Below are 114439 nucleotides of genomic sequence, written 5' to 3' on the forward strand. Positions count from 1 at the left end.
TGGATTTGAGCTTGCGCAGGTTCGAGGCATCCTGCGGCAGGCCGATATTGCGGACCTTGGCTTCCATTGCCAGGATGTCAGCCATCTGTTCCAGGAACCAGGGATTGATACCGCTTGCCTGATAGGCGTCTTCGATGCTCATGCCGAGGCGCATCGCCTGCGCGACATTCAGAAGACGGGTCGGTGTCGGTGTTGAAACCGCAGCACGCAGGGCATTCCTGTCATCCCCCTGGTCGAGGCCGGATATGTCGGTTTCGTCAAGTCCGTTCAGGCCGGTTTCCAGACCGCGGAGTGCCTTTTGCAGGCTCTCGTTGAACGTCCGTCCGATCGCCATAACCTCACCAACCGACTTCATAGCGGTGGTCAGTGTTGGTTCCGAACCGGGGAATTTTTCAAAGGCAAAGCGCGGAATTTTTGTGACGACATAATCTATGGACGGTTCGAAAGACGCCGGTGTCGCGCCGCCGGTGATGTCGTTCTCCAGTTCGTCGAGCGTATATCCAACCGCAAGCTTAGCCGCGATCTTTGCAATCGGGAAACCCGTGGCTTTGGAGGCAAGCGCAGACGAACGCGAGACACGCGGGTTCATTTCGATGACAACGAGGCGTCCGGTTTCCGGGTCGACCGCGAATTGAACGTTTGAGCCGCCCGTTTCGACCCCGATTTCACGCAGCACCGCGATCGATGCGTCACGCATGATCTGGTATTCCTTGTCGGTAAGCGTGAGTGCCGGGGCAACGGTGATGGAATCGCCGGTGTGGACACCCATCGGGTCGACGTTTTCGATCGAGCAGATGATGATGCAATTGTCCGCCTTGTCGCGGACCACTTCCATTTCATATTCCTTCCAGCCCAGAAGGCTCTCGTCGATGAGGACCTGGCCGACCGGTGAAGCGTCGATGCCCGATCTAACGATTGTTTCGAATTCTTCACGGTTATACGCAACACCGCCGCCTGTGCCGCCGAGCGTGAAAGCGGGCCGAATGATTGCAGGAAGGCCAATTTCATCGAGAGCACGCATCGCCTCGAGATATCCGGCATTGCGGTCGTATCCCGTAATCCTGCCGTTTTCGTCGCGGTAGGCCGGTGAAGAGGCAATGGCGGCACGGGGGTTCTCCAGGCCGATAGTGTCCATTGCAGCCCGGAATTTTTCGCGATCTTCCGCTTTTTCGATGACATCGCCGCGCGCACCGATCATCTCGACGCCGAACTCTTCAAGAACCCCCATCTGTTCGAGGTCGAGCGCACAGTTAAGAGCTGTCTGCCCACCCATCGTCGGCAGCAACGCATCTGGCCGTTCTTTCTCGATGATCTTGGCGACGAGCTCCGGCGTGATCGGCTCGATGTAGGTCGCGTCGGCCAGATCCGGATCGGTCATGATGGTCGCCGGATTGGAGTTGACCAAGATGATGCGATAGCCCTCTTCGCGCAGTGCCTTGCAAGCCTGTGTCCCGGAGTAGTCGAATTCGCAGGCCTGTCCGATAACAATCGGACCGGCACCAATGATCAGGATGGAAGAGATATCTGTGCGTTTTGGCATCTCGGCTCGCAGCTCGCAGCGGCCACTCCGGATTAGCGCTATCGCTACTCGGTCGGGCGCGGACTAGGTGTGAATGTCTATGTTGGCTGAGCGCGTCTTATAGGGAAAAGCGCGGCGGGAGGAAACCCCGGCAAGGCCACTGGCTGTTGTTTTCCGGACCAGTTTCGAACGTTTAGTCCTTTTCGACGGATTCGACGCTCAATGGTGTCGTCGATTGACCGTCATAATCGCCAATTCCTTCGGAGAGCGCATAACAGGCAAGACGTATCGATTTTGGTATCTCGACCGGCCGGCCATCGCGATTCCCCTTTTCATAATACTGGATCATCCGTTTTTTCAGGCCGAGCCGTTCAGCCGCGTCTTTCTGCTTCAGTCCAAGCGTTCTTCGCCAATGGCGGAATTGGTGTGGCGTCATGCCTGGCACGGAGGCTTTTGCTTTTGATTCGGCCATATTTCAAATATTCCAAAACATCCTGTTTCCGCGTGGCCGCAGTTGGCTGGGTTCACGCCGATCAAAATGACAAAAATAACCTGGACTGCCCTTTGTCAATGAAGAAGTGCACAATGTGCTCTTTTTTTCGGATTAATGCGCGCGTTCAAGGACAATGTGCGATATCCACCGCAACTTTCCTTGTCGGAAAGGGTTCGGAATTCAGTGGCGCCATTTGCCGGAACAGTAAACTATTCGTCCTCACGACGAGTGATATTCACGATCTTCGGACGTCAGACAGTCTTCCGCGATATGAGTTCTCCACAGGCTCATGTTGCATCCACGTCACTCGAGAAATAAATACCGTCTTGTACTAAATGTGGCGGGAAAGCGCGCTAAAGAAGTAGAATGTATATTATCCTATTACTGATTGCGGATGCCGACTTTTCTGATTTCGTACATTTCCCGCTACATATCACCTAAATTTTTTTGAGTGAATGAAATATATTTCACCGATAAGATAAAGAAAACTAAGTAGTTTTTCGATCAACGGATGCCGTGAAGTTAAGAATATCATCTATCGAATTCGCACCGACAGAAAGCCCGATTTATTGGATGTAGATTATCGATAATTAATATTTATGCCTTCCGTGACGTTCTTGGAAGTGTTTAAAGTTCGGCGCTCCTATGGTCTTTCTGTGGTCCATGGAGATTAGATTTTTCATTTTCTGAAACTTGTGCGGAAAATGATCAATATTTCCGATTTTATCGTAGATTTTAACTATCGAACCAGTGTATTAGTCTGTTTGTAAAGTCGCAGCATACGTAGCGCTCGGCTTTCGCCGTGTGCAAGATGATGAAAACCGAGTGGTTGTTTTCGCAATGCTAGTGGGACCGGAAGGGTCGGATGTGGGACCGGCACTTCTGGAGCGTTGCAAAAGCTGACCGAACTCGGAACAAAAGAAAAAGATCGGGCTTAACATTATGAACAAAGTCGCTACCAATATGGTCGTTGTTCCGGACATCGCGGGTCCGGCGCAGGACCTGGTGCTTGACGATCGCGCGCTTGCGATCTCTGAAATGTCTGAACGCTTTAACGTGACGCTCAGAACGTTGCGTTTCTACGAAGAAAAAGGGCTGCTCAACCCTGTTCGCAAGGGTGCTCGCCGGTTTTACGGAACCCGGGATGTGTCGCGCATGCGCGTCATTCTCCAGGCCAAGAAGATCGGGCTGACGCTTGCCGAAATCCGTCGCGTGATCAAATTGGTCGAAAGCAACGCCGACAAGCAGGAGCAGTTCAAGGAGCTGCAAGAGATCTGCAAAGGCCAGCAGGACATCCTTGTGGAGCAAAAGCAGATGCTTGACGAGCAGGTTGCCGAAGTCGAACAGATCCTGTCGGCCTTTGACGAACTGATCGCCTAAAATCAGCTGACAGACCGCAAACACCCCGGGCAAGAGATTGCGCCGGGGTGTCTGCGTTTTGTCCGATGCAAGGCGGCGCGGCCCATGCATGCACCCCTGAACCCGTTGAATTCAAACGCGGCCGCGTGGCAATCAGGCGGATCTGGCGCTCTGCATAAGATCGGTAAAACGTTTGAACAAGTAATGGCTGTCACGCGGGCCGGGCGACGCTTCAGGATGGTATTGCACCGAGAAGACGGGCTTGTCTTTGACGGCCAGACCGCAATTGGAGCCGTCGAACAGCGAGACGTGAGTTTGTTCAACATTTTCCGGCAAACTGTCTGCATCGACCGCGAAACCGTGGTTCATGGATGTGATTTCCACTTTGCCGGTCGTGTGGTCGAATACGGGATGGTTTGCCCCGTGATGTCCCTGATGCATCTTTACCGTGCTGCCGCCGAGTGCCAGCGCGAGCATCTGGTGTCCCAGGCATATGCCAAACGTCGGAATGCCTTTTTCAACGACGCCATTGATCATCTCAACGGAGTAACTTCCAGTGGCCTCCGGGTCTCCGGGACCATTTGACAGGAAGACACCGTCAGGCTCGTGTGCAAGCACTTCGCCTGCCGTTGCAGTTGCCGGGAGCACGGTGACGTCGCAGCCTGCATCGGCGAGCAAACGGAGGATGTTCCGTTTGATCCCAAAATCGATGGCAACGACCTTGTATTTGCCACCCTCGGCTTCACCATATCCTTCGTCCCATTTCCACACGGTCTGCGACCAGGGATGCGACTGAAGAGTTGAAGCGCCTTTTGCAAGATCCATTCCCACGAGACCCGGCCAGTCAGCTGCCATTGCTTTCAGGCTTTCAATGTCAAATTGACCATCCGGCGCGTGGGCAATTACGCCGTTTGGCACGCCCTGTTCGCGTATCAGGGCCGTCAAAGCACGGGTATCCACGCCGCAAATGCCAATCATGTTTCGGCTTTTCAACCAGGCGTCGAGGTGTTTTGCAGCCCGGTAGTTCGCCGGATCGGTGATGGGGGCAGCCAGAACAACACCCCGTATGCCGCTCTCTGCGGCCATGTTGACCGTTTCAATATCCTCGTCATTGGTACCGACATTCCCTATATGCGGAAATGTGAACGTGATGATCTGGCCCGAATAAGAAGGGTCGGTGAGGATTTCCTGATATCCCGTCATCGCAGTGTTAAAGCAAATCTCACCAACGGCTTGGCCGGTGGCACCTAGTCCCAGACCCTCGATTATGCTGCCGTCGGAGAGCACAAGAAGGGCTGTCGCCGGGGTCTCAGACCATGCGTCTGCAGTCGTCATGTCTTGTATCCAGAGTCTGTTGGTGACATCATGCGCTGCAGGATAGGCGTCTGTGGCTGGCTAAGTGCCTGCAAATAGCCGTCTGCATTAAGCGCGGGACTCTATGGGAAGCGGCTGGGATCGTCAATATTGATCCTTCGAAAAAAGATCATTAAAATTCAATAGCTTGACTGAGAAACGCTGAAGAGTGCCCGGGCGCTCACAGGCTCAGTGCGGCAGGGGTAGGGTGAACCATGCGCGACGATTTGCGCGAAAGAATCAATACTGCGCTTAAAATGGCGCAGGAAGATGGTGACAAGCGCAGGTGTGCAACCTTGCGTCTGATCCAGACCGCCGTGAAAGACAGGGAAACCGCCGCGAGGGAAAATGGCAAGGACGGTGTCGGCGACACCGAAGTCATCGAAATCCTTCAGAAAATGATCCGCCAGAGAGAAATTTCAGCAGAAGAATTTGAATCGGGCGGACAGCTCGATCTTGTCGAACAGGAACGCGTTGAGCAGGAGATTATCCGCGAATTCCTGCCCGTTCAGCTGAGCGACGACGAAATCCGTTCCCTTTGCGAAGCGACCGTGAAGGATATCGATGCACATGGCCTTCGTGACATCGGACGCTGTATGTCGGAGCTAAAATCGAGATATCCAGGGAAAATGGACTTTGTGCAGGCTTCGTGTTTCGTGAAGGAAATGCTTCGGGCTGAAAACAATGGTTACCAGGCCTCAAGCGGTGCCGACGAAGCAGCGGAAGGTTGAGAGTCACCTTTACTGCCAATCTCGGATACGCGTCGATGTGCTCGGTGCAAATGCGCGTCATACACAATTCATCCACGGCCACAGTTGCTCAAGATCCGACACTGGCGCCGGCGTGCAGTTCATTCTATTTTGGGTGCCTGTTCTTGCAGACCTCATGCGGGTGTGCAGGACGGCCACACCCTAGCTACCGATGATCGTTTGTTTCCCAAATGCGTTTTGAACCGCGTCTCCTTGATGAAATCCGCGCCCGCCTGACCCTGTCGGATCTTGTCGGTCGGCGTGTCACGTGGGACCGGCGCAAGACACAGCCCGGGAAGGGCGACTTTTGGGCGTGCTGCCCGTTTCATCAGGAAAAAAGCCCGAGCTTTCATGTCGACGACCGGCGCAACCGGTACAAGTGCTTCGGGTGCGGAGCGTCGGGAGATCACTTTACCTTTGTGTGCGAGACCGAAGGCTTGAGCTTTCCGGAATCCGTCGAGCGGCTTGCGGAGCAGGCAGGTGTCGCTCTGCCGGCACCTGATCCACAAGCGGCGAAACGCGAAAAGAAACGTGCAGGACTTGCGGAGATCTGTGAGATGGCCGCGTGGTTCTTTGAAGCCGAATTTGCCGGTTCGAGGGGGGGTGCGGCGCGGGAGTACACCGCCAAACGCGGGCTCAAAGCCGAAACGCTTTCGGAGTTCCGCTTTGGCTTTGCCCCTGATAGCCGGGACGCGCTGAAATCCTTTCTGGCAGCAAAGGGTGTGCCCGAAGCAGACATGGCCGAGGCAGGTCTGGTGATCAGGCCGGATGACGGCCGGCCGGGTTATGACCGGTTCCGCGGACGTCTTATGATCCCGATCCATGATGAAAGGGGACGCGTCGTCGCATTCGGTGGCCGGACACTCTCACCAGAAGGTCAGCCGAAATATCTGAATTCGCCGGAAACGCCGCTATTTCACAAAGGTGTCATGCTCTTTAACGCGCACCGTGCCCGAGAACCCGCGTTCAAGGCCGGCGAGGCGGTGGTCGTGGAAGGCTACATGGATGCCATTGCGCTCTGGCAGGCGGGTATCCATCACGTCCTGGCGTCCCTTGGCACGGCCTTTACGGAAGACCAGGTGGTCAGGCTCTGGAAATTCGCGCCCGAACCGGTGATCTGTTTCGACGGCGATGTCGCGGGCGTTTCGGCCGCGCACCGGGCCATAGACCGGATCTTTCCGGTGCTCAGAAGCGGGTACTCGTTTCAATTCAGTTTCCTGCCCGATGGCATGGATCCGGATGATCTGATCAAAGAACGCGGGGTTGAAGGGTTCCGCCAGGAAGTGGTCAAGGCGCAGGCGCTTTTCGATGCTGTCTGGGAACGTGAGATTTCCGTTTCACGCATTGATACGCCCGAACGCAAGGCCGCGCTTGAAAAACGCTTCGACGACCTTATCGGAACGATCCGTGATGACCGTGTTAAACGGCGCTACCAGCTCGATCTGAAATTCAAGCTGTCGAACCTTTTCTTCGAGCAGTCGCGGCAGACCCGCCGCGATGGAAAGAAGACATCTGATACCGCCGCGGGCCTCGGAATTGCGCGTGAACGCGTGGCAGCAAGTGACGACTTCGGGACGGAGCGACTTGTTCTTGGGATTTGCATGCGGTTTCCGCATCTGCTTGACCGAAATTTCGAACGATTTGCGGGCTTGCCGTTCACAAACACGCTGCACCGCCAGCTGCGGGACATTCTGTGCAGGATTGTCGACGATCTGGAAGCAGCGCCGATTGCGGACCTGACCAGTTCGTTCGACGAGCCGCTGCGTGACATCATGCATGAAATGATGTTGGAAACGATCGGATTGCAGGAGCAGCGCAAGGCGGAGTTTTCCGCCCTCAATCATCGGTTCCCGCTTTTGAAATCGAACCCGCCGGAAGACTTCGTCGAGGCAGCCTATCTGCATTTTCTGGATCTGCTCGAACTCAATGCGTTGGAAGAGGAACTCACCGGCGAATTGACGACCGCCGATGAGCACCTGGACGAACACGCATGGGCGCGCATTCAGGCGCTCACGCAGGATTTGAGCCGCCGGCGTGAGGAATGCGCGCGTGATGAAGCGGATCTTGCAGAGCGTGCAAGAAAAATTAGATCTGCGCCACCTGTCGTGGCAGCGCAATAGCAATTGCGGCGAACCTTGCGGAAGACATTCGCGTGATCGAGTTGATGCGGCGCTGCGAAGAAAGACGTTTCAACTGCAATATCTCGCGGCAAGTGCGTGTTTAAGCACAAAAAATGCATTTTCCGATTGACCGATGACGAATCACACTTGCGAATCGCGCGCACCGAGCTAAATAGGAGTTTTGCAGCCCTCAAGAGCCGCAGCTCAAAAGCCTGCTCGCGGCAGATAGTCAGAAAAAACGCTGCAAACCCGTTTGAATACCGCTCAGGCGCTCGCAATGTGGGCGCCAAATTAGAAGGCTGTGTGCTTCCTTGATGCTGAAATCTGTCACTAACGGCAAGGGCACAGTTAATTGGGACTTAAGGGACACGGCTTACAAACTTAACCACATCGAATCATTCAGTCGCGGCCGCATTATATGCCGGCGCGCTGAAGGGAAATTGGTTTGAAGCCGTTAATAGGGCGCTGCGTGATCGCAACGGTCACGAACTGGAGCACGATATGGTAGCCAAAGCGACACAAGCAGACGAGACACAGGAAGCAAGCTCGGACGCACCGGACGGACCGCTGCTCGACCTGTCGGATGCTGCCGTCAAAAAAATGATCAAAGCCGCCAAGAAACGCGGGTATGTGACCTATGACGAGCTGAACGAAGTCCTGCCGTCGGAGCAGGTGTCTTCAGAGAAAATAGAGGACACGATGTCCATGCTTTCCGACATGGGCATCAACGTCATCGACTCCGACGAAGCTGAAGACGGTCCGGAAGAAGTCGACGGCGGCGAGCTGGCGACAACCACCACGACCGCTGTTGCCAAGACGACCAACACAAAAGAGCCGGCCGACCGTACCGATGATCCGGTCCGTATGTATTTGCGTGAAATGGGCTCTGTCGAACTGCTTTCCCGCGAAGGCGAGATTGCGATTGCAAAGCGGATCGAGGCTGGTCGCGAGGCAATGATCGCAGGTCTTTGCGAAAGTCCATTGACCTTCCAGGCGATCATTATCTGGCGCGACGAACTCAACGAAGCCCAGGTGCTTCTGCGTGACATCATCGACCTTGAAGCGACCTATGCAGGACCGGACGCAAAAGCGGGTCCTGCCGTGGCCAATGACGATGTCGCACCGAGCGAAGCGACGGAAGAAAAGCCGAAGGACGGTGTCTCTGAAGAGACCGAGAATGAAGATGGTGAAGGCGAGAGCGAAGAGGACGACGACGAATTCGAGTCGAACGTTTCTTTGTCCGCCATGGAAGCCGAGCTGAAGCCGGGCGTTCTGGAAACCTTCGACAATATCGCCGACAACTACAAGAAACTGCGCCGCCTGCAGGACCAGCTGGTCGAAAACAAGCTGGCCAACAAGACGCTGTCTCCGAGCCAGGAACGCCGCTACAAGAAACTCAAGGAAGACATCATCGTCGATGTCAAAAGCCTGTCGCTCAACCAGAACCGTATCGATGCTCTGGTTGCACAGCTCTACGACATCAACAAGCGCCTGATGGGGTACGAAGGCCGGCTGCTGCGTCTTGCGGACAGCTACAATGTGGACCGTACCGACTTCCTGAAACAGTACCAGGGCGCTGAGCTCGACCCGAACTGGCTGCGCAAGGTTGCAAACCTTTCCACGCGCGGCTGGAAAAACTTTATCGCCAAAGAAAAAGAGACCGTTCGCGAGCTGCGTCAGGAGATCCAGACGCTAGCGACCGAAACGGGTCTGGAGATCACCGAATTCCGCCGCATCGTCGCAATGGTGCAAAAGGGTGAGCGCGAGGCGCGTATCGCCAAGAAGGAAATGGTCGAGGCGAACCTGCGCCTCGTGATCTCGATTGCGAAAAAATACACCAACCGCGGCCTGCAATTCCTGGATCTTATCCAGGAAGGCAATATCGGTCTGATGAAGGCGGTGGACAAGTTCGAATACCGACGCGGCTACAAGTTCTCGACCTACGCAACGTGGTGGATCCGTCAGGCAATCACGCGGTCGATTGCCGATCAGGCCCGCACGATCCGTATCCCGGTGCATATGATCGAAACGATCAACAAGATCGTTCGCACATCGCGCCAGATGCTGCATGAGATCGGGCGTGAGCCGACACCGGAAGAGCTGGCTGAAAAGCTTCAGATGCCGCTGGAAAAGGTCCGCAAGGTCCTGAAGATCGCCAAGGAGCCGATCTCTCTTGAAACGCCGATTGGCGATGAAGAGGATTCGCATCTCGGTGACTTCATCGAGGACAAGAATGCTGTTCTGCCGATCGATGCGGCGATCCAGTCGAACCTTAGAGAAACCACCACGCGCGTGCTGGCATCGCTGACACCGCGCGAAGAACGCGTCCTTCGGATGCGCTTCGGCATCGGCATGAACACCGACCACACGCTGGAAGAAGTCGGGCAGCAGTTCTCCGTGACGCGCGAACGTATTCGCCAGATCGAGGCCAAAGCGCTCCGCAAGCTCAAGCATCCGAGCCGGTCGCGCAAGCTGCGGTCGTTCCTGGACAGCTAACTGGCTGTAAAGGCAAATCAAAGACTGTGAAGGACCCGGCGCTTCTGCCGGGTTTTTTGCATCCGTGCTAATGAAGAAATGGTGATCGTGGAATTGCGGCCGAGGGCTCTTTTTTGGCCATAATCGAAGATATCAACCGTCCGATGATCGAGGCGGCCAAAGACGACGATAAAGGATTTGCCTGGGGGCTGGCGTTTTCGCTCGCGCTTCATGGCGCCTTGGCTCTCGTGCTTTTGGGTGGCATTTCCGGCTATGTGACGGAACCTGGCCAGGAACCGGTTGAAGTGGAGATCATCACGGTGCCGGTCCCGCCTGAAGAGGACGCGGCTGCAGAAGAGCAGGCCGAAGAGCAGCCTCAGAACGAAGAAGAACAGGAAGGCGACCTGCCGCCAGAGCCAGCGCCTCAGGAACAGGAAACGGAAGAAGCGGAAGCCGAGGAACCGCCGCCCGAACCGGCGCCTATCGAGGAAGAGCAAGAAACGGCAGAAGACCAGCCGCCGCCCTTCATTGAGGAGGCGGTTCAGGAATTTACCGAAGAAGACAGCGAGCCGCAGGAAAGCGAGCTTCAACCTCTGCAGGAGCCGGTTGAAGAAGAGGTGGCTGCAGAAGAGAACGCGACTGAGCCCGACGAAACGGAACCGTTGGAAGAAGCGCAGGAAATTGCCGACCCTGGTACTGAGGAAAGCGATGTCGCTGATGAGGTAACCGAAGACCTGACCGAAGAAGACGTGGCGTCCGATTTAGCCGAAGAAGATGCGGCCGAGGAGGAGGAGGTGAGCGAAGTCGAGGCACCAGAAGAGGAGGTGCCGGTAGAAGAAGAGCTTGCCGAGCTGGATGAAACAGCTGCCGAAACGCCAGTTGAAGCGGAGGCGGCGGAAGACTTTGACCCGCTGGCCGGACCGGTGACGGACACCGACACGGAAGTAACCCCCGAGCCGTTGCCGAAACCGGAGGAATTGGCTGAGGCCGGAACGGAGGCTGCGGCCGATGTCGGTGAAGCGGACGAGATCGCGCCTGATGATTTCGGCACTGTCGGGCCCATCATCTCCGCAGTTGCGCCTGCGCCAAAACCGGCGCGCCCGGTCGCACGTGCCGCACGTTCCGAGCCGGCCGCTTCATCGTCTGCCGGAACGGTACGCCGCCCAGGCCACATTCAGGCAAGGCAGATCTATTCCGCCAACAATCCGCGCCTCACATCCAGAATGCGCGGTCTTACAGAGGGAGAGCGGTTGAGCCTTCTCTGCATGACAGAGCTTGATGCGCAGCTAACGGCGGTGAGTCCTGTGCCGCCGGAAGCATTGCCGCGCGCGCGCGCAAGAGGGGGAACTGTGCTCGAATACCAACGCGTTGCGTTTCGCAGCCTCGGGCGCTGGTTTGACATCGCTTTCCGGTGCGAGACGAATGCAGGTGTGACGCGGGTCGAAAGGTTCAGCTTCAAGATCGGGGAAGAGATCCCCCGTTCGCAATGGCTCGCCCGCGGGCTGTCAGGCTTCTGACTTCCGGCACGGCACTGAAACCTTTTATCGGTCGACGGCTGTGATCGGCAGAAAAGTAGCGCCTGTGTTGGCAACATCGAGTTCGGCCTGAAGGACTTCCTGATAGTCCAGCCCGTAACCATAGTCCGCCTTGAAGTGTGCGAGGCCGATTGCTGGCGCCGGGATCATCACGCCCTCGTCCGGTTTGATCTTTGCTGCGCTTATCACGCCTATCTGCACAATGATGCGGGATATGGCAAAGGGATTTTCCCCCAGAATGTAGCTGTCATAAGGGTGATAAGGCATCGCCGGGTTCGTCAGGACGATTTCGCCCGAGATTGTTTCTCCGGGCACAACACGCCGGTAATAGGGTGCGTCCGTGGTCTCAACCCTCATGCCATCGGGGATCTGCAGCATCAGCTTTCCGGTGTAAAGCAATCCATTTTCGGCGGGCATGGTGTAGGCGAACTGGGGATCCACGGACAGACTTCCGTTGGCCGCGGGCCGGTACAGAAGATCAGCCACGTAGAGATCCGTGTTTTCCGTGTTGGTCACCTGATAAGCGATTGAAATCGAGGCGGCCGTAATTGCCTTTACGGTGACGGTCAGCATGCTTGTGCTCCTGGCGGGAATGGCTTGTTCAAACTGAGTTTGTGAAAACTAGTAACGCGGTCTCTGGTGTTCTTCGTCATTCTTGCCGATTTCCAGATCGTCGAAATCCTTGCGGATCTTGTTTTCGGTAAACTCGTTGTCTTCATATTCACCGAAACCAACTGCCTGCAATTCATAGCCCGGTGCCTTGTGTTTCTTGCCGTCCGATCCGGTGTATTCGACGTCCTTGCGCGGATCGTTCGTGCCGTGCGTGTCATGATAGGAGTGAATGAGCTCGTGCCCGAGGCCGATTGCCGGGTCGCGCGTCATCCAGTCTTCACCGTTGAGTTTGTCCCTGTCAGGATTGAAATAGACCGTACTGTCGGTGCCTGGCCCAGGCTTGTCGTTGACGGTGTCGTAATTGCAGTCGTTCCAATCCGCCGGCGCTTCCTGATTGCCCTTGCCTGGCTTGTTGACCCGGATCTTGGTCGTCTTGTCGCTCGAATCGAGCGCCATAAGCAGGCCCATCCCGGTCGGAGACTGAGCCAGCGTGTCCAGCGCATCCATGGTTTTTTTCTTGAACTCGTCGGTACCGTCCACCTTGATCGACGACTGACCGTTCTTGATCTTCTCCATCAGGGCATTGCGTCTGAGATCGGCAATCTGTTTGGGCGACAGGTTGGATGCCGCTCCGCCACCTGCAGCCGCGCCTGCAGCGCCGCCGGCTCCTGCGCCTGCACCGCCAGCACCTGCGCCGCCCGCGCCTCCGGCACCACCTGCGCCGCCGCCACCACCCGGGCCGGGCGTCATACCAATAAGCACCCTTGGATATCCGGTGGTGAGGGCACCCGCCTTGAGCGTCAGATCAGTCATACGCGCGGCAGGCAACCCTTCTACCAGAACGTTGAAAGCGCCTGTGATGATCGGGTCGCCACCGATGGGCGGCGGCGGACCGACACACAGGCAAAGGTCGGTCACCCGCGCTTGCGGGAACATGCCGGTGATTACGGTCCAGGCCCCTTTCCAGGCAATCGGCAAGGGCGTGCCCAGGCAACTCGGACAGGAATGCAAATCGACAATGATGCGGGACGCAGGAAATTTCATGGTCAAACCGGTTCTTTAAAAATCACGCCGAAAGTGTCAGCCGATTGCCGGTTTTCGTCAATGCCGCCGCGTCACACTTTGCCGGAATGTCGTGAAAGACAGGCTGTGGGTACCGACGAAGTTAGCCAGACACCGTTTTCAGTCCGGTAAAAAAGGTCTCCGTCACCCGCCATTTTCCCGGCATCAACCGCAAGCACGACCGGCTTTCCGTGTCTTTTACCGACTTTGATTGCCGTATCGACATTGTCCGACAGATGCACATGATGACGTTTCATCGGTTTCAACCCCACGTGCAGGATAGACGACAGAAATCTTTCGGCGGTGCCATGAAAGAGGAGGTCCGGCGGTGGAACAGGGGTCAGCTCCAGGTCAATCTTGAGGGAGTGGCCCTGCCGCGCGCGTATCATTGTGCCGTCTTCAGAAAACTCAAAGCGCTGTTTGTCATTCAAGGCAACGACATTGCCGAGCTTTGCAGCGTCGCAAGAGACACCTTTGTCGGAAAGTGCTTTCAAAACCGCGTCGACATTCGCCCAACCTGTTTCGGAAAGCGCCAGGCCGGCATCCTGCGGACAGTGCCGAAGCCAGTAGGAAAGCTGTTTGGAGATTTTTGTTATGTTTTGCATTTTCGGTATTTGTTTCGTGCCACCCCGGCCTTGAGCCGGGCCTCGACAAGCATTGCAAATTGGCCCCAGCTCAAGACCGAGGCAGTGTAAAAAAAGAAAACGGCGCGGGTTGCCCCGCGCCGTCCGTTGTTATGCCGCGCTGTCGTCTCGCAGCTTGACGAGATCGTTCATCAAGCCTCCGGTTCCGTTGTGGACCGTCAGCCGGTCCACCTTTCCGACGATCGATTCCAGCGCTTCCAGTTCCTTCAGCCGCAGCATGACCGGGTTTTCGGCCATGACCTTGGCGGTGTTCAGAAGCGAACGGGTTGCGTTCGTTTCTTCCCGGCGCCGGATCACGTTGGCTTCGGCCTCTTTTTCAGCCGTCACGACCTTGTTGAGGATCTCACGCATTTCACCCGGCAGGATGACATCCTTCAGGACGATATCGTGGATCTCGACACCGATCGCAGCCATGTCCGACTTGATCCGCGCGGTTGCTTCCGCATTGACCTCGCCCTTGCGTTCGAGGATCTGGTCCAGCTTCAGCGCGCCGAGCTGCTTCCGGAAAACCATCTGCAGCGCCCGGTGCAGCGTGTCCGTGAAGTCCTTGACCTCCTGGGCTGCCTTGACCGGGTCAACCACGCGGAATTCCGCAGACAGGTTGATCCGGATCGTGACACGGTCGAGCGTCAACACTTCCTGGCCGGTGACATCGAGGCTCTGCCGTTTCAAATCGATGAGCTTTTGCGTCAGAGACCGACCGGCTTTCCAGAACGCATGCACACCGGCCTCAAGCGTCCGGGTGAGGACACCGTCGACAAACAGCAGCGCAACACCTCCCTCGTTCACCCGAACGATTTCAAACTGCTGCGTCTGCTTCGCATCGCCCAGCCGGCGCATCAGTTTCTGCGTCAGCTCCGGCTGGTCCTGCGTGTCGATCAGTTCCCAGGTCCACGGTCCCGCATCCTTCCACAGAACGAGCCTTTCGTCAGGACCCAGAACCTTGTGAACCCGGCCGTCCCGCTCGACAACCGCCACTTCGGCAGACCGGGTCCGCACGACGGTCAAGTGCTTTTCAGCCACATCAGGGAGTTTATCGAAGAGCGCCTTCTCGTAACCGGAACGGAACTCGGGGTTCGCCAATGCCTGGCGCTCGATTACGAGCGTTCCACGGCCGTTTTTGAGGCTGTGTTCACCCGGTTCGAGGATACCCTGAAGCTCACCCCTGACAAGGTGCAGCGCCCGTTCGTTTTCGGAAATCACAACGCGGGTCCGCCCGCGGATTTTGTCGAGAATAGTCATCATTTCAATACTCCTTCCATGGCTCTAAGGCACTTGGCTGTCCTTTCTTCACGTTGATGTTGGGTTTGTGGTTGGTGGTTTCCGGTACGCCTGTCGGGCGATCCGGGGCGAAAAACACTAAGCGATAATGTGGAGACCTGAAGAGTGCACGAGGGCTCCCGACGGGTTCCCGGCCAGAGGGCCTTGCGGCGATGAGGCGGGTTGCGCCCCTTCGAAAAGGGGTGCGTCCGGCAAAATCGCAGCGCAGCCTTCGACGGCAACCGGGCGAGGGCGCCTGGCGTCGGCAATCCGCTCGCCTTGTCTAAAGACAGGGCTACACGTCCTGCGTCCGCAAGATCCCTTCAGATCCCCTATGATTTGAACAGCACCCAAAGCTGCCGGCTTAAGAAGCCAGTCCGGTTTTCAAGGCCGGGTTGTGGAGCGGGAGTTGAACCCGCGACCGTCGGGTTAGCAGTCCGATGCTCTACCTACTGAGCTATCCATGGTACACATGACAGGAGTCGAACCTGTTGCCTCCGGGTTACACCCCGGCGTTCAACCGTTGAACTTCATGCGCGGATCTCCGATCTGTCAGAACAGCATCCGCACGTAAACACGGCAGGGCCGGATCACGCGGGCGGCAGAAAAACAGCCTAACCGTTGATGTCTGTGCCAACCTCTTGATCGGTGCCGTGGTGATACTTCGTTTTCTTGAGTGGCTGCAAGTGGTAATTCCGTGCCATGATGAAAATGGTGCATTTACATCACTATATGTTGCTATTTTGCAACTATACTGGATTTGGGCATTGACCTCGGCAGCGGGGCAAAGCGCGCGGGATTTCGACCGGTAAGGCTTTGTAGACCAGCGGAAGTCATCCCCCTTGCGCGACACCCTGACGGCAGGCACACTCGCCGCTGAGTTGAAACGCAAGCTGTGCGAGTCGTCATGCCGAACAAGCAGTCCCGCTTCCTGATCGATACCTATTTCGCCGCCTTCAACGCCGGTGACACCAAGAAAATGGAAAGTCTGGTGACGGAGGATCTGATCCACGACGTCAACCAGGGCGAACGGCGGGTCGGCAAGGACAAGTTCTGGTCCTTTAACGTCCATATGAGCAGATGCTACAAGGAGCGCCTTTCGGATATCGTCCTTTTCGTCAATGAAGCGGGAACGCGCGCTGCGGCCGAGTTCATCGTCCATGGGACCTATATCAACACGGACGAAGGACTTCCTGCGGCAGAGGGACAGACCTACGATCTGCCTGCCGGCAGTTTCTTTGAAATCCGGGATGGCCAGATCGCCCGGATTACGACCTATTACAACCTTCAGAACTGGATCGATCAGGTCAAACCAGACACCGGTGAAGACGCCGAAACGTCCTGAATTCAACTGAAGGCTCCCGACCTGGGGTCGCCACCCGACGAACTGAGTAATCTTTGGGAGCTTCGACCAGCTTGAGGGCCGAGCAGGACACCAACACGTTACTGGTTGCTGCCCTGCTGTGCGCTATACCCAAAGACAGTCAGCCATCGGGAGCATCCTCATGACAGGAAACGCATTGATTGTCGGAGCCGGTTCGGGTTTGAGCGCATCGCTTGCGCGTGTCTTCTCAGGCGCCGGGTATACGGTTTTGCTGGCCGCTCGCAGTGCCGGAAAGCTTGCCGATATTTGTGAGGAAACCGGAGCCCGTGCGTTCGCTTGTGACGCGACAAAAGCAGAGAGTGTCGAGATGCTTTTTGCCGAGCTGGATGCAAACGGAATTACCCCGGATGTCGTGATCTACAATGCCAGCGGACGAACGCGTGGCCCGATCGCGGAACTTGACCCGGATGACGTTCGTGCGGCTCTCGATGTCACTGCCTTCGGTGCGTTCCTCGTTGCGCATGAAGCGGCCAAGCGGATGGTCCCGAAGGCTGCGGGAACAATGCTTTTCACGGGCGCATCTGCCGGTGTCAAAGGTTTCCCCCAGTCGGCTCCTTTTGCCATGGGGAAATTTGCCTTGAGAGGCCTTTGCCAGTCGCTGGCGCGTGAGCTGCACCCGAAAAACATCCACGTCGTGCACTTCGTGATAGACGGCGCCATTCACCGCGCCGACCGCGGTGCGCCTTATGACGATCCTGAAAAGACGCTTCACCCGGACGAAATCGCCCGAACCTATCTGGAAATGACCCGTCAGCACCGCAGCGTCTGGACCAACGAAATCGAGCTTCGGCCCTACGTAGAGCGGTTCTAGTTTCAAAGCCGCCGCGTAGCGCCCGGCTGAAGTGCGCACGTGGACTTAACACTTGTCTTTGGCAACACAGCACGCCCTCACTGTTTCGTTATTGTTGCAGCAATCTTCAAGCATGTAGCGCATCAGTGCGCCGACCGACTTAAAGTCAAGCCTGTATGTGATCTGGCGGGCTTGCCGGCTGGACGAGACCAGCCCGGCTTCGGACATGTTCGACAGGTGAAATGAGGTCCGCGAAGGTGTTGCACCAACGGCAGCAGCGATTTGTCCTGCGGCGAGCCCGCCGCTGCCTGCCTCCACGAGACATTTGAAAATACGCAATCGCGTTTTGCTGGAGATCGACGCAAAAGCTGCGAGTGCCATGGCTTCATCCATATTTCAAACTTTCTTGAAATGAAATCGAATCTGTGTTTGATTTTATTTCAAGGAAAGTTGAAATGAAAGGAAAAGACCATGACACCAAGTGAACTTCTTCAAACATTGCAGGCCATGCCGGGAGATCTGCCGCTCGTGTTTCAAACGGAGGGAGGCGACATCGGCGATGGCTATCATGTGACGGAATTCAAGCTTGCGAACATAAAAGGTATTGACTGCGGCGCCCGTCAGTCCGCCTGGACGGAAGCGACGTTGCAACTGCTTGACGGGCAGGGCGGGGGACATATGAAAGTCGGGAAATTCACTTCAATCCTAAGGCAAAGCGTTGCGAAGGTGCAGGGTCTTGGCGACAGTCTTCTGCATGTGGAATTCGCACACGAGAACAAGGGTATGAGGATCTATGATGTGTCGGAGCCGGTCTTGCGCGACGATGTGGTCGGCGTCGGATTGAGCGAAATTCGCGCCTATTGCAAACCGGCACAAGAACACATTGCAAAATCCGGAACGGCCGGTTGCTGCGGGTCGTCAGCGTCTTCATCGTGTTGCGCCTGAGACAGGTGGCAACAACTGCGTTCAGCGGGGGGGCGCTGATCCAATCCGTTAGAAGATGCCACAAAGGCGAAGGCTAACAACTGAACGGGTGGAACATGGTAGCACAATCATTTCCCGTACCTGTGTGGCGGGCCTGTTCGACACAAGGAACGCCGTTCCACCCGAAAATGCCATTTCCATTATATTTAATTCCCGAATTATAAAATCTGATTTCTCCAGTTTATGTTGCAAAATGCATAGGTATTTTACCTCGCACCGGCGCTGAAAAGGTGTCGCAACGGGCAAACGAGGTACGTTCAATGTTCGAGAATATCGGCTGGATCGTCGAAACAACTCTCAAGAATTGCGTGCATGACGCGTTCGGCGGCTTTGCCCGCTGACGGTTTGGCAGCATTCACTTCTTCGCAACCGACTGGACACAGAAAATGACCTACTATTCCGTACTCGCGGTAACACCGACCTCAGAAGACTGGATTCCGGACTACATCGCCCCGGCGAACAAACTGGTGGCACAATACGGCGGCAAATATCTGGCACGGACCGCTACTCATGAACAGATCGAAGGCACCAAGGACGACGCAGCCCTTCGCATTGTGATTGAATGGCCTTCAAGGGAAGCTGCCATGAACTTCATGAACGATGCGGAATACGCGCCACATCTGAAGGCGCGCACCGCAGGGTCGAACAGCTTTCATTTCCTGATCGAAGGCAAGGATGACCTTGCCTGAGCGACCTGAAACCAACAATTGACCGTCCTGCAGATAGGCGGGGCGGTCGTGTGTTACATGGCACGGGATTTACTAGAATGAGCAAGACCATACTGGTGACAGGGTCGACGGACGGGATTGGCTTGGAAACGGCGAAAGCCCTGAGGGAAAAAGGGCACACCGTTCTGCTGCATGGGCGTAACCGGCAAAAGCTCGACAAGGCAGAAGCCGCCCTTCTGGCGATCCCGGCAAATGCTGGCGTCGAGACCTTTCAGGCCGACTTTTCGAAACTCACTGAGGTCGCGCAAGTGGCGGACGAGATCAGGAACAGTCACAGCAAGATCGACGTCCTGATCAACAATGCCGGCATCTTTCGAGCGCCGGTCGACCTTACGGATGACGGACTGGACATTCGCTTCGTAGTCAATCTTCTTGCGCCCTATTTGCTGACGCGGGAATTGCTGCCGCTCATGGATGTCAGCAGCCGCGTGGTCAATCTGTCGTCTGCCGCGCAGGCCCCAGTCAACCTGAATGCGCTTGAGGGACAAGTGCGTCTTTCGCCGATGGACGCCTATGCGCAGAGCAAGCTGGCGCTGACCATGTGGACACGGTTCCTTGCCGGAGAACTGGGTGCGAACGGACCTGTGATCGTCGCGGTCAATCCGGGGTCCTTGCTGGCCAGCAAAATGGTGAAGGAAGGCTTTGGCGTTGCTGGCAACGATCTCGGCATTGGTGTCGACATTCTCCTGCGCGCTGCCCTTTCGGACGCGTTCACGGGTGCCTCCGGCAAATACTTCGACAATGACGGCGGAAGGTTTTCAGACCCGCATCCGGACGGATTGAATGAAACCAAGACCGCAAAACTGATGCAAACGGTCGAGGCACTGACGTCCAGGGTTGTGTGACAGGACGCTTCGCAAATCATACGCGCCGACGCATCGGAAGAACTTGCAAGACGGGTGTTGCAAAAGTGTATCAGACCACCTTTGCAATGCTGCGTTTTGCTGATTGTAACTGTTTTATGGGCAAATAGTGCCGTAAGGATAAGGTGTTATAGTCAACTGGCGGTACTGGAGAAGGGCATGAAATCGTTTCTGGTCGGAGCATTGAGTTCCTTCCTTTTCGCCTCCGGTGCTTTGTCGGCCGACCTCTATTCTGCTCCGCCGATCGAGCCGGTGCCGTCTCAGATTGTCGAGAAACGCTGGAAATTTGTCGTTGCTCCCTATCTTATTGCACCGACCATCCAGGGGCACACCGAAATAGGCCGTTTGCCCGCGACCGAGCTTGACGTGTCGCCCAGCAATATTTTCAAGAACCTGAAGTTCGGCGGAATGGGGCACTTCGAAGTGCTTTTCGACGACCGCTTCGGTGCCGTTTTCGACATCGCCTATATGGATCTGGGCGATGACAGGACCTTCCCGGCCGTGGGTGGATCGGTAAACGCCGGCTTCAAACAGCTGATCAGCGAACTGTTCTTCGGGTACCGGTTCTACCGCTCGGAGCGCGCATGGGCAGAGGCCTATGCAGGCGCCCGCGTGTGGTACAACCAGATCAACGTTTCGGCATCCGTGCCGGGCAACAGTTTTTCCACGACACTGGATGAAGCCTGGGCCGACCCGGTCATCGGATTGCGGGGTCAGGTGTTCCTGAACGACAAGTGGTCCCTTTACGGAACAGGTAACATCGGCGGGTTCGACTTCGGCTTCGCCTCCGATTTCACTTGGGGCGTCCAGGGCGGTGTCGGCTATCATTTCAACGACCGTGTGGCTCTGCAGCTGCATTACAAGGCAACCGCCGTCAACTTCGACAATGACAAGTCCGGTATCCGGAACTTCCAGTACGACACGATCACCCATGGACCTCTGGTCGGTCTGGCCTTCAGTTTCTGAGTAACCAGCAGCTAGCGTGAGACAGCACGAACCGCCCTTGACTCTCCGAAAAGAAACTATATAACTAGAAATATAGTTATATTGAATGGATCGAGAATGGTTCTGGAAGAAGCTGCTCAGGGATTTGCGGCGTTGGGCTCGGAGGCCCGCCTGCAGGTCGTGCTCACCTTGGTAAAGGCCGGACACACGGGCCTGACGGTGGGGGACATCCAATCCCGCACTGGCATGGCCGCGTCGACACTCGCACATCACCTGAAGTTTCTGTCTTCCGCCGGTCTTGTCATCCAGGAAAAGGACGGGCGCTCGGTGATAAACCGGGCCGCATTCGATCACCTGGAAGGTCTGGCCGGATACATTCTCAAGGAATGCTGCGTGGACGAGGGCGGCTGTTAAGCCTCTCCCATCAGGGATTGATAGACATGTCAGAGACGATTGAACGCGTTGAACTTGACCAGGGCGGCGGGGCCGCGAGCTGCTGCGCGCCAAAAACCGCATGCTGCACGACGCCGGAGCCCAGATGGACCTGGAAGTCCTTCCCGGGCAAGGACTATATCTTTTCAACCTGGACCATCGTGCTCGGCGGTCCCTTGATTGTGCTGCTTTTCGATCAGATCCAGTTCGTTCCGTTCGTGAGCTTCGCGATCAGTGCGTTTCTGGGAACGTTGCCTTACATCGCCTTTGCGGTTGCCCTGATTGCCTGGCTTAAGGCTGCAGGCGCGGAAGCCTATGTCGGACGCGCATTTGCAGGACGCGAGACGCAGGCGATCTTCCTGGCGGCACTTTTCGGCGGCCTGGCACCATTTTGTTCCTGTGAGGTTATCCCGTTCATTGCCGGATTGCTGGCCGTTGGTGCACCGCTCTCGGCAATCATGGCATTCTGGCTGTCATCGCCTCTGATTGATCCGCCAACCCTGCTTATTACGGCCGGTGCCCTCGGGTGGTCCTTCGCAATCGGCAAAGCCGTGTTTGCGGTCGCGTTGGGTCTGTTCGGCGGCTTTCTTGTTTCCATGCTCCTCAAAACGGGCACGTTTTCCAATCCGGTCAAGATCGGGTCCTCGGCAAGCGGTTGCGGCTGCGGCGCATCTCCGCAAACCGGCCGCCCTGTCTGGAAGTTCTGGGGTGAGGCCGAGCGGAGCGAAAAGTTTCGCACTGAGCTTAAGGCAAATGCCTTCTTCCTGGTGAAATGGCTTGCACTGGCATACGTGCTGGAGGCGGCGCTGGTCACCTATGTGCCGGCCAGCCTGATCGCCGGTGTTGTCGGCGGTGAGGGGATCGGATCGATCGCGATCTCCGCCCTTGTCGGGATGCCGGCCTATCTCAACAGCTACGTCGCGCCTCCGCTTCTGGCGGGTCTTATGGAGCAGGGCATGAGCGCCGGTGCCGCAATGGCTTTCATGATCGCGGGTGCGGTGAGTTCCATACCGGCCATGGCAGCAGTCTGGTCTTTGGTAAAGCCTCAGGTCTTTGCCACCTATCTCGGACTGGGTTTCGCGGGCGCTGTTCTGTCCGGCCTGATCTTCCAGCTCTTCATTTGAGGAACGTGAAATGCACACAGATGTCTCGGTGAGGGTTGAACCACATCAGGATGCGACGAAAAAACTTCTTGTTCCTGTCGGGTTGCCAACGCCGCATGAATTGCCGGTTCATTTCAACATCACCGGCGGCGCTTTCACCCTCACCGGTGAAAGTGCAACCGGTCAGCTCGTGGCCGTGGTGATGCCGGAAGCAGAGCAGCCTGTTGAGGTATCTTATTCCTTTCTTGAAGGCGGTCCAGGTTACCCGGACGCACTATTCGAACCGCACAGGAACAAGTTCACACAAGCGGCTGAACAGCTCGTTTTCGACGCAATCAACATTGCTGAAACACAGCCGGACGGACATGCGGCAATCCAGGCGCTGGTCAATGCGGCCGCCGAAAAATTCAGGTACGGACACCCCGAAATACGGTTCAACGATGGTTGCGACGAAGTCCCTTACCTTGCATGCGGGCTGACGGAGGGCTCGTGCATCGACATCAACACTTATCTGATCGCATCACTACGTGCGGCCGGGTACGAAGCCGGATATATCACCGGATACTTCTTCCCTGAAGAAAAGAACGGGTGCTGTGAAGACGCCCATTGCTGGGTGGTCACGCGTCACAACGGCGTCGTTCTGGAATGGGATATTGCTCATCACCTGAAATTGGGGACGAGAGACGTATGCTGCGGGCTCAATCCCAAGCCCGGTGACAGGGTTGCCGTCGCCCATTCCATGGGTCTGACATTTCCGGAGCTCGGCATTTGCTGCGAAAAACTGATCAGCGAACCCGCATGGATCTCCGACGGTGGGCGGTTAGAGAAATCGGAGGTCACGATCCGGCGTCATATTCGAAAATCTGTCGCTGCTGCCTGACCCACGTGTTCAGCCGCGCTTTCGGCTGAACACCATTTTCTGGCTAGCAAGTTTGTCCTGTGGTCCGGTCCAGGCGTAGGCGAGAAGCGCTGGCTCAAGCTTGGACACCGTAATTCTGTGTGTGTGCTCAGGTGGGTTGAAGATCATCGACCCTGGTGCATAGACGCCTTGGTGATTTTCTGAGACCGCACCTGACAGACAGATGTAGCTTTCCGAAATGCCGCTATGGGCGTGGGACGGATAAATGCATCCCGGGGCGAACAGGACCAGCCCAAGTATGACTTCCGTTGTCAGAACCGGTCCATTCGGACCGCAGAACTCTGCATAGGCATAGCTTTTGCCGAGGCCCCTTGGAACTTTCTCATATCCATATTGCCAGGTGAGCTGAGTTTGTACGCTCTCAATCGCGCGGATGAGCGGTGCCGTTCTCTCCAGTCGGCCTTCGTCCAATGCCCTTTTCAGATGCGCCGTGACCGGTTTTTGGGCGGGTTCGCCAAAATCGATAACCGCTTTGGATTTGTTGACGCGGCCGATCGCTTCCCTGACCGCGCGCTGGTGCGCGCGTATCTTGTCGCTGCCTCCCGAAGACAGGAAACGGTATGCCTCGTACAATTCCCGCAGCAAATAGCCCCAGTCCGGATAATCGGACAGGAATTGCCGCGAAGAAACGGTCTCATCGCCCTTTTCGTTGTCGTCCAGCACGTGGTTGCCTCTCTCTAGATATCCGGGCCGGTCTTTCGATATCATTCATGGCCCGGGATTCAAGAAGCAGTTTTTGCGCCAGTTTTACAGTTGGTCCTTTGGGCAAATGCCGGTCCACCGGCAACCCGCGACAAGGCTCACACGGGTTTGTAGGCGACTACGTCAATCTCGATCTTGGCATCTACCATCAATTGCGATTTCACCGTTGAACGTGCCGGAGCACCATTTGGAAAATAGCTGGCGTAGATCTTGTTGAAGGTCCAAAAATCCCGCGTGTCATCGAGCCAGACATTGACCTTGGCGACATCCTCGAGCGTGCAGCCTGCCTTTTCAAGAACGGCCACCACATTGTCCATTGTGCGCCGTGTCTGGGCCTCGATCCCGCCAGGCTCGATCTCGCCGTTTTCCTTCATGGCAACCTGGCCCGAGATGAACACGAAGTCGCCGGCCCTGACTGCGGGTGAGAAGGGCAGGTTCTGTCCGCCGGCTCCAGTACGTTCCACGCCAATGCGTTCGATAGGCATTTAAGTCTCCATTATCGTGATATTCGAAACGACGATTGATCCAAGGGGTAAAACGGTACGTCGGCGTTACCAGACCTGGCCGCGCGCCGCGACAGGCATCGGTCCGGTGAGGTCAGCACCGCGCACGCCTTCGACCCTGTCCAGCATGTTGGCAACCACGCAGGCATGGTTGGGCACGATCCGCAATCTTTCACCGACGTTCAGATTGATCGGGCCATCTGCGACGATGCGCCCGTGTTCTTCGCTGAGCTGATCAATTGCAAGATCGTCGCGGCCAAGCACATGTCCGTGTCCGACCTGACCGAAGAGATCCGTCGTCAGGACTTTCGACCCGGCATCAACGATCGCGTGGTGAGGAGAGGGAACCGAGACAACGGTTGCCAGAACCGTGAGCGCACAATCGTGCCAACCGCAGGCACCGTGCGCCACAAGCGAGCGGTCGTTGTAGACATAGGTGCCGATCCGGTGTTCCGTCACGGGCCCATTGCCGTGCGCGCGCCACATGTCGGGTGAGCCGCCGGAGGAAACAACCTGCACCTCAAGTCCTTCAGACTCAATCAGAGCTTTCGCCTCGTTTAACCAGGTCTCTGCCTCATCCATCCTTCCGACTGGAGGAAAGGTCATCAGGCCACCAAATCTGAGCCCTGGCAGCCTGTCGATAAGGCCGGCAAGACCTGCGGCCGCGGCAGGCGATGGAACGCCGCACCGGTCCGCGCCCGTATTGCACTCGACAAGCACGGTCAGCGGCGCCTCCGCATCGGCAAATGTCCGGCTCAGTCCCTCGGCCACGACTTCATTGTCCGCAACGACGGAAAGCCGCACTTTTTCTGAAAGGGCACGCAGGCGCGCGGTCTTGGTGCCGCCAAGGATGTTGTAGGTGATCAGGACATCCTCGATGCCTCCCTCCGCGACCATAGCCTCTGCTTCGCTGACCTTCTGGCAGGTGATGCCGACAGCGCCCTGTGCGACCTGGTATTTCGCCAGGCTGGGCAATTTGTGTGTCTTGATGTGCGGGCGCAGCTTCAGCGCGTTGCTGTCGCAATAGGCCTGGTATTTGCGGATGTTGGCCTCGGCAACGTCCAGATCCACTAGAACGCAAGGTGTGTCGAGGGTCGGGAATATCATACGAGTTCCTCGTGATGGGGATTGTCTACCATCGGCCATATCTCGCGTTTCAAACGGGTGTAGGCTGTCCGGCGCGGGTCGCTAGGATAGGGCCCATCGACGGCAGCATAAAGAATTTCTCCCGCGATAGGTGCAAAAGCGCCGTGGAAATGATTGGTCGACTTGACGATGAGGATTCGCTTGGCGTCCGGATCTATTCCGAGATTTGTGAAGAGGTCCGGCGAGAAAGCCTGGGACCGGTTGGAATTGAGCACGATATCCAGGTCCCCGATCCGGATCGCCGCGCTGTTTCCAAGCGGAACAACGGACGCGCCGAAACTCTGGACGGCATTTTCAACCAGCCGGGTCACGCGGACCCGTGCATCAATAGGCTGCCCGGCATGGGCCGATGTCTTGCCGCCGAACCTTAGATCGAACTCGGCGCCTTCACCGGCCGCAAAGCAGAGCCGCACCGCCATCGGATCCCAGATCGTACCGAGAGCGACGCCTTTCAAATTCAGGTCAAGAACATGCTGAAGAAGGATAGTTGAATCCCCGGCAACGCCGCCGCCGGGATTGTCCCAGACATCCGCAATGACCACCGGCGCATGGGAGCCCCTGTCCGCACGCATCAGGGCTTCGACCGGTGCAAGAAACTCCGGGGCTGCCCGTCCTCGGAACCCGAAAAGTTCCATGCCGAGGTCTCGTGCAAGCCGGCCGCCTCGAACCGCGTCTCCATCCGTCGTCACGATTATTTTTGCGCCGAGGTCCGGCGAGTCGCCGGCCATGAAGCCGTGGATGACGGACGCTGTCAGGACGTCGCCTGCGCGTTCGAGCGCCATTAGCCTGTCGATGAAACCGCGCATCGGCTGAAGGCTCGTTGGCAGAATGTCGATCATGCGCACATCGAAGACGCATATAACGGGAGAGATTTTGCCGCGTGCCGCCCTGAGGGTCAGATCTGCGCAAGCCTCACCGGTTTCGACGAAATCGGTGTGCGGAAACTCCTTGAAGACGGTGATGATGTCGGCGTTTTTCGTGCATTTTTCGCTCATGTGGCTGTGCGGATCGAAGGTCGCGCCGATCCGGCAGTCCGGGCCTGCGATCTCCCTTGCGGCCTCCAGAAGATCACCCTCGCAATCGTCGCAGCCGTCGGCGATCATTGCACCGTGCAGACCGAAGATGACGGCATCGAGTGGCAGTGCCGCCTTTAGCTGGTCGAGAACCTCGGCGCGAAGGCGCTGCCAGGTCGGGCCGCTCACGAGACCGCCAGGTTCGGCCCACGTCGCGGTCCCCTCAATCAACTCGATCTCGCCGCGTACGGCGCGCTTGCGCAAGGCTGGGAACACGGCGCTGCACAGCGTCGGTGTTTCTGGGTGTTCACCGGGCGGTGCGTAGAAGCTTTGTTCAAAGTCTGAAAAGTCCGTCCTCAAGGGAGAAAAAGTGTTGGTCTCGGTCGCGACGGAAGCACAAAAAACGCGCATGAAAACCCCGGTCAGAATGAAAAGGCGGCGAGGGGAGCCGGAGCCCCCCAAGCCGGGGAGGAACCTTAGTCATACCCTCATAAATGAGACCGCAATGGCGCAGCAAACGGCGATGAGATGCCAGGAAAAGTGCGAGAAGCGGGCTTCCTGCCCGGTTGAGCGCTTTGAGGCAGCAGATCGAAGCCGTTTCTGCGGCCCTCCGGGATAAGGAGAATTTGCCCTGATACTTTGTTGCGAAGCTTTGAAAACCGGACGGTTTCCTGCAGCTTCGCGCCGCGTATCCGAACAAATTCATCCACACCATTGCGGCCTGATTTATGAGGGTATGACCTTGGTCAGTTCAGGTAGCTGCTGCCGTTGGCAGCTTCGACTTCGCTCTTGAAGAGGGTGAGCAACTCGGTCGCCTTGGCATCAAGGTTCTCGGCGACATGGGTCTCAAAGGCCGGCTGCGTCGCGCCTGCCATGGCCTTGCGCTGATCATCCGTCAGGGCAGTCACCTCGATCTTGTCCATCAGGCCCGCCAGGCCCCGGTCGGAGGCCTCTATGATACGCGAGAGGCCCCGGCTGGCGGCGACGCAGTTTTCCGCCGCAACGCGCAGGGTGTCCTGTTCCGCCTCGCTCAGGCCTTCGAAGAAGGCACGGTTGACCATGAAGGTATACGGCGAAAACAAATGATTGGTGAGGGTCATGTATTTCTGGACTTCGGCGAAATTGGCGAAGGAAATGATCGGGACCGGGTTCATCTGTCCGTCGATCACGCCGGTTTGCAGACCGGAATACACCTCGCCCCAGCTGAGCGGATAGGCTTCAGCACCTAGTGCCTGGACGATTTTCTGGTGTGACGGCAGCGTCATTGTCCGGATCCGGATGCCGTCGAAATCGTCGAGATCGGCGATGGGCCGTTGCGAGTTCGTGACGGCAAAGAAACCACCCGTGTCCGGAAAGCCGAGAACAACAACGTCGCCGAGGGTTTCCTCAATGTCCGCCGCCAGCGCTTCACCGAAGAGGCCGTCGAAGACGGAATAGGTGGACGCATTGTTGGCGAAGGCGAAGGGAAGGTTCAGAACGTCGATGCGCGGATAGTAGCTGGCGAGCGCACCGGTCGACGTAAGGGTTGCCTGGATGACGCCGTTCCGGACCTGGTCAACATGCTCAGCTGCCGATCCAAGCTGGTTGGAGCCGAACACTTCGACGGTCACGCTGCCATTGGTGTCGGCGGCGACGATGTTGGAGAACACCGCCGTGCAGGCGTGGGCCGGGTTTTCGAACGGGTCGGTCTTGTTGTCATGTCCGAAGCGGATGACACCGCCTTCGGCCAGTGCGGTGGTTGCGGTCAGTGCGAGCACAGCGCCTGCAACGAACCCCTTCTTCAAAGTCTTCATGATTACCTCCTCAGTTGAAGACGTGGTCTATTGGGCAAATCCGAAGGCGCGCGGCAGAAACAGCGCCGCGTCCTCCCAGAATGCGAACAGGAACAGGATGGTGATTTCGGCGATTAGAAACGGCGTCAGCTTGACTGCGATCCGTTCCAGTTTTTCCCCGGTGACAGAGGACAGGACGAACAGGCAGGCACCGACCGGCGGCGTCATCAGCGAGATGTTCAGCGCCAGCACGAAGATGATGCCCGCATGGATGGGCTCCAGGCCGATCTGCTCGGTGAGCGGCACGAGGACAGGTGCCAGAATGATCAGGATGGCGGTTATATCCATCACCATGCCGACGATCAGCAGGATCGCTATGATGATGGCGATGACCGCATAGGGATTTTCGGAGATGCCGAGGACCGTTCCGGCCAGCATCTGCGGAATGCGCTCGAAGCTCATCCACCAGCCGAGAATGCCGGCAAAGGCAATGATCACGAAGATGACGCCGGTGATGCGCGCCGTGCGCACGAGCATGGAATAGAAATCGCGCACGTTGAGTGTCCGGTAGACGAAGATCCCGATGAAGAGCGCATAGGCAACGGCGATCGATGCCGCTTCCGTCGGCGTGACGATGCCGCCGAGAATGCCGCCCAGAATGATGATCGGCATCAGAAGCGCGGTGAGCGACGACACGAACGTGGCCCAGACCTCGCGCAAGGTGGCTCCCCGGGCCGCCTTGGGGAGGTTTTCGCGTTTCCCGCCAATGACGATCACGCCCATGCAGACAAGGCAGATGACAAGGCCGGGCAGGATGCCGGCAGCGAACAGGCCGCCGATGGAAACTCCCATAAGCGAGCCGTAGACGACCATGAGACCTGACGGGGGAATGGTCGGCCCGATGATTGATCCGGCGGCGGTAACGGCGCAGGCGTAGTCCCGCGAATAGCCTTCCTTTTCCATTGCCGGAACCAGTGTGCGGCCAAAGGCGGCGGCGTCGGCCGTAGCCGATCCGGTCAGGCCTGCAAAGAAGACAGAGGCGAGCATGTTGGCGTGGGCGAGGCCGCCGCGAAATCGCCCGACCAGAACCTGGGCCAACTTTACGAGCCGGTCGGTGATGCCGATACCGTTCATGATCTCGCCGGCCAGAATGAAGAATGGCATGGCAAGAAACGGAAAGATGTTCAGGCCGTTGAAGATCTTGCTCGGGCCTATGGCCAGGAAATTGGGCCCGCCGCCCATGTCGATCAGTCCGACGACGCCTGCGAGCCCTATGGCAAATCCGATCGGCATTCCGAACAGGATCAGGAGGACGAAGGTAACGGCGACAATCATGCGCTCGCCTCCACGGCTGTGTCGAGCTGAAGGCCCTGATCGCGAAGGAGGACAAGAACAAGTTGGAAGATTGCCAGGAAAGCGGAGGCGGGAACGGCCCAGAAGAAGGGTTCCAGCGTTGCGCCGAAGATCATCGCCTGCCGGGATGCGCCGCTCTGGGCAAACCCGACGCCGAACCAGAGCACATAGGCAAAAAGAGAGATCGCCAGCAGGTCGATTACGATGAGCACGCCGCGCCGGACAGGAAAAGGCAGCTTCATCAGGAAGGAAGTCAGGCCGATATGCTCACGGCGGGCGATGCCGGACGAAACCGCCAAAAGGGCTGCCCAGATCATCAGGTAGCGGGCGAGCGTTTCCGGCCAGGGCAGCTGCCAGTGAAACCAGTAGCGGTCGATGACGCCGATCCAGACATCGATGACAAGCGCCAGCATCAGGACAGCGACGACTGCCTCGATCAGCCGATTCAGCGACCCTCCGATTCTTTCTGCCAGGATTTTCACGTTTGCCCCTCCCGCATGAAACTCCGTTAGATAATTTCGCGGGAATAGGTAATGAGTCAAGGAATTTTTGTCATTTAATTACAAAAATACCCATCTAGCAGGCTAGCTCGGCGTATTTATTGACCGATTTTTGTAACTGAGTTACAGAATGATGGCGAGGTATCATGCAGGCACGATTGAAAGTAGACGAGGCACTGGGACATGCGGCTGTCGATGTGATTTCCAATTTGAGGAAATCCGATGGTCAGCTCTCGGCCAGGGAACAGAAGGTCGCCGATTTCGTGTTGGCGAACCTGGAGCGGATCAGCGCGATGACCATTGCCGAGGTGGCAAAGGCTTGCGAGGTCAGCACACCGACCGTTGTGCGGTTCTGCCGAACGATGGGCTGCGACGGGTTCCGAGAATTCAAGATCCGGCTGGCTCAGAACCTTGCTGTCAGCCTGCAATATCTCGATGTTGGCGACCGGCCGGAATCAGAGACAAGTTCCGGATTTCTCGACCAGGTGATCGGAGCCCTTTCGGCGTCCTTGAATGTTATGCGCAAACAGCTCGACGGAGAAGTGTTCGAGGCGGCTAAAAATCATATCGCCAACGCACATACCGTGCTTGTCGGTGGTGTCGGCGGCGGCTCTTCCATGCTTGCGCAGGAGGCTTCCAACCGGCTTTTCCGTCTTGGTGTGCCGACCGTTGCCGTTTCCGATAGCTACCTGCTGCAGATGCGGGCAGCCACCCTCTCGAAGTCCGACGTCATTTTGCTTATTTCCTCCAGCGGCGAGGCGGATGAAATCGTGAGTGCTGCGGAAATTGCAGCGGGATACGGAGCCGCCACGCTGGCAATCACGAAGTCGGGCAGCACGCTTGCACGCTCTGTCGATTGCGCGCTTCAGATCGATCTGCCGGAAGACCCGGACATCTACAAACCAACGGCATCCCGCTACGCGTACCTGGTCATTATCGACGCGCTGGCCATGGCGGTTGCCCAGCTGAGGTCCGACCACACGACGGAGAACCTGCGCCGCATCCGCGCCTCTTTGACAGCCTATCACGGACGGACGGGGCCGCAGCCGCTCGGAGACTAATATCTGTTGTGGAAGTGATTCCGGTTTCTCGAATAGTCGATTGAATTTGATGGCGAATTTCGGTAGCGGCAGCTTAAGGTATGGTGCGAACCCGATCGTCCGCTTCAAGTGTTTTGTGAGTTTCTTAAACAAGAGATTCAACATGTTCAAAGGCGCATGTCCGGCATGCAAACCGGGTCGCAAATCCTCCCTTGCGTCCAGGACAGTCCCGGTTAATGTTCAGGACAAATCGCAGGACGTTACTCATGACAATACTCATCGTCGGGGCGGGCATCTCCGGACTTTCCACAGCATGGTGGCTCACGAAAAAGGGCGTTCCCGTCACCCTGTTCGAACAAGGACCGATCCCCAATCCCTTGTCTGCCTCGGGCGACCAGCACCGCATTATCCGCCGCGCCTATGGTGGGAAAGGGGGCTATCAGCGCCGGATCGGCGATGCCTATGCGGCCTGGGACGAAATGTGGGCCGACATCGGCGAAAAGCACCTTGTCGACACCGGCTTCATGATATTTTCCCAGACGGAGGACGATGGCGGCGAAGCGTACCGGCGTGGCCTGGTCGAGGGAAGTTATCCGTTTGACGAGATGACGCCGCAGGAAACCGCCGACCGCTTTCCTTTCGTCGATCCGGCAACCATTCGCTATGGGCTGGTGAGCGAGGAGGGCGGTGTGCTGCTGTGCCAGAAGATAGCGGCGGATCTGCGGGGCTGGTTGCGCGACAACGGTGCGGACGTGCGTGAAAACACAGAAGTCGCGTCGGTCAATTCATCTTCCGGTACAGTCACGCTTGCCGACGGTTCCTCGCATAGCGCCGATCATGTGATCGTCATAGCGGGTGCCTGGACGCTTGGGCTCTTTCCCAAACTTGACGTCAGTCTCACACCCTATCGCACTGCTGTTGTCTATCTCACGCCCCCCGAAGACCTGCGCGAAGCATGGGAACGGGCACCTGCCATTCTTGATCCGGGCGGGCCGATCGACGGCTATGTTCTTCCGCCGGTTGCAGGAACCGGACTGAAATTCGGGGCCGGAATTCACAAATACCGGGCTGGTCCGAACCAGGACAGGACGCCGAAAAATGGCGAGGGCGTGACCCTGCGCAATCACTTCTCGCCGCCGTTTTCGAGGATCGAGCAATACCGCGTCGATGACGTAGTAACCTGCGCCTATACGTTCACATCCGACGAGCATTTCTTTGCGGTCACCGAGGACAAGGCAACCATCGTCTCCGCATGCTCCGGGCATGGTTACAAGTTCGGGGCGGTGGTCGGTCAAAAGCTCGCTGAAGGGATTTTGTCAAAGGACATGGCGAGAGCACGGACCTGGCTGGAGGCCAGGGACTGAATTTGCCGGATCTGAGGGTATCAATTGTTACGCCGCCCGGATGTTCGGTAGCGTCGGCCCAATTTGTTGCAAATGTCGGCTTTCACCCCTGATCGTGTCTGCTCGCTCACACCATCACAAATCGCTGAAAAGCGGTATCCCATTGGCGTGAGTGTCTAGACACGGCTTGGCAGTCTGCGATCATTGACTCTAAAGTACAAAAATAAAACTACGGGTTGGTGCAACATGTCCGAGGACGCCAGGGAAGCGGTTCTGCAAATCTACGACGCGGTTGCAGATCCCTCGCTCTGGCCGGATGTGCTGCAGCGTGTTGCAGAACAGGTCGACGCCGTCGGATGCATCATGTTCGAGTGGCAAACGGGACCAGCTGCGCGCAAGCTGGCTGTTTCAGTGGCATCCAGCTACTACGATCCCGCGCAGATCGATGTCTATATCGATCGTTTTTTTGAAGAAGAAGCTCGGGACCAGGATATCTTCGAAGCGCATTCCCTGCTGCTTGACCGGATCGATCTTGTCCAGGACGACGTGCTCGCCCCCTCGCTTGGCGCGCTGAAGGAACGCCCCAATGTGCAGACGCTTCAAAAGCTAGGCATCCTTCATCGCGCTGCCGGCCTTCTCAACAAGGACAATTCGGCGCGGTCACGCTTCTCCATTCAGCTGGGAGCGGATCGCGGCCGTCTGACGGAAGCTGAGCAAAATCACCTGGGCCTCATCCTGCCGCATGTCGCCAAGGCATATGATCTTGGAGGGCCCGCCAAACAGCTTGCCGACGAACATTACGGAATGCTCGCTGCCATGGATCGTCTGTCTATTGGTGTTTGCATTCTCGATTCCAATGCAAGCGTCGTGATCAAGAACGAGGAGTTCCGAAGGCAACTTGCCGAATACCGCGTCTTCCGCGTCGATGCGTCGGGTAAGCTCATCTTGTCCAAGCCTGCTGACCAGAAGCGATTTGAAACGCTCAGGGCAGACGCATTGAACCACGGAAAGTTTGGTGCCAGGCCCCGCAAGGAAGCCCTGTCGGCGGAAGAGGATGTCTTTCTTTGTATGGAAGTGGCGCCTCTTCACAAGTCGCAGGAAATCGGCTCCAAGGCTTTTGACGGGTGCATCGTCTACAGTTCCGACACGAGCCTGCCCTTCAGTTGCCAGACGTTGCCGATCAAGACTGCCTATAAGTTGACCGATGCCGAGATGTCGCTGGTCGATGCAATTGCCGAGGGGCTTACCAACACCCAGATTGCAGAGCAAAAGGGTCGTGCGGTGCCAACCATAAATGCGCAGGTCAAATCCATCCTGTCCAAGACACAATGCGCCACGCGTACGCAATTTGTGCGTCTGATGATGAGCTTCGGTACCGATTTTCTCGCGGCGAACAGGAAAAGTTCTTCGCTTTAGACCATTTGGACGATGAAGATCGCTGATTGCGCGGCAAAATACATGTGCCGTCGAGGTTGCAACAATCCATGTACTTTTCCAATGGCTTTTAGTTGACATCAATACCGGTTTGAAATTGTGACTTACTTGCTTGAATTTCTATCGGATGCTGTCGCAGCTTCGGCGGCGCAATTTAAAGTAGTATTTCAGTTTTAACGTGCAGAGGGGAAAACCGATGCAAACGAAGTATGGATTTACAAAATTTACGCCTATCGAATTTTCAACCTGGATCGCAAGGCAGTCCATCAGCCGCGCCTGCGCTCGCGTCCAGCAACATCATACCTGGAGACCTCGCTATTCCGGGTTTTCCGGCAGCAACCACTTTGAGATGCAACAGGGTATCAAACGGTACCATATCAATGTTAACGGGTGGGCCGATATCGGCCAGCACTTCTCGATCTTTCCAGACGGTGCAATCGTCACGGGACGTCCATTGAACCGATCGCCTGCCTGCATCCTCAACGCGAACAGCCGGGCGATCTGTATCGAGTCCATCGGCAATTTCGATGCTGGCGGAGACACCATGCGTTCGGCGCAAGCCGACTCAATTTTCAGCGCAACCGCAGCTCTGCTCAAGAAAATCGGCATTTCCGCGCCAAGCAAAACCAACGTGGTCTACCATCATTGGTATGACGGCAGCGGCGGACTGGTCTACACGAACAGTGGACAGAAAAGCTGTCCCGGCACAGCGTTCTTTGGCGGAAACCAGCTTTCGGATTTTGAAGCCAATTTCCTGCCACGGCTTCGGGCGGCAATGGGCGCGGTGGGCGGTGCCCAGCCCGTGGGTTTGCTCGAATGGGTCGGTGTCACGGCGGACAGTCTCAATATCCGAAAGGGTCCAGGCAGTAATTTTGGCCTGATCAGTGAGCAAGGGCCACTCGATTACGGTGCAGTCGTTCGGGTCTACGAGCAATCGGCGAACGGCTGGCTGCGTATTTCACAATCCAGGCAGTTCTGGGTCTATGGCCGCTACACCGCTCCGGTTGTTCAAGCGACCGTTAATACGGCTGACACCAACGCCCGTCTCGGACCCGGCATGACGTTCGATGTCGAGCGGGTTTTTCAGGACGGTGACCGCGTCTTCGTTTTCGAAAGTGACGGTGAGTGGAAGAAGATTGAAGATGATCTGTGGGTTCACGAGAGCCTTCTGGACATCACCTGAACCGGTTTTTCAAAGAGTTTCCTTTACGTATTGAGGAGCATCAAACATGACCAGGATCATCTTTGTACATGGCATGAACGCGACGTCTGCCAGCTGGAACACGGTTCCGGAGAAATTCAGCCATGCCGGCTACGATACCGTTTCGGTCGATCTGCCGGGACATGACAAGGACCTGCCTCTCGCCGTTCTGTTTCTGGGGAGCAAGGGCACGTACGCCTCCGGACTGACGATGAACGATTATGTCGAGGCAATTGTTGCCAGGTTTCCCGTCGAAGACGAACGCAATGTTGTTCTGGTCGGGCATTCGATGGGTGGTGCGGTGATTTCCCAGGTTGCACACCAACATCCGGATCGCATCAAGCAACTCATCTATGTCGCGGCAATGCTTCCCGATACAGATGACTCACCTGCTAAGATCATAGCCGCGATCAAGGATATGGACGTTCCGGTGACAAAAACCCTGGGTGACTATCTGCCTCATCTGCTGAAGTTGCGATTTGTCTATCAGCCCGAGGAGCCCTTGGGGGAAACGTTCAGCCGTTCGCCCGCATTTGATGCCATTCCGCGCGGGTATGTCCTTTGTGAGGATGATGATGTCATCCCTGCAAAACTTCAGGAAACCATGCTCGAGGCTTATCGCGATGCGAGCGCGAAGTCAGACGTCGATCGGCTGCAGCGCAGCCATTTGCCGCAATATGACAGGCCTGAAGAGCTGTTTGAAACAATAGAGGCGATGCTGTCTGCCTGACAGTGGATTTGGGTCGACCTGAAAATGGTGATCGCTCACGCGGCAGGATGCCGACACAGCTCGTGAGCGGTCGTCAGGTCTCGGCACAGTGCCTTCAAAATGCTTCTCCTTGCCAATTGAATTCAGCAGTTGGCCATCGCAATAAGTCTGCCTCCGAATCCTCGGACCAGATCACTGAAGCGCATGCATGTCCCTCTTCATGCCGCGAGATCGACGGCGCCATGTGCCTGCAGCTTGACGATGGACGTCAATCCGAAACCACGGATATCGATGGTTCCGGCGTCAACGGGCACCAGGCCTTCCAGGCTGTCTTCACCGAAGTCGGACGTTGCCGTAACTTCCATCGGATTGGACAGTGACTGCAGCCTGGACGCAAGGTTCACTGCAGGACCGAAGACGTCATAGACATATTTCTGGACACCAACGACCGATCCGACAACCGATCCGGATGCGATACCGATCCTTGCCTGCCACTGGTGCGGATGGCTCTGGTTGCGCCGCTCCAGATAGCGGATCATCTTCGACGCGCATTGCGCCACCGCACTCGCGTGGTCCGGGTTGGGTGTCGGCAGGCCTGCGACGGCAAGATACGCATCGCCGATCGTCTTTATCCGCTCGCAGCCATGCATTTCGGCAATCCGGTCGAATGCCGTGAATATGTCGTTCAATTCAGTGACGGTGACGGTCGGGTCGGCGGCTGCAGCCATCTGCGTAAAGCCGACGAAATCGAGCATCAGGACTGAAACCGGCTCATAGAGCTTTGGCGTGACGGTTCCAAAGGCGGTGTATTCCTCATAGACCGAACGCGGCATGACGTTGAGAAGCAGCTTTTCGACGCGGTTTTTCTCAAGTTCCAGTTCGCGCGCCTTCTTCTCCGCAATGCGGGCATAACTGTCGATCATGGCCTCCGTCTCGCGCAGCCGCGAGATGTTCTGGCACTCGACGAGGAGTATTCTGCGCCCGTCGCTCTCTGCATGCCTGATAACCGTTTCGATCGTCAGAAGCCGCCGTTTGCGTTTGACTGCAACATCAAGCTTGATGGCGTCCTCAACAGCCAGCCGTTCGACAAGTTCGGCGCGTGTCACGCTGCCAAAGATTTCCTCGAGCGGTGTGCCGTCTTCTACGCCGAACCACGCGGCGAACGCTGGATTGCGGTAGCCGATTGTAAGATCCTCCGGGTCGGCGAGTGCGACACCAACCCCGATATTCGACAGCATCCGCATGCTGATCGCTTCGATATTCATGCTGCCCGGCTCCTTCTGACAATAACAGACCTTCTGGCTTCAACAGCTGCGATCGCCGCGAGGCGGTCCTGTTTGTCAAAGCCCGCATCGACCAGAGTTTCGTTCAACAGCACGGCAATTTCATCAAAATGGTAATGGTCGACATTGAGATGCGCATGCGCCGTTGCCAGCCGCGCGTCAGAGATCTCGACTGGACCGCCGAGCAATCCGGCGATCATCTTGGTTTGATGATCAACCAGGCGTGCCATGTTCACGTCTTCAAAGAAATGTCCGACGATATCGCTGTCGAGCGCGCGTTCGTAAAAATCCGTCACAACCTGACGGACACCGGGAAAGCCGCCGTATTTTTCGTAAAGCGTCTGCGTTTTTCCGGACATCGTTTGTTTCCTTCATTTGGATTGCCGTTGAAACGTCGATGAGACGCGCAAGCTTGAAAGGGCCTGCGCATCCTCATCATCAACGTTTGCGGATCACGATTTCCGCGTATTCCGCGGGGACAATCATCGCGCGTTCGCCGCCAATCGATGCTGCTTCAGCCAGCTTGACCAGATCGTCTTCAAGTTCCGCCGCACCGGTTTCGCCAACGGCCTGGAAGGCCTTGTTCATGGGACCGTAGATCTCGCGCCAGCTTTCGACCCAGGCGCGGGCCGACCGGTAGCGGAAGACAAAGGTTTTCGGGGTGACGGATACGTTTGTGGCATCTGAGCCGAAAAGCTCCTGAAGGCGCTCTTCCGATGACCATTCCAATGGAGAGCGCACACCTGCCGGAGGCGGAACGTGGCGTCCGATCGTCTTGAACACCTGTCCGATGAAACCGGCCGGCGTCCAGTTTGCCATGCCGATCCGTCCGCCTGAACGGCAGACCCTCAGCATCGACTTCGCGGCGGCATCCTGATCCGCAGTGAACATCACTCCGAAAGTTGATGTGACCACATCGAACGATGCGTCCTCGAAAGGAAGGTCTTCTGCATCGGCTTCGCGGAACGCGACCGGCAGGCCTTCAGCCTTAGCTCGCTCCATCCCGGCGCGCAGCCACGCATCGACATAGTCTGTCGAAACGACATCACAGAAGCGGCGCGCAGCTGCCAGCGTGGCGTTGCCGTTACCGGCGGCAACATCCAGGACACGCTCACCGGGGGCAAGGTCGAGCGTTTCGGCAAGTGTCTCGCCAACGATCTGCAAGGTCGTTCCGACTGCCGGGTAGTCGCCTGTTGACCAGACACCCTGCTGTCGCTGTTTGACGGCGGCAAGATCCGGTCCGGAAAAAGCAGGTTGGTTGAGTGCGTTCATCTATGTGCTCCTTTCGGGTTTCAGTTGATGGAGCATTGATCGCATCGCTTCCAAGTTTGTGCTTGAAGATTGCCTGAGGGCTGTGTGGGGATTGTCTGAGGAAAGACTGAAATCTGTCTGGATGAAGCGTCTGAACGTTATGAAACTGGTCGGTGACCATTCAAGTTTCGTCAGGTGAAAGCAGCACGCTGTCAGGCCGGTTGGCTCAGTCGAAACCGGCCAGCGTAAGCCCCCGCATGAACTCTTCGCGGAAACCGGGTTCAACAAACGGGAACGCCCTGAAGAAATGCTCGGTTCTGGTGTCCGCACCGCTTTCGCGGGCCTTGGAGGCGTAGTGCCGGGCGGCTGGCAGATCGTCCGCAAGCGCATGTGTTGCGGCTGCAATCATATAGATCAGGTGATGGGCTCTTGGGGCGTGAACCGCCGCAGCGGCTTCGCCAGCTGCGGCTGCAAGTTCACCTGCCTGCAAATTTGCGAGTGCGCGAACACCGTGCATTGCATAAAGCAGCGGATCCAGCGGACTGAGGTCCAGTGCGGCAGAGGCGTGTTTCAAAGCGGCGCCGGAATGTCCCTGAAGCGCTTCGGCAAAGGCGCGCGAATAGTGACCTTGCGCGAAATTGGGGCTGAGCGAGATGGAACGCTCCAGCCATCCAAGGCCCGATGCGGGATCATTGCTCAGCCAGAAGGAACGGCCCAGGTTGAGATTGGCGAAGGGATCGAGCGGGTCAAGTTCCACGCCCCGTTCGGCAAAGCGGCGTGCTTCGTCGATCGCGGTGGCCTTGTCGGAGGTATATCCAACGAACGCGTCCTGAAACCTTCCAAACGAAAGCCCGGCGTGGGCTCTTGCAAAGTCCGGGTCCTTCGCAATCGCCCGTTCGAAACAGGACTTTGCCGCGGCATTGTTCGCTTCCGTGAATAGAAAGAGATGGCGCAATCCCAGATGATACTCCGCCCAGGCGTCAAGCTTTTCCGTAGACGAGCGTGAGGCGATGGATGCTTCGCGCTGGGTGATATAGATCTCGAGCGACGAGGCGATCTGTTCCAGCATCTCGCGTCTGATCTCCAGAAAGCGATCACTCCGGTCTTCAAACCGTTCTGCCCAGATCACCAGGCCGCTTTCACAGTGAGCCAGTTCTACTGAGACGCTCATCATGTCCTGAAAATGCAACACGGTTCCGGTGAGCGCATAGCGTACCGCGAGGCGTTCTCCGATCGCATTGAGGTCAAGGTTCGGGCCCCGGAATTGAAAGGCCGTGCCCCTGGCAATGACACGCAGCCAGCGCAGTTTTGCAAGACCCTGGATAAGCTCGTGCGGAATCGCTTCGGCCAGAAGCTGCTGACCGTGGTCCGACCCGTAATCCTCGAATGGCAGAACCACGATCGACGGTTTGCCCTGATCTTCGGCTGCTTCCAGTCGAGGAACGTCGATCTGAGGTGCGGCGTGCACCGTCGTACCCGGCGTGATTTCCCTCACAACGCCGACGAACCGAAACCCGCGGCCGCGAACCGTTCTGATCAGGCGCTGCTGGTCTCCATCGTCGCCAATGGCCTTGCGCACGGATTTCATGCAGGTCGAAATGGCCGCGTCCGAGATATACCTGCCGTCCCAGATTTCCGTGACGATTTCATCTTTCGTCACCAGGCGGTCGCGATTGGAAATCAGAAGACACAAAAGATCGAAGGCACGAGGCTCAATATTCACCGGCTTGCCGGAGCGGTGAAGCTCCGCCATCACGACGTCAATTTCCCAGTCCTCGAACGCGAGTTTCATCAATCTTATGGTACCGCTGCGTAAAGCGTTGCTCAAACGGAAATTCGAAAGGAGTGGCGCACTGCAGGTTCACAGGCTCACGTGCCTGCGGATTATGACCAGGCAATTGGCTTGAGAAATCCGCCTCTTGCTTCGCGGACATGTTCGTTCGTACGCACGTTGCTGATAATGAGCCGACCAGTCTGCAGGCTCTCAGCCAGACTGCTTGCGTTAATTCAGATCGAAAGGAAACGCTGTGAACAAAGGGTTTGAGCCATATTTGTATGATACCGTCCCAGACGAGCCTCCCAAGAGATATTTGGTGGCTTGTACTTTTGGTTGTATAGATAATTCAGTGCAATTCAAATAACGCGCATAAATTTTAAGTTGTTCCTGCGTTCATTTGGCTCATTCCTGAGGGGCAGGGCGTAATTTTATTCAATCTTAACTATATGCTGGCATCACTAAGCACGCATTTATTTCCGACTTTAATTCGCGAATGCTTCTTAGGCAGAAGTGTTACCTGGCTCTTGGGGGGAGCTCGTATCATGTCTGACGAACAAATCAGTGTTGAAAAAAAGCGTAAGCGTATCGGGATCTTTGATCGCTTGCGTATCCGAACCCGCATCAATTTACTTGTGGCTTTGACGCTCTTTGCGATTTCAGCACTCGGCATCACCTACCTGACAGGCAGAGCGGGCACCCAGGCATCTCTGGAGAGCAAGAACCAGTTTGCGGCGCTCTATGAGCTTGTGCAGGCGGTCGAAATCGGAGCGCTCCAAATGCGACGCAGCGAAAAGGATTTCCTGCTGCGACGCGATATGAAATATGTCGACAGATACGACAAGTCGGTCAAAACCGTGGACGCCGCTCTGGAACAGATGTCGCAGCTCACAGCATCGGCTGCGGTTTCAGAAAATGTTCAGAGACTGAAAGAAGGCGTCAAACGCCACCAGACGCAGTTTCACAAGGTTTCCGATCTGCGGGTGAAAGTCGGGCTATCCGAAAAAGAGGGTCTTGAAGGAGAGCTGCGCACGGCCGTCCACAATGTGGAGGAACTCCTGAAGACCGCCGAGCTAGACAGTCTGACAGTGAAAATGCTGATGATGCGCCGTCACGAGAAAGATTTCATAATGCGCGGCGCGGAAAAATACGTTGCCCGTATCGACAAGCGGCGGGAAGAGTTTGATGGACTTCTCAAGAATTCTTCACTTCCTCCGGAACTCATTGCTGACCTGACAACCCTCATGGATCAATATCAGGCCGGTTTCAAAGCCTTCGCTGAAACCGCAATGATACTTGCACCCGAAACAAAGCAGCTGAGTCAGATTTTTGCCGAGATGCAGCCGGATTTTGCGAAAATCCGTGAGCTCTCCGAAGAGGGTCAGAACGTCGCCAATGCGGATTTCACATCCACGATGAAAACGACGGATCAGACCTTCCTTGTCGCAAGCATCGGCATTCTGGCGGGCGGAATTTTCCTTGGCCTGCTGATCGGGAGAAGCATCTCAACCCCGATCAATCAGCTGAACAACGCAATGAAATCGCTCGCGGCCGGCGATGCGAGCGCAGAACTGCCGAGGCTCGACACCAAAACTGAAATCGGGGAGATGGTGGAGACGGTTCAGTTCTTCAAGAACGCTTCTGCAGAGCGCATGGACCTGATGAATGAAAGCAGACGTGATCAGGAAGCGCGCGAGCACCGCCAGTCGAAGGTCGATGACCTCGTCCGCGACTTCCGTGAAACCGTTCAAGGGGTGCTTGAAGCGGTCAACTCGGAAAACCGCGAAATGGAATCCTCTGCCGGCAGTCTCTCGACAATTGCCTCGCAAACAACTTCGCAGGCTGACAGCGTTTCCAGTGCTTCCCAGGATGCTTCCAAGAATGTTGAAGCGGTCGCAGTTGCCGCAGAAGCGCTGTCTACCTCAATCAGCGAGATTTCCCATCAGGTTGCCCAGACGAAAACCATTGTTGAACAGGCGACCGACGCGACCATAGAAACGGATACCAAGATTGCCGGACTTGCGGCTTCCGCAGACAAGATCGGTGAGGTCATTCTGCTTATCCAGGGTATCGCCGAGCAAACGAACCTGCTTGCACTCAATGCAACGATCGAGGCAGCCCGTGCCGGCGAGGCTGGAAAAGGCTTTGCGGTCGTCGCGTCGGAAGTGAAAGAACTTGCAACGCAGACCGCCAAGGCAACCGAGGCAATCTCGACCCAGATCACGGACATTCAAAAAGAAACCGAAAGCTCTGTTGAGGCCATCCGTGGGATTGCCGAAACGATGCGCGAAGTTTCTTCAGCAACCGAGGCGATTTCCGCAGCCGTTGAAGAGCAGGGCACCTCTACCACCGAGATTTCAGAAAACGTGCGGTCTGCGGCAGCCGGCTCCAACGAAGTTTCAGGAAACATTGTCAGCGTCCGGCAAGCAGCTGACGAAAGTCAGAGCACAGCAGAGCGTGTGCTTTCTGCAGCAAAAGGTGTTTCAGACAACACCGATCAGCTCAGCCAGGTTATCGACGCGTTTCTTGACGATGTCGCTGCGGCTTAGCCGCAGCGAAGCAATCTTGAGCTGATCCACGGCGCATTGGAGCTGGGGGTCAATTCGCCAACCGGTATGGACTGATGGCAGAGACACAAATTCGGGCCGGCGAGGTGCAAGCCGGCATCGAAGAAGGTCAGAGAGCAATCAGGATCGCCGAAGGGACCTAGGACACCTGATTTACCGCGCGCGCGTAGCGTTCTGGCAGCGTTCCACGCGCGTCCGGGTGACGAGTGCACAGCCGCTGCGCATACAAGCAAGCGCTCAGATTGAAGAACGAGCGTGCGCCGGACGCTGTTTTCGTGAGTGTCAGTCATTGGAGCAAAAGCGATTTTTGGTTGCGGCGTTCTATCCCTCAGGACGCACATTCAGAACGCCGGGACATAGATGCCGGCAATGGTTTTGGCACGGAATCACTTCAGTCAATAGTCGCAAGTTCAGGCAGTCTGGACCTGGCGATTAAGCCACTTTCTGCAACCTTTCCGGATGTTGGTGCAGAGGCGGTATTCAGGATTGCGGGCTCTCGTAGGTGCCGGGTTCAAATACTTCAAATCAGCAGTGCTGAAGGACACAACAAACTTACGATCAAAGAAATCATCGTGTTACGGTTCAGGCTCTTGTTCCTGTCGTGCGCGCCTTCTCGTCTGAAGCATTGGCCGCACTTGATCGGAACCGAGGGAGAGTGAAAGAGAAGCATGATAAGTAAACTACGCATTGCGAGCGGTTTGGTCCTGTTTGTATTTGTTACGGGGCATTTGCTTACTCTGGCGTTTGGCCTTCGATCGATTGAAGCGATGGAAGAGGCAAGTGTCTACCTGATGGGACTGTTCGCAAATCCCGTCGGCGGGCCTCTCCTGATCTTGAGTTTTTTCGCTCACGCCGGTCTGGGACTCTGGACCCTGTTTTGGCGAAACAGATTGTTTTTCAATTGGGGAGACAGCATTCAGGCCCTTCTTGGCCTCGCGATCGTGCCGCTGTTGTTGCCTCATATCATGGGAACCGTCGTCGGCCCGATGATGACGGACACGCATGTCGGCTTTAAATGGGTGCTCGCTGTCTACTGGATTTTCGTCCCGCAGCTGGGAATTCAGCAAGTCCTTGCCCTGATCGTGATTTGGGTTCATGCCTGCTATGGACTGTTTTTATGGATGCAGGTGCAGAACTGGTGGGGGCGCTACGCCACGCTGTCCTACCCATTCGCAGTCATCATTCCGGTTGCTGCCCTCCTGGGTTTTGTTGAGTCCGGGAAAATCCTGATTGCGAACAGCGGCGATCCTGAATACATGGCGCCGGTTCGCGAATCCGCCGAAGCATACGGGTCCGTAGGCGAAAGGCTGATGCAAATTCAGGCCGATGTCTTGTGGTGGTACGCTGGCATTGTTTTTGTCGTGCTGGCAGCAAGAGCGGTTCGGGTTTGGGGCAGAGGGCCGGATGTCTCCCTGACCTATAAAGACGGTCCGACCATCAAGCGGTCCGCCGGTATCAGTATTCTTGAAACCGCTCAGTCCATGGACACGTCCCACGCTGCGCTTTGCGGTGCGCGGGGCCGCTGCGGCTCGTGCGCAGTCCGTGTTCTGGAGGGGGCTGAAAATCTCTCAGCACCCAGCCGTATCGAACAGGACACTCTTGCCCGCCGGTCGTTGCCTGAAGGGGTTCGTCTTGCATGCCAGGCGATGCCGACAGGTGGCAACGTCACGGTGGAACGGGTGTTCCCGCCAACGATCTCACCCGTCGAATATCAATCCTTGCTGCGTGAAAAGACGCCTTCAAGCCCTCCTTCAGATGCGGCATCGCAGAGCGAGGGCGCGGCATGATCAGGTTTTTGACGGCGCTCTTCCTTTTCCTTTGTGTTCAATCGATTGCTCCCGCTTCGGCGCAAATGCTCCTGCCGGGCGCGGGCGCTTCAGAAACCGAGGCGCCGGCGGCAGAACCATCGCCGAACGACATAAAGGAACTTGCGCGCCTTTTGGCCGACCCCGCCATTGTCAACTGGCTGCAACAAAGGGCAGACGGCCTTAATGACGGTGCAACACAAAACCAGACTTTCCGCGAGGCCGTGCAGCAGGGGCTCAACGAAATTGAGAACCGCGTGCAGCTGGTTGGGGCATCGCTCGCCCTGTTGCCGGATGCTCCGGCGATCATTTCGCAGACCTGGCAGGAAGGTTTAGCGCCCAGACAGCAGCTGAACTTCGTTGTCCTTCTGATCATTTTCATCTTCGTCGGCGCCGGGCTGGAGTGGCTCTACTGGAGATACGCCGGATACTTTCGGCGGCGTATTGAACTCGGCCGATCCGACAGTTACCTCGACAAGGCGCGCTCTGCAGTCACAAGGCTTGCGCTTGTCTCCGGCGGGGCGTTGTTTTTTTCTATCGGAACGATTGGAACATTCGTCATTTTCGAGTGGCCACCCAATGCACGGGAGTTTGTTCTTGAACTCCTCGTGTCGCTCGTCATCTTAAGGGCGATTGCGGCCATTGCTCTTTTTGCTCTGGCGCCACGCGTCGAAACCCTGCGGCTGATGCCTCTGTCGCGCACAAACGCGCAGATACTCTATCTCGGCGTTATGGTGACCTCGGCGATCTTGCTCTTCGGTAGCAATCTCTCGGAGACCATCGTCCACCTTGGACGCAACGAACCCGTCGGTCTTGCAATCGATATCTCTGCAGCGGCCGCCGCGACTTTGCTCGCCATTGCATTGCTCTGGCTCATGTATTCCCGCAGCGAGCTGCAAGGCCGGTCCATCCTGATGCCCGTGATCGGCACGTTCGTATTGCTGATGCTTTTTGTACTCTGGCTGATTGGTGCGGAAAGCGCGGCGGGAACGCTTGCCGTTGTCGCGCTTCTCGTGCCGACAGAGCGAATTGTCCGCAAGACCATAGAGCAAGCCTTTCGCGAAAACCGGCCTGACGAAGAGCCGGAAGACCTCGCCGGTGAAGCCAGCGAGGCAGACGAAACCGGAGACACGGTGGAAACCGTGGAGACGGATGAGGCCGCCGAAACAGGCGAGGCCGAAGAGGCCAGTGAAGCTGCGCACGGGATCTATCTGCCTGTCGCCGTGCGTCTTGGCCGGTTCGTCGTTGTTGTATCGGCGGTGATTTGCATTGGCCTCTTCTGGGGTGTGCAGCCCTGGAACATGTCCGCTGTCAACTCAACGCCTGCGCAGATGGTGCGGATCCTGATCGACATCATGGTCGCGTTCCTCATCGGCGATCTGATCTGGACCGCGACAAAAACCGCAATCGACCGGCGCATGGCGGCGATGCCGAAGCTTCAGCCGGGTATTGCACCCGGGCCCGAAGCCCGAATGGCAACGCTGCTGCCGTTGATCAAGAAAGTCGTGCTGGTCACCATTCTGGTGATGGTGGCCCTTATCGGGCTTTCATCGATGGGCATCAACATCACCCCACTGCTTGCAGGGGCAGGCGTTGTGGGTCTCGCCGTCGGTTTCGGCGCACAGGCCCTGGTGCGCGATATCGTGTCCGGTGTCTTCTTCCTGATCGACGACGCGTTTCGCGTGGGCGAATATATCGAGATGGGCGACATCAGGGGCACGGTGGAATCCATGTCCATCCGCTCGCTGCAACTGCGGCACCACCGCGGCGCCGTTCACACCATTCCCTTCGGCGAGCTGAAGTCTCTCACCAACTACAGCCGCGACTGGGTGATGATGAAGCTGGAGTTCAGGGTCCCCTTCGACACCGATCTCAAGCTTGCCAAGAAAATCGTCAAGAACATCAATGAAGAGCTGCAGGCGAATGAGGATTATGGCGACAATTTCCTTCAACCTCTGAAATTCCAGGGCGTCCGGCGGATGGAAGAATTCAACATGGTTGTCGGCGTCAAGTTCATGACCAAGCCCGGTGGTCAATGGACCATCAGGCGTGATGCCTATCAGCGGATCCGGGACGAATTCGAAAAGGCGGGCATCAACTTCGCGCAGCGTAACGTCAAAGTCGAAGTCATCGGCGGTGAAGACCTGAGCGAAAGCGACAAGGAAAAAGCCACTGCGGCAGCCATGGATGCCATCGAACAGCAGGTGCAGGGCCAACCTGGCGGGTGATATGAAATCTCTTTCAGGAAAAGGGCGCAGACCTAAGCCTGCGCGCGACCTTCCTCGACCGCGTCCAGAATGAACCTCGGAAGCGCAAATGCAGCCGCGTGAACATCCGGTGTGTAGTAGCGGGTCTCAAAACCCTGCGCGTCAAAGCGTTCCTGAAGAACCGAGGCCGCCTGTTTGCGCAGATCTGGATTGTCCGATGCCCAGCCGAGGGTCATGTGACCGCCAAAATAGGTCGGAATGGCCGCGATATAAGCGGCCGCGTCCTTGAAGATGCGCGAGAACCGCGCAACGCTTGTAACCAGTTCGTCGCGCTGCAGAAACGGGACGCCATTCTGGGTCACAAGAACGCCGCCCGGTGTCAGCATCCGATGCACATTGCGGTAGAACTCTTCGGAAAAGAGGACTGCCCCAGGTCCGTGCGGATCGGTGCTGTCGACAATCACCACATCGAAGCGCCGGTCTGTTTCGGCAGCGAATTTCATTCCGTCGGCAATGACAAGTTCGAAGCGCGGGTCGTCCAGGACGCCCTTGTTGAAGTCTTCGAAATGCTCCTTGGAAAACTCCACCACGGAGGCGTCGATTTCCACCTGGACCAGATTTTCCACGGATGCGTGCTTCAGCACTTCCTCGGCAAGGCCGCAATCACCGCCGCCGACAATCAGAACGTTGCGCGCAGCGCCATGGGCTATGATCGGAACGTGCGACATCATCTCGTGATAGATGAATTCATCCGCGGTCGTGACCTGGGTCACTCCGTCCAGCATCAGGATCCTGCCGAAGACCGGATTGGAAAAGAGCACCAGATCCTGGTGCTCCGTTTTTTCCTGATAGAGGATTTCACTGCAGCTGTAGCTGACCTGAACCCCCGGATAGAGGGTTTCGTTGAAAACCAGACCGTCGCTCATTCCGCCGCTTCCAGCGTGTGCGGCTTGGAGAGCTGATTTGCAACTTCACGTCCACGCAGCAGTTCCGACACGGCAGTCTTGCCCGGATTGAAGGCGTGACGCAGCACGTCGACGCATTTTTCGGGCTTGGCATCGCCGCACATGAAGACATCGAAAGCCGCGTATCCGGCCTCCGGCCAGGTGTGAACGGAAATATGACTTTCCGCGAGCACGGCAACGCCCGACACGCCGGTTGGTTCAAACGGATGCAGGTGAATGTGCAACAGTGTTGCACCTGCCTCCTCAACGCAGGTTCTCAGAGCCTGTTCGACATGAGCCAGGTCGTCGAGCCTTTCGGCATCGTACAGATCAATTATCAAATGCGCACCAGCGCAGTGGACCCCTTCCTTCTGAATGAAGTGATCCAGGCGGTCGTCTGCGTAGACGCCAACGGCCGCGGTCGAAACGTTTTCTTCCTTCTGGGTGGTGCTTCTTGGCTCGGCAACGCAAACTGCGTCTTCTGCTACACGAGCCTCCAAGTCCATCCCCAGTTCGAAGAGGGCGTTGCTATCCATATCGCTCTCCCAAACCAGCAGATGTCCCCGGCATTATTTCCGGAGCGCACTCCTTACAGAAAAGAGTGTTTAATCTCAATGGGAAATCTGCAAAATTTTGCTGCAGAAATTGCAATGCTGATATGAAAGACGCCGGGCTGCTCAGATGGCTCAGCAATTCATTCCGCTATTTGAGAGGGTTAGCCGTGCCAGTTGATATCAGGATCCTGACAGGCCGGGGGCTTAGAGATGCGCTGGACGATCTCGCCCGGCTCAGAATTTCCGTGTTTCGCGACTGGCCTTATCTCTACGAAGGCTCGATGGACTACGAAGCCAAATACCTTCAGCGCTATGCCGACACGGACGGAGCGGTGATCGTGGGAGCCTATGACGGAAAAACGCTGGTTGGCGCTGCGACGGGGGAACCGCTCGGAGACGAATTCGAAGCGTTTCAAACACCATTGAAGGAGCGCGGCTACGATCCCGCCAAGATTTTCTACCTGGCCGAATCCGTGCTCGATCCTGCTTACCGCGGTCAAGGCGTGGGGCACCGGTTCTTCGACGAACGCGAGGCACATGCGCGCCGTCTCGGCTTGGATCAGGCGACGTTTTGCGCGGTCATACGTCCTGACGATCATCCCAAACGGCCAGCTGACTACCGCCCGCTCGATCCGTTCTGGCGCAAGCGCGGGTATGAGAAACTGGACGGGGTTATCGTCACCTTCCCCTGGCAGGATATCGGTGAGGCGGATGAAACCGAAAAACCGATGCAGGTCTGGCACCGGATGTTTTGAAGCGGAGCATCGGCGCGGCGCTAACCAGGGCCGATAATCGCAGGAAAGGAAGATTTACAACGGCGGCGCGGAGACACCTACCGGCCTCCGGCCTACCGCAGCAAAGTCTTATTGCAGCGCCCAACGGATCGTAACGTTGGCGCTGATGGTTTCTTCACCGGCTTCAATAGGGGCAGCGCCAGGTGCTGCCGACGCCAGGCTCAGGGCCCGTGTCATGCCAGGAACCGGGCCCTGCACGTTGCTTTCGGTGATCGAAAGAATGTTTCCAAGCTCGACACCGGCAGCGCTCGCAAAGGTTTCCGCTTTTTGCCGCGCTGCGGCCACGGCGGCCTTCCTTGCCTCGTCAAGCTTGTCTTCCGGGTCGCTGACTTCAAAGCGGATGCTGCCGACGGAATTCGCGCCGCTTTCAACGGCAATCGTCAGCAAACCACCCAGCTTGTCGAGGTCGCGAACGTTGACCTCGATGCCGTTGCGCACTTCGTAGCCCGCAATTTTGGGCTGGCGGCCGGAGCTCGTGGAACTTTCATATCGCGGATAGATACCAAAGCCCTGCGTCTGGATGTCCTTGGCCTCGACGCCGGCTGCCTTGACCGCGTCGATTACCATTGCGATCGACGCCGAATTTTCCGCGAGTGCGTCTGATGCCGTCTTCGCAGTCGTGGCAACATTGGTGGAGATGACGGCCATATCCGGAGCGACGGCCACGGAGCCGATGCCTTCCATAGTGATCGTGCCCATGGTCGATTGGGTATCCTGTGCAAGACCGGGTGTCGCCATCAGGAGTGCAGCTCCAAGGCAGGCAGCCAGTGACGTGTTTCGAATGAACGCGTAAAAGGCACCATGCGGCGCGGTGATGAATCGTGTCATTGAAAATTCCTTTCAACAGAATGTGACTTGACCGGGAAGATTGTCGGTCAATGAGGCGTCGATAAGGCTCGCCGGTTCAGCTTCCGTTCATTTCCGGGCCCTTCCGTTTGAAGAGCAGACAGGCTCCAAAAACACCTTAGCTCGCCTTTTCGCCGGTGCCGGATTCTTTCAGTCCGACATCGCCCGTTTCTGACAACAGAACCGCAATGGGCCTGGAGCTTTCGAAGCGGGCACAGACAATGACGATCATCACCGTCAACGGAACACAGAGAACCATGCCGACGATGCCCCAGATGGCACCCCAAAAGGCGAGGGACAGCATGATGACGAGACCGGAGAGGTTGAGGTTGGATCCCATCAGTCTCGGTTCGATCAGATTGCCGATGGCAAACTGGATGAGGCCGAGACCGGTTGCGATCGCGAAAAACGGGCCGAGCGTGTCGTAATAGACGATCGCGAGCAGGCTTGGAAAAATGACACCGATCAGGGATCCGATGGTCGGGATGTAGTTGAGCAGAAAGGCGATGAAGCCGAAAAGGGCCGCGTAGGGCAGGCCAATCAGAATGAGAACGAGGCTGGTGAGCGCTCCGGTCGCCACGGAAACCGCGGTCTTGATCGAAAAATAATGCATGATCGAGCGGTTGATTTCAGCGCGGATCGCAAAGGCGGATTGCGCGCGCTCGGGCGATGAGAACAGCCGCTCGAATTTCCGGTCGAACGTGGATTGTTCCAGCACCAGAAAGAGCACGTAAATAAAGACTAGGCTTGCGGAACCGGCCAGCGTGGTGACGAGGCTGGCGCCGGCGGTCACCATGCGCGGGACGACGCTGTCCGGCAGAAGGTCTTTCAATTCGATCGGATCATTCAAGTCGAAATGGGAGGAGAACTGATCGAAGATCTCCTCAAGGCGGCGCTGGTAGGTGGGAGCGTCCTGGGCAAGCTGGGCAAGGTTCACCGTGACGATGTCGAGCACGACCGTGCTGGCGGCAAAGATCGCCAGAAGCGCGAAGGTGAAGGCAATGAAGCCGGGCAGCCGCCAGCGGCCGATCGGAACTTTCTGGAAGGCATGCGCGAGCGAGTTGATCATGTACCAGACGATCAGCGCAATCACGAAGGGCAGCAGCAGCGAGCGCCCGACCACAAGCAGCCAGCCGATCATGCAGACGAGCAGGACGGTGAGCGTGGCGGACAGAAGTGGACTTCGCATGGTTGCTCCGGCATTCCTAACTGCAGCGAGTCGCGCTGGGTTTCAGTCCCATTTAGACCTCAAGCTCTTCGCGAACGGAACCTTTTTGATGCTCCTGTGAACAGGACATGCGTGTTCCGGCCAGTCGCTGGGCTGCCATTGCGAAGGCGAAAACCCAAAGCGCCGGCCAGATGAGGCAGTGCGGAGGGCAGCGTCAGCAGGACGACTTTCCAAGACCTTTTTAAGCTTGCCGTCGCAAACCACTTGCTCCGTGCATTTGCCATGGTATAGGGGACACAGCGCAGCGTTCAGCTTTTCGCACGAACCCTGCCGTGGGCCTGTAGCTCAACTGGTTAGAGCCGTCCGCTCATAACGGATTGGTTGGGGGTTCGAGTCCCTCCGGGCCCACCATTTTCTTTTCTTGGTTGAAAAAGCTTTTTTATCAAGGGCTTGTGAGGGTGGGGTGTCCCACGTTTGAGGCCCATTTTGAAGCGTGGGACACCTACCAGTCCATATTCGCTAAATTTTGCATCGCATCAGCGGCAAGTCGCCAGCGCTCAACATCTTTGGTGTATACTTCCGATGTCTTTGCCTGGGTATGTCCGTGGATCGACATAATTTGATATTGGCTCGCACCATCCTCGGCCAATAAATTACCCGTCGCCTTCCTGATCCCGTGGCTGGATAGGTGGTTCAACCCGGCCTCATCACACCATTTGCGGAAGCTGTTGCGCAGTCCCTCGGGTGATTTAAACGGCTGTCCGTATTCCGTCAGCAGATAGGTCCGGCCCTCGATATTCATCGCGCGGGTGACCTTTAAAAGCGGGGGCAGCATAGGGATTTTAACGAAGGCCAAGCCCTTATTGACTGGTTGTCAGCCAAGCCCGCGCACTCCGGCGCGCTCACACTCGTTCGCCCGTTCGAGCCTGATGGCATCGCTGATGCGGCAGGCAGTGAACATGAACAGCGTCAGGCACAGGTGCGCGCGTGTTCCAGGCGGGTGCGTTTCGCGGTAATTTTTCAGATCGTCAACCGTCTAGGGCGTCGCGCATCTACGCTCAATGCGGAAGTGTGGGCTCAGCGCATCTGTACCGACACTTCCCGATATAGGTTGAAGCTCTTAAGTCCGCATAGAGTTAGCTTTCTACAGGCCGCTGTTAATTATTGTCGGGTCAGTACAGCGTCCCATGCAGTAGTCTGGCCGGTATTTAAGTTCGTCGATTGTCTTCTTGGGTTTTTGTTTGAAAAGTATGTCGATACATGCATCTTTTCCCAGCGTAAAATAGTGCTCGTAGTCTGTGTCATTTGTCCAATCGACCCAATCAATACCTTCTCTTAATTCGTCTTCGGTTGGGAAATCGGTTTCAAAACGCTGCTCATCAGCCCAAATACTTATGATTTTTAGATACTCATGCGACGGGTCTCTGCGAGAGATTATGGCTTCCAGCTTGTATTTCCATTCATCCGCAAGTGGTGCCTTAATTGGAATTTCTGACCCTGGAAACAAATTCTTAGGATTTGAGTCGTCACGTTCATAAACTTCAAATCCATACTTTTTCACGCGAATAGCCACTTCAAAGCGCATATAGCCAGCCGGGGAGTTTGCGGCTAAACTCGTGCGTATATTAATGCACATAGTCGTAACGATTCTCCCGGATCCGTTACTTCGACGATAAACATAACCTTTTACTTCCTTGCCTTTTCTGTTCACAAATTTATCATTTATTTTACCATTCGGATCAATGAAGATTGGCGATTGGAAATTACCTTTACTGTCGGTTGGCATGTATTGAAGTGCAGCATTTAGCCAGATATTGTATAAGACTCCTTCAGTTCCCTTAAATTCATCATAATGTGTTTGATTGCGTAAAAGACGCTTTACCCACTGTATCTCACTTTCTCCTGGATCACGCCGATCAATCTGCCGTAATATATCCCTGACATTTTTAGGTGTTAGCTTGCCGTCTTTCTTCTCTACGATGATGTTGTCCTTAAAAATTGCCTGCATTGGGCCATAATTGTATTTATCGTCTTCTTTCCTATCCTGTGGAATTAGTTTACCACGACTTCGCTCGGCTAATTTCTTGCAATAACCTTCTGTCACTGAATTATTTGAGTCTGACTTCGCCTTATCTGAGACTGTTACTGCAATGATAAAAATGATTGTAACAAGCAAAGGCGAAAAAATTCGAGTGCAATTAGAACTGCGAAACTTTAGCTGTTGAATCATGAAAGCGACCCCCTTGTTTGAGTCCATTAGGCGATTTTACCAAACGTCGAACACCATCCAAGTTTTGTCTAACGTATCATGGGTTGTATCGTGATTGAACTATAAACATCTAAATTGTGCTTTTAGGTGCCGTAAGGTTGTTCTGATGGGGAGCTTCTAACTCTTGGGAAGCTGCAGTCGGGATCCGATGCGTTGCGTTTGCTGCGATGAATATTTGAAGCAGAATCGCAAACGACATTTCAATACAGATCTTGAGCAATAAAAGCCCGCCTGTAGTCGGAGTCCCTTACACATTCTGTGACGACAGCTCAGAAAAAAAACAACTTTCAGACTTGTGTGAAGTCAAGGTCGATTCGAAGCTTTTGGGCGCCTGGCTATGAGCTTGTAGCCCGGCAATAAGTTTTATCTGTTCAACAAGAAACTCTGCGTAGGGCAGAATTTGCGTTGCACCGGTACCTCTGTATGTCGCTATGCCCTGTGCGAGTTCGACGAGACCAGCTGAGATATCTCCTTCAACGGCAATGGCCCAGCCTCTCACGATACGACCCCAACCGGTCCAATAGGGGTAGTCTTGCTCCTCGGACATGCTGATGACGCTGTCTGCATGCGTCATGGCCAGCGCTGCATCCTGCTTGAATTGGGCAAGGCACGCCGCAAACCCCTCGGCGTAGATCAGGCTAAAGGGGTGATCGAGCTTCTTTCCGAGTGCAATGGCGCGGTCCCGATAGGCCTCGGCTGTCTCAAGGTTCCCCAGGAGCCAGTGCGCCCATGAGAGACCGGACATGCCAACAACGCCGGGATCCGTGCCGTAAGTGAATTTCAGGTCTGCGTGGCGCACACGGTCGTAGAGGTCGTTCGCCCGGGTGAGATACTCAACCGCGCGTTCAAACTCCGCCTCATGGACGGAGCACATGCCGTTGGACCGGTACGCCTCGATGAGAAGGTCCTCGCTCCGGTCGTCCTCCGCCATCGCAATAAGCTGTTCGACAATACTGCGGGTTTTTCGCAGCTCACCCTTGAGGAAATGCACGTTGGCCTGGCCGCGGAGCGCCACGAAAAGCTTGCGGTTGTCCGAGGAGTGGCGGCTCAGAGTGAGCGCAACGTCGTAGTTCTCTTCCACCTCCGGTGCCGACCATCCCTCTTTCATGAGAAGCGACGCGCCGAGCCCAATGCGAAGGTCAAGCTCGGCACCATCGCGTGTTTGTGTTTGCGGTGTCATTCCCAGTGACCGGAGACCGCCCTTGTACTGCTCCACCGCTTCAATGTGAGCCGAATGCGAGGCGAACCTCTGTCCTGCGTCCAGATAGCAGGCCGCTGCCTCTTCGTGACGCTCGGATCGCGACAGGTGCAGCGCAGTAATCTCCGGCTGGCGTTTGGCAACTTCGGAGAAGTCCATCATCAGGACGTCGGCGACTCTGCTGTGGACCTTACGGCGCACACTGTGGAGCAGGGTTTCGTACGCGACTTCCTGGATCAGTGCATGTTTGAATCCGTAGACGGCTTTGGCGCCGCTGCCTTGGCGCACCACAAGCCCCGACGCTTCAACGCGCTGCAGGCTTTCGTCAAGATCGGCATCGGCGTTGACAGCCTCGATGAACTGCCGGTCGAAGGATCGACCGAGGACGGACAAAATCTGCGCGAGTTCCTTGTCCTGGCCGAGCGAATCGAGCCGCGCAACGAACAGGGCTTGCACCGAGTCAGGCAGCTCCTGTTTGTCCGGCGACTGGATCATCGCCTTGGTCAATTCTTCCACGTATAGGGGAACACCGCCGGCCCGCTCCACGATCGCCCGGACGAGCACGCGGCCCAGGCCGTCGCCACCGTTCGCTGCGGCGATCTCCAAAGCCTGATCCCGGGTAACGCGATTAAGCGTGAGTTCTGTTCGCGGGGTGTGGGCAGACCCTGGAAACTGCCAGCCTGGGCGCTTCGCGACGAGCAGCATGATCGGCAAATTTTCCAGCCGCGACGCCAGCTCTCGCAAGACGTCTTCTGTGCTCGGGTCGATCCAGTGCGCATCCTCCACAACGATGAGGAGCGGACCCGCTGCAGCCGCTCTTTGGACCAGGCTGATTATGGCATCGACGATCTGATCATAGGCGTCATCTGCGCTGGTGAAGGACAGGCTGACGCTCGGATCAACCCGCAAGACGAGCTGGGAAATCAGATCGATATCTTTTGGGGTCGCGGCGAATTTCTCGCTCGTTGACGCCTCAAGTTTTCGGCGTTGCTCGACGTCATCGTCCCCGGTAGTAATTCGGGCCAAATCCCGGAAGAACTGTGCGATCGGGTAAAATGCGCTGCCGACCTGATAGTCGATGCACTGAAGTCGGACGAGCGTATGCGCCTCGCCCGCAAGGTGTGACTGAAGCATTCTCACAAGCCGGGACTTGCCGATGCCCGCTTCACCAGTCAGCAACATCAGTTGACCTTCGCCGGACCTCACGGTCTCCCACCGGTCCAGGAGCATCCCGTACTCATGCTCACGTCCGACAAAAGGGGTCAGTGCATCGGGGGATGCTTCGATCGTTTCTTCAGTGCGTTCAACTCCGGTGACCCTCCAGACGGGAAGGGGTTCCGGGAACCCCTTTGCGCTCATGCTGCCGAGCGACTCCGTTGCGATAGTGGAGGCACACGCAACCTGAGTTGCCCGGTCGATCACGATCTGTCCGGGCGATGCAATGCTCTGCAATCGCTGGGCACGGTTCGGTGTGTCTCCAGACACGTCCGCGCCGCGATGACCATGGTCCCCCACGACGACCAGACCGGTCGCGATGCCGACCCGGACATCGAGCTGCAGGCCGCTATCAAACTGCAGTTCACGCACGGCCGCAACGCTGTCAAGAGCGGCCCGCGCCGCGCGTTCCGCCTGATCCTCGAACGCTTCAGGCCAGCCAAAGAAAGCCAGAATGCCATCGCCCAGGTACCGAGCGACATAGCCGTCGTAGCGCAAGATTGCTGTGCGAACGCGTTCAAGAAAACTTTGCGTCACATCACGCAGCTCTTCGGGGTCAAGGCGGACCGCAAGTGGCGTGGAATCCACCATGTCGAAGAATGCAATTGCTATGCGCCGTCGCTCTGCCGATCCATGCTGAGGTTTGATGTCAGTCGCAGTCTCCACAGTGAAGTTGCTGCCCGCCTCCTGGTAACCAGTTGAAGCTGTAAAACTCCCGACACCTTGAGCGATTTTTGATAGTATCAGGCGGCGTGGTCCGAGTGGAAGTCCAATCTCTTTAAGGTCTTCTTCGCTTAGATGAAGCAGTACTTCAAAATCAATCTCCTGCTCGCGAAACAGTGGGGCGTATCGCTCGAGTCCAATACTTTTAAGCCATTCAGAGATATCAAAAAATATCATATTTAACGCCTGGAATGACAGCTATGCCGCTAGGTAACAAAGCCACGACCTACAGTTTTCACAAGTCTGTGGGCAATTGCAATAGCACGTGCCACTTGAGCGTTTATGGACAGAATTTGACACTCTGGATGGCTACTTCCTACCGGGCTCCTAACTTAGCTCTACCCAAAGGCGGAAACCTACCTGGATTGAGTGAGTTCACGCGTGGGCCATTCTGGAGACACAACGCAGTACCATTCCCTTACGCAGCTGTTGTGCAGTACTTTTTAGTTGGCTTTCGAAGCGACCTCGAGAGCCTGAAAATGTCCAGGGATTTTTCCTGACAACAGCCAAAATTCAAGACTGTTCCTTGCCCCCAGTGTTTGTGTTGTTGTTCATGTTTTCATACTTGCATTCGCATTCCAACAAGCCCCGGCGAGAGGATGTACGATGGAATTCAAGTCGGTGTTCGCGATGATTGGCCTTGTTGCCTAGGCGGCGCAAATCCACCGCAATAACCGAGGCTCCTGATCTTGGTGTTTCGGCTTGGCTGAAATCTGGTATTCGATCATGCAAAGGATGAATAACTGGGGACCTGGAGAATTGGTGCGGCAGGACCGGACAAACCTGACCGGACAAATGCACTCTCAGTTTTTCTCGAGTTTTTCACGTGCCTGACCAGTTCTATTTTCAATGTGGCATTTAAGTGGAATATCGTGTTCCACGTCTTGCCGTTGTGCCCAGTGGTTTCACGGTGCTAATGCGCTAGCCGGTGTCTCTCCGAGCCCACCACTTACATCTCCCTTCCCACAAACCCAAGCTCTCACCCGCAAGGCTTCCAGACCTCACTTCTTCCGCTGGACGGCGATCATGATGAGGGCGAGGGCGCTGGAGCCGACCATGAGGAGGAGGGAGACGGCGTTGAGAAGGGGGGTCGAGCCTTCTTTCAGGCGGTCGAACATGGCGATGGTCAGCGGCGCGTCGGAGCCGACCAGCATGAAGGTGGTGTTGAAGTTCTCAAAACTCATCAAAAACGCCACGATGAACGCGCCGATCATGGCCGGAAAGAGATAGGGCAGGGTGATCGTGCGGATCGCCGTGAGGGCGTCTGCACCGAGGTTCATCGCGGCTTCTTCAAGCGTCTTGTCGAAGGTCTTGAGCCGGGCCGATATGACGAGGGTCGCCATGGTCGCGATGAAGGAAAATTGTCCAAGCACGACGAGCAGGACACCTGGCCTCAAGGCTTCGATATCCCACTTGAAACCATCCCACATGGCGTTGGCGATGGAAGAGGAAAACACCAGGATGGACACCCCGAGCAGGATGCCGGGAATGACCAGCGGCAGAAGCATCAGGAAATAGAGGAATTCCTTGCCCTTGAACCTGTAGCGGTTGAAGAGGAACGCATTGGTGGTTCCAACGATAACAGCCAGGGTCGAGACACAGACACCGATGAAGATCGACGTGCCGATTGCCCTGAGGATCGGGCGTTCGTGGAAGACGCCGATCATCGGGTGCGCATCGCCGAAGAACCAGTTCCAGGTAAAGCCTTTCCAGGGCAGGGAGGGGAACTGGCTGTCGTTGAAGGCAAAGACCGCGTTGACGGCCAACGGCAACGCCAAATAGACGAAGAACAACGTGACATAGACCTTGAAGGCTATGTCCATCGTCCGGTTCTGCGGGATCGTTGGTATCATGGCGCGCCCCTATCCCATCGTCTTTTCAAGTGACTGGCCGGTGAGCTTCAGGGCCACCCATACAATGGCCGTCGACAGGAACAGCAGCATGAAGCCGAACGCAGCGCCCAGTTCCCAGTTAAAGCGCACGATGAACTGGGAATAGATCAGCTCGGTGAACCACAGACTGTCTTTTCCGCCGAGCATGATCGGGGTCAGGTAATTGCCGAGCGACAGCATGAAGACGACGATGCAGCCGGACACGATCCCGGGCATCGCATGCGGAACGATGATTTCTCGGAAGACCGAAGCGCTGGAGCCGCCGAGATCGTATCCCGCTTCAATCAGGCTGTCGTCCAGGGTACTGAGCGTGGTTACCAGAGGAACCACCATGAACAGCATGGACGTATAGACGAGGCCGATCATGATGGCGGCATCATTATAGAGAAGTTCCACGGGCCCGTTGACCAGGCCGAGCCATTGAAGGAGCGACGAAATGATGCCGGTTTCGCGCAGCAGGATCATCCAGCCGAAGGTGCGCACCAGTTCGGAGACCCAGAACGGCACGAGACACAGAACAAACAGGATCGGCTGCAGTTTTCCGCGCGCCATCTTTGCAATGAAATAAGCAACCGGGAAGCCGACAATCAGCGTGATGAAGGTTGCCAGGATCGACATGACTGCCGTGCGGGCAAAAGTCACCAGATAAAGCGGTTCGTTCAGGAAGGTCAGGAAATTGGCGAAACTGAAGGCATATTGACCGACGCCCACCCGTTCGCGGAGCGAAACCAGAGCCAGGTCGATATGGGGAATGATGACGAGCAGGAGAAGCCACAGGAGCACCGGCGCGAGCAGAAGATAAAAGCCGAGGGACCGTCCCGAGGTCATTCCTTCCCTCCGGTTTCGAAGATGTTGCCTTGCTTGTCCGACCAGCCGAAATTGACAGTCTGGCCGGGCCGGATCCCGTCAAAGCGACCGGATTGCGGCAGACCGACTTCGATTGTTTCACTGCTTTCCTCGGCCTTGATCCGTATCCGGCTTGCCGCGCCATTGAAAAGCATCTGTTCCACCTTGCCGGAGAGGGCATTGTCGAGTTCGGCAACGTCGTCTGCCGTCCTGGACAGGTGGATGGCTTCCGGGCGCACATAGGCTTCCGCAGACCGGCCTTCGGGAATATCACGGAGCAGCGATACGCCTTTGATGTGGGTGCCGTGTTCCGTGCGCAGTTCAACGTCGTGGCCGCTGGATCGGACAACCTCGCCCTTGAAAATGTTGGCATCTCCAACAAACCCGGCAACGAAGGCCGTTTCAGGCCGGTGGTAAAGCTCTTCAGGTCCGGCCATCTGTTCAAACCGGCCCGCATTCATCACCGCAATCGTGTCCGACATGACGAGCGCTTCGCTCTGGTCGTGGGTGATGTAGACGAAGGTGGTGTCAAAAGCGTGCTGAAGGCTCTTGAGCTCAATCTTCATCTGCTCGCGCAGTTTGAGATCAAGGGCACCGAGTGGTTCATCGAGCAGCAACACGTCCGGCTCCAGCACCATGCACCGGGCAATGGCGACACGCTGTTTCTGGCCGCCGGAGAGTTCATTGACCTGACGCTTGCCGATGCCAGGGAGCCCGATCCGCTCCAGGGCTTCCTCGACCTTCTTTTCGATTTCGGCTTTTCCAAGGCCCTTGCGGCGCAGGCCGTAGCCGATGTTGTCGGCAATGTTCATCATCGGAAACAAGGCGAGGTGCTGGAACACCATGTTCACCGGGCGCTTGTTCGGCGGCACGTCCAGAACCGACCGGCCCTTGATCAGAATGTCTCCGGATGTCGGCTCAAGAAAGCCCGCGATCATGCGCATGATCGTTGTCTTGCCGCAGCCGGACGGTCCGAGGATCGAGAAGAACGAGCCCGCCGGGACTTCAAAGCTGACGTTGTCCACCGCCAACGCGTCACCGAAGCGTCTTGTCAGATCAATGCAGCTGAGATCCGGGGTCGCCATTCCAATTCCTTCCGGGAGAAAACCTCCCGCCGGGTGGCGGGAGGCTCAGGGGTGTTGCTATCAGTTTGCCGCTTTCACGCGGTCAAGGACGCCACCTTCGATCACTTCAAGACCGGCAGGAACCGGCGGGTACCACTTGATGTTGTCGACATCGGCTGCCGGATAGCTCTTCTGGTATTTTGCCTTGAGCTCTTCAGAAACGCCGGCATCGCCGCCCTTGGACGCTGTGAAGTTGCCGGCCACATTGGTGATCTTGGCTGCAATGTCTGGCCGCATCACGAAGTTGATCCAGGCGTAGGCGGCGTCATCGGCCTTGCCCTTAGCCGGAAGGACGAATGTATCGATCCAGCCGAGTGAACCCGACGAGGGCGCGACAAAGGTCACGTTCGGCATTTCGCCGTTCAGTTTCCAGCCACCGGTATCCCAGGCCATGGAAGCAACGACTTCGCCGGACCTGATCAGGTTCATCAGTTCATCGCCGCCACCCCAATAGGCCTTGACGTTGCCCTTGCACTCAACGAGCTTGGCCTCGACCTTGTCCATGATCTCCTTGTAAGCGGCTTCGTCGCCATAAGCGGCGAACGGGTCCAGCCCCATGGAGTAGGCAAAGCCGATCAGCGTCGGGCGTTTCAGGCGGTAGGAAACCTTGCCCTTTACATCGTCGTTGCAAAGATCGGTGTAGTCCTTGACCGAAGCAGCAGCTTCGGTGTCGAGAACAAGACCGGAGGTGCCCCAGACGTGCGGTACGCCGTAGACTTCACCGTCAACGGTGGTGTTGCCTTTCGTGGCTTCCAGCATGGAGGCGATGAACAGGCTGTCGTCGATCTTGGAAAGGTCGATCGGCTTGTAGATGCCGAATTCAGCCTGCGGGCCGGAAATACGATCCTGGCTCGGTTGAGCGAGGTCGAAGCCACCGCCGCCGGTCGCGCGCAGTTTGGCGATCATTTCCTCGTTGTTCGATTTGGTCACCTCGACCGTGTGGCCGGTTTCCTTTTCAAACAATTCGATGACTTCTTCCGGAGCGTATCCGCCCCAGGTCAGCAGGCGGAGTGTTTCCGCACTTGCGATTTGCGTGGCGGCCAGTGAAAGAACCGCAGCGGCGGTGGTAGTCTTGAGCATTGACAGGGAAATCATGACAACTCCTTGTTTAACCAAATTGTCCAGGTCCAATTTCGGTCGATTTTCACTCGGTCGATATGTGTTGGCTAACCGAGCCTTTCCCTTGGGAATTCGACCGGTCGTTTACTGACAGGTTGCCCTGTTCCTCCGCGGTCATTATGTCGTCCCAAAGAGCCTTTGCACGGGTGGGGTAGTCGGTAATGACACCATCAACACCCATATCTTTCATGCGTTTCATGTCCTCAACCGAATTGACGGTCCAGACATTGACCACAAGACCAAGCCTGTGTGCGAGATCCAGATCGTCCTGTGTCAATTCGGAGAAGTAAGGCGACCAGACAGTGCCGCCCGCTTCTTTCACCAAATCAGGCAGTCGCTTGCTGCTTGACCACTCAAGCCCATCCATCCAGGGCGAGTTGTCATAGATATTCGCATCATCCTCGGGATCTTCCAAATTCTGGTAGGTGAGGTATCCCAGCGGGATCTCCGGGGCGGCCTGGCGGAAGGCGTGAAGCACCCGCCAGTCAAAAGACGAGACAATAATGCGCTCGGCCAAATGGGACTTTTCAACCAACGGCAAGATGGAGCCGAGCAATTCCTCCGGACTGTCGCCGAGGTCAGTCCGGTTCGCGAAGGATTTGACTTCCAGATTGAGAACCATTCGCGGACTGGCCTTCGCCCACTCAAAAAGCTCTTCAAGTGTCGGTATCTCGATGTTGGAGAGCGCGCTCTGTTCGGGGAATGTGGATCTCGCCTTGCTGCCTGGCTGCAGGGATCCGATGTCATAGGATTTCAGATCCAGAACGCTGGTTTCACAAATCTTCGGTCCGTCGGTATCGAGCCAGATGCCGGAGCGGTTGCGCACCTTGCCGACCTGCAGGGTTGCGTCGTGCCAGATAACCGGTTGATGATCCCGTGCATTTTGCACATCGAACTCAACAGCGGTAACGCCGATGTCGTCAAGCAGCCGAAATCCGTCCATGCTGTTTTCCGGGATCTCGCCACGCGCTCCCCGATGGCCGTAAATCAGCGGCAACTTACCGGTTCGCCTTATGTGTCGTTCCAAACCAAATGACATTGAACACTCGTTCTGAACGGGTCGCCAACTCCGACACAGGCAACGCTTTGCGCGCCTCCACCTTCTGAGAAATCTAGGTTGGCGCAAATAAAAACATAATTCAAACGAAATATTTTTGACGTGAATATAACATAATATTATATCTCGATCCTAAGTGGGCTCAGGAGCGGGAAAATCGGATGAAGGGGCAATTACAGCTCAGACAACTTGAGGCGCTGAGTGCGGTCGCAAAAACGGGCAGTATTTCCCGGGCTGCAGAACTCCTTTTCATCTCCCAGCCAGCCACCAGCAGGCTGCTGGCGGATCTTTCGAAACACCTGGGGTTTCCGCTTTATCATCGAAAAGACGGACAACTTGTGCTGACGTCCGAGGTGCGTCACCTGATGCCGGAAATCAGGCGCATTCTGGAATCAATGGACAATATCGCCCAGGCCGCCCGAAACATCCCGCAGGGAAGGGCCGGCCATTTGAGGATCGCCTGCCTTCCGGGTTTTGCGGTCAGCCATTTGCCCGAAGTCGTCGCCAGTTTTCTGGAGGGCCGGCCCGATGTCACGGTGACGATCGAACCGGATCGCCCCGAACGCATCCTGGAATGGATCATCGACGAACAGTATGATTGCGGCATTACCGATGGCTTCAACGGGCACCCGGCAATTGAAGAACGCAATGTTGCCATCAAGTCGGCTTGCATCTTTCCCAAAGGGCACCGACTTGAAACTCTCGACGAGATCACGCCGGCGGATCTTGCGGGCGAAAAACTTATCCACGACACCTTCGGCAGCATTTATTTCCGTGCGATCGAAGAAGCCTTTGAACGAGCCCACGTAAAGCTTGAGACCCTTATTGAGACCAGACAGTTCACGACAGCTTGCGAGCTGGTCAGTCTTGGCACTGGTGTTTCGATCGTCAGCGAACTGGACGCCCGGACATATCAAAACCGGGGCTTGAGCTATCGGCCATTCCTGCCGGATATTCCACACAAATTGTCCCTCGTGCGCCCTCTCAATCAACCGCCTTCTTTGCTGACCATGGAGTTTCTGACGCAGTTCGAGAACGGCTTGCGGTTTCTGCGCAGTGACGGGTAGCTTCGTCAAGCTGGCAGACATGCAGATGAAAGCTTGCCGGAATTGGTATGAATGCATTTTTGCCGAGAAAAGCGTGAATTTTCCGAAGCATTTTTGTCGAAATCTCAGGACGTGGGATTCTTCAATCCGTTTTGATCAAACCGGGGCCAGCGGCCCCGGTCGATCATGGGAGAAGGCGCCTCAGTCCTGCGCAATCATCTCACGCATGTTCTCGGCGAATGCACCGAGGGCTTCTTCAGCAGTCTGTTGCTCCAATACGATGCTGTCCCAAATCGCGGGTTCTTCGGAGCGGATTGCAGGCATTGCCGGTGGACGGGCGCGGGCAAAGGCGATTTCGAGTTGGTTGTTGGCCACCAGATATTCCGGATGCTCGGCAATACGCTCCTGTGCAAGTGGCGTCTCGATGGCGCCTTTGATGATCGGCAGATAGCCAGTGCGCACAAAGACGAAAGCCGAGTTTTCCGGTGTGGTGACAAAGCGGATGAATTCCCAGGCACCATCCTTCACTTCCTTGTCGGCCGAGGCGACGATGCCGAGTGTCGCACCGCCGATAGGTGCGGCGCAGACCTCTTCGCAAGGCAGCGCGGCAACGCCGAGTTCGAACGATGCGTCTGCAAGCTGGCGGGTCAGGCTGCCGGTAGAGTCGAATTCGATCGCGGCACGTCCGGTAATGAAATACTCATCGGCGAGCTTGTCGTCGAGTGCAGCTTCCTGCGACGACACCTTGTGGACATTCACCCAGTCCGCCGCCGTCTGGTAGGCCTTGACGGAACCCGGCAAATCGATCTGGACGGCATTGTCCGCCGGATCGACCCAGCCGCCCGCTGCCTGGTTGGTCATGGCCCAACGGACCCATTGCGGTGGAGGGGAAATGCCCCACTGCTTGGTTTCACCACCCTCGGATTTGGTCAGTTTCTGGCCCATATCAAGCAATTCGGCCCACGTCTTCGGCGGCTGCTCCGGATCGAGACCAGCAACCTTGAAGAGGTCCTTGTTGTAGTACATCACCGGCGTTGAAACGTTAAATGGAACCACGTAGCTCTCGCCCAGATACTTGGAGGCTTCGAGGGCAAAAGGGCGGATCTGGTTTGTCCAGTCGGTGCCTGCGGCGTCGATGTAAGGCTGCAGAGGCTCCAACGCGCCGCGGTCGGCGAAGAGGCCGTATCGGGTGATCTCCAGCATGACCAAGCCCGGTGCGGTTTTACCGGCGATCGCTGCGGTCAGCTTCTGGGTGCCTTCGGCGTATTTGCCGGTATAGACCGGAACCAATTCATAGTTGGACTGGCTTTCATTGAACTTTGTAGCCAACTCCTCAACGGCACTGCCGTTGTTGCCGGAAAATGCGTGCCAGAACTCGATTTTTGTCTGTGCAGCGGCGGCAGTAGACATCAGTCCGGCTGCCAGCGCGAAGGTGAGAATGCGCATGGAAATCTCCTTGAAGGAATGATTGCAACGCAAACAGCCTAGGGAGCCGCTGTAACGGTGATGAAACAATTATATGAAAAGAGCTTCGTAAAACTGCAAAGAACTTGTCACATGACTGTGTTTGCTAGCGGGTATGCGTCCAATCCGCCCCTACCTTTACGTTGCGCCCGCTCTGGCAGTGCTTGTCGTCTTTGTGTACTGGCCGGTTCTCTATTCGCTTTGGCTCAGTCTTTACCGCTGGGACTGGCTGATGCCGGCGCCGGAATTCGTCGGTGTGAAGAATTATTCAGTGCTTCTGAGCTCCGCTCAGTTCCAGGCGGCTCTCTGGCGCACAACCTTGTTCACGCTGGTTTCTGTGCCACCAACCCTGGCGATTGCGCTGGTCGTGGCCGTCCAGATCGCGCCGCCAACAAGGACAAACCGTCTGTTCCGTTCGATTTATTTCATGCCTACGGTCATGTCGGCGGTCGCGATCGGCGTCATGTTCGACTTCATGATGTCGACCGAGATCGGCACGTTCAACCGGGCACTTAAATGGCTCGGGCTGCCCGCCGTTCGCTGGCTGACGGATCCCGATATCGCACTCTACTCTATCGCCATGGTCGAGGTCTGGAAACAGTTCGGCTACGCAGTGGTCATTTATGCTGCAGGGATCCAGTCAATCCCTTCAGAACTTTACGAGGCCGCCCGGCTCGACGGCTCCGGACCGCGGCGTCAGTTCTTCGACATCACCTTCCCACTGGTGATGCCAACGACCTTCTTCCTCTTGATCCTCTCGGTCATAAACGGTTTTCAGGTGTTTACATTCGTGGATGTCATGACCGAAGGCGGTCCAGCCCGCGCGACCGAGGTCATTCTCTATTATCTCGTTCGCGTTGGTTTCGAGTCTGCCAATGTCGGACTTGGCTCGGCTGTTGCAATCATCCTCTTTGCAATCCTGATGGCGATCACGCTGCTGAAACTATCGACGCTCGGCCGCAAGGTGCACTATGGCTACGATTGAGATTGGAACCGAAACCGTCAAGACGGGGCGGAGGACAGTCAGCCAGACCGCCGCGTTCCGGCTGCGTGTGATATGGAGCTTGACGTTTCTGATGCTCCTTGCACTGGTCGTGCTTTACCCGCTTTGGGAAATCGTCCGTATTTCCCTGCTTCACCGGAGCGAGGTGATCCTGCCGGATGCCAGTATTTGGCCACTCGATCTCAGCGCTTACCAACGTATTGTCGATGGCTTGTCGTTCCCACGGTATTTTCTCAATTCACTGATCGTGACCACAACCGTCACCGCCGGGAACACAATGACGGCCATCCTGGCGGCCTACGCCTTTTCCAGAGCGAGTTTCAGAGGCCGCGACGTGCTTTTTCTGATCGTGATCGGAACATTGATGATCCCCAATCACATTACGCTGATCCCGAACTACCTGACTTTCGCAAGTTTCGACATGCTTGACACGTACGTCTGTCTGATCCTGCCGTTTCTGGCGTCAGGCTTTGCCGTGTTTTTCCTGCGTCAGCACATGATGACAATCCCGAAAAGCCTCGACGAGGCAGCTCGGATCGATGGTGCGTCGAGCTGGAAGATCCTTTGGGATATCGTCGTGCCGCTGTCCTTGCCGGCGATTTCTGTCGTTGCACTTTTTACGTTCATGAGCAACTGGAACGAATTCATCTGGCCGCTGCTGGCAACCACTTCCGACGACATGCGTACGGTTCAGATCGGTCTGCGCTTTCTCCTGCGTGAAGAGGGCGAGGGAGACAGTCCGGACTGGCCCCTGGTCATGGCGGGAACCATGATCACGCTGACCCCTCTTTTGCTTGCGTATGTCATCGCCGAACGCCATCTCATCCGGGGCATTACCATGGGATCACTGAAATGACGGAAATCGCCTCGCACCGGGGTGGCGCTGCGCTATGGCCCGAAAACTCCGAAACCGCGTTCCGGGAAACGGCCAAACTACCAGTCGAGCAGATTGAATTCGACGTCCAGCTTACGGCTGAGGACGTGCCGGTCATCTTTCACGACGCAACGCTCGATCGCGTCACCGACGGTGCCGGTCCAGTCGGTGAACATACGCTTTCCGAATTGAAGGCTCTGGAGATCTTCAATGGCGGCGGCAAGATCATGACGCTCGAAGAGGGGCTAGACATACTCGCCCCGAGCCATCTCACCTTGAGATGCGAAATCAAACCTGGTTTGGACATGGTTCCTTACCCTGGCATCGTCGAGAAAACGCTTGCCGCGCTCTCGGATGCTGGGTTGAGCGAACGCACCGTTGTGACATCCTTTCATCTTCCAACTCTCACTGAAGTGCGTCTTAAGGAACAGGCCTTGAAAGGCCTAATCTGGCTTGTTGCCGACCCAATCTTGCGCCTGACGTCTCCGCAGCATGTGGCCGACCTTGCGAAAGGGGCGGACGTTTTCAACGTTTCCGTCCGTCACGTCTTGTTGCGCGGTGAGGCGCTTCCCCGCTTGCGGGCATCTGGGCTCGCTGTTGGAGCTTTTGCCGTGCTTGATGACGAGGCAATCGAATGGGCATTTGGTGCCGGTGTGGACGTATTTACGACGGACAGGCCGGATGCGGCGGTGCGCATTCGTGAAAAGATTACAGGCTGATGCGCGTAAACTGGTTGTGACTGCGTAGTAAGATTGGGCAGATTGCCAAGTACCGAAGTGAGGCGAGGCTGTTCGGTCCAAAATTTAAGCCACTATGCCGGGCGGTTCTTTTCCGATCGTGATTCACAAACAAAGCAAGACGTCCCAAGGTTGCGTGCCTTTGTTGTGAAACAAGCGGCGCAATCCATTGGGAACTCTTACTTTTCCTAGCTCAGTCTTCGGAGCCGGGATCAGGCCGCCGACGGATTTTCCCGGACAGTCTCAAATTCCGCATTTTCATGCTCATTTTCGGCCTTTGGCATAAACGGAGTGGCCAGAAGAGCAAGCCCGGTCGCCACGAGGGCAAGCATGGCCAAACCGGCCATCACCATCAGGCCAAACCCGGCGAGGGCGAAGCCAACAAAAAGGGCAAGGGCAGCTGCTGCGATCGCCGTGACTTTTGCAAGAATGTCTTTCATCTATGTGGTCTCCATATTCATAATCGTCTTGATGAACCTGATATGGAGCCCGAAGTTTTCGCCCGCCTGACCCGGACTTTACAATTCTGTAAACTTCAGCGCGACGCGCAGACCCGTCGGGGCGTTTTCAGACAGGATCAGGTGAGCACTGTGTCTGTCCGCGACCGCACGCACCAGGGCCAGTCCGAGCCCGGTCCCATCGCGTTCGCGTGCGGTGTCCAGGCGAACCATCGGTTTGACGATCTCCAGGAACTGGGTCGGGTCCACGCCGTCTCCATTGTCTGCAACGCCAACCTCGCGTCCCTGCGCAAAAAGCGTGATCACCTCGCCCCCGTGAACCAACGCATTCTGAATGAGGTTCGCCATGGCTTGCACCAGCATCTGCCGATCTGCCAAGACCGTCGCAGCCGTATTCACCGACAGATCGAGACGCTTGCCGCTGTCTTCGATCACCGCTTCATAGATACCTGCAACGTCAGTCACCAGATCGCCCAGGCTAACTTTTTCGAAGCCGTCACTTCCGACCCCGGCTTCAATCCTGGCAATCCGCATAATGGTGTCGAAAATGTCGGACAGCCGTCCGGCTTCCTCCAGGGCAGCCCCGCGTTCCTCCCCTTCAGGCATCATTTCCAACCGGGCTCTGAGGCGCGCAAGCGGGGTGCGCAGATCGTGTGCGAGACTTGCACTGAGATACCGGGTCTGGCTCACCAATCGTTCCAGTTCGTCGGCGGTCCTGTCGAGCTGGCGTGCAAGATCATCCAGATCGTCCGCAGACCGCTTGTTGCCGGTGCGTGCCTTCAGGTCACCTTCCGCCAAACGGCCAAGCGTGCCGCTTATCCGGCTGAGGCGCCGCTGCGCCAACCAGCCCGCACCGAGCCCGATGATGAGTGCAACAGCCAGGACCAATCCGGCCGTGGTCCATAAAATGTTACCAAGCAGGTCCAGTGCGTCCAGGCTGTCATCGAGCGGGACGGCGATCAGAACAGGCGTGCCGCGGTTGTCTTCGGAAATCAGCACACGCCATTCTTCCGAGCGCCTGAAATCCTTTTTAAGGCCCACGGTACCGCCGCCACGCTCTGCAGCGCGGGCAAAGGCCTTGGGCAGTCCATCGAGCGCCGATACCGGCCGGATGATGACGGAGAAAGTGTCTCTGGGGACGTCGTTCGCCGCGACGGCGGCGGCCAGTCCCGCAAGCGATGTGTCAACGCGGCTCAACACGGCTTCGCGGCCCAGGATCAGTGCCACGACAATCGCAACGGCCATGCCGATTGCAAAGAGAAAGGACAACAGGAGCGTCAGCCGCAAGGTCGAGGACCGGATGAGCCAGTGGACTCGCGCCGCCAGCTTACCGACCAAAGACATAACCTTCTCCTCGCCTGGTCCTGATCAACTCTTCGCCAAACGGCTTGTCGATCTTGGCGCGCAGTCGGCTGATGTGAGTTTCAACCACGCTGGTGGTGGGATCGAAGCTCATGTCCCAAACCTGTTCCAGCAGCATTGTACGGGTCACCAGGCGGCCGGGGCGGCGCATGAAGTATTCCAGCAGCTTGAATTCCTTGGCCATAAGGTCGATTGCCTGTCCCTGGCGTTCGCATTGACGCGCAAGAAGGTCCAGGCTGAGGTCCGCATAGCGCAGGACAGTCGGCTCGTTGCTGCCTTCCGCCGTTCCTTCCCGCCTGCGTCCGAGCGCATTCACGCGTGCAGACAGCTCCACAAAGGCGAAAGGTTTGGTGAGATAATCGTCGCCTCCCGCTTCAAACCCCTCAACACGGGAATCCACTTCGCCAAGTGCAGTCAGGAAAAGTGCGGGCGTGGTGTTCTTCGAGGCGCGGAGAGATTTCAGGACCGCCAGCCCGTCGAGGCCCGGCACCATGCGGTCGAGGATCAGAAGGTCATACTCCTGGCCCATGGATGCCAGCAGCGCTTCCTTGCCGTCCGTGAAATGATCGACGACATGACCTTCCTCGCGCAGGCCTCCGGCGACCCATGGTCCAAGGTCGCGATCATCTTCAAGAAGCAGTATGCGCATGTCACCCCATAGGCTGGATTCGGTTGAGGAAAAAGGCCACCGTTGCCGGCAGCCCATTCTGATCTATCCGGATTTAGCCTCGCCCGGCTGATTTTTTGTCGTCACGGTCAGCGCCGTCCTCCTCGACCTTCAGCACGGCGCCGGTTTCAGCGTCGATCTCGACTTCCATCTCTAGTCCATCGGCGGTCAGGATTTCAATCTCGTAGATCAGCTTGCCATCCTCACGATCCAGTTCAGTTTCCTGAACCGTGCCTGGAACTTCGGTCAGCGCTCTCTCGACGGCGCCGGCTTCGTCCAGCCCCGGCGACATGGGCGTGGACTGTGCGGCAATGGTGCCGCTTGCACCCAGGACCAGAAGTACGCCGGCCACTGCACTGCCCAAGATCAGTTTCTTATCCATCATGTGTCTCCATCTCTGCGTTACTGAAAGGCACCGTGCCTTTCGGTGAAGCAAAGATGGGTCATGCAGTTTACGGTCCCCTGCGGTGAACTTTACAATTCTGTAAAGGTAAAATGCGGAGGAGTTGGATAATCGCGGAAACGGTCATTCGCTCGTAAACGCGAAAAAATGCAGGCCCCTCGCGGCGCTGACCTCCAAACTCAATTGATACCGTTGTTGACCAGGCGGTCGTGGCGAGCACCGTGATACGCCTTGTGGGACTCGATCGCCTTGGCCAGTTTCTCAAGATTGCTTTGCGGAATTGCCATCCTGGCCAGGACGTAGAGCGCGCATGTCGTGGCTTCCTTGAAGATTCCAGATTTCAGGACAAGCTCGCCACTTAAGAGTCTTCCGGCAAGTTCGGAGTAGAGCGCTGCTGCAATATAGGCAATGATCTCGTTGAAGAGGTGATTACGGGCCGCCTTTGTCATGTCGAGAACGGCATGGGTCAGCTCATGCAGCATGACCTGCCGAACGGCCTCAACATTGGCCAGCTCATCTTTTTTCAGCAGAACGACCGTGTTCGCTTTGATCGTTACGCCTGAGAACTTCCTGGTGTTTGCGATATATACTGCGGTCGCCGGATGTTTTTCCCGCTTGAGATAAGTGAACTTTATCTTGCCGTCTGAAATCTTCTGATTGAGCTCAAAGCCGTAGTAAAAGAACGACAGCATCTTGAAACTGAGTTCCCTGGATTTCGGCGTCGGGCGCCATTTGACCTCCCAGTCCCTGTTGAAAATCGGACTGCCTGGGCCGATTACGTCGAGCGCTATTTCCTTCAGTCTTTGAGCCGGGTCACCCGTAGCGCCTGGCGAGGTGGGTGGAATTGCAGGGGGTGGTGAAAAGCCGGCAGGTACAACAGAAAAGGCAGTATCGAATTTTTCGACCGACTTGAAACCGACCACGCTGTCATCGACCAGGTCGAGTTTCGATTGCAGTTTTGCCACTGCGGCGCTTGTTTCATCGCCGAAAATGCCGTCAGGTGCGCCGAATTTCGAGGTGGACATCGGCAGTTGATAACCTGAATCGAGCAATCCCTGCTGCAGAAGACGGACAGGGTAGCCTTTTGCGCCGAAGCGCATGGCCGCGGCATTTTGGGCGATTACCTTGAAATGCGGATCGTTCTGGAAGTGGTGGCTCGAAAACATATGCTCGTCCTTTCTCGGCTAATCTCCAGGGACAAGTCCGTGTGGAGCGCGCTGGCCAGCCTGCTGAAATGAGCAGAGACCTTTGTCGCGGCCGGGCGCTCTCCAACCTTCGATCAACTCGGGCCGAAAGGGCTGCGAGCTGCATTGATTGTATTGTCTTCGTATTTCGCGCGTGACGAAGTGATGCCTGTCACAAACTTTCTTCCCTCGCGTAATTTTAGGTAACGTCGCGTTCCTTCCTGATGGTCCGCTAATGGTGCGGGACAAGAGGGCAGCTATGAAATCACGGAGCTGGACATGCAATCACTGGCCTTCGATTGCGATTGACCTAGGTACGGTCTTCGGGCCAACCTTCCAGTTCCCGGTGTCGGTGCGATTTGCGCGGAAACTGTTGCAAAATGGCTGTCCCATGATAGCTGGAATCGACTATCGCTGTGGAGGCAGCCAGGAAAGGGTGTTCCCGCAGGCTGCGAATGAGCGGCGTCCTGGAGGAAAGAGTGACGACAAATGACCGGCCATGGACTGCGTTTTACGGGCCTGAGATGCGCGCTGATATCGAGAAGGCCTCATACAGGACCATCCCCGATCTGATCCGATCCGCTTCCGGCACCTACGGCAAAGCTCCTGCCTTCACGACAGTCATGCACAACGGAATGAACGGCACGCTCACCTTTGAACAGGTGGACGAGATGTCCGATGCCTTTGCGGTTTATCTGCGCGAGGTTGCCGGTCTGGTGAAGGGGGACCGGGTCGCGGTTCAACTGCCCAACAGCCTGACCTTTCCAGTCGCCGCCTTCGGCATCCTCAAGGCGGGCTGTGTTCTGGTCAACGTCAATCCGCTCTATACGGCCGAGGAAATGGCGCGCCAGTTCCAGGACGCTGAACCCAAGGCTCTCGTGATCGTGGACATGTTCGCCGACAAGATTCCGGCGGCAACGCGCGGTCATCCGATCCCCAACATCATTGTCACAAGGGTGGCGGAGTTTCTGCCCGTTCTTCCACGCGGTGTTATCGGTCTGGTGCAGAAATACTGGGACCGCTCGGTCAGACCCATCGATGTGCCGCACACGCGATTTCCCGAGGCACTCGATTCGGGGCGGGCGCAACTCGCGGGCAAACGCATTGAGGTTGATGCATATCACCAGCACGTTGAGCCGAATGATCTGGCATGCCTGCAATATACGGGCGGGACGACCGGTGTTGCCAAGGGCGCGATGCTGAGCCATGAAAATCTTCTCATCAACATGGAGCAGACGCTGGAGATGATCCCTGTCTTCGAACGGGGAAAGGAAGTCGCACTGACCGCGCTGCCTATGTATCACATATTTGCTTTCACCCTGAACCTGCTGGCATTTTACTGGATCGGCGGGCGCAATATCCTCATTCCCAATCCGAGGCCGCTCACCAACCTGAAACGGGCGTTCGAGAATTACCGGATCACATGGATGAGCGGGGTAAACACGCTTTTCAATGGGCTGAGCAACGAACTCTGGTTCCGCGACAGCCCCCCGAAATATCTGAAACTCGCCTCCGCTGGAGGGATGGCGCTTCAGATCGAGGTGGCAAGGCGCTGGGAAGAGGTGACCCGCAAGCCTGTCGTCCAAGGCTACGGACTGACAGAGACCTCGCCGGTGCTGTCCTTCAACCCCGTCGGCAAGGCGAGGGAAGGGGCGATCGGAATTCCGCTTCCCTCCACGTTCATGCGCTGCGAAGACGATGACGGTAATGTCATGCCAATAGGAGAGCGTGGCGAGATCACCGTCAGGGGCCCCCAGGTCATGTCCGGGTACTGGGAGAACCCGGAGGAAACGGAAGCTGTCTTCCGCGACGGCTGGTTCCTGACCGGCGATATCGGCGTTATGGATGAAGACGGCTACTTCACCATTGTCGACCGGAAGAAGGACATGGTTGTGGTGTCTGGTTTCAATGTCTATCCGAACGAGATCGAAGAGTGTCTCACCTCCCATCCGGGCATCTTCGAAGCAGCCGTGATCGGTGTCCCGAACGAAGCGACAGGAGAGGCGGTCAAGGCATTCGTCGTTCTCACCGACAAGAGCCTCTCGCAATCCGATATCCGCACGTTCTGCAAAAAACATCTGACGGCCTACAAGGTACCCAAGGAGGTGGATATCCGGGACCGACTGCCCAAATCCATAGTCGGAAAGATCCTTCGAAAAGACCTGCGCGCCGAAGATGTGCGCACCAGCGGGGTGGAGTGAGCCATGGTCGGACCGCTTGAACAGGCACTCCTGGCGGCGATGATCTTTGTCATCATGCTGGGCATGGGGGCGTCGCTGACGCCCCGGGACTTCCTGCTCGCGTTGCGCCGGCCCTACGGGCTCGGTATCGGCGTGGTGTCGCAATTCGGCTTCATGCCGCTGATCGGTTTTCTGATGACCATTGCCCTTGCGCTGCCGGCGCCGATCGCTGTCGGTTTGCTGATCGTTTCCTGCATGCCGGGGGGGACGACCTCGAACATCTTCACCTATTTCTCAAAGGGCAACCTGGCGCTTTCTGTTCTGATGACAGTGACATCGACCATTTTCGGCGTCGTGCTGATCCCGTTGGTGCTGCTTATTTATGCCTCAGCGCTCGATCTGGAGATCCCACGCGAGAACATTATTGCGACACTGGTCATTCTGCTTGTGCCCGTCGCCATCGGAATGACCCTCAGGCGGGTCAATGCGAATGCGGGTGCAGTAACGGAGTTCTTCGGGTCGATTCTGGCGCTGGTCTTTATTGCGTTCATCGCGATTTCCTGGATCCCGCGCAACTGGCAGTTCCTGATGACGACTGCGCCATCGACCTATTTCGTCGCGATCATGCTTGGCGTTTTCGGAATTGCGATCGGGTATCTGTTTGCGCGCGCTCTCAAGCTGCATCCGCGCAATGCGCGGACCGTGGCTCTGGAAACCGGGATCCAGAACGCACCACTGGGCGTTGCCATCATCGTGCTCACATTTCCCGGCGAACAGCAGCAGTCGATCATGGCAGTCGCTGCGCTTTACTCCCTCTTCATCGTGATCACATCGACACTGGTGACGCTGATCTTCCGGCGTGCAAACACAGCCGCGGAACAGAAGATGGCCGACAGCTTGCTTTGAAAAGAGGGAAAAACAAGGCCACGCTGCGCGGGCAGCGTGGCTTGCAATGCTCGTTAAGTTGGGACGCAGATCAAAGGAAGCTGAACTCGTCCGGGACTTCCGGGGTCTGGAAGGCGAAGACGCTTTCGGCCAGATCACCTGCCGTGCCGATGGCACCGCCGACCAGAGGCAGGCTGGAGCCGGCATCAACGATGGTATCCATCCAGCCGTCAAAGGCGTTGGCGAATGCAAGCTCCGTTGCGCTTTGAGCGCTCATTGCACCGAAATATCCGTCAAAGTCGATCAGACCTGAATTTGCGTCGTCGAAGGTCTCTTCAAAGTTATCGAGAGCCTCGATGCCGGTCTGACCTGAACGGTCGGCCCAAGTGAAGACGAAGAGCCCGTCGTCGAAGGCAGCACCGATGTCGATGTCCTGTGTGCCGTTTTCGCCGACGATGCGAAGGGTTTCCACCTTGGTGGCTTCCTCGTGCATGTTCTTGATCCGAACGCTGCCGCCGTCGCCCTCGATTACCAGGTCCTTGCCGCCTTCGACGAAGAAGCGAAGATCACTGGCATCCATTTCACCCGCATTGCGCAGTTCCAGAACATCCGTGCCGCCGCCGCCGCCGGAGATGGCGTCCAGCTTGTCGCTGGCAAGTCCAACGAAGTCGCCGAGTTCGCGCGCCGCGTCGAGGCCAGCCTCGTCGACATCCATCTCACCGGTCGAACCGAAGGTGAAGAGGTAGGTGTCGTCGCCCAGGCCGCCGACAGCGTCGCCGCCTGCTTCACCGCCGGTGATGAAGTCATTGCCGTCACCGCCGAAATACTGCGTGCTGGAATAATCGAAGAGCGAGGCGATCGTGTCGTGAATGCCTTCGACAGCTTCCTTGGCCTCGTCGACGACCTCGCCAACTGCCTCGGCAATGTCGTCCAGCGGGTTGACGTCATCCAGGAACGCCTTGACGCTGTCCACCTTGCCGTTGATGTCTGACAGTGTGTCGCCGATCGACAAATCGAAGGGCAGCAGGGAGGACGCATCGGAACCGTCGCCCGATCCGAAGTCCGGCAACTGCGGGAACACGGCCGACCAGAACAGGTCGGAGAACGCGCCGGTGTCGATCAGCCAGTCGCCGCCGTCCTGACCGAAGACGAAGTTGGTCTTTTCACCGGTCATCATCATCAGGTCGTCGCCGGTGCCGCCGAAGGAGAAGTTGAAGGATCCGCCTCCAAGGAAGATATCGTTGCCTTGCTCGCCCATCTGGAAGCCGAGATCGCCGCCGGTGTTGAAGAGGTCGCCGCCGTCTCCGCCGAACTGCAGATTCAGCGAAGGTGCGTTTTCCTTCATTTTCTCCGTGAGGCTCTGCTTTTTGGTGTCATCGGAACCGGTGTTTTCGGTCGTGGTCGAGGTCGCTTCCGTGTCGCTGTTTTGCTCGTCCTTGTTTTCGTCCGCCTTTTCGGCAGCCTTTTCCTTGAAGTGATCTATAAAGGCCTTGAAGGGGTCGGCTTCGCCGTCACCGCCACGGGTGATCATGAAGTCGGTCGCATCGCCGCCGAACTGAAGCTGGACACCGGCATCCTTGCCGCGTTCCATCGCGATCATGACATCGGTGTCACCGCCGCCTTCCTGGACGTTGACCCGGCCGAGACCGATCATCAGGTCGGTGCCGTCGCCGCCGGACTGCAGGTTGCCCTTGCCGCCGCCCAGAAGAACGTCGGTGCCGCCACCGCCAGCCTGGATATTGCCCTTGCCGGCACCGATGGCAATGTCTGTCTCTGCGCCGCCGAGCTGGATGTTGAGCTCACCGCCTGCCAGCATGACATTGGTGCCGTCTGAGCCCGTCGAATTGGCGTAGTCGGCCAGCTTGTCCTTGGCCGCGTCGAGATCGAACCCGGCGAGGTCGACACCATCCGGGATGGTTGACCAGAGCTCCGCACCGAACTGGACGTTGCCCTTACCGGCGCCGATCAGCCAGTCGTTGCCTGTTCCACCGATCTGGATGTTGGCGCCGCCACCGGCAACGAGGATGTCGGCATCGTTGCCACCATACTGCACGTTGGTGCTGCCGACAGCGACAGCCAGATCTTCACCGTCACCGCCGACCTGAACGTTCAGGCTGCCGACGGCGAACATCTTGTCCTTGCCGTCCTGGCCGAGCTGGACGTTGGTCTGACCGGCGGCCAGCAGAAGGTCGTCGCCATTACCGCCAGACTGGATGTTGAGGTTGCCGATGCCGACCATGGTGTCATTGCCGTCGCCGCCCCACTGAAGGTTGGCATTGCTGACAGCGACCATCGTGTCATCACCCGCTTCGCCGCTCTGGCTGGTCGCCAGAAGCGCGCTGGCAATCATCTTGTCGTTGCCGGTCCCGCCGAACATGACATTGACACCGCCGGCGCTGATCATCGTGTCGTCACCCGCATCGCCGAAGACCGTGTTGACGCCGCCAACGGCGGTGATCGTGTCGTTGCCTTCATTGCCCCTGAGGACGTTGGTGCCGCCGATGCCCTTGATGTTGTCGTCGCCGGTGCCGCCATGCACATTGTTGACGCCGCCGATGGCCTCGATCGTGTCATTGCCGCTTTCGCCGTAGATGTTGTTGAGTGCGCCGCGCCCCTTGATGACGTCGTTGCCGCTGCCGCCGCGCATGTTGTTGACCGCACCCCAGCCTTCCAGGTAGTCGTTGCCGCTGCCGCCATACATGTCGTTATGCGCGCCGTAGCCGTAAAGCTTGTCGTTGTGCGCACCGCCGTCCATCTTGTTGGATGCGCCGTAGCCGTAAAGCTTGTCGTCGTGGTTGCCGCCATACATTTCGTTGCGAGCGCCATGGCCGTAAATGCGGTCGTTGTGGTCGCCGCCGCTCATGTAGTTGTAAGCGCCGGTACCCTTCATGTAGTCGTGGCCGCTGCCGCCCCACATCTTGTTCTTCGCACCGTAACCGTACATGGAATCGTTGCCCGAGCCGCCGGACATGGAATTGTAAGCTCCGTAGCCGTACATCCTGTCGTGGCCCGAGCCGCCATAGAGATAGTTGGAAGCGCCCCATGCCTTGATGAGGTCGTTGCCCGAGCCGCCGTCGAGTTTGTTCCAGCCGCCGTAGCCATAGACCGTGTCATTGCCGGAGCCGCCGAGAAGGTGGTTTTTCGCGGCATAGCCATACATCTTGTCGTTGCCGCTGCCAGCGTTTTTGTAAACGCTGATGCCATAAAGCTTATAGGTCTGGTGGATTGATTTTTTTGAACTACCCATGGGTCTAATTCCTTGTCCAAGCTATTGTTAAAACGAATTATTTTTTGATAATCACGCGGCGATCCGGGAGGAGGGAGCAACCTTCTGTCCGTCAGCGGTCAAGCCGGCGAACTGGACGATCCGGCGGGGACGGCCATCGGCCGCACGGCGCACGGCTTTGAAGGCGATGCCGGGAAAAACCGTGCGCACCAGATCTCTTGATGCGGCAAAGCCGTCTCCGAAGGGTGCGACCATATCCATGACCACGGGCCGGTTTCCGGTTGCCCAGCAATCGGGTGGCAGAGGCGCGTCTTCTTCCAGAACTGCCTTTTCCGTGTCCGCATCGAGATAGGCCCAAGTCGCCAGGGCGACCGCGACGCCTTGCCGGCGCCAGATTCGGAACTGACCGATGCGCATTGGGGGAAGAACCAGTTCGCCGAACTCGTCAATGCTCCGCGATCTGTAAAGGTCGCACTGAGCCATGAGTGCAAGACTTTCGCCAAGCACCGTAAAGTCCGGCAGGGATTCTGTTCCGGTATGCGTTGTCTGATTCATTTTCAATGTCCCTCTCTTGGCCGCGAACCTTTAACCAAAAGGCCGCACGTCTCCCTTCCGGCGGATCATTACGATCTGCCGGCCGATGTTCGCGATGCAGTGCGGTGAAGCCCGCATCACTCTCAAGTCACACGCAAAACTGCTGCGGCATGAACGCCGCCACGTCACTCACAATGCCGTCTGTGCGGCTGGTCTGGTTTTATGAGGGGGAGGTGCCGAATGATCGCATCCGGTAAGTGTATTTTAAGCCCCCGTCGCTTGATGATGCGTCCTGGCACCATTCCCTCGCGACAAGTTGACCTTGGGGCATTTTTGTATCAATTGTAGTGACGCGCGTCACTAAAGATTTATTCTGGTTAAATTAGAGCGTGATTGAAATCACAAAAGAATTATTTTCGAAGTTATTATGTGATTGTCATCACAAATCACGAAAATTTATCAAATTTACTTCGTGATATTCATCACTAATTCAATTATATTTATGAAAGTGAACTAAATCAAAATAGTTTTTGATGAAATATTATGTTCTTTTGCTTGAGGCAGGGGCGCTGGCCGATAGCGTTGCGCATAAGGTGACTGAATCCCTTTGAAGTGGGAAATCCTTCCGCGCAACAGCGGACTGCAAGAAAACCCCAATGTCGCTTAAGGACGCGCGAGAAAGTCCTCGACAAGCTCCGTCCAGAAAGTTGCACCGATTGGCAGCGCGTCATCGTTGAAATCATATTTCGGGTGATGCAACGGCGGATCGTTTTCGGTCCTGGCCGTTCCCATCAGGAAGTAGCAGCCAGGCCTCTCTTCCAGGAAATACGAAAAGTCCTCGCTCCCCATGATCGGGTGAAGCATGTCGTGGACTTTGTCGGTGCCGGCAAACCGTTGTGCAAAGGCGCGGACATAGGTGGTTTCGGCTTTCGGATTGACCAATGGCGGATAGAAGCGTTCGTAGTCTATCTCGACACGCATGCCATAACTTGCGGCCTGGCCCTCGGCGATAGTTCTGACGCGTTCTTCCAGATCGTCGCGGGTTTGCGGGTCGAGCGCGCGCACGGTCAGGCACATCTCGGCGCGCTCGGGAATAACGTTGCTGGCATCGCCGCCATTGAACGTGCCAACGGTTATCACCGCGGGCTGCGATGCATGTGTGTTGCGGGAAACGATGGTCTGCAGTGCCATGATAATGCTTGCGCCGCAGACGATCGGGTCCGCGGCCAAATGCGGTTCAGCGCCATGTCCGCCCCGGCCGACAACGGTTATCTTGCACTCGTCCGCAGCCGCCATCATCTGCCCCTCCCTGAAAACAAAGCTGCCGAAGGGCAGGGAAGGTTCGTTGTGCAGTCCGAAGACAGCATCACAGGGGAACCGGGTGAAGAGCCCGTCCTCCATCATGAGTTTTGCGCCGCCGAAATTCTCTTCAGCCGGTTGGAAGATCAGATGAACGGTGCCGTCGAAATTTCGCCGTTCGGCCAGCATGCGGGCGGCCCCCAGAAGGATCGTGGTGTGGCCGTCATGTCCGCAGGCATGCATCACGCCGGGATGTGTGCTCGCGTAGTCCGCGCCGGTCTGCTCTGAAATCGGCAATGCATCGAAATCGGCTCTGATCCCAATGCTTTTTGTGCCGTTGCCGCTGGTCAAGCTGGCCACGATACCGGTCTTTGCCAGGCCACGGGTGACTTCGTAGCCAAGCGATGTCAATTCGTTCGCAATGACATCCGAGGTCTTGATTTCCGACAGTCCGATTTCGGGGATCGAATGCAGGTGATGCCTGAGTGCAACGAGGTCGGGAAGCAAGTTGGTGGTCACAACAGTCATGTTTGCCCAGTTTGGTTTTGACGCTGCCCTTGGCAAGCGCACCAGTGCCGCCGGGCTGGCCTCGCCGGGGGCAAGGTCTGCCGACTCGATTGAGTTTTGCACTTGCTCCGTAATTATTCAAGCGTATAATAACGATGATCTGGCGTGCGTCCTCGCGGACTTCCAAGCGGGCGTAACAGGCGAATTTAATGCCAATGGCAAGTCGATAGAGGCAGGGTGGGCGACGTCACGCACGTGTTTGCCTTCCAGGAATACTGATCACGCAAGAAGGGGCGACTCTCAATGAGCCGCAGGCCGTTTCATCGGGCCGGAGAAGCCGAGCGCCGCCACGATCTCATCGCGGCAACACTCGACTGTATCTTCGAGCGTGGTCTTCAGGGCGCGACCGTGCGCGAGATAGCAGCCAGAGCCGGTGTGACGCAGGGACTGATACGCCACTATTTTTCAAGCAAGGACCAGATGCTGCAGGCTGCCTACAAAGAAGTCATGGCCGGCATGACGCGCGATGCGGCAGTGGTCGATGAAAGCCTGAAGGATGCCCGTACGCGGTTACGCGCATTCATAATTGCCAACCTGACGCCTCCTGTCGTCGACGGGAGAACCCTGTCGCTGTGGGCGGCGTTCATCAGCCATGTGCGTGTCGATCCTGTTTTCGCTGAGATCCACCGGGACGGGTATCTTGCGTTCAGAACGGCTCTGGAGAGGCTTGTTGCTGACGTGCTTGCCGAAGCCGGGCAAGATCCGGACCCATCCGAGTGCCGGGAATTTGCAATCGCGATCAACGGCATGATCGACGGCCTATGGCTTGAAGGCACGCTCGTCGGAGACCTTTTTTCAAAAACACCTCTTTCCGGAATTGCGATCCGGTCGGTCGAAGCTCTTTTGGGCGGGATCAGGCTGACCGGCAATGAAGAACCTAGTTGAGAGAACCGACTATGCGATATGCGTCGATAACCAACCGTCTGGCCCACCTGGGTTCGGGAAAATGGGCCCTTCATTTGAAGGCGCGCGAGATGACGGCAAAAGGCATTCCTGTTATCGAACTTACCATCGGCGAACCGGACATACAGCCTGATGGGGCGTTGCTCGACGAAGCCAATCGCGCCATGCGCGACGGACGCACCCGCTACTCCAACGGTCGTGGCGAGCCGCGTGTTCTTGCTGCTCTTGCTCACAAATACCGTGAAAGGCAGCCTGGCATCACCGAAGAGAACATCCTTTGTTTTCCCGGCACACAGACAGCGCTCTTTGCTGTCATGCTCGGTCTTGTGGAAGACGATGATGCCGTTCTCGTCTGCGATCCGCTCTATGCCACCTATGAAGGGGTCATAGCCGCGACAGGCGCGTCCATGGTGCCCGTGCCATTGCGTCCCGAGCACGGATTTCACCTCAAGGCCGAGGATCTGGAAGCCATGGTTTCACCGGAGTGCCGTGTTCTTCTCTTGAATACGCCGCACAATCCGACCGGTGCGACACTGACCCGCGACGAAGTTGCAGCAATCGGCGACGTGTGCGTTCGTCATGACCTATGGATCGTCTGCGACGAAGTTTACGAACAGCTGATTTTCGAGCATGACTTCGCCTCGCCCTTCGATCTGCCTGAGCTTGCCGAGCGGACGATTGTCGTCTCCTCGATCTCCAAATCCCATGCAGCTCCGGGGTTTCGCTCCGGATGGGCTGTCGGGCCGGAAGAATTCTGCTCGCGCCTTCTCGCCGTCTCCGAAACGATGTTGTTCGGGGGACAGCCCTTTATTGCCGATATGACCGCAAAGGCCCTGTCGGAGGAATTCGATACGGCCGATCGAATGCGCGAGAACTACAAGCGACGCGCAGATCTTATCATCGACCGCCTGGCCGTACACGACGCCCTACGGCCCATGATGCCGGAAGCAGGGATGTTTTTGCTGATTGATGTCAGCGCCACGGGACTGGACGGTGAAACTTTCGCCACCCGGTTGCTTGAGGAAAAGAAGGTCGCGGTGATGCCCGGGTCGTCTTTTGGGGAACAGGCGACGGAGTTCGTCCGACTGTCGCTCACGGTCGCGGATGATGTGCTTGCAGACGCTGTGGACCGGATCGCGGCATTTTCAGATGGTCTGGGCAAGTTTGCGGGGGACCGGAAATGGGCGTCGTAACCAAAACGGTCGGAGAGGTCCTGATCGATATTCTGGAGGCCAATGAAGTCGACACTGTCTTTGGAATTCCGGGTGTTCATACCGTCGAACTCTATCGCGGGCTTGCCTCATCAGAGATACAGCACATCACACCGCGCCATGAACAAGGGGCGGGGTTCATGGCGGACGGTTATGCGCGTATCACGGGAAAGCCGGGCGTCGCGCTGCTGATCACCGGACCAGGCCTCACCAATGCCATTACCGCCATGGCCCAGGCTTACCAGGACTCCGTTCCGATGCTGGTCATCTCCGGCGTCAATGCACGCGCCAGCCTCGGACATGGCAGGGGATGGCTGCACGAATTGCCGGATCAGCGGGCGGTCATGGCACCCGTGACGCTGATGACCCACACCTTGCATGAACCTACGGATCTTCCAGCCGTCATGGATCGTGCGTTTGCGATACTGCAATCACGCCGTCCGGGCCCGGTCCACATCGAGATCCCGACCGATGTGATGGCGAAAGAAATTCCCGTGCCACCCCTCAAGACCGCGCAATTCAGCAAGCCGCGGGCTTCTGCGCACGACATTGCTGAGCTTGCCGACAAATGTCGCCAGGCAAATCGGCCCGCGATTTTGTGCGGTGGCGGGGCGATCGCTTCTGCGGACGATATCAGGGTTCTCGCGGATCGCCTGGATGCGCCTGTTGTTACCACTGTCAACGCCCGTGGCATGTTTGCCGGCCACCCGCTTTCCGTCCCGGCGAGCCCAAGCCTTGCAGCCGTGAGGGGCCTGCTGGCTCAGTCGGACTTTGTCCTGGCACTTGGAACACAGATGGGGCCGACCGACTACGATATGTATTCAGACGGCGGATTTCCCGAAATCAAGAATCTGGTGCGGGTCGATATCGATCCGGATCAACTGGCGCGAGGGCCGTCTGCAACCCTCACGATCCTTTCAAGCGTGGACCAGCTGCTGCTCGACCTTGTGCCGAAGCTTGATGGCCTAAAGGCAGACCGGATGGGTGCGACGCGGGCAGAAAGGTGCCGGAAGACTGCATTCAATGGTCTGAGCCCAAAGATGAGGTTGGAAATCGGCCTTTTGGAAACAGTTCGGGACGCCTTGCCCGGGTGCATTATCGTTGGCGATTCCACCCAGGCGATCTATTCGGGGAACCTCTATTTCGAAGCAGGCAGGCCAAAAGGCTGGTTCAACGCAGCGACAGGGTTTGGTGCCCTAGGCTACGGTCCGCCTGCGGCCATTGGAGCCAGCCTCGGAGAACCGGATACGCCCGTTGTCTGCCTTGTCGGGGATGGTGGACTTCAGTTTTCCCTCGCCGAAATCGGATCGGCAAGGGATTGCGGGGCGAATGTGATTTTTCTCGTTTGGAATAATGACGGTTACGGCGAGATCGGGACATACATGATCGAATGCGGCATCGAACCGGAAGGCGTGACGCCTTCCGCTCCTGATTTCAGCAAGGTCGCGGAGGCATATGGACTGCCATCCGTGTTTCTGTCCGATACCGCTGAACTGGCCGGCGCCCTGCAGGCGTTTGCTGCCGAGACTGGGCCGAGCCTGATCGAAATCCACGAGACGCGCACGCGCGGTGCAACGGTCTAGAGCCGTTACGCCGCGTTCGCGCGGATCAGGTCGGAAGCCTTTTCGCCGATCATGATCGCGGGCGCGTTCGTATTGCCCGAAACGATTTCGGGCATGATCGAGCAGTCCGCGACCCGCAGTCCTTCGATGCCGTGAACCTTGAGACGCGAATCGACCACCGAGTTGTCGCTCGAGCCCATCTTGCAGGTTCCTGTCGGATGATAGATTGAGACGCTGTTGGATCGCGCCCAATCCAGCGTTCCCGCGTCATCGTCCATGTCCAGGTTGGCGGCCGGGCGGAATTCCTCGGCGATCTTGGACGTCAATGGTGCGTGCCGGGCGATCTGCCGCGCGATCCTGACGCCGTCCACCACAGTTTTGCAGTCAGTCTCGGTCGACAGGTAGCGCGGAATGATTTTCGGATACTGCTTCGGATCGGGCCCGGCGAGACGAATCTCGCCGCGGCTTTCGGGCCGCAACTGGCAGACCGACATTGTGAAAGCCGAAAACGGGTGCACACCTTCACCTGGAGAATCGGCCGACCAGGGCTGCACGTGAAATTGAATGTCGGGCGTTTCCAGCTCGGGACGCGTCTTGAGAAAGCCGGTCGCAAGGCTCGCAGCCATCGTCATGGGGCCTGCTCTGAAAAGAGCGTATTTCAAAGCGATGCGCGCCTGATTGAAGAGGCTGCGAACTTCGTCGTTCAGGGTCGGTTCATTGCACTTATAGACAAGTCTGGCTTGCAGGTGATCCTGCAACCCCTGACCGACGCCCGAAAGGGCGTGCACGGGCTCTATGCCGTTTTCCTTCAGCTGAGCCGGATCTCCGATCCCTGAGAGCATCAGCACCTGCGGCGAGTTGATTGCGCCGCCGGACAGAATCACTTCGCGCCTGACAGTGAGCGTCTTCTCGGCGCCGGACCTGTCACGGTAGGTGATCCCGGTGACTTTTTTACCGTCGAGATTTATCCGGCTCACCAGGGCATGAGTGATGATCTGAAGGTTTTCCCGGCTTTTCGCTGGCTTCAGAAAGGCAACGGCAGAGCTGCATCTGCGGCCGTTTCTTGTGGTCAGCTGGAAATAGCCGACGCCTTCCTGCGTCGCACCGTTGTAATCGGGGTTAAACGGATACCCCGCCGTTTGAGCAGCGGCCACCCATGCATCGCAAATGGGCCGCTGGATGCGCATGTTCGATACGGCAAGCGGCCCGCCTGTTCCATGGAAGTCGTCCTCACCACGCTCCTGGTCTTCAGAGCGTTTGAAGAGCGGCAGGACATCGTCCCAGCCCCAGCCTTCGTTTCCCATTTGGCGCCAACGGTCATAGTCTTCCTTCTGGCCCCTGACATAAAGCAGCCCGTTCAGGGAGGATGATCCCCCCAGGACCTTGCCGCGCGGCCAGTCGATGGACCTTCCGTTAAGGCCCGGATCGGGTTCCGTCTTGTAACACCAGTCGACAGAAGGGTTATGCATGGTTTTAAAATAGCCGACCGGAATGTGGATCCAGGGGTTCAGATCCCGCCCACCGGCTTCTAACAGGATGACCTTGTTGGAGGGGTTTTCACTCAGGCGATTGGCGATGACGCAACCTGCCGAACCGGCTCCGATCACAACGAAATCTGCCTCCATTTTTGTTCTCCGTTTTATTTCTTTGAAAAAACCCTATGCAAAAAGCATAAAATAAACTAGCATTTTTTGAAACAAAACGTCTCAAAAATTGCGAAAAGGGAGGAAGCAATGAGTCTGGTGAATAAACTGAGTAAGATTTCTCGGCGCGATTTGTTCCGCGTTGCAGGGACTTACGGAATGAGTTCGACACTTCTGGCGGCAGGTACGTTCGGTGGTGCGATGAGCCTGGCCAACCTGGCCTCGGCAGCAGAATCAACCTACGACCGGCGGTTTTCGAAAGAAGCCAAGCACACACTCAAGTTCGGTGCATCCGGTTTCAATGCCAGAAACCTTCTGATCGAACGGGCGGGCGCTCTGGAATTCGCGCGTGATCTGGAAGCACGCACCGACGGTGAAATCCGGATCGAGTTTATCGGTGACAACCAGATCTGCGGTCAGCTGTCCTGCGTTGAAAAGACTCAGCAGGGAATCATCGATATCTATGCGGCATCCACGCAGAACTCTGCCGGTGGTGCACCCTACCTGAACGTTCTCGACTATGCGTTCATGTTCCCGGGCCGCGCGTCGCAGTACTATTTCCTGTACAGCCCTGAATCCCAACGCATCCTGCGTGATCCGCTCGAAAAGCGGCACGGCCTGAAGTTCCTCTTCAGTCACTGTGAACTGCGCGGCATTCAGCTGGGCCTCGGCTGGGAAGATCGCCCGACAGTAACCAAACTCGAGCAGCTCTTTGGCACCAAGAACCGTGTCACGGGCACGCAGCTTGGCCGGATTGCCATGAAGGCCCTGAACCTCAATCCGGTTCCAGTTGCCTGGGAAGAGACACTCGATGGCCTGAAACAGGGTCTTATCGATGGCGCGGAAACCTGGGCGAGTGCGGTTGCGTACGCAAACATGTCTCCGGTTGTCAGCCAGTCGGTTGACCTGAAGTTCTTCTGCGGCACGGAGCATACTTCCATGTCGGCAAGCGTTTTCGACAGCCTTGATGGCGCTCTCCAGGATGCGGTTATGGAGTCCGCGTACTGGGCGCAGGCGCACGTGCAGGCTGCCAACGAAGCGGCTCTGGTCAAGACCGTTGGTTTCTCCGACCCGCAGCTTCCGGACACGATCTTTGTTGAAAACAACGTTCGCCCGGCCTTCCTGCCTGAGAGCGAAATCAAGTTGGCCGAGGAAATGTGCTCGCCCGAATTCCAGCCGCAGCTGTGGCAGGAATGGCGTGACCGCTTGAACGGCTGGGCCGGTGGCATCGACACCTACCAGGAAATCTACGACATCGCTCGCCGGGTTCCTGCGGACATGAAGCCGGAAAACGTTGAGCCTCGCCGTTGGTGGAAAGGCTGATCGCACTATAAGCTCAATGGGCTGGCGCGCCGAGATCGCGCCAGCCCTAGTTGTATTCAGATCGGGAAAACCGGCGGAAAAGGGAGGGCCATATGGCAGTCTGGTCGGATCTTGGTGCGATCCTGAGCGCTTTTGCATCACAGGACAGTTGGGAAATCCGGAACGCCTTGAAATCCGAGGCCGCCTGGGTACTCGGAGCTTTTGTTACTGCTGCAGGCGGGCTCCTGGTTCTCCTTATATATCGGTTGGTTCCGTTGCTCGACCGGCATCTTGAACGCACCATCATGGTCTGGAGCTATCTGGCCATCGCGTTCATTATCTTCTGGGGCGTTATCGACCGTTTCGTGTTTGCGAACCAGCAACCCTGGTCCACAACGATCCCGCCGCTGCTGTTCATGATCATGACGTGGTTCGGCGCTGCCTTTAACGTTCGCCTCAGAACGCATCTCAGTTTTTCCGAATTCAGAATGGTGATGCCGAGATGGGCGCAAATGGCGTGCCTGTTCCTCGACGCGTTCCTCTGGTTCACGTTCGCCGTGATCGTCATGGTGACCACGACAAGGCTGACAGCGTTGTCGGCGTCCAACTTCCAGATCGTTCTTGGAACGGATGACGTCATGCAGTGGTGGTTCCTGATCACCGCCCCCCTGTCGTTCGTGATGTTGACGGCCCGTGTTTTTGAAAACCTCGGAGACGACATTCGCAACTGGCGCACCAATCAGCCGCTGATCAAGCCGGCCGTTATCGGGGAGGACACCTGATGACCGATGCAACCTGGGTTACCCTGATTTCCATCAGCGTCACGGTCCTTTTCATGATTGGAGTGCCAGTGCTTCTGGTGATCGCCTATTGGGTGATTGGCTGCTCCTTCGTGCTCGGACTGACGCTCGACAATCTCGGCGCGGAACTGTTGAACGTGTTCAACAAGGGATTTGCGCTTTTGGCCATGCCGCTCTTCATTCTGACTGGTGACTTGATCAACCGGTCCGGCATCGCCCGACGATTATCAGACTTTGCCTATGCGGTTCTGGGGTGGCTGCGTGGCGGCCTTGCAATGGCATCGCTCGGTGCCTGCGGCCTCTTTGCTGCGATCTCCGGATCCAACTCGGCAACGACTGCCACCATCGGTTCCATGCTGCATCCGGAGATGGTCAAGGGCGGATACGATGAACGGTTCTCGGCTGCGACGGCAGCAGCGGGGGGAACGGTCGGGATTATCATTCCGCCGTCGATCATCTTCATCGTGTACGGCTTCCTCATGAACCTGCCGATCTCCGACCTGTTCGTGGCCGGAATCATTCCAGGATCCCTGATGGTGATCGGCATGCAGGTTGCCTGCTGGATCATCTGCCGCATGAACGGATGGGGCTATCTCATTCCACTCAATCTCAACCGGATACTCAAAACGGCATTCGGTGCCTGGCTCGGGTTCTTTGCTATCGGTCTCGTCCTCTGGGGCATCTACACCGGCAAGTTTTCGCCGACAGAAGCCGCTGGTGTTACCGTTGGCTTCTGCATGATCGCGGGGTTCGTGAGTTACCCGTTGAACAAGATCATGGGCAAACATGGTGATCGACCGGTAACCGAAAAGAGCTTTGCCGAGATGTTTGTCGTGCAGGGTTTCACGGTCACCGAAGTTCCGTCCATCGTCATCCGGTCAGCACAGATTACCGGCATTCTTGCTCCGCTCATCGCCATCTCGGTGGTGATGCAACAGATCCTGTCGCTGCTGGGCGCGCAGCAGACCATTGGAGACTTCGTGACGTCAATGGGCGGGTACCATGCGGTTCTGTTCACATCCATGGTGATCGTTTTCGTCTCGGGGATGGTTCTGGAAAGCCTTCCGGTGACGATAATCCTGGCTCCGATCCTTGCGCCGATTGCGGCATCTGTCGGCGTCGATCCGATCCACTTTTCGGTGATTTTCCTCGTCGGAGCATCGATCGGCTTCATCACGCCGCCATACGGGCTCAATCTTTATGTGGCGTCAGGTGTAACGGGAGTTCCCTATTTCAGGCTACTTCGCTATACGGTTCCATACCTATTCGCCTTGATCAGTGTGTGGCTCGTCGTATCGCTCACACCTGAACTGGCGTTGATGCTACTGCCAAACAGATGATAGCCGAAGATGTCAGAAGACCACGAAACAGAAGAAGCAGGGAAAATTCCGACAAACCTGCGTTTGCTGGTCATTCTGGAAGAAGTTGCAAGGGCGGGGGTGCCTGTGGCGCCGTCCGCCCTTTGCGACCTGCTTGGACTGCCGAAGCCGACCGTTCACCGTTTGCTGCATACTGCTGAGAGCGAAGGCTTCCTGCAGCGCAGTCTCGATGGCCGATCCTTTGGTCCCGGGCGCCGCATGCGGAAGCTGTCGACCAACACCTTGTCGTCGCAGCGGATCCGAACGGAAAGGCTGAGGGTGATGCGGGATCTTGCGTCGGATGTCGGCGAAACCTGCAACCTTGCAGCGCCCAGCCGTGATGGCATGGTCTATCTGGATCGCGTCGAAACCCACTGGCCCTTGCGCATTCAGCTTCCCATCGGAACCCAGGTGCCGTTCCACAGCACCGCCAGCGGCAAGATGTACCTCTCGACACTGCCGAACACCATGCTCGACAGATTGCTCACATCGGTCGAGCTGGAACGCAGGACCGACCAGACCCTCGTCAAACCGGCCGAAATCAAGCGGGAGCTTACGGAAACGAGAACGCGGGGGTTTTCGGTCGACAATGAGGAATTCATGGATGGCATGACCGCGGTGGCGGTTGCTATCTGCGATGACCGGGGACGGTTGATGACAACGCTCTCCATTCACGCCCCAAAGCAGCGTCACGACATTGACAGCTTGATCGCCAAGCTGCCGAAGTTGCAGGATGCAGCGGCCCGCCTGGAGCAGATCGTCCTCGACTGACCGCCCAATTCGCGCATTTCGAGTGCTATTCCACGTGTGGAGCCCTGCGCCCGGTCTAACTGCAGAAACGTTGCTAGTCCGCCGTGTACCGCTTCTCAAGAGCGTCGTAAAAGTCCTTGTGAACCGCGTTCTGCCGCACCTCAAAGCTCGCGACAAGTTCGCCTTCGTCCATGCGGCCATCCGACTTCAGAGCCGCCAAGGCATCGTGCATTCCCTTGAGCGCGCCTTGCAGCGCCACATTGGCGTAAAGCACCAGCCCGAAGCCCATCTCGTCCAGCTCTGAAAAATCGAGGATCGGGGTTTTGCCGCCGACAACCAGATTGATCAGCTGCGGTGTGCCGGAGAGCCGTTTGGGAATATCGCGAATGTCGTCGAGGCTCTTCGGTGCTTCGATGAACGTGATGTCGGCACCGTCTTCGATGAAGGCCTCGGCCCTTTCGATTGCGGCATCAAATCCATGGGTCGCACAGGCATCGGTTCGAGCTACGATAAGGAAATTCTGATCGAGACGGGCGTCCGCAGCGGCCTTGATCCGGCTGCGTGCCTCGGCGAGGTCGACAACGTCTTTTCCTGAAAAGTGACCGCAGCGCTTCGGATTGACCTGATCTTCAAGCTGGATGGCGCTTGCGCCGGCGCGTTCGAGCGTGCGAACGGTGTGGTGAACGTTAAGAGCGTTGCCGAAGCCTGTATCCGCGTCGACCAATATGGGCAGTTCGGTCGTGTTCCGGATCGTCGATGTGTGTTGGGCTATTTCGGGCAGCGAAACAAATCCGAGATCCGGCATGCCAAGATAAGTGTTGGTGAGACCGGCTCCCGAGATGTAGACGGCTTCAAATCCGAGGCCGTCGATCACCCGGGCAGCCAATGCATTCGCCGCGCCCGGCATAAGAACAGCGCCGCCTTTATTTAGGCGCTCGCGAAAGGCTTTGTTGATCTCATAATTCATCATGGCAGCGCTCTCCTGTTACCCAGATCTGTCTCCTTGGCTAAAGCGCGGGCACCTCTTTGGCAAGCATCACGCATCAGCGTTCTGTCAGGCGAAACATCAACTCATTCATGCGCCGTCAGGCTCTTCGCGAGGCTTTCCAAAAGAGGGATCGCGTTGGTACGCGCCTCCTCGTCGAATCGTGTCGCCAAGCCGGAGACTGTGAGCGCTCCCGCCAGCTCGCCGCTCTGATCAAAAACAGGTGTCGAAATCGAGGAGATATTGGGGTTGGTCTGGCCAGCCGCGCTCACCGTGCCATTTTTGTTGAACTGGCTGAGGTCATCGATTTCTTCGCCGGAAAAATGCCGCAGCACCAGGCCGGATGCTCCGGTCGACAGACGAAGGCGCATGCCTTCCTCGACATGAAAGCGGAGCAAATTGGGGGAGTTTTCCCTGTAGAGACAAACACGTTCATTGCCGACACGCACATAAAACGAGGCTGTTTCGCCTGTTGCTTCTGCAAGGATTTTCAAGGACGGGGCGACATGCTCGCGCCTCGTGAAATCCCGCCGGAAAATCAGTCCCAACCGCCAGACGCTTGGACCGACGCTGAACCTGCCGTCTTCGTCCCGCTGAATGAAGCCGTAAATCGCCATGGAATTGGTGAGCCGCAGGATGGTGCTCTTGTGAAGCCCGGTTTCTTCGGCGATTTCTGCAAGCGACATTGTCGGCTTCTGGGTTGAAAATGCATTCAGGATCGACATCGCCCGCTCGACGGATTCAGTTCGGTTGGTTGCCATTGTCGTTCTACCTGATGAAACGCGCTGAATGTAACTTGCTGAAAAGCACCTGGACTGTCTAGCCTTTGCTTAACCGAGGAGAGGCAAAGTGCGCTATCAAACCATCGCTAACACATCCTTTCGCGCTGCGGATTACCGCGCGATCCTGGGAGACGGGTACCGCAGTCTCCCTTATTCCCTGCGGCTGTTGGCTGAAAACGCGGCCCGTCATTCTGAAAATGTAGCAGCGGCTCGGGACGTTCTGTCGCGAAACGGCGATGCCGTTCCATTCCGTCCGGCCCGGCTGCTCTTGCACGACATGCTGGGTATCCCGGCACTGATTGACATCATGGCGATGCGCAATCTTCTCGAAGAGCAGGGCGGTGACCCGCTGACGGTCGATATGAGTCTGCCGGTGGATCTTGTGATCGACCATTCCATGTCGATCAATCACTGGGCGGACAAATTCGCGCTGCAGAAGAACATGGACCGCGAATTTGAGGTCAATCGCGAGCGCTTTGCATTCCTGAAAGCCTGTGAGACCCGGTTCCCACGGCTGCGCGTGATTCCCCCGGGCGGCGGCATTTGCCATCAGGTCAATCTGGAATATCTCGGGCAAACGGTCTTGCCATCCCTTGAAGATCCCACGCTTCTCATTCCGGATTCGTGTCTTGGAACGGACAGTCATACCCCGATGATCAATGCGCTCGGCATCATGGGCTGGGGCGTGGGCGGACTGGAAGCTGAAGCGGTGCTGTTCGGTGAAACGACGCCAGTCAACGTGCCGCGTGTCATCGGCCTGGAAGTCACCGGTGCGCCGTCCGACGAGATCATGGCGACGGATATTGCGCTCGTCATCGCCGAAAGGCTGAGGGCCTTGGGCGTTGTCGATACGTTTGTCGAGCTGTTCGGGTCCGGCTACTGCAACTTGAGTGTTGCCGATCGCGCAACGATTGCGAACATGGCGCCGGAATACGGATCAACGATGGTGTTTTGCCCGGTTGACGAACGCACGATCGGGTATCTCAAGGACACGGGCCGGAATGAGGCGGCAGAGCGGAGCGAAGCGTTCTGCAAGTCCCAGGACCTATGGGTGGATGGTGTCGATAAGGGCATCGTTTATGACGAGGTCGTCGAGCTCAATCTCAGTCAGATCGGCCGGTCGGTTTCCGGGCCTGCGCGCCCCGAGCAGCGCATCGATCTGTCGGACGCAACCGAGAAACTGAAACTCAAAGGAGAAACCACGCGCAGGGTTCCTGTCGAAGGTGCTGCCCATGATATCGGCGATGGCGATGTGATTATCGCAGCGATTACGAGCTGCACGAACACGGCAAACCCGCGCAACATGGTGACGGCCGGTCTGATGGCGCGAAATGCGGTGGCGAAGGGGTTGCAGGTGCCGGCGCATGTCAAAACGTCTCTTGCTCCGGGTTCGAGAGTGGTTGCCGCTTATCTGGAACAAAGTGGACTGCAAACATCCCTGGATGCGCTCGGCTTTGAAGTCGCGGCGTTTTCCTGCTCGACCTGCAACGGCATGTCCGGTCCGCTTGATCCGGCACACGAAGCCGCGATCAAGGAAAACGATGTCAAAGGCATCGCAGTCCTGTCCGGAAACCGCAATTTTGCCGGCCGGATCCATCCGCTTGCCTCGCGTAACATGATTGCCTCGCCGCCACTGGTGGTCGCCTATGCGCTGATGGGCACAATCCTGAAGGACATAACGAGCGAACCGCTGGGGACGGACCAGGAAGGCCGCCCGGTGATGCTGACGGATCTCTGGCCAAACGCCGAGGAAGTAACGGAGATCGTCAAGACATTCGTGACGCCGGATGAATTCAGCAAAAACTATGCGGCTATCAATGATGTGAATACGCATTGGAACGACATGGAGGCCGACGCGGGAACGTATGAATGGGTGCCGTCCAGTTACGTGTCGTTCCCGCCCTTCGTGCGCACAATTCGCAAGGAGGCAGCAAAGGCCGCGCCGCTCAAGGGCCTCCGGCCGCTGGTCATTCTGGGAGACAGCGTCACGACGGATCATATTTCACCATCCGGTATCATCACGCCTGAATCCGAAGCCGGTCAGTATCTTCAAAAGCTGGGCGTTGAACCCAGGGACTTCAACTCCTTTGGAACGCGGCGCGGGTGTTCGGATATTGTCGTGCGTTCCACCTACGCCAATTACCGGCTGCGCAATGAAATGACACCGGGCAAGGAAGGTTCCTGGACGCGCATAGAGCCGGAAGGAGAGGTCACCAGCGTCTACAAGGCGATCGAGACCTATCTCGACAGGGACCAGAAACTCGTTGTGATCGGTGGCAAGGAATATGGCTGCGGGTCCTCAAGGGACACAGCCGCGAAGGCACCGTGGCTTGCCGGAGTGCGTGCCGTTATTGCCGAGAGCTTTGAACGCATTCACCGCTCCAATCTCGTGAATATGGGAATAGCGCCTTTGTGTTTTCCCAAGGGGGTCACGCGCAATACGCTGCGTCTTGACGGCAGCGAGACATTCGACATCGATCTTGACGAGGACCTAACGGGCGCGATGCTGACTGTGCATCGAAAGGGTGGCAGCTACGACATGACGCAGCTGGATCTTCGCCTCTATAACGATGGTGAACGCGCGACATTCGCTGCGGGCGGCTTGTTGCCGCGCGCATTCCGGAAATTTCTCGCAGGAGCTGCCTGATGCAAAACCGGTTACGTGCAGCCTTTTACCGGGGCGGAACTTCCAAGGCGGTGGTGTTTAACGGCGATGACCTGCCGGACGGGCAGGACTTGCGTGACCGGATCTTCCTGCATGTTCTGGGCAGTCCGGACGCATATGGTCGGCAATTGAACGGGATGGGAGGTGGTCTTTCATCGCTTTCAAAAGTCGTGATCGTAAAGCCGTCACAAAGATCGGACGCCGATGTCGACTACACATTCGTCCAGATCGCCGTCGATGAACCCTTGGCCGACTATGGATCAGCTTGCGGAAACATGGCGAGTTGCGTCGGCCCTTTTGCGGTTGATGAGGGGATGGTCGAGTTGGAAACCGGACAGAACGAAGCTCTGGTTCGGATTTATGACACGAACACGGACCGGATCTACCTCGCGCGATTTCCGGTGGAAAACGGACGGGCGGTTGAGACGGGGGACGTCTCGATCCCAGGCGTTTCGGGAACGGGCGCTCCAGTTGTTCTGGAATTCCTCACGCCGGGCGGTGCGGCCACCGGAAAGCTTCTGCCGACCGGCCGGGCGGTGGACGAGCTGACGGTTGAAGGTATCGGGACGGTTCCGGCTTCTCTGATCGACGCAGCCAATCCGGTTGTCTATGTCCGTGCAGCGGATTTCGGGAAGTCGGCGACAGAGTCGCCTGGAGATCTGGACGCCGACAATGAGTTGTTGAGGCAGATCGAGGCGGTGCGCTCTGCCGGTGCAGTCGCCATGGGCATGGCGGCGTCGCACGATGCGGTGAAGCGCTCCAATCCCAAGGTTGCGATTCTCGGCTCTGCTCATGCATTCACGTCGCTGGATGGGGAAACGCATCAAGCGGAAACGCATGATCTCAATGTGCGTCTCGTCTCCATGGGGAATTTTCATCGCGCCATTACGCTGACCGGTGGAATGTGCACGGCTGTTGCAGCGCAGGTTTCCGGTTCACTGGTTCAGCAAAAGGCGCAGATCGACGGGCGCGACCTTCGCATCGGGACACCGTCCGGCGTCCTCAAGGTTACGGCAAACGTCGAACAGGGCGCAGATGGTCCCGAAGCGGTGACCGCCGGCACTTTCCGCACGCAGCGGCGGATCATGGAAGGGGCGGTCCTCTATCCTTCGGAATTCCTGGAGGATGTGTCTTGAGCGATGTCACAGCGGCTTTTTCGACCTGCGACCTGAACGATGCTCATCCCGGCAGCGTACGTCTCGTAAAGCTTCCTTTCCGCGACTACGGCGCCAAACGTGCGTTTTCCGGAACAATCCGGACGGCGGTGATGGTTGAAGACACAAAGCTCGTTCAGGAGACGCTGTTTTCCGAGCAAGGAAATGGCTCCGTCGTTGTCCTGGACGGCGGTGGGTCTTTGAGGACAGCCCTTCTTGGCGACCGCATGGCCGAACGGCTGATTGCAAATGGATGGGCTGGGATCGTTGTCAATGGCGCTGTCAGGGACAGCCGGCTCCTTGCCGGGCTCGACATTGGCGTCAAGGCGCTCGGCACCAGCCCGGTACGATCGGCAAAAGCCGGAACGGGGGCAATCGATGTCCCACTTGCGTTCGGAGGCGTTTTCTTCGAACCCGGTAAATACATCTACTGCGATGAGGACGGGGTTTTGGTCTCTGACGAAGCGCTCTCGCTTTAGGTCATGCCCTCATAAAATAGACTGCGATGGTATGGATGATTTTGGTCGGATACGATGCGCGAAACTGCGGGTAACCGCCCGGTTTCCAAAGTTTCGCAACGAAGTAGCCGTGCAAAATCACCTTATCCCGAAGGGACGCAAAAACGGCTTCGATCTGCTGCGTCAAAGCGCTCAACCGGGCAAAAAGCCCGCTTTTCGCGCCTTTCCTTGCAGCTCATCGCCGTTTGCCGCGCCATCGCAGCCTATTTTATGAGGGTATGACCTAAGGCTTACGGCTGCACCATTGCGTTCAGCCACGCGCGGATGAATGTCCGTCGCTTGAGCTGGTCGAGATAGACCAGCAGTCCCGGACCCAAACGGATCGGACGAAAGGCAGCTTCTCTTTGCAGGACACCCGGATCGATCGAAGGCAGCCCGGTCAGGTCTTCGATACGCTCGCGGTTTTCCTCAGACACCAGGAAATCAACAAATTGTCCGGCAAGGTCCGGGTCACGGGCTGTATTCGGGATCAGCACTGTGCGCAGCATCACTGTGGTGAAGTCGTTGAACTGCAGGACATCGAGATCCGGATTGTCGTCCAGATGCGCTGCCGCGTAGCTTCCTAGCACATTATAGGCCAGCGCCAGCTTGCCGTCTGTCACGTCGCGGATCATATGGCTGGAGCAGCAATATAGTTGCGCGTCGAGCCTGCCCATGACTTCGGCCATGCGCCAAAGAGATTCCGATTGGCGTGAGTCCTGCGTCGCAAAAAGATACCCGGCGCCACTTTCGCGGATGTCATACGTCCCGACGCGCCCGGCGAAGCGATCGGGGTTTTCGCGCAGTAGCGCGATGAGTTCGTCTCGATTGGTTGGTTGGGGAAGGCCTTCAAAGGCTGCTTTCGAATAGACCAGAACTGCCGGTTCCTGGGTGAAGGCGAACAGACGGTCGCGCCATTTCGCCCAATCCGGCAGCGTCCCTGTTTCTGCTGAATCATGTCGGCGCGCATAGCCGTCGTTGACGAGTTTTGTCTGCAGATCCATGGCCGAGGAGATCGCGATGTCGAATTGCGCATTTTCTTCATAGAGCGCTTTCATCAGCTCGCTACTGGATGCGGTGATGTAACGAACTTCAACGCCTGGATATTTCTGCTGATAAGCTTCGACAAGCGGTGCAAATATATTGAGGTCCGCCGTCGACAGGATGTTCAACGTTGCCGTCGGGTTGTCCACCTCGAACTGGCGCTCTTCTTCTGCTTCGAAACCATTGGCCGGAGCCAGGAGCAATAGAACGCAGAAAATCAGGCCGAGGGCAGTGTAATGGACGCGCATGTGCCTTTACTCTCCGGATTGTCTGTGAGGGCCAGCGACCCGCCATGGGCACGCACGACCTCGTCCACGATGGTCAACCCAAGGCCCGACCCGATGACATCGCGAACATTGTCACCGCGTCCGAAACGCTCGGTCAGGTGACTGCGGTCACCGTCGCCAAGCCCTCTGCCTTCGTCAAGCACATCCACTCGCACGGTGGAGGCGGCCTCCGAGATCTCCACTTTGATCCGGCTGTCTTCCGGCGAGTACTTGACGGCGTTGTCCAACAGGTTGCGCAGTGCATTCTGCAGCAGGATCGGGTCTCCCTCGACAGCGCTCGTCGTGTCCGATCCTGAACAGCTGATCCTGATGTCCTTCAGATCAGCGGTCGGACTGATGGACCGGATCACATCCTGTGCGAGATCCTTCATGTTGAGCCGTTCCTTTTCCAGGTTGTCCGAACGGAGCGCGACCATGGCATGATCAAGCAGCTGTCCCGCAGAGCGCGAACTTTCGTCCGCGGCCCGGATCACTTCGCGCAGGATCTGCTTGTTTTCCGGCTTGCGCACACTGCGCATGGCGATTTCCGACTGGGTTCTGACCGTTGCGAGCGGCGTACGCACGTGATGTGCGGCTTCGGCGATGAAGTCTTCGGTTCGTGCGAGCGATGCACTGAGCCGTCCCATGAATGTGTTGAGCGATTGCAGCAACGGAACGAGCTCCGTCGGCGCCGAGGTCTCTACCGGACTGAGATCCTGAGGTCCCCGTCTTTCCACGGATTTTGCAAGCCGATTGAGCGGACGCATGGCATTGTTGGTGGCAAACCAGCTCAGTGCACCGGACAACAGGAAGAACCCAACACCGGCCGCCGCGGCCGCAATGGAGATCTGCAGAGACACCGCCGCAAGCCCAAGGCGCGTCTGGGCGACCAGCACGGTGAGGATCACGGTCTCGTCGCCAACAGTCAGCCGCCTCGGCAGGGCTGCAATGCGCACTTCGTCAGCTCTGTAGATCGTGGTCGTGAACACCGGGTTGCCGGTCTCGATCGCGGCGTCCGGTGCGGGCAAATCATCGTAGCCGGTAACCGTCAGGTCATCGGCCGTTACACGGTAAAAGACGCGCTCTTCCGCGATGGAGCCAAGCATCGAGAGCGCCGAATAGGGGACATCGACAAGGATCTGGCCGCGTTCGGCGCGGGCCGCTTCCGAGATAGCGGTCGCGGAGGCGATCAAAATGTTGTCCTGGGTCGTTTCCGCTGCCTGTTGTGCCAGCGCCCTCACGGTGAAATAGAGTGCAACCGACAAAATGGCCGCCACCAGAAGGAGCTGGAGCAAAAGCCTTCTTCGCAGTGACCCACGTGCGCGGACTGCGGTCATAGGGCGGTCATCCGGTAGCCGACGCCGCGCACGGTCTCAATCTTGACGCGTCCACCCTGCAGTTTTTTCCGCACGCGGCCGACATAGACTTCGATCGCGTTTTCCGAGACGTCCTCGTCATAGGAAAAAAGGCGATCGACCAGGTGAGACTTGGAAAAGATCATGTCTGGCGCTGAAAAGAAGACTTCCAGAAGCCGTAGTTCCCGGTTTCTGAGGTCAGATACGTTTCCGGCGACTGCGACCGTTCCAGCAAGCGGATCGAAAACAACATCCTCGAATGTCTTCTGGTTGCGTGCTGCACCCTGACGGCGCCTGAGTACGGCTCGGCACCGGGCTTCAAGTTCCGAGAAATCGAACGGTTTGGTGATGTAGTCGTCGGCGCCGAGGTCAAGCATGCGCACCCGGTCAGAGACCTCGGAGCGTGCTGTCAGGACAATTACCGGCGTATCATTGTCGCCGGTCCTGTGCCGTTCCAGAAAGGTGCGCCCATCACCGTCCGGCAGCATGATATCAAGAAGAATGAGCTCGTATCCCGTGCTTGCCAGACAATCCCCTGCCGTTTCGAGATCAGGTGCGTGATCGACCACGTGCCCATCCAGCCCCATCCGCTCTACAATGGCCTTTGCCAGTTTCTCATTGTCCTCTATCAGCAGGAAGCGCATGTTTTACAGCCGTTAGCCAATGTTTTTGGTGTCATGACAGGTTCCTGTCAGCTTTCCCAATACTTTTGTCGTTTGCAAGGGGCTCGTGAAGCCCCGGCGTGTCAGGGAGGACAATATGACACTTATGAAGATGACCCGCCGGGTCGTGCTGGCGGCGGCTGCCGCTTCTCTTTCATTCGCAACGCCATCCTTCGCAGATGAAGTTGTAGACAGCATCCACTTTCTGATCCCGGGCGGCGCAGGCGGTGGCTGGGACGGAACGGCCCGTGGAACAGGCGAAGCCCTGACCAAATCCGGTCTTGTCGGTTCGGCTTCCTATGAGAACATGTCCGGCGGCGGTGGCGGTAAGGCCATCGGTTACCTGATCGAAAACGCGGACAGCAACCACGGTACGCTCATGGTCAACTCGACCCCGATCGTCATCCGTTCACTGACCGGTGTGTTTCCGCAGAATTTCCGTGACCTGACCCTCGTTGCCGGAACGATCGGCGACTATGCCGCACTCGTTGTTCCGGCCAACGGCGACATCAAGGACCTCAAGGACCTGATCGATGCCTTTAACGCTGATCCGGCCGGTACGGCTATCGGCGGCGGCTCCGTGCCGGGCGGCATGGATCACCTTGTTGCAGCAATGGTCTTCCAGGCGGCTGGTGCTGATCCTGTTGCCATGAAATACGTGCCGTATGACGGTGGCGGCAAGACCATGGCCGGTCTGCTGTCCGGCGAAGTCCAGGCAGTTTCCACCGGCTTCTCCGAAGCCGTTGAGCTGGCGAAGGCCGGTGAAGTCCGCATCATCGGTGTGACCGCTCCGGAGCGCGTGGACGCTTATGCAGATGCACCGACGATGGTGGAGCAGGGCAACGACACGACGTTCGTCAACTGGCGTGGTTTCTTTGCCGCACCGGGCCTTCCGGCGGACAAGCTTACTGCCTATCAGGCCGCAATCGCTCAGATGTACGACACTTCCGAGTGGGAAGAAGTCCGTGCGCGCAACGGCTGGGTGAACATTCACAATCCGGGCGACGATTTCCGCTCCTTCCTGGAGGAGCAGGAGCAGACTATCGGCGATCTGATGAAGCAACTCGGCTTCCTTTAAGCCAACTCTGCTCTGAAGTTAAGAGCACAGATGCGTCCGGGATGTCCCGGACGCATCAAACAATCATAATATCCTTGGGGGGGAACGATGGCGCTCGACCGCTGGCTGGCCCTAGTCATCCTGCTGATCTGTCTGGCCTATGGCTATGCAGCCTATTTCACCATGGACGCGCTTCTGCCGCCGATCATGAAACGCAGTCCAATCTGGCCATCGAGCTTTCCGAAGGTTCTGGTGATCGGAAGTATCTTGTTGTCCTTGAGCATCGTGCTCGGTCTTGAGAAGTCTCCAGAGAAAAAAGACGCCGCGGACATCAATCTGTCTCGGCTGCGCGAATACAAGGTCGGCCAGGCGATCCTGCTCCTCGGTTTGATGGTTGCTTACGCGCTTCTACTGCGGCCGCTCGGTTTCCTTGCCTCGACCTTTCTGTTTCTGACCGTTGGTAGCTATATCCTCGGCGAGCGCCGCTACGGCATAATGATCATTGTCGCGGCAATTGCTGCAGGCACGGTCTGGTATCTGGTGGATGTGGTGCTTGGGATCTTCCTAAGTCCGTTCCCATTGTTCTTGACGGGAGGCTGAGATGCTTGAAGGACTTTTGACCGGCCTCGCAACGGCCTTCACCTTTACCAATATCATGATGGTGGTCGGTGGCTGCCTGATCGGTACCTTTATCGGCATGCTGCCTGGTCTCGGCCCAATGTCTATCATTGCGATCATGATCCCGGTTGCGATCACGATCGGCGATCCGTCAGCTGCGCTTATCCTGCTGGCGGGGGTCTACTACGGTGCCGTATTCGGTGGCTCGACGTCGTCCATCCTGATCAATGCGCCAGGCGTTGCCTCGACGGTGGCCACCTCGTTCGACGGGTATCCGCTGGCGCGCAAAGGCCAGGCCGGAAAGGCTCTGACAGTCGCTGCCATCTCGTCCTTCGCAGGCGGGACAATCGGCGCGATCCTTCTAATGGTGTTCGCGCCTGCGCTGGCATCGGTCGCCCTCCTGTTTCACTCCTCGGAGTATTTTGCACTGATGGTCGTCGGACTGTCCGCCATCGCCGCATTTGCCGGAACAGGGCAGGTCGGCAAGGCGCTACTGATGACATTCCTCGGGCTGATGATGGCAACCGTCGGGGAGGGCGTGCTCTTCAACGCACCCCGCTTCACGATGGGGATAATGGATCTTCAATCCGGCTTTGGCTTCATCACGCTCGCCATGGCGATGTTCGCACTTCCCGAAGCGATTTTCCTCGTCCTCGACCCGAACCGATCCAAGACCGGGGACGGAAGCGACAGCGGCAAGATCAAGAATTTGCGCATCACCAAGGAGGAGGCGCGCAGTATTACGCCCGTAATCGGCCGTCAGTCGCTCCAGGGCTTCTTCATCGGCGTCCTGCCCGGAGCGGGCGCGACCATCGCTTCGTTTCTCGGCTATGCTGTGGAGCGCAACATTGCCTCGAAAGAAGAGCAGGATGAATTCGGCAAAGGTTCCGTTAAAGGGATCGCTGCGCCGGAAAGTGCAAATAATGCTGCTTGCACAGGATCGTTTGTGCCGCTCCTGACGCTCGGCATCCCGGGATCAGGGACCACCGCCATTCTGCTCGGGGCGCTGATTGCTCTCAATGTCAGCCCGGGGCCGCGCCTCATGGTCGATGAGCCGCAGATCTTCTGGGCAGTGATCATTTCCATGTATCTTGGAAACCTGGTGCTGCTGGTCCTGAACCTGCCACTCATCCCCTATATCGCAAAAGTATTGGCTGTTCCGCGTAACTACCTGATTCCCTTCATTTTGTTCTTCACGCTGATGGGTGCCTATATCGGGCAGAACAATGCGACAGAGCTTCTGCTCCTTGTCGGTTTCGGAGTGTGCGCAACACTGTTCCGGTTTGCAGACTACCCGCTTGCACCGCTCCTCATCGGGTTCATTCTCGGACCGCTGCTTGAGAACAACTTTTCCCGGGCTATGCAGCTTTACGACGGCGTCGGTTTCGTTTGGGAGCGTCCGATGACGCTCGGATTGTTGATCCTTGCGGTTGTTCTGGTGGTGTTGCCGGGCTATCGGGCGCGCCGCGCACGGCTTCGCGCTGAAGGTGTCGCTGACGGCGACTAAGACGGAAATCAAAAGGGGCGAGTGAGGTGTCAAAACCGCTTGCAGGTATCCGGGTCCTCGACCTGACGAATGTTCTCGCTGGCCCCTTTTGCTGTCATCACCTCGCGCATCTTGGCGCGGAAGTGATCAAGGTCGAGGCGGCAGGCCGCGGCGATCTTGCCCGTAAGCTCGGCGCTGACGCGGAGCTCAACGAGAAAGGTATGGGCGTTTCTTTTCTTGCGCAAAATGCCGGCAAGAAATCCGTCACGGTCAATCTCAAGCATCCCAAGGGCAAAGAGCTTTTTTTCAAGCTCGTGAAGACGGCAGACGTGCTGGTGGAGAACTTCCGGCCCGGTGTCATGGACCGGCTTGGTGTTGGCTATGATGCGCTCAAGAACGAGCACCCGGAGTTGATCTATTGCGCGATCTCGGGCTTCGGACAGGACGGCCCCTGGGTGCACAGGCCTGCCTACGACCAGATTATCCAGGGAGCATCGGGGGTCATGTCGATCACCGGCGACAGTGACAGCGCTCCCTTGAGGGTCGGCTATCCGGTGGCCGATACCGTTGGAGGCATAACGGCGGCGTTCGCCGTCGCATCCGCGCTCAATGCCTCGCCAAGAGGCAGCTTCATCGATGTCTCCATGCTGGAATCGGTTCTTGCCACGATGGGTTGGGTGGTATCGAACTACCTCAACGCCGGTGTTGAACCAGCCGCCAACGGCAACGAAAATGTCACTTCGGCACCCTCTGGCGCTTTTGAAGCGGCCAAAGGCCTGCTCAATATCGCGGCCAACAAGGATGAGCAGTGGGTCCTGCTGACGGATCATCTGGGCTTGAGCGCCTTGCGCGAGCGTCCGGAATACGCAACGCGCGAAGACCGGAAACAGAATCGTTTGGCGCTTAAAGCGGAGCTCGAAACCGTGTTGAAGACCCGTCCGGCCCGGGATTGGGCCAAGGAACTCAACCGCCTCGGCGTGCCTTCCGGCGCCGTGTTGACGGTGCCGGAAGTGCTGGATATGCCGCAGGTTGCCGATCGTGGCTTTTTGAAAACCTACCAGGAGGTTCCAGGCGTCGGCCGGGACATTTCCGTCACAACGACCGGGATCAAACTGGACGGGAATGCGCCTAGCGTCGACAGTCCGCCACCCCTTCTTGGCGAGCACAATGACGAGATCTGGACCGATCTCGGCGTTAGCGAGCAGGAGCTGAACGAATTGCGGAACGGCGGTGCGTTATGAGCGGCGAAAAGACTGATGTATCGGATTGGTGGTCGACCGAGATTATCGACATGGCGCCCGGTCAGATCCGCTTCCGTGGGCAGGCCATTGAGGACTTGATCGGTTCTGTTTCATTTCCTCAGATGATCTGGCTGATGACGCGCGGTGAATTGCCGTCACAGGAGCAGGCAACGCTTTTGGAATGTGCCCTTGTTGCGGCGGTTGACCATGGCCCCCAGGCCCCCTCCATTGCAGCCGCGCGCATGGCGGTGACCTGCGGGCTCGGCCTCAACGGCGCCATGGCGTCTGCCGTCAATATGCTGGATGATGTCCACGGAGGCGCGGGAGAACAGGCTGTCGAACTTTATGGATGGATCGGCGAGGCCGTCAGCAATGGCGTCGAAAATGAAGAAGCCGCTGCACAGATGATCGACCGCTGGCAGAAGACCCGCACTGCCTTTGTGCCGGGATTTGGCCATCGGTTTCACAAGCCGGAGGATCCGCGCGCTCCCCGGCTGCTGGGACTTGTCGATGAGGCGGCCCTGGCAGGCACGGTGAGCGGACGGTTTGCAAAGATAGGCCGTGCCGTCCAGCATGTCCTCAATACCCGCAAGGGGAAGCCGGTCCCGATGAACATCGACGGCGCAACGGCTGTCATTTACGCCGAACTCGGGTTTGCCGGTCCATTGGCGCGGGGTCTGTTCTGCCTTTCCAGATCAGTCGGCGTGATCGCGCATGCCTGGGAACAGATGCAGCAGGGCGGGCGCAACAAGGGGCCAACACCGCCGTCTTATCGTTGGACTTACACCGGGCCCAATCCAATAGAAGACAAGCGATAGCGGCATATTTCAAAATGCGATTGCGTGAGCTAGGTGCGATCCGCTGTTTGCCCGTCGCGGTAGCTCAACTTCTATTGCGTTTGCTCGCTTTCGGGGCCGGACCAAGCGTGTTTCTGCGGCATATCGTTGTCGGCAACTCTACGCTTTGTGGCGTTTTGCCGTTGATTGCGCTCATCAGGGCCTGCGCCGCAAATTGGCCCATTCGCCGATGCGGAACGTGAACCGTGGTGAGCGGGACGTTTGCAACGCTCGCCAGTTCAATATCGTCAAAACCGGTGATGGATACATCGTCCGGGATGCTCATGTTCAGTGCCGATGCTGCCCTAACTGCACCGACCGCAAGAACGTCGTTGCCGCACATGACGGCGGTCGGCCGGTCCTCACGGGACATCAGGCTGCGAAAGGCTACGTCGCCCTTGTTGATCGAATATTGTGTTTCCTGAACGATCAGATCAGAAGGGTCCAGCCCTGCTGCTTCCATTGCGTCGCGAATGCCATGTACACGATCCCGGGCGCGGTCATTCGCAATGGTGTCCGCGGTAATGCATCCGATTTTGGTGTGTCCGTTTTTGAGTACCAGTTCGGCCAGTGAGCGCATTGCGCGTCTGTTGTTGAAGCCGACTGAAAGATGTTTCTCAGCGGGATCGGAGGCCCATGTCAGGACCGCCGGAATCTTGCGTTTTTCAAGATATTCATAAATCTTTGGGTCACGCTGATACCCAATCAGCAGCAATGCATCCGCACCGCGCACCGTTAGTGTCTTGATCTGCTCTTCTTCCAGATCCTGGCGGTAAGATGAGCTGGCGACCAGCAAGGTGCAGCCGTTTTCCTGAAGTTCTTCCTGAAAGGCCTGTATGCCGCGCGCGAAAATGGCGTTTTCCATTGTCGGAATGATCGCGCCGATTGTGTTCGTGCGTCCGGCAGCAAGGGCGCGTGCGCTGTAATTGGGTGAATATCCGAGGCGATCGACAGTCTCCATCACGATATTCAGCGTCTTCTTCGTGACCCTGTCGGGGGTATTGAGACACCTGGAAACCGTTGCGGTCGACACGCCCGCTGCAGCCGCCACGTCGGCAAGCGTCGGAATTTCTCCCAGCGTTGAACTTGTGAATTCTTCCATTAATCCAATCGGGTAATTTTCCGAGGCTCGAGTCAAGGCATGGAAATGCATTAAAGCCATTTTCCTTTCCGGAGAACAGTTTTTCTGCTTGCAATGAAAAATGTAAGCGCTTACATTTTTACTGGCCGGGATAATCGATCGTTGGGAGGTGATCATGCTTTTGGCTCTTGCGGCCGTTTTGTTTGCCGCTTTTGTGATCAATGTTTCGATCGGTTCAATGGGTGGAACGCCGTTGCTGGGCAACGTCGGCGAGATGCTTTTGCTGCTTGCCGTATCCATTGCGTTCACCGCATCAGTCCTGAAGAGAGAAGCAAAAAAGCGAACCGGCGACTAACTGGACCTTTTGGGATTTTGGGAGGAAATCATGAAGAAGACCGAAGACCTCGCTTCGCGCGAGCGCCGTAATTTTTTGAAGCTTGCCAGTGCCGGCGGCTTTACCGCTGCAGTTGTCGCAGGCGCTGCCGGTGTTTTGTGGTCGGACGAAGCCGTCGCGCAAACCGCACAGGAAGAGCGTTCCCGCGAACAGGCTGCCGACCACATCATGACGCTTGCGACCGCGTATGTGCTCGGCGCATCGCGCAGCTATCCGATCATGCAGCTTGACCTGAAAGAAAACATTCAAAATGCCACGAACGGCAAGGTGTATGTCAAACTTGCACCGGGCGGACAGCTTGGTGCAGGCGGCGCACTGGCGCAGGCAGTTCAGGGCGGTACCATTCAGGCAGCCCAGCATTCGCTTTCGAATTTTGCTCCGTTTGCATCCGCTGTCGACCTGATCAACATGCCGTATTTCTGCGGTTCCAACCAGCGCTTCACCAACCTTGTGACGTCGGAAGCATGGAAGAAGGAAGTGCATCCGAAAGTGGAAGCGTCCGGCTTCAAGGCTCTCTTTTACGTCGTGATCGATCCGCGTGTGGTTGCGGTGCGCAAAGGCGGCAACAAGGTGATCACGCCGGGAGATCTGTCCGGTGTCAAGTTCCGCGTTCCCGGGTCCGCCATGCTGCAGCAGTACTACCGCATGGTGGGCGCAAATCCGACGCCAGTCGCCTGGGGCGAGACGCCTTCAGCAATCAAGCAGGGTGTGGCGGATGCACTCGATCCGTCCGTTGGCGCTCTTTACGTCTTCGGCTTCAAGGATATCCTGAGCAATGTCACGTTTACTCAGGCCGTTCCCGACAGCCAGGTCTATTCGATGAACCTGGAATGGTTTAACTCGCTGCCTGCAGACGTACAGGAAGGCATTGAATTTGCCGGTGAAATCACGGCGCAGCAAAACCTTGCCAAGGTTCCGGCTGCCCGGGCCTATGCCATGTCGGAGCTGGTGAAGTCCGGTGTCGAGTTCCACTCTCTGACCGACGATCAGCTGGCTGAATGGAAAGATGCCGGCGGATACCAGCGTGAGGAATGGGACAAGTTCAAGGTTGAACTGGCCGGCTCAATGGACGCCTTCGGACGTCTCGAAGACGCTGCCAATACAATGGGCCGCTACTACGTCCACGACGCGTAAGAACCGTTCCGGCCGGCCGGCGCTGAATGGTGCCGGCCGGATACCATCCTTGCATCCATACGCGCGACCGCCGCGTCAGACACCTGTCTGACGGGAACGGCAGAGGAGTGCCCATGTCGAATGTCATCAAAGTCTTGGACCGAAACGGCGAACGCTGGCTTCTCCTGGTCTTCTACGTCATGCTTGTCCTGACCATGTTTGTTGAAGTGGTCCGGCGCGAGGTCTTCGCGTATTCCTCCATCTGGGGCGAGGAAATCGTTCGCTATTCCTTCATCTATCTCGCCTGGATCGGCGCCGCCGCAGCGGTGAAGGAACGCGGTCACATCCGCATCGATGTGATCATGCAGTATGTCGGACCGCGGGTGAAAGCCGTGCTCTACATTTTCGGCGACCTCGTCATGGCCTTCGTTGCGGTCATCGCCTTTTACTGGTCGTTGGAAACAGTGTTGGTCTCGGCCAAGTTCGGATCCGTCACGCACGGTCTCAGAATCTCGCAAGTCTGGTTCCTGTCTGCCGTTCCATTCGGTTTCGCCCTGGTCCTCTTCCGCCTGGCCCAGTCCTTCGTACGCGATCTGCGCGACTTTCGTGACGGACGTCCCGTCTACGAAGGCGACAAACTGTTCGACTGAGGGAGGCGACAATGCTTTGGAACCAACTTCAGCAGCAGACCGTCGAACTTGGCTGGGATTTTTACGGTCCGGTTCTGATTTTCGTCCTTCTCGTGGCGCTCGCGGTCCCGGTCTGGGCCGCCATCGGTGCCGCTGCAATTGCAATGTTGATGATCTCCGGCGCCCTGCCGTTGTCGCTTGTCGGTGAAAGCCTCTTTCACGGCATCGATCACTTTGCGCTGACAGCGGTCCCGCTCTTCATCCTGACCGGCGACGTTCTCGTTCGCACAGGTCTTAGCCGCAAGTTTCTTGATGTTGCAGAAGCCCTGACATGCTGGGCGAAAGGCGGCTTCGGTTCCGCCACCGTTCTTGTCTGCGGCATGTTTTCCGCGATTTCCGGCTCCGATGCTGCCGGTGCGGCAGCTGTCGGGCGTATGACGATCGAAAGGCTTGTCGAAAGCGGTTATCCGCGTCCGTACGCCTGCGCCCTTGTTGCCGCAGGCGCCTGTACCGGCATCCTGATCCCGCCTTCGATCGCCTACATCATTATCGGGCTCGTGCTGGGGATTTCGGCATCGACGCTGTTTCTTGCCGCGCTCATCCCCGGCATTGCGATCCTTGTTTCGATTCTCGTGACCAATATCGTCATGAACCGGATCTACACCTACGAGGGTGGCGGGCTCATGACCTTCGGCGAATGGGCGGCAAACCTCGGCAAGGCGCTCAAGTCCGGTTGGTACGCCTTCATCGTGCCGGGCGTCATTTTCTACGGGATCTTCTCCGGACGCCTGACACCCACCGAGGCCGGAGCCGTGGCGGTGATGATCACGATTGGCATGGGCTTTCTGCTCGGAACCCTGAAGCTCTCGGATTTCCCGGCAATGCTCGTGAGTTCAGCAAAGGTGAATGGCGTGATTGTACCGATCATCGCCTTTTCGCTGCCGCTTGCCCAGGCGCTTGCAATTCTCGGCGTGCCACAAGGCTTCGTCTATGCGCTGACTTCGCTGACCAACGAACCGGCGATCCTGATCCTGATGATGATCCTGATCCTCATCGCAGCGGGTTGCGTCATGGAGACAACACCGAACATCGTGATCCTGGCTCCGATCCTAAAGCCGCTTGCCGATAATATCGGCATGAACGAAATCCAGTTCTGTATCATGATGATCACTGCACTTGGTGTCGGATTTATTACTCCACCGCTCGGCCTGAACCTTTTCGTCGTGTCCGGTCTGACCGGGGAGTCAATATTGAAGATTGCCGCGCGTGCCGTACCCTTTGTGTTCTTCATGCTGCTCGTGACACTGTTGATTGCCTACGTTCCGGCAATCTCCACCACGCTGCTTCCAGACATTTACAAGTAGGCCCGACATGACTGTTGAGTATCTGAAAAAAGCGGTTCGAACCTCGAAGACCGACGCGTCCGAGACGACGAAAATCGTGCAGGATATCCTGGATACGATCGAAGCCGGTGGGGACGCGGCTGCTCTCGAATACGCAGCCAAATTCGACAAGTATGACGGGGACACCCTTCTGGACGAGGCTGCGATTGAGGCTGCTTCTGCGGCTGTGCCCGAAAAGCTCAAGCGGGACATCGCGTTTGCACACGCCAATGTCAAACGTTTCGCGGAGGCTCAAAAGCAGACCTGTCAGGACATTGAAGTTGAGGTCATTCCGGGGTTGATCGCGGGGCAAAAGAGCATCCCGGTCGAAACTGCGGGATGTTATATCCCCGGAGGACGGTATTCCCACATTGCCAGCGCGATCATGACCGTCACGACCGCAAAGGTTGCCGGGTGCAAGAACATCATTGCGTGTTCTCCGCCGCGCCCGGGCGTCGGTATCAATCCTGCCATCATTCACGCTGCAAAGGTTTGCGGCGCGGACAAAATCCTGGCCATGGGCGGTGTTCAGGGTGTGGCCGCAATGACTTTCGGCCTGTTCGGACTGCCGCGCGCCAATATCCTCGTCGGACCGGGCAATCAGTTTGTTGCAGAAGCCAAACGCATCCTGTTCGGCCGTGTTGGTATCGACATGATCGCCGGCCCGACGGACAGCCTGATCCTGGCTGACGGTACTGCCGACGCGGCCGTCGTTGCGGCTGATCTCGTCGGTCAGGCAGAGCACGGTTACAATTCACCGGTCTGGCTTGTTACGGATTCGAAGCCCTTGGCCGAAAAGGTCATGGGCCTGGTTCCCGAGCTGATTGCAGATCTACCAGAGGTCAACCGCGACAACGCGACGGCTGCATGGCGGGACTATGCGGAGGTCATCTTGTGCGGCACTCGCGAAGAGATGGCCGCAACATCAGACAGCTATGCACCAGAGCACCTGACCGTTCAGGCACAGGATCTCGACTGGTGGCTGAACCGGCTTTCCTGCTACGGGTCCCTTTTTCTTGGCGAGGAAACAACGGTGGCTTTCGGGGACAAGGCGTCGGGGACAAACCATGTGCTGCCGACCTCGGGTGCGGCCAGTTACACCGGCGGCCTGTCGGTCCACAAATACATGAAAATCGTCACATGGCAGCGGGCGACACGCGATGGCGCGAAACCGGTTGCCGAAGCAACAGCTCGGATTTCAAGGCTTGAAGGGATGGAAGGTCATGCCAGAACGGCCGATATCCGGCTCAAGAAGTATTTCCCGGGCGAAAACTTCGATCTGACCGCGGATACAGAGGCTTGATGAAATGTCTGCCTTATTCGACGTCACTGGCAAGGTTGCGTGTGTGACCGGTGCAAGTTCGGGGCTTGGAAGGCGTGCGGCAATGGCGCTGGCGCAAGCCGGTGCGTCCGTTGTCGGCGTTGCGCGGCGGTCCGCAGATCTTGAAGCCTGGCGCCGGGATGCAGGAGGTCAAACGGCTTCCGTAACGGCGGATCTCTCCGATCGAGCGTCCCTGGGGGCGATCGCGGGCAATATCGCAGGGCCATTCGGGCCACCACAGATACTGGTTCATGCTGCGGGCATCAATACGCGGCAAGTCGCGGACGATGTGACACCTGAAGGCTGGGACATAACGCTCAGTCTCAATTTGACAGTTCCGTTTTTTCTGAGCCAGGCCTTCGTTCCGGCCATGCGCGAAAAAGGGTGGGGCCGGATCGTGAATTTCGCTTCCCTCCAGACCACGCGCGCGTTTCCGGGCGGAATTGCGTATGGCGCGTCCAAGGGTGGTATTGGCCAGCTCACGCGGGCAATGGCCGAGGCGTGGTCGAAAGACGGAATAAACGTGAATGCGATCGGTCCGGGTTTCTTTCCAACGGAACTGACTGCGGCCGTATTTGAAGATGACGAGCGTGCGCAGCGGAATGCCGGTCAAACCTGCATCGGACGGAACGGAGAACTGGAAGACATGGACGGACCGCTACTGTTCCTTTGTTCCAATGCCTCTGCCTTTGTGACCGGGCAGGTCCTGATGGTCGACGGAGGCTTTACAGCAAAATGAAAGCGCTGGTTTACACAGGACCTGAAACGCAGTCTTTCAGGGATGTTACCGACCCCGTTCCGGCTGGTGATGAAGTCCTCATCAAGGTGGCCCACACAGGCATATGCGGTTCGGACATGCATGCCTTTCTCGGGCATGACGCGCGCCGCCCAGCGCCGCTCATTCTCGGGCACGAAGTTGCAGGCACTGTCGTTTCAGGCCCATCGGTGGGACGGCGGGTGACCGTCAATCCGCTTGTCAGCTGCGGACTTTGCGAAATGTGCAGGACGGGCAGAGACAATCTTTGCTCCAACCGGCAAATCATTTCGATGCCGCCGCGTGAAGGCGGGTTTGCCGATTATCTTGCCATGACGGAAAAAAACCTGGTCACGGTTCCGGAGCATGTCACTGATGCCCAGGCCGCTTTAGCCGAACCTATTGCCTGTGGCTGGCATGCGGTGCGGCTAGCCAGAGAAGTGCATTTCGGTGAGCCGGCGGAAGCAAAGTCTCTGGTCATCGGGGGTGGTGCGATCGGCCTCGGAGCTGCGCTTTGTCTCAAGGCGCAGGGCATCCGGCATGTGAGGCTCGTGGAACCGAATGCCGAGCGGTCAACTTTCCTGCAAACGTCCTGCGGGATCGAGGTTCTGACACCGGACGAGGCGGAAGGAAGCGGGCATTACGACATCGTTGTCGACGGTGTCGGCTTTGCCGCGACGCGCGCTGCCGCGTCTGCGCGTGTCAAGCCTGGGGGCGTCATCGCGCACATCGGATTGGGCTCCGCGGAAGGCGGGCTGGATGTCCGCCGGTTCACGCTTCAGGAAATCACTTTCATCGGCACGTACACCTATACGGCTGAAGACTTCCGCGAAACAGCCAAAGCCATGTTCGATGGCCGGCTCGGATCGCTCGACTGGGTCGAGGCAAGACCTCTGTCGGAGGGGCTGAAAGCCTTCAACGATCTGCGGGCCGGTCGGGTCGCGGTCCCCAAAATTCTACTTACGCCAGACACCTAAGGAGACATTCATGTCTGAAATTCCCCACCTGCTTGTCCACGAACATGCCGACAATGTCGGGGTGGTTGTCGTGGAGGGCCTGACTGCGGGCACGGATATGTTGTGCTGTGTAACGCATGACAACTCCACCTTCAGGCTTACAGCGGGCGCGGATGTGCCGATCGGGCACAAGATCGCGCTCAAGGATCTGAACAATGGCGACACAGCCATCAAATACGGCGAGGATATCGGCAAGATCATTGCCGACATTGCGAAGGGCGGCCATGTCCATACCCACAACTGCAAAACAAAACGCTGGTAAGGAGCCGTGCCAATGTCTTCCAAATATTCCAACATCACGGTCAAGGCTTTCCGGCGGGAGAATGGCCGGGTCGGCGTGCGCAACCACGTGGTCATCCTTCCTGTCGACGACATTTCGAACGCTGCCTGTGAAGCGGTTGCCAACAACGTCAAGGGAACGATGGCGATCCCGCATGCTTATGGCCGCCTTCAATTCGGAGAGGACCTGGAACTGCATTTCCGCACCATGATCGGGACCGGCGCGAACCCCAATGTCGCCGCTGTGGTCGTGATCGGCATTGAACCCGGCTGGACGAAGCGTATTGCAGACGGGATCCGCGAAACCGGTAAACCGGTTGCGGAATTTTCGATCGAACAGAACGGAGACTTCGAGACCATTCGCGCTGCGTCCTGGAAAGCGAAGGAATTCGTGCACTGGTCAACCGAGCTGCAGCGTGAGGAGTGTTCCATCTCCGATATCTGGGTTTCGACCAAATGCGGGGAGAGCGACACCACAACCGGTCTCGGGTCCTGCCCGACCGTCGGCAACATGTACGACAAGCTGTTGCCTGAAGGCATAACAGGCTTTTTCGGAGAAACCTCCGAAATTACCGGAGCCGAGCACATCTGCCAGAAACGCGCTATCAACGAAGAAGTTGGCGAGCGCTGGTACAAGATGTGGAAGGCCTATCAGGACGACGTCATTTTCGCGCACCAGACCGACGATCTGTCCGACAGTCAGCCGACCAAGGGCAATATCGAAGGCGGCCTTACGACCATCGAGGAAAAAGCGCTCGGCAATCTGGAAAAGATCGGACGCACGTCGCAATACATCGACATTCTCGAGCCGGCAGAAGCGCCCAAGTCCGGTAAGGGTCTCTACTTCATGGACTCCTCTTCAGCCGCGGCCGAGTGCGTAACGCTGATGGCGGCCGGTGGTGCGGTCATCCATACGTTTCCGACCGGGCAAGGCAATGTCGTCGGCAACCCGATTGTGCCGGTCATCAAGATCACGGCAAATCCGCGTACGGTTCGCACGATGAGCGAGCATGTCGATGTAGACGTCTCCGGCATCCTCAGGCGGGAAATGACCATTGACGAGGCTGGTGATGAGCTGATCGACATGATCCGCAGAACGGCGAATGGCCGCAACACAGCAGCCGAGGCTCTGGGGCACCGCGAGTTCTCCATGACCAAGCTCTATCGAAGCGCCTGATGCCTTCTACGGATGGCTGACGCGTCAGCCATCCGGAAACCAAGGATAACTCCATGGATTCGACCAAGTGCCTGAGCCTGGAAGAGGCCACGAGCCTGATCCGCTCTGCCTTTCTCGCCGTTGGCGTACCTGGGGCAAGTGCACAGTCGGTCGCCGAGGCTCTTGTTTGGGCTGAAGCGGAAGGGCAGGTGGGACACGGCTTCTCCCGGGTCGAAGACTACGCCGCTCAGGTGCGCAGTGGAAAAATTCAGGCAGAGGCCATTGTCGAGATCCGCGCGACCGGCACGGCGAGTCTTCTCGCGGATGCCGGAAACGGCTTCGCGTATCCCGCCCTTGAACAGATCATTGAACGAGGCGCGGAGCTTGCCCAACGCCACGGATGCGCAACAATGGGTGTCATGCGATCCCACCACTGTGGTGCCCTGTCCGTGCAGGTGGAAAAACTGGCGCGGAAGGGGTGCGTCGCGCTGATGGTGGCAAATACGCCGGCGGCAATAGCGCCTTACGGCGCAAAAAAAGCCGTCTTCGGAACCAATCCAATCGCAT

Annotated in this window: 101 protein-coding genes and 3 tRNA genes (2 of these 104 cut by a window edge); 55 read left to right on the plus strand and 49 right to left on the minus strand. The window is 57.1% G+C overall.

The features are described 5' to 3' along the window. Positions 1 to 1540, minus strand: the 5' portion of a protein-coding gene (carB, locus tag Q0915_RS02820; RefSeq protein ID WP_299473040.1) for a carbamoyl-phosphate synthase large subunit. Its footprint begins 1823 nt before the window's first position; the window shows 1540 of its 3363 coding nt (coding positions 1–1540); its start codon is at positions 1538 to 1540; its stop codon lies beyond the left edge, outside the window. 172 nt (positions 1541 to 1712) lie between these two features. Then, positions 1713 to 1991 carry a helix-turn-helix transcriptional regulator gene (locus tag Q0915_RS02825; RefSeq protein WP_299473042.1) on the minus strand — a complete coding sequence of 93 codons (279 nt, stop codon included), beginning with the start codon at positions 1989 to 1991 and terminating at the stop codon, positions 1713 to 1715. Positions 1992 to 2954: 963 nt separating this feature from the next. Here Q0915_RS02825 and Q0915_RS02830 point away from each other — a divergent pair. After that, positions 2955 to 3392 (plus strand): MerR family transcriptional regulator, encoded by a 438-nt coding sequence (locus Q0915_RS02830; RefSeq protein WP_299473044.1) that lies wholly within the window; start codon positions 2955 to 2957, stop codon positions 3390 to 3392. Between the two features lie 132 nt (positions 3393 to 3524). Here Q0915_RS02830 and carA read toward each other — a convergent pair whose 3' ends face one another. Then, positions 3525 to 4706 carry a glutamine-hydrolyzing carbamoyl-phosphate synthase small subunit gene (gene carA, locus Q0915_RS02835; protein ID WP_299473046.1) on the minus strand — a complete coding sequence of 394 codons (1182 nt, stop codon included), beginning with the start codon at positions 4704 to 4706 and terminating at the stop codon, positions 3525 to 3527. Between the two features lie 233 nt (positions 4707 to 4939). Between carA and Q0915_RS02840 the strand changes: the two genes are divergently transcribed. From Q0915_RS02840 to Q0915_RS02855, 4 genes are all read left to right on the plus strand, one after another. Further along, positions 4940 to 5455, plus strand: coding sequence for a GatB/YqeY domain-containing protein (locus tag Q0915_RS02840; protein ID WP_299473048.1), 516 nt, complete (start codon positions 4940 to 4942; stop codon positions 5453 to 5455). A 209-nt stretch (positions 5456 to 5664) separates the two neighbouring features. Beyond that, positions 5665 to 7593 (plus strand): DNA primase, encoded by a 1929-nt coding sequence (dnaG, locus tag Q0915_RS02845; protein WP_299473050.1) that lies wholly within the window; start codon positions 5665 to 5667, stop codon positions 7591 to 7593. 501 nt (positions 7594 to 8094) lie between these two features. Next, positions 8095 to 10089 (plus strand): RNA polymerase sigma factor RpoD, encoded by a 1995-nt coding sequence (gene rpoD, locus Q0915_RS02850; RefSeq protein ID WP_299473052.1) that lies wholly within the window; start codon positions 8095 to 8097, stop codon positions 10087 to 10089. Positions 10090 to 10202: 113 nt separating this feature from the next. Then, on the plus strand, positions 10203 to 11585 hold the full coding sequence (locus Q0915_RS02855; protein ID WP_299473054.1) for a DUF930 domain-containing protein: 1383 nt from the start codon (positions 10203 to 10205) through the stop codon (positions 11583 to 11585). 24 nt (positions 11586 to 11609) lie between these two features. On the opposite strand, the gene Q0915_RS02860 is transcribed toward Q0915_RS02855, so the two are convergent. The 6 genes from Q0915_RS02860 to Q0915_RS02885 all read right to left on the minus strand — a co-directional run bounded on the left by Q0915_RS02860 (position 11610) and on the right by Q0915_RS02885 (position 15719). Then, the gene (locus Q0915_RS02860) at positions 11610 to 12176 is read right to left on the minus strand and encodes a hypothetical protein (protein ID WP_299473056.1); all 567 of its coding nucleotides are present in this window, start codon (positions 12174 to 12176) and stop codon (positions 11610 to 11612) included. Between the two features lie 48 nt (positions 12177 to 12224). Next, positions 12225 to 13259, minus strand: a complete 1035-nt coding sequence (locus Q0915_RS02865; RefSeq protein WP_299473058.1) for a M91 family zinc metallopeptidase — start codon at positions 13257 to 13259, stop codon at positions 12225 to 12227. A gap of 71 nt (positions 13260 to 13330) precedes the next feature. Next, entirely contained in the window at positions 13331 to 13882 is a 552-nt protein-coding gene (locus Q0915_RS02870; RefSeq protein WP_299473060.1) for an RNA 2'-phosphotransferase, read from the minus strand. Between the two features lie 129 nt (positions 13883 to 14011). Beyond that, a complete protein-coding gene (locus Q0915_RS02875) occupies positions 14012 to 15163 on the minus strand; it encodes a slipin family protein (RefSeq protein WP_299474665.1) in 1152 nt (383 codons plus the stop codon). A gap of 416 nt (positions 15164 to 15579) precedes the next feature. After that, a tRNA-Ser gene (locus Q0915_RS02880) sits at positions 15580 to 15644 on the minus strand. A gap of 1 nt (position 15645) precedes the next feature. Next, positions 15646 to 15719: transfer RNA gene (locus tag Q0915_RS02885), tRNA-OTHER, on the minus strand. A gap of 369 nt (positions 15720 to 16088) precedes the next feature. Between Q0915_RS02885 and Q0915_RS02890 the strand changes: the two genes are divergently transcribed. After that, a complete protein-coding gene (locus tag Q0915_RS02890) occupies positions 16089 to 16526 on the plus strand; it encodes a ketosteroid isomerase-related protein (protein ID WP_299473062.1) in 438 nt (145 codons plus the stop codon). 160 nt (positions 16527 to 16686) lie between these two features. Next, complete coding sequence (locus Q0915_RS02895) at positions 16687 to 17376, plus strand: SDR family NAD(P)-dependent oxidoreductase (RefSeq protein ID WP_299473064.1); 690 nt, start codon at positions 16687 to 16689, stop codon at positions 17374 to 17376. A 45-nt stretch (positions 17377 to 17421) separates the two neighbouring features. On the opposite strand, the gene Q0915_RS02900 is transcribed toward Q0915_RS02895, so the two are convergent. Next, on the minus strand, positions 17422 to 17736 hold the full coding sequence (locus Q0915_RS02900; RefSeq protein ID WP_299473066.1) for a metalloregulator ArsR/SmtB family transcription factor: 315 nt from the start codon (positions 17734 to 17736) through the stop codon (positions 17422 to 17424). A gap of 90 nt (positions 17737 to 17826) precedes the next feature. On the opposite strand from Q0915_RS02900, the gene Q0915_RS02905 reads away from it, so the two are divergent. From Q0915_RS02905 to Q0915_RS02935, 7 genes are all read left to right on the plus strand, one after another. Continuing rightward, positions 17827 to 18300 (plus strand): DUF6428 family protein, encoded by a 474-nt coding sequence (locus Q0915_RS02905; RefSeq protein ID WP_299473068.1) that lies wholly within the window; start codon positions 17827 to 17829, stop codon positions 18298 to 18300. Between the two features lie 425 nt (positions 18301 to 18725). Then, entirely contained in the window at positions 18726 to 19028 is a 303-nt protein-coding gene (locus Q0915_RS02910) for a DUF1330 domain-containing protein (RefSeq protein WP_299473070.1), read from the plus strand. A 77-nt stretch (positions 19029 to 19105) separates the two neighbouring features. Continuing rightward, entirely contained in the window at positions 19106 to 19912 is an 807-nt protein-coding gene (locus Q0915_RS02915; protein ID WP_299473072.1) for an SDR family NAD(P)-dependent oxidoreductase, read from the plus strand. Between the two features lie 177 nt (positions 19913 to 20089). After that, positions 20090 to 20896 (plus strand): hypothetical protein, encoded by an 807-nt coding sequence (locus tag Q0915_RS02920; RefSeq protein WP_299473074.1) that lies wholly within the window; start codon positions 20090 to 20092, stop codon positions 20894 to 20896. Between the two features lie 96 nt (positions 20897 to 20992). Continuing rightward, entirely contained in the window at positions 20993 to 21289 is a 297-nt protein-coding gene (locus tag Q0915_RS02925; protein WP_299473076.1) for a metalloregulator ArsR/SmtB family transcription factor, read from the plus strand. A 26-nt stretch (positions 21290 to 21315) separates the two neighbouring features. Then, complete coding sequence (locus Q0915_RS02930) at positions 21316 to 22431, plus strand: permease (RefSeq protein ID WP_299473078.1); 1116 nt, start codon at positions 21316 to 21318, stop codon at positions 22429 to 22431. A 10-nt stretch (positions 22432 to 22441) separates the two neighbouring features. Further along, on the plus strand, positions 22442 to 23290 hold the full coding sequence (locus tag Q0915_RS02935) for a transglutaminase-like domain-containing protein (RefSeq protein ID WP_299473080.1): 849 nt from the start codon (positions 22442 to 22444) through the stop codon (positions 23288 to 23290). Between the two features lie 9 nt (positions 23291 to 23299). Here Q0915_RS02935 and Q0915_RS02940 read toward each other — a convergent pair whose 3' ends face one another. The 7 genes from Q0915_RS02940 to Q0915_RS02970 form a co-directional block, all read right to left on the minus strand. Continuing rightward, positions 23300 to 24037: a dimethylsulfonioproprionate lyase family protein gene (locus tag Q0915_RS02940; RefSeq protein WP_299473082.1), complete on the minus strand. Its 738-nt coding sequence runs from the start codon at positions 24035 to 24037 to the stop codon at positions 23300 to 23302. Positions 24038 to 24129: 92 nt separating this feature from the next. Next, entirely contained in the window at positions 24130 to 24516 is a 387-nt protein-coding gene (locus Q0915_RS02945) for a RidA family protein (protein ID WP_299473084.1), read from the minus strand. Positions 24517 to 24582: 66 nt separating this feature from the next. Beyond that, positions 24583 to 25641 carry an alanine racemase gene (locus Q0915_RS02950; RefSeq protein ID WP_299473086.1) on the minus strand — a complete coding sequence of 353 codons (1059 nt, stop codon included), beginning with the start codon at positions 25639 to 25641 and terminating at the stop codon, positions 24583 to 24585. Further along, a complete protein-coding gene (locus Q0915_RS02955) occupies positions 25638 to 27104 on the minus strand; it encodes a M81 family metallopeptidase (RefSeq protein WP_299473088.1) in 1467 nt (488 codons plus the stop codon). The genes Q0915_RS02950 and Q0915_RS02955 overlap by 4 nt, the downstream gene beginning before the upstream one ends. A gap of 335 nt (positions 27105 to 27439) precedes the next feature. Next, positions 27440 to 28486: a DctP family TRAP transporter solute-binding subunit gene (locus Q0915_RS02960; protein ID WP_299473090.1), complete on the minus strand. Its 1047-nt coding sequence runs from the start codon at positions 28484 to 28486 to the stop codon at positions 27440 to 27442. Positions 28487 to 28513: 27 nt separating this feature from the next. After that, on the minus strand, positions 28514 to 29800 hold the full coding sequence (locus Q0915_RS02965; protein ID WP_299473092.1) for a TRAP transporter large permease: 1287 nt from the start codon (positions 29798 to 29800) through the stop codon (positions 28514 to 28516). After that, positions 29797 to 30300, minus strand: coding sequence for a TRAP transporter small permease (locus Q0915_RS02970; RefSeq protein WP_299473094.1), 504 nt, complete (start codon positions 30298 to 30300; stop codon positions 29797 to 29799). The genes Q0915_RS02965 and Q0915_RS02970 overlap by 4 nt, the downstream gene beginning before the upstream one ends. A 164-nt stretch (positions 30301 to 30464) precedes the next feature. On the opposite strand from Q0915_RS02970, the gene Q0915_RS02975 reads away from it, so the two are divergent. The 5 genes from Q0915_RS02975 (at position 30465) to Q0915_RS02995 (ending at position 36066) form a co-directional block, all read left to right on the plus strand. Next, the gene (locus Q0915_RS02975) at positions 30465 to 31379 is read left to right on the plus strand and encodes a MurR/RpiR family transcriptional regulator (protein WP_299473096.1); all 915 of its coding nucleotides are present in this window, start codon (positions 30465 to 30467) and stop codon (positions 31377 to 31379) included. 245 nt (positions 31380 to 31624) lie between these two features. After that, complete coding sequence (locus Q0915_RS02980; protein WP_299473098.1) at positions 31625 to 32722, plus strand: FAD-dependent oxidoreductase; 1098 nt, start codon at positions 31625 to 31627, stop codon at positions 32720 to 32722. A gap of 225 nt (positions 32723 to 32947) precedes the next feature. After that, on the plus strand, positions 32948 to 34117 hold the full coding sequence (locus Q0915_RS02985; protein WP_299473100.1) for a helix-turn-helix transcriptional regulator: 1170 nt from the start codon (positions 32948 to 32950) through the stop codon (positions 34115 to 34117). Positions 34118 to 34331: 214 nt separating this feature from the next. Beyond that, entirely contained in the window at positions 34332 to 35318 is a 987-nt protein-coding gene (locus Q0915_RS02990) for an N-acetylmuramoyl-L-alanine amidase (protein WP_299473102.1), read from the plus strand. Between the two features lie 46 nt (positions 35319 to 35364). Then, positions 35365 to 36066, plus strand: a complete 702-nt coding sequence (locus Q0915_RS02995) for an alpha/beta fold hydrolase (protein WP_299473104.1) — start codon at positions 35365 to 35367, stop codon at positions 36064 to 36066. A 197-nt stretch (positions 36067 to 36263) separates the two neighbouring features. Here Q0915_RS02995 and Q0915_RS03000 read toward each other — a convergent pair whose 3' ends face one another. From Q0915_RS03000 to Q0915_RS03015, 4 genes are all read right to left on the minus strand, one after another. Further along, a complete protein-coding gene (locus Q0915_RS03000; RefSeq protein WP_299473106.1) occupies positions 36264 to 37310 on the minus strand; it encodes an adenylate/guanylate cyclase domain-containing protein in 1047 nt (348 codons plus the stop codon). Beyond that, complete coding sequence (locus tag Q0915_RS03005) at positions 37307 to 37687, minus strand: group 1 truncated hemoglobin (RefSeq protein ID WP_299473108.1); 381 nt, start codon at positions 37685 to 37687, stop codon at positions 37307 to 37309. Before Q0915_RS03005 ends, Q0915_RS03000 begins: the two co-directional genes overlap by 4 nt. A 79-nt stretch (positions 37688 to 37766) precedes the next feature. Further along, positions 37767 to 38600, minus strand: a complete 834-nt coding sequence (locus Q0915_RS03010; protein ID WP_299473110.1) for a methyltransferase domain-containing protein — start codon at positions 38598 to 38600, stop codon at positions 37767 to 37769. A 205-nt stretch (positions 38601 to 38805) separates the two neighbouring features. Beyond that, positions 38806 to 40371: a winged helix-turn-helix domain-containing protein gene (locus Q0915_RS03015; protein ID WP_299473112.1), complete on the minus strand. Its 1566-nt coding sequence runs from the start codon at positions 40369 to 40371 to the stop codon at positions 38806 to 38808. Positions 40372 to 40898: 527 nt separating this feature from the next. On the opposite strand from Q0915_RS03015, the gene Q0915_RS03020 reads away from it, so the two are divergent. The 3 genes from Q0915_RS03020 to Q0915_RS03030 all read left to right on the plus strand — a co-directional run bounded on the left by Q0915_RS03020 (position 40899) and on the right by Q0915_RS03030 (position 46953). Then, positions 40899 to 42902 carry a HAMP domain-containing methyl-accepting chemotaxis protein gene (locus Q0915_RS03020; protein ID WP_299473114.1) on the plus strand — a complete coding sequence of 668 codons (2004 nt, stop codon included), beginning with the start codon at positions 40899 to 40901 and terminating at the stop codon, positions 42900 to 42902. Positions 42903 to 43588: 686 nt separating this feature from the next. Then, positions 43589 to 44707: a 2Fe-2S iron-sulfur cluster-binding protein gene (locus tag Q0915_RS03025; RefSeq protein WP_299473116.1), complete on the plus strand. Its 1119-nt coding sequence runs from the start codon at positions 43589 to 43591 to the stop codon at positions 44705 to 44707. Continuing rightward, positions 44704 to 46953, plus strand: coding sequence for a mechanosensitive ion channel family protein (locus Q0915_RS03030; RefSeq protein WP_299473118.1), 2250 nt, complete (start codon positions 44704 to 44706; stop codon positions 46951 to 46953). The genes Q0915_RS03025 and Q0915_RS03030 overlap by 4 nt, the downstream gene beginning before the upstream one ends. Before the next feature lie 32 nt (positions 46954 to 46985). Here Q0915_RS03030 and speE read toward each other — a convergent pair whose 3' ends face one another. Then, positions 46986 to 47858, minus strand: a complete 873-nt coding sequence (gene speE / locus Q0915_RS03035; RefSeq protein WP_299473119.1) for a polyamine aminopropyltransferase — start codon at positions 47856 to 47858, stop codon at positions 46986 to 46988. Continuing rightward, complete coding sequence (speD, locus tag Q0915_RS03040; protein WP_299473120.1) at positions 47855 to 48412, minus strand: adenosylmethionine decarboxylase; 558 nt, start codon at positions 48410 to 48412, stop codon at positions 47855 to 47857. The genes speE and speD overlap by 4 nt, the downstream gene beginning before the upstream one ends. Positions 48413 to 48597: 185 nt before the next feature. Between speD and Q0915_RS03045 the strand changes: the two genes are divergently transcribed. Next, positions 48598 to 49185, plus strand: a complete 588-nt coding sequence (locus Q0915_RS03045; protein WP_299473122.1) for a GNAT family N-acetyltransferase — start codon at positions 48598 to 48600, stop codon at positions 49183 to 49185. A gap of 108 nt (positions 49186 to 49293) precedes the next feature. On the opposite strand, the gene Q0915_RS03050 is transcribed toward Q0915_RS03045, so the two are convergent. Beyond that, the gene (locus Q0915_RS03050; protein WP_299473124.1) at positions 49294 to 50052 is read right to left on the minus strand and encodes an SIMPL domain-containing protein; all 759 of its coding nucleotides are present in this window, start codon (positions 50050 to 50052) and stop codon (positions 49294 to 49296) included. 136 nt (positions 50053 to 50188) lie between these two features. Beyond that, positions 50189 to 51259: an AI-2E family transporter gene (locus Q0915_RS03055; protein ID WP_299473126.1), complete on the minus strand. Its 1071-nt coding sequence runs from the start codon at positions 51257 to 51259 to the stop codon at positions 50189 to 50191. Positions 51260 to 51572: 313 nt separating this feature from the next. On the opposite strand from Q0915_RS03055, the gene Q0915_RS03060 reads away from it, so the two are divergent. After that, positions 51573 to 51649, plus strand: a tRNA-Ile gene (locus Q0915_RS03060). A 91-nt stretch (positions 51650 to 51740) separates the two neighbouring features. On the opposite strand, the gene Q0915_RS03065 is transcribed toward Q0915_RS03060, so the two are convergent. From Q0915_RS03065 to Q0915_RS03100, 8 genes are all read right to left on the minus strand, one after another. Then, positions 51741 to 52040, minus strand: a complete 300-nt coding sequence (locus Q0915_RS03065; RefSeq protein ID WP_299473128.1) for a tyrosine-type recombinase/integrase — start codon at positions 52038 to 52040, stop codon at positions 51741 to 51743. Between the two features lie 342 nt (positions 52041 to 52382). Further along, the gene (locus tag Q0915_RS03070; RefSeq protein WP_299473130.1) at positions 52383 to 53468 is read right to left on the minus strand and encodes a hypothetical protein; all 1086 of its coding nucleotides are present in this window, start codon (positions 53466 to 53468) and stop codon (positions 52383 to 52385) included. A 286-nt stretch (positions 53469 to 53754) separates the two neighbouring features. Further along, positions 53755 to 56820 (minus strand): AAA family ATPase, encoded by a 3066-nt coding sequence (locus Q0915_RS03075; RefSeq protein WP_299473132.1) that lies wholly within the window; start codon positions 56818 to 56820, stop codon positions 53755 to 53757. An 824-nt stretch (positions 56821 to 57644) separates the two neighbouring features. Continuing rightward, the gene (locus Q0915_RS03080; protein ID WP_299473134.1) at positions 57645 to 58496 is read right to left on the minus strand and encodes an ABC transporter permease; all 852 of its coding nucleotides are present in this window, start codon (positions 58494 to 58496) and stop codon (positions 57645 to 57647) included. A 9-nt stretch (positions 58497 to 58505) separates the two neighbouring features. After that, a complete protein-coding gene (locus tag Q0915_RS03085; protein ID WP_299473136.1) occupies positions 58506 to 59363 on the minus strand; it encodes an ABC transporter permease in 858 nt (285 codons plus the stop codon). Beyond that, entirely contained in the window at positions 59360 to 60466 is a 1107-nt protein-coding gene (locus Q0915_RS03090) for an ABC transporter ATP-binding protein (protein ID WP_299473138.1), read from the minus strand. The genes Q0915_RS03085 and Q0915_RS03090 overlap by 4 nt, the downstream gene beginning before the upstream one ends. A 60-nt stretch (positions 60467 to 60526) precedes the next feature. Next, positions 60527 to 61600: an extracellular solute-binding protein gene (locus tag Q0915_RS03095; RefSeq protein ID WP_299473140.1), complete on the minus strand. Its 1074-nt coding sequence runs from the start codon at positions 61598 to 61600 to the stop codon at positions 60527 to 60529. A gap of 49 nt (positions 61601 to 61649) precedes the next feature. Next, positions 61650 to 62663 carry a glycerophosphodiester phosphodiesterase family protein gene (locus Q0915_RS03100; protein ID WP_299473142.1) on the minus strand — a complete coding sequence of 338 codons (1014 nt, stop codon included), beginning with the start codon at positions 62661 to 62663 and terminating at the stop codon, positions 61650 to 61652. A 179-nt stretch (positions 62664 to 62842) separates the two neighbouring features. Between Q0915_RS03100 and Q0915_RS03105 the strand changes: the two genes are divergently transcribed. Continuing rightward, complete coding sequence (locus Q0915_RS03105) at positions 62843 to 63748, plus strand: LysR substrate-binding domain-containing protein (protein WP_299473144.1); 906 nt, start codon at positions 62843 to 62845, stop codon at positions 63746 to 63748. Positions 63749 to 63928: 180 nt separating this feature from the next. On the opposite strand, the gene Q0915_RS03110 is transcribed toward Q0915_RS03105, so the two are convergent. Beyond that, positions 63929 to 65173 carry an ABC transporter substrate-binding protein gene (locus Q0915_RS03110; protein ID WP_299473146.1) on the minus strand — a complete coding sequence of 415 codons (1245 nt, stop codon included), beginning with the start codon at positions 65171 to 65173 and terminating at the stop codon, positions 63929 to 63931. Positions 65174 to 65306: 133 nt separating this feature from the next. On the opposite strand from Q0915_RS03110, the gene Q0915_RS03115 reads away from it, so the two are divergent. The 3 genes from Q0915_RS03115 to Q0915_RS03125 are packed head-to-tail and all read left to right on the plus strand — an operon-like array spanning position 65307 to position 67787. Continuing rightward, positions 65307 to 66176 carry a sugar ABC transporter permease gene (locus Q0915_RS03115; RefSeq protein ID WP_299473148.1) on the plus strand — a complete coding sequence of 290 codons (870 nt, stop codon included), beginning with the start codon at positions 65307 to 65309 and terminating at the stop codon, positions 66174 to 66176. Then, positions 66163 to 67050, plus strand: coding sequence for a carbohydrate ABC transporter permease (locus tag Q0915_RS03120; RefSeq protein ID WP_299473150.1), 888 nt, complete (start codon positions 66163 to 66165; stop codon positions 67048 to 67050). Before Q0915_RS03115 ends, Q0915_RS03120 begins: the two co-directional genes overlap by 14 nt. Then, the gene (locus Q0915_RS03125) at positions 67047 to 67787 is read left to right on the plus strand and encodes a glycerophosphodiester phosphodiesterase family protein (protein WP_299473152.1); all 741 of its coding nucleotides are present in this window, start codon (positions 67047 to 67049) and stop codon (positions 67785 to 67787) included. Before Q0915_RS03120 ends, Q0915_RS03125 begins: the two co-directional genes overlap by 4 nt. A 230-nt stretch (positions 67788 to 68017) precedes the next feature. Here Q0915_RS03125 and Q0915_RS03130 read toward each other — a convergent pair whose 3' ends face one another. The 5 genes from Q0915_RS03130 to Q0915_RS03150 all read right to left on the minus strand — a co-directional run bounded on the left by Q0915_RS03130 (position 68018) and on the right by Q0915_RS03150 (position 71861). Beyond that, positions 68018 to 68245 (minus strand): hypothetical protein, encoded by a 228-nt coding sequence (locus tag Q0915_RS03130; protein WP_299473154.1) that lies wholly within the window; start codon positions 68243 to 68245, stop codon positions 68018 to 68020. A gap of 78 nt (positions 68246 to 68323) precedes the next feature. Next, positions 68324 to 69607 carry a HAMP domain-containing sensor histidine kinase gene (locus Q0915_RS03135; RefSeq protein WP_299473156.1) on the minus strand — a complete coding sequence of 428 codons (1284 nt, stop codon included), beginning with the start codon at positions 69605 to 69607 and terminating at the stop codon, positions 68324 to 68326. Then, positions 69591 to 70274, minus strand: coding sequence for a response regulator transcription factor (locus tag Q0915_RS03140; RefSeq protein ID WP_299473158.1), 684 nt, complete (start codon positions 70272 to 70274; stop codon positions 69591 to 69593). The genes Q0915_RS03135 and Q0915_RS03140 overlap by 17 nt, the downstream gene beginning before the upstream one ends. Positions 70275 to 70347: 73 nt before the next feature. Beyond that, positions 70348 to 70674, minus strand: coding sequence for a PepSY domain-containing protein (locus Q0915_RS03145; RefSeq protein ID WP_299473160.1), 327 nt, complete (start codon positions 70672 to 70674; stop codon positions 70348 to 70350). A 200-nt stretch (positions 70675 to 70874) separates the two neighbouring features. Continuing rightward, positions 70875 to 71861 (minus strand): peptidoglycan-binding domain-containing protein, encoded by a 987-nt coding sequence (locus Q0915_RS03150; protein WP_299473162.1) that lies wholly within the window; start codon positions 71859 to 71861, stop codon positions 70875 to 70877. A gap of 497 nt (positions 71862 to 72358) precedes the next feature. Between Q0915_RS03150 and Q0915_RS03155 the strand changes: the two genes are divergently transcribed. Then, complete coding sequence (locus Q0915_RS03155) at positions 72359 to 74080, plus strand: AMP-binding protein (protein WP_299473164.1); 1722 nt, start codon at positions 72359 to 72361, stop codon at positions 74078 to 74080. Positions 74081 to 74083: 3 nt separating this feature from the next. After that, on the plus strand, positions 74084 to 74965 hold the full coding sequence (locus Q0915_RS03160; protein ID WP_299473166.1) for a bile acid:sodium symporter: 882 nt from the start codon (positions 74084 to 74086) through the stop codon (positions 74963 to 74965). A gap of 70 nt (positions 74966 to 75035) precedes the next feature. Here the strand turns inward: Q0915_RS03160 and Q0915_RS03165 are convergent, their stop codons facing one another. From Q0915_RS03165 to Q0915_RS03175, 3 genes are all read right to left on the minus strand, one after another. Beyond that, positions 75036 to 78191, minus strand: coding sequence for a calcium-binding protein (locus Q0915_RS03165; RefSeq protein WP_299473168.1), 3156 nt, complete (start codon positions 78189 to 78191; stop codon positions 75036 to 75038). A 51-nt stretch (positions 78192 to 78242) separates the two neighbouring features. Further along, entirely contained in the window at positions 78243 to 78725 is a 483-nt protein-coding gene (locus tag Q0915_RS03170; protein WP_299473169.1) for a toxin-activating lysine-acyltransferase, read from the minus strand. Between the two features lie 642 nt (positions 78726 to 79367). Next, a complete protein-coding gene (locus Q0915_RS03175) occupies positions 79368 to 80531 on the minus strand; it encodes a M20 aminoacylase family protein (RefSeq protein ID WP_299474668.1) in 1164 nt (387 codons plus the stop codon). Positions 80532 to 80813: 282 nt separating this feature from the next. On the opposite strand from Q0915_RS03175, the gene Q0915_RS03180 reads away from it, so the two are divergent. The 3 genes from Q0915_RS03180 to Q0915_RS03190 are packed head-to-tail and all read left to right on the plus strand — an operon-like array spanning position 80814 to position 84267. Next, complete coding sequence (locus Q0915_RS03180) at positions 80814 to 81455, plus strand: TetR family transcriptional regulator C-terminal domain-containing protein (protein WP_299473170.1); 642 nt, start codon at positions 80814 to 80816, stop codon at positions 81453 to 81455. An 11-nt stretch (positions 81456 to 81466) separates the two neighbouring features. Beyond that, positions 81467 to 82666, plus strand: a complete 1200-nt coding sequence (locus Q0915_RS03185; protein ID WP_299473171.1) for a pyridoxal phosphate-dependent aminotransferase — start codon at positions 81467 to 81469, stop codon at positions 82664 to 82666. Continuing rightward, the gene (locus Q0915_RS03190) at positions 82654 to 84267 is read left to right on the plus strand and encodes a 5-guanidino-2-oxopentanoate decarboxylase (RefSeq protein ID WP_299473172.1); all 1614 of its coding nucleotides are present in this window, start codon (positions 82654 to 82656) and stop codon (positions 84265 to 84267) included. The genes Q0915_RS03185 and Q0915_RS03190 overlap by 13 nt, the downstream gene beginning before the upstream one ends. 5 nt (positions 84268 to 84272) lie before the next feature. Here the strand turns inward: Q0915_RS03190 and Q0915_RS03195 are convergent, their stop codons facing one another. Further along, positions 84273 to 85871 (minus strand): choline dehydrogenase, encoded by a 1599-nt coding sequence (locus Q0915_RS03195; protein WP_299473173.1) that lies wholly within the window; start codon positions 85869 to 85871, stop codon positions 84273 to 84275. A 177-nt stretch (positions 85872 to 86048) separates the two neighbouring features. Here Q0915_RS03195 and Q0915_RS03200 point away from each other — a divergent pair, with 177 nt between their 5' ends. From Q0915_RS03200 to Q0915_RS03215, 4 genes are all read left to right on the plus strand, one after another. Continuing rightward, positions 86049 to 87212, plus strand: a complete 1164-nt coding sequence (locus Q0915_RS03200) for a TRAP transporter substrate-binding protein (protein WP_299473174.1) — start codon at positions 86049 to 86051, stop codon at positions 87210 to 87212. Between the two features lie 92 nt (positions 87213 to 87304). After that, entirely contained in the window at positions 87305 to 87973 is a 669-nt protein-coding gene (locus tag Q0915_RS03205) for a TRAP transporter small permease subunit (protein ID WP_299473175.1), read from the plus strand. After that, positions 87973 to 89331, plus strand: a complete 1359-nt coding sequence (locus Q0915_RS03210) for a TRAP transporter large permease (protein WP_299473177.1) — start codon at positions 87973 to 87975, stop codon at positions 89329 to 89331. Before Q0915_RS03205 ends, Q0915_RS03210 begins: the two co-directional genes overlap by 1 nt. A gap of 9 nt (positions 89332 to 89340) precedes the next feature. Beyond that, entirely contained in the window at positions 89341 to 90120 is a 780-nt protein-coding gene (locus Q0915_RS03215; protein ID WP_299473179.1) for an IclR family transcriptional regulator, read from the plus strand. 73 nt (positions 90121 to 90193) lie between these two features. On the opposite strand, the gene Q0915_RS03220 is transcribed toward Q0915_RS03215, so the two are convergent. Then, positions 90194 to 91069, minus strand: coding sequence for an isocitrate lyase/phosphoenolpyruvate mutase family protein (locus Q0915_RS03220; protein ID WP_299473181.1), 876 nt, complete (start codon positions 91067 to 91069; stop codon positions 90194 to 90196). Between the two features lie 101 nt (positions 91070 to 91170). Beyond that, on the minus strand, positions 91171 to 91845 hold the full coding sequence (locus Q0915_RS03225) for an IclR family transcriptional regulator (protein ID WP_299473183.1): 675 nt from the start codon (positions 91843 to 91845) through the stop codon (positions 91171 to 91173). An 88-nt stretch (positions 91846 to 91933) separates the two neighbouring features. Between Q0915_RS03225 and acnA the strand changes: the two genes are divergently transcribed. Genes acnA through rraA form a run of 3 tightly spaced genes read left to right on the plus strand, consistent with a single transcriptional unit; the run spans position 91934 to position 96164 of the window. After that, positions 91934 to 94513 carry an aconitate hydratase AcnA gene (gene acnA / locus Q0915_RS03230; protein WP_299473185.1) on the plus strand — a complete coding sequence of 860 codons (2580 nt, stop codon included), beginning with the start codon at positions 91934 to 91936 and terminating at the stop codon, positions 94511 to 94513. Further along, a complete protein-coding gene (locus Q0915_RS03235; RefSeq protein WP_299473187.1) occupies positions 94513 to 95667 on the plus strand; it encodes a PrpF domain-containing protein in 1155 nt (384 codons plus the stop codon). Before acnA ends, Q0915_RS03235 begins: the two co-directional genes overlap by 1 nt. Further along, positions 95664 to 96164 (plus strand): ribonuclease E activity regulator RraA, encoded by a 501-nt coding sequence (rraA, locus tag Q0915_RS03240; RefSeq protein ID WP_299473189.1) that lies wholly within the window; start codon positions 95664 to 95666, stop codon positions 96162 to 96164. The genes Q0915_RS03235 and rraA overlap by 4 nt, the downstream gene beginning before the upstream one ends. Positions 96165 to 96433: 269 nt before the next feature. Here the strand turns inward: rraA and Q0915_RS03245 are convergent, their stop codons facing one another. The 3 genes from Q0915_RS03245 to Q0915_RS03255 are packed head-to-tail and all read right to left on the minus strand — an operon-like array spanning position 96434 to position 99491. Next, complete coding sequence (locus tag Q0915_RS03245; protein ID WP_299473191.1) at positions 96434 to 97474, minus strand: ABC transporter substrate-binding protein; 1041 nt, start codon at positions 97472 to 97474, stop codon at positions 96434 to 96436. Further along, on the minus strand, positions 97444 to 98787 hold the full coding sequence (locus Q0915_RS03250; protein WP_299473193.1) for a sensor histidine kinase: 1344 nt from the start codon (positions 98785 to 98787) through the stop codon (positions 97444 to 97446). The genes Q0915_RS03245 and Q0915_RS03250 overlap by 31 nt, the downstream gene beginning before the upstream one ends. 38 nt (positions 98788 to 98825) lie before the next feature. Continuing rightward, the gene (locus Q0915_RS03255; RefSeq protein WP_299473195.1) at positions 98826 to 99491 is read right to left on the minus strand and encodes a response regulator transcription factor; all 666 of its coding nucleotides are present in this window, start codon (positions 99489 to 99491) and stop codon (positions 98826 to 98828) included. 115 nt (positions 99492 to 99606) lie between these two features. On the opposite strand from Q0915_RS03255, the gene Q0915_RS03260 reads away from it, so the two are divergent. The 5 genes from Q0915_RS03260 to Q0915_RS03280 all read left to right on the plus strand — a co-directional run bounded on the left by Q0915_RS03260 (position 99607) and on the right by Q0915_RS03280 (position 104729). Next, positions 99607 to 100587, plus strand: coding sequence for a tripartite tricarboxylate transporter substrate-binding protein (locus Q0915_RS03260; protein ID WP_299473197.1), 981 nt, complete (start codon positions 99607 to 99609; stop codon positions 100585 to 100587). An 87-nt stretch (positions 100588 to 100674) separates the two neighbouring features. After that, complete coding sequence (locus Q0915_RS03265; protein ID WP_299473199.1) at positions 100675 to 101166, plus strand: tripartite tricarboxylate transporter TctB family protein; 492 nt, start codon at positions 100675 to 100677, stop codon at positions 101164 to 101166. A 1-nt stretch (position 101167) separates the two neighbouring features. Continuing rightward, positions 101168 to 102691 carry a tripartite tricarboxylate transporter permease gene (locus Q0915_RS03270; protein ID WP_299473201.1) on the plus strand — a complete coding sequence of 508 codons (1524 nt, stop codon included), beginning with the start codon at positions 101168 to 101170 and terminating at the stop codon, positions 102689 to 102691. Positions 102692 to 102717: 26 nt separating this feature from the next. Beyond that, on the plus strand, positions 102718 to 103911 hold the full coding sequence (locus Q0915_RS03275; RefSeq protein WP_299473203.1) for a CoA transferase: 1194 nt from the start codon (positions 102718 to 102720) through the stop codon (positions 103909 to 103911). Then, positions 103908 to 104729 carry a citryl-CoA lyase gene (locus Q0915_RS03280; protein WP_299473206.1) on the plus strand — a complete coding sequence of 274 codons (822 nt, stop codon included), beginning with the start codon at positions 103908 to 103910 and terminating at the stop codon, positions 104727 to 104729. Before Q0915_RS03275 ends, Q0915_RS03280 begins: the two co-directional genes overlap by 4 nt. Before the next feature lie 64 nt (positions 104730 to 104793). Here the strand turns inward: Q0915_RS03280 and Q0915_RS03285 are convergent, their stop codons facing one another. Further along, complete coding sequence (locus tag Q0915_RS03285; RefSeq protein ID WP_299473209.1) at positions 104794 to 105849, minus strand: LacI family DNA-binding transcriptional regulator; 1056 nt, start codon at positions 105847 to 105849, stop codon at positions 104794 to 104796. Positions 105850 to 106003: 154 nt separating this feature from the next. On the opposite strand from Q0915_RS03285, the gene Q0915_RS03290 reads away from it, so the two are divergent. The 10 genes from Q0915_RS03290 to Q0915_RS03335 form a co-directional block, all read left to right on the plus strand. Beyond that, positions 106004 to 106183 (plus strand): hypothetical protein, encoded by a 180-nt coding sequence (locus Q0915_RS03290; protein WP_299473211.1) that lies wholly within the window; start codon positions 106004 to 106006, stop codon positions 106181 to 106183. A 30-nt stretch (positions 106184 to 106213) separates the two neighbouring features. Then, a complete protein-coding gene (locus tag Q0915_RS03295) occupies positions 106214 to 107356 on the plus strand; it encodes a TRAP transporter substrate-binding protein (RefSeq protein WP_299473213.1) in 1143 nt (380 codons plus the stop codon). Positions 107357 to 107469: 113 nt separating this feature from the next. Then, a complete protein-coding gene (locus Q0915_RS03300) occupies positions 107470 to 107985 on the plus strand; it encodes a TRAP transporter small permease (protein ID WP_299473215.1) in 516 nt (171 codons plus the stop codon). An 11-nt stretch (positions 107986 to 107996) separates the two neighbouring features. Then, positions 107997 to 109328 carry a TRAP transporter large permease gene (locus Q0915_RS03305; protein ID WP_299473217.1) on the plus strand — a complete coding sequence of 444 codons (1332 nt, stop codon included), beginning with the start codon at positions 107997 to 107999 and terminating at the stop codon, positions 109326 to 109328. A 7-nt stretch (positions 109329 to 109335) separates the two neighbouring features. Then, the gene (gene hisD, locus Q0915_RS03310) at positions 109336 to 110649 is read left to right on the plus strand and encodes a histidinol dehydrogenase (RefSeq protein ID WP_299473219.1); all 1314 of its coding nucleotides are present in this window, start codon (positions 109336 to 109338) and stop codon (positions 110647 to 110649) included. Between the two features lie 4 nt (positions 110650 to 110653). Further along, positions 110654 to 111406, plus strand: a complete 753-nt coding sequence (locus tag Q0915_RS03315) for an SDR family oxidoreductase (protein WP_299473222.1) — start codon at positions 110654 to 110656, stop codon at positions 111404 to 111406. Beyond that, positions 111403 to 112398 (plus strand): alcohol dehydrogenase catalytic domain-containing protein, encoded by a 996-nt coding sequence (locus tag Q0915_RS03320; protein WP_299473225.1) that lies wholly within the window; start codon positions 111403 to 111405, stop codon positions 112396 to 112398. The genes Q0915_RS03315 and Q0915_RS03320 overlap by 4 nt, the downstream gene beginning before the upstream one ends. Before the next feature lie 10 nt (positions 112399 to 112408). Further along, positions 112409 to 112699, plus strand: a complete 291-nt coding sequence (locus tag Q0915_RS03325) for a UxaA family hydrolase (protein ID WP_299473228.1) — start codon at positions 112409 to 112411, stop codon at positions 112697 to 112699. Between the two features lie 12 nt (positions 112700 to 112711). Further along, complete coding sequence (locus Q0915_RS03330) at positions 112712 to 113893, plus strand: UxaA family hydrolase (RefSeq protein ID WP_299473231.1); 1182 nt, start codon at positions 112712 to 112714, stop codon at positions 113891 to 113893. Between the two features lie 53 nt (positions 113894 to 113946). Continuing rightward, on the plus strand, positions 113947 to 114439 hold the 5' end (the start) of the coding sequence (locus tag Q0915_RS03335; protein WP_299473234.1) for an Ldh family oxidoreductase. It continues 515 nt past the right edge of the window; only the first 493 of its 1008 coding nucleotides appear in the window; the start codon lies at positions 113947 to 113949; the stop codon falls past the right edge of the window.

Origin of the sequence: uncultured Roseibium sp. (genome assembly GCF_947494555.1) — a bacterium.
Taxonomy (GTDB): Bacteria; Pseudomonadota; Alphaproteobacteria; order Rhizobiales; family Stappiaceae; genus Roseibium.

Bases quoted from the DNA above. Each gene is read 5' to 3' on its own strand.
- Q0915_RS02825 (WP_299473042.1), bottom strand. From the start codon at position 1,991: ATGGCCGAATCAAAAGCAAAAGCCTCCGTGCCAGGCATGACGCCACAC.
- Q0915_RS02830 (WP_299473044.1), top strand. From the start codon at position 2,955: ATGAACAAAGTCGCTACCAATATGGTCGTTGTTCCGGACATCGCGGGT.
- carA (WP_299473046.1), bottom strand. From the start codon at position 4,706: ATGACGACTGCAGACGCATGGTCTGAGACCCCGGCGACAGCCCTTCTT.
- Q0915_RS02840 (WP_299473048.1), top strand. From the start codon at position 4,940: ATGCGCGACGATTTGCGCGAAAGAATCAATACTGCGCTTAAAATGGCG.
- dnaG (WP_299473050.1), top strand. From the start codon at position 5,665: ATGCGTTTTGAACCGCGTCTCCTTGATGAAATCCGCGCCCGCCTGACC.
- rpoD (WP_299473052.1), top strand. From the start codon at position 8,095: ATGGTAGCCAAAGCGACACAAGCAGACGAGACACAGGAAGCAAGCTCG.
- Q0915_RS02860 (WP_299473056.1), bottom strand. From the start codon at position 12,176: ATGCTGACCGTCACCGTAAAGGCAATTACGGCCGCCTCGATTTCAATC.
- Q0915_RS02865 (WP_299473058.1), bottom strand. From the start codon at position 13,259: ATGAAATTTCCTGCGTCCCGCATCATTGTCGATTTGCATTCCTGTCCG.
- Q0915_RS02870 (WP_299473060.1), bottom strand. From the start codon at position 13,882: ATGCAAAACATAACAAAAATCTCCAAACAGCTTTCCTACTGGCTTCGG.
- Q0915_RS02875 (WP_299474665.1), bottom strand. From the start codon at position 15,163: ATGACTATTCTCGACAAAATCCGCGGGCGGACCCGCGTTGTGATTTCC.
- Q0915_RS02890 (WP_299473062.1), top strand. From the start codon at position 16,089: ATGCCGAACAAGCAGTCCCGCTTCCTGATCGATACCTATTTCGCCGCC.
- Q0915_RS02895 (WP_299473064.1), top strand. From the start codon at position 16,687: ATGACAGGAAACGCATTGATTGTCGGAGCCGGTTCGGGTTTGAGCGCA.
- Q0915_RS02900 (WP_299473066.1), bottom strand. From the start codon at position 17,736: ATGGCACTCGCAGCTTTTGCGTCGATCTCCAGCAAAACGCGATTGCGT.
- Q0915_RS02905 (WP_299473068.1), top strand. From the start codon at position 17,827: ATGACACCAAGTGAACTTCTTCAAACATTGCAGGCCATGCCGGGAGAT.
- Q0915_RS02910 (WP_299473070.1), top strand. From the start codon at position 18,726: ATGACCTACTATTCCGTACTCGCGGTAACACCGACCTCAGAAGACTGG.
- Q0915_RS02915 (WP_299473072.1), top strand. From the start codon at position 19,106: ATGAGCAAGACCATACTGGTGACAGGGTCGACGGACGGGATTGGCTTG.
- Q0915_RS02920 (WP_299473074.1), top strand. From the start codon at position 20,090: ATGAAATCGTTTCTGGTCGGAGCATTGAGTTCCTTCCTTTTCGCCTCC.
- Q0915_RS02925 (WP_299473076.1), top strand. From the start codon at position 20,993: ATGGTTCTGGAAGAAGCTGCTCAGGGATTTGCGGCGTTGGGCTCGGAG.
- Q0915_RS02930 (WP_299473078.1), top strand. From the start codon at position 21,316: ATGTCAGAGACGATTGAACGCGTTGAACTTGACCAGGGCGGCGGGGCC.
- Q0915_RS02935 (WP_299473080.1), top strand. From the start codon at position 22,442: ATGCACACAGATGTCTCGGTGAGGGTTGAACCACATCAGGATGCGACG.
- Q0915_RS02940 (WP_299473082.1), bottom strand. From the start codon at position 24,037: ATGATATCGAAAGACCGGCCCGGATATCTAGAGAGAGGCAACCACGTG.
- Q0915_RS02945 (WP_299473084.1), bottom strand. From the start codon at position 24,516: ATGCCTATCGAACGCATTGGCGTGGAACGTACTGGAGCCGGCGGACAG.
- Q0915_RS02950 (WP_299473086.1), bottom strand. From the start codon at position 25,641: ATGATATTCCCGACCCTCGACACACCTTGCGTTCTAGTGGATCTGGAC.
- Q0915_RS02955 (WP_299473088.1), bottom strand. From the start codon at position 27,104: ATGCGCGTTTTTTGTGCTTCCGTCGCGACCGAGACCAACACTTTTTCT.
- Q0915_RS02960 (WP_299473090.1), bottom strand. From the start codon at position 28,486: ATGAAGACTTTGAAGAAGGGGTTCGTTGCAGGCGCTGTGCTCGCACTG.
- Q0915_RS02965 (WP_299473092.1), bottom strand. From the start codon at position 29,800: ATGATTGTCGCCGTTACCTTCGTCCTCCTGATCCTGTTCGGAATGCCG.
- Q0915_RS02975 (WP_299473096.1), top strand. From the start codon at position 30,465: ATGCAGGCACGATTGAAAGTAGACGAGGCACTGGGACATGCGGCTGTC.
- Q0915_RS02980 (WP_299473098.1), top strand. From the start codon at position 31,625: ATGACAATACTCATCGTCGGGGCGGGCATCTCCGGACTTTCCACAGCA.
- Q0915_RS02985 (WP_299473100.1), top strand. From the start codon at position 32,948: ATGTCCGAGGACGCCAGGGAAGCGGTTCTGCAAATCTACGACGCGGTT.
- Q0915_RS02990 (WP_299473102.1), top strand. From the start codon at position 34,332: ATGCAAACGAAGTATGGATTTACAAAATTTACGCCTATCGAATTTTCA.
- Q0915_RS02995 (WP_299473104.1), top strand. From the start codon at position 35,365: ATGACCAGGATCATCTTTGTACATGGCATGAACGCGACGTCTGCCAGC.
- Q0915_RS03000 (WP_299473106.1), bottom strand. From the start codon at position 37,310: ATGAATATCGAAGCGATCAGCATGCGGATGCTGTCGAATATCGGGGTT.
- Q0915_RS03005 (WP_299473108.1), bottom strand. From the start codon at position 37,687: ATGTCCGGAAAAACGCAGACGCTTTACGAAAAATACGGCGGCTTTCCC.
- Q0915_RS03010 (WP_299473110.1), bottom strand. From the start codon at position 38,600: ATGAACGCACTCAACCAACCTGCTTTTTCCGGACCGGATCTTGCCGCC.
- Q0915_RS03015 (WP_299473112.1), bottom strand. From the start codon at position 40,371: ATGAAACTCGCGTTCGAGGACTGGGAAATTGACGTCGTGATGGCGGAG.
- Q0915_RS03020 (WP_299473114.1), top strand. From the start codon at position 40,899: ATGTCTGACGAACAAATCAGTGTTGAAAAAAAGCGTAAGCGTATCGGG.
- Q0915_RS03025 (WP_299473116.1), top strand. From the start codon at position 43,589: ATGATAAGTAAACTACGCATTGCGAGCGGTTTGGTCCTGTTTGTATTT.
- Q0915_RS03030 (WP_299473118.1), top strand. From the start codon at position 44,704: ATGATCAGGTTTTTGACGGCGCTCTTCCTTTTCCTTTGTGTTCAATCG.
- speE (WP_299473119.1), bottom strand. From the start codon at position 47,858: ATGAGCGACGGTCTGGTTTTCAACGAAACCCTCTATCCGGGGGTTCAG.
- speD (WP_299473120.1), bottom strand. From the start codon at position 48,412: ATGGATAGCAACGCCCTCTTCGAACTGGGGATGGACTTGGAGGCTCGT.
- Q0915_RS03050 (WP_299473124.1), bottom strand. From the start codon at position 50,052: ATGACACGATTCATCACCGCGCCGCATGGTGCCTTTTACGCGTTCATT.
- Q0915_RS03055 (WP_299473126.1), bottom strand. From the start codon at position 51,259: ATGCGAAGTCCACTTCTGTCCGCCACGCTCACCGTCCTGCTCGTCTGC.
- Q0915_RS03065 (WP_299473128.1), bottom strand. From the start codon at position 52,040: ATGAATATCGAGGGCCGGACCTATCTGCTGACGGAATACGGACAGCCG.
- Q0915_RS03070 (WP_299473130.1), bottom strand. From the start codon at position 53,468: ATGATTCAACAGCTAAAGTTTCGCAGTTCTAATTGCACTCGAATTTTT.
- Q0915_RS03075 (WP_299473132.1), bottom strand. From the start codon at position 56,820: ATGATATTTTTTGATATCTCTGAATGGCTTAAAAGTATTGGACTCGAG.
- Q0915_RS03080 (WP_299473134.1), bottom strand. From the start codon at position 58,496: ATGATACCAACGATCCCGCAGAACCGGACGATGGACATAGCCTTCAAG.
- Q0915_RS03085 (WP_299473136.1), bottom strand. From the start codon at position 59,363: ATGACCTCGGGACGGTCCCTCGGCTTTTATCTTCTGCTCGCGCCGGTG.
- Q0915_RS03090 (WP_299473138.1), bottom strand. From the start codon at position 60,466: ATGGCGACCCCGGATCTCAGCTGCATTGATCTGACAAGACGCTTCGGT.
- Q0915_RS03095 (WP_299473140.1), bottom strand. From the start codon at position 61,600: ATGATTTCCCTGTCAATGCTCAAGACTACCACCGCCGCTGCGGTTCTT.
- Q0915_RS03100 (WP_299473142.1), bottom strand. From the start codon at position 62,663: ATGTCATTTGGTTTGGAACGACACATAAGGCGAACCGGTAAGTTGCCG.
- Q0915_RS03105 (WP_299473144.1), top strand. From the start codon at position 62,843: ATGAAGGGGCAATTACAGCTCAGACAACTTGAGGCGCTGAGTGCGGTC.
- Q0915_RS03110 (WP_299473146.1), bottom strand. From the start codon at position 65,173: ATGCGCATTCTCACCTTCGCGCTGGCAGCCGGACTGATGTCTACTGCC.
- Q0915_RS03115 (WP_299473148.1), top strand. From the start codon at position 65,307: ATGCGTCCAATCCGCCCCTACCTTTACGTTGCGCCCGCTCTGGCAGTG.
- Q0915_RS03120 (WP_299473150.1), top strand. From the start codon at position 66,163: ATGGCTACGATTGAGATTGGAACCGAAACCGTCAAGACGGGGCGGAGG.
- Q0915_RS03125 (WP_299473152.1), top strand. From the start codon at position 67,047: ATGACGGAAATCGCCTCGCACCGGGGTGGCGCTGCGCTATGGCCCGAA.
- Q0915_RS03130 (WP_299473154.1), bottom strand. From the start codon at position 68,245: ATGAAAGACATTCTTGCAAAAGTCACGGCGATCGCAGCAGCTGCCCTT.
- Q0915_RS03135 (WP_299473156.1), bottom strand. From the start codon at position 69,607: ATGTCTTTGGTCGGTAAGCTGGCGGCGCGAGTCCACTGGCTCATCCGG.
- Q0915_RS03140 (WP_299473158.1), bottom strand. From the start codon at position 70,274: ATGCGCATACTGCTTCTTGAAGATGATCGCGACCTTGGACCATGGGTC.
- Q0915_RS03145 (WP_299473160.1), bottom strand. From the start codon at position 70,674: ATGGATAAGAAACTGATCTTGGGCAGTGCAGTGGCCGGCGTACTTCTG.
- Q0915_RS03150 (WP_299473162.1), bottom strand. From the start codon at position 71,861: ATGTTTTCGAGCCACCACTTCCAGAACGATCCGCATTTCAAGGTAATC.
- Q0915_RS03160 (WP_299473166.1), top strand. From the start codon at position 74,084: ATGGTCGGACCGCTTGAACAGGCACTCCTGGCGGCGATGATCTTTGTC.
- Q0915_RS03165 (WP_299473168.1), bottom strand. From the start codon at position 78,191: ATGGGTAGTTCAAAAAAATCAATCCACCAGACCTATAAGCTTTATGGC.
- Q0915_RS03170 (WP_299473169.1), bottom strand. From the start codon at position 78,725: ATGAATCAGACAACGCATACCGGAACAGAATCCCTGCCGGACTTTACG.
- Q0915_RS03175 (WP_299474668.1), bottom strand. From the start codon at position 80,531: ATGACTGTTGTGACCACCAACTTGCTTCCCGACCTCGTTGCACTCAGG.
- Q0915_RS03180 (WP_299473170.1), top strand. From the start codon at position 80,814: ATGAGCCGCAGGCCGTTTCATCGGGCCGGAGAAGCCGAGCGCCGCCAC.
- Q0915_RS03185 (WP_299473171.1), top strand. From the start codon at position 81,467: ATGCGATATGCGTCGATAACCAACCGTCTGGCCCACCTGGGTTCGGGA.
- Q0915_RS03190 (WP_299473172.1), top strand. From the start codon at position 82,654: ATGGGCGTCGTAACCAAAACGGTCGGAGAGGTCCTGATCGATATTCTG.
- Q0915_RS03195 (WP_299473173.1), bottom strand. From the start codon at position 85,871: ATGGAGGCAGATTTCGTTGTGATCGGAGCCGGTTCGGCAGGTTGCGTC.
- Q0915_RS03200 (WP_299473174.1), top strand. From the start codon at position 86,049: ATGAGTTCGACACTTCTGGCGGCAGGTACGTTCGGTGGTGCGATGAGC.
- Q0915_RS03205 (WP_299473175.1), top strand. From the start codon at position 87,305: ATGGCAGTCTGGTCGGATCTTGGTGCGATCCTGAGCGCTTTTGCATCA.
- Q0915_RS03210 (WP_299473177.1), top strand. From the start codon at position 87,973: ATGACCGATGCAACCTGGGTTACCCTGATTTCCATCAGCGTCACGGTC.
- Q0915_RS03215 (WP_299473179.1), top strand. From the start codon at position 89,341: ATGTCAGAAGACCACGAAACAGAAGAAGCAGGGAAAATTCCGACAAAC.
- Q0915_RS03220 (WP_299473181.1), bottom strand. From the start codon at position 91,069: ATGATGAATTATGAGATCAACAAAGCCTTTCGCGAGCGCCTAAATAAA.
- Q0915_RS03225 (WP_299473183.1), bottom strand. From the start codon at position 91,845: ATGGCAACCAACCGAACTGAATCCGTCGAGCGGGCGATGTCGATCCTG.
- Q0915_RS03235 (WP_299473187.1), top strand. From the start codon at position 94,513: ATGCAAAACCGGTTACGTGCAGCCTTTTACCGGGGCGGAACTTCCAAG.
- Q0915_RS03245 (WP_299473191.1), bottom strand. From the start codon at position 97,474: ATGCGCGTCCATTACACTGCCCTCGGCCTGATTTTCTGCGTTCTATTG.
- Q0915_RS03255 (WP_299473195.1), bottom strand. From the start codon at position 99,491: ATGCGCTTCCTGCTGATAGAGGACAATGAGAAACTGGCAAAGGCCATT.
- Q0915_RS03260 (WP_299473197.1), top strand. From the start codon at position 99,607: ATGACACTTATGAAGATGACCCGCCGGGTCGTGCTGGCGGCGGCTGCC.
- Q0915_RS03265 (WP_299473199.1), top strand. From the start codon at position 100,675: ATGGCGCTCGACCGCTGGCTGGCCCTAGTCATCCTGCTGATCTGTCTG.
- Q0915_RS03270 (WP_299473201.1), top strand. From the start codon at position 101,168: ATGCTTGAAGGACTTTTGACCGGCCTCGCAACGGCCTTCACCTTTACC.
- Q0915_RS03280 (WP_299473206.1), top strand. From the start codon at position 103,908: ATGAGCGGCGAAAAGACTGATGTATCGGATTGGTGGTCGACCGAGATT.
- Q0915_RS03285 (WP_299473209.1), bottom strand. From the start codon at position 105,849: ATGGAAGAATTCACAAGTTCAACGCTGGGAGAAATTCCGACGCTTGCC.
- Q0915_RS03290 (WP_299473211.1), top strand. From the start codon at position 106,004: ATGCTTTTGGCTCTTGCGGCCGTTTTGTTTGCCGCTTTTGTGATCAAT.
- Q0915_RS03295 (WP_299473213.1), top strand. From the start codon at position 106,214: ATGAAGAAGACCGAAGACCTCGCTTCGCGCGAGCGCCGTAATTTTTTG.
- Q0915_RS03300 (WP_299473215.1), top strand. From the start codon at position 107,470: ATGTCGAATGTCATCAAAGTCTTGGACCGAAACGGCGAACGCTGGCTT.
- Q0915_RS03305 (WP_299473217.1), top strand. From the start codon at position 107,997: ATGCTTTGGAACCAACTTCAGCAGCAGACCGTCGAACTTGGCTGGGAT.
- hisD (WP_299473219.1), top strand. From the start codon at position 109,336: ATGACTGTTGAGTATCTGAAAAAAGCGGTTCGAACCTCGAAGACCGAC.
- Q0915_RS03315 (WP_299473222.1), top strand. From the start codon at position 110,654: ATGTCTGCCTTATTCGACGTCACTGGCAAGGTTGCGTGTGTGACCGGT.
- Q0915_RS03320 (WP_299473225.1), top strand. From the start codon at position 111,403: ATGAAAGCGCTGGTTTACACAGGACCTGAAACGCAGTCTTTCAGGGAT.
- Q0915_RS03325 (WP_299473228.1), top strand. From the start codon at position 112,409: ATGTCTGAAATTCCCCACCTGCTTGTCCACGAACATGCCGACAATGTC.
- Q0915_RS03330 (WP_299473231.1), top strand. From the start codon at position 112,712: ATGTCTTCCAAATATTCCAACATCACGGTCAAGGCTTTCCGGCGGGAG.